We start from the raw sequence: 89246 nt of genomic DNA, 5'->3' as shown, positions 1-89246 counted from the left end.
GGGTGGGTGCGGGCGCGGGTGCGGGAGTGGATGCAGGCGCAGGTGTGGAGGCAGGCTCAGGCGATGGCCTGGCAGTAGACATGGGAACGGGGTCCGGGGCGGTAGTCGCGTTCGACGCGGGACCGGGGTCAGGCGCGGTAGTCGCGTTCGACGCGGGATCGGAGTCAGGCGCGGGCGTCGCGTCCGACGCGGAGGCGGTGTGGTGGTCGGCTTGGGCTTGGGTTTGGGCGAGGAGTTCGTTGGTGAAGGCGGTGTCGGGCAGGATGCCGACCGCTTCGGCGCGGCGGAGCTGGACGGGGCGTTTGTCGCCGAGGGCCAGCAGGGCGTCGGCGATCTCGTCGATCTTTGCCTTGTGCCGCCGGACCGCCCCCGAGGACGCCTTGATCACGCAGGTCTTGGTGCCGTGCTCGTCGGAGCGGCCGACCCAGACACCGCGCTCGTCGGTCTTCTCGGCCGCCTCGGCCTTGGCCAGATCAGGGTCGGCGTGCATCTTGGCGGCTTTGATGATCTTGGCCAGCCGGGTCGGCGAGATGCTGTCGAGCAGGTGCGCTACGCGCTTGTCGACGTACAGCGCGGCTTCCAGGGACAGCTTCTCGCAGTCGCGGGCGAGGTTGCGTGCCTTCCAGGCCGTGACCTTCTCCGCCAGCACCCGGGCCCAGACGAACGGGAACCGGTGCCGCAACGCCAGCGCGTTCGCGAGATAGTCCCGCGCTACTCCGGGCGACATTCCGACCACCGCGCCGTACTCGGAGACACAGAACTCCAGGACGGGTGGGCAGCCGTCCCCGCCCAGCACCACCGCACGCTCGCGGCCATCGCTCACGCGACGCCCTGGGCGCTCCGGCGCCACGTCAGGATGGAAACGGTCGGCGTACACGACAGCATGAACGAGGGAGCGTGTGGCCGACCGGGATTCGGTCGCGCGTTCTTCGGCGGCCGACTCCAGTAAGTCGGCCGTCGACAGCGTCAACAACTCTTCCTCGAACATGTGTTCGACTATAGTCACGGAACGATAACGAGGCAAATCGGCCTTACAGGCAAGAGAAATCGGGCATGCTGGTGGTTGTGCCGTTCGCTGATGAGGTTCGACCTGTGGCTGTCGCCGACTACCGATCGACCTGGACGGCGGAGTTCGCCGAGCTCTCCGATCGCCTTCAATCCGCGCTCGGTCAGCGCGCGGTTGTCATCGACCATGTCGGTTCCACCTCGGTGCCAGGCCTCGCGGCCAAGGACTGCATCGATGCGCAGGTGCGAGTCGCCGCGCTCGACGAGGCCGAGCTGATCAGCCTGCTGAGCGACGTGGGCTTCCGGTGCCGGCCCGAGGAGTGGAACCGGACTGAGGTCTCAGCCGGTGTGAGGTGCCCGAAGCTCGTCTTTGCGCCGCCGCCTGGGGAGCGCGCGACGAACGTGCATCTACGGCTGCTGGGTGGGCCGAATGCGCGGTATGCCTTGCTGTTCCGCGACTACCTGCGGGCGCGCGACGACGTACGCGATGCGTGGGGCGCGTTCAAGCAACGGCTGGCTGCGAGGGTCACCGATCTTGCGGACTACGGGCAGATCAAGGCGCCGGCGACCGACGTACTGATGGCCGGTGCTGAGCGTTGGGCGGCGGAGAGCGGCTGGGTAGTGTCGGGTGGTGGCTTTGACTTTGGTGGAACCGAGCATTGATCTGTACGTCGCTTGGCGCGAGGCACATGCGGAGTGGGGGCCGGGGCTGCACGAGGACGGCTTCGGTCTTGAGGCGACGGACGATGTGGAGTCGGTCCAGGGCTTCCAGGCCTGGGTCGCACGGGTGCGGGCCGGCGGTGGGACGAGTCGGTGGATTGTCGAGGACGGGCGAGTGCTGGGTGGGATCGGGCTGCGGCATGAGCTGAACGAGCGGACGGGGCATATCGGGTACGGCGTTCGGCCGTCTGCGCGCGGCCGGGGTGTGGCCAGCTGGGCGCTTGGAGCGATTCTGGGGGAAGCTCGCGCGCGGGGGATGGGGCGCGTGCTCGTGGTTTGTCTGGCTGACAATCCTTCCTCGGCGCGGACGATTGAGCGCAACGGCGGGGTGCTCGAGGAGGTCCGCGCTGAGGTGTGCCGGTACTGGATCGAGCTGGGGTCACCAGCGGCGGGGGAGTCTGGGGTGCTGGCAGAGGAAGGCGCCGACGGCTAGTTCTAGGGCGGGGTAGGAGCCCCAGAGGTCGGGGCGGCGGATGGGGATGATGTGCCAGCCGATGCGTTCGAGACTGGTACGGCGGGTGGCGTCGCGGATCTGCTGGCGGTTCGTCGAGTGCCAGGCGTCGCTGTCGTACTCGAGCCCTAGCCGCCGCCCGTCGACCGGATTGTTGGGGTAGCCGAGGTCGAGCCGATAGCGGTCGACCGGCACCTGCAGTTCGGGGCGGGGGAAGCTGGCGTCGAAGAGCCGCAGTCGGAGCCAGGACTCGCCGGGGGAGGCCGCACGGCCGTCGGCAAGGCGCAGGAGCAGCGCGGCCTGGGAGGCGCCGTCGGGGGCGAAGTAGGAAGGGGCGGCTGCCTGCAACTCCGAGCGGGTGACGGCCTGGGTGTGCAGGAGGGCGTCGAGTGATGAGAGCGCGAAGGGCCGCGGCAGGCGCTGCGCCAACTCGATCGCGGTTGCGGCCGGTGAGGTGACCAGGAGCCCGCGGACCTCCACGGTGGGCCGATCCTCGTACGTCCAGCGTGGCTGGATCGTGGGCTCCGGGCCGAGCGCGGTGGTGTCGATGCCGTGCAACCAGGCAGCAGCATCGCCGTGGATGACAGCACCAGCAGGTACGACGAGGCTCAGCGCTTCAGCTCGGCGGTCCAGCGAGTCGGGGACGCGACTGTCGACGTACACACCAGGGATCAGTTGGCGGATGTCGCCGCGCCCCAGCAGCCAGCGCAGTTTGCGGCCCACCTGGTGTGCACGGAAGGGCAGACCGCAGAAGAAGTACGGAAAATCGGCTGGGAGCATCGCAGCATGATGACCGAAGATGGCCGCGGCGTGCGTTCGGTTATCCACAGGGGGAAGCGATGCGGAGTCTGCCGCAACAGAGGCAGCACTGCGCGGCTTCGCCCGTACGGCGTTGACGCGGCCTACGCTGACCGGGCGGACGCGCTGGCGGCGCAATCCGTCCCGGTCGTCCGGACGAACCTGCTGGACCGCTCCGACCGGTTGCGCCGGATGCTGCGGTCCCGCGGGGTCAGCTGAACTCGGTCAGCGCGTTCTGGGCCTGGGTCAGCCACTCGCGGCGGGCCTCGATGGCTTCGCGGGCCTCGTTGGCCTTGCGGGTGTTGCCCTGGGCCTCGTGCTTGGCGGCCTGCTTCTCGAGGTCGGCGATCAGTGACTGCAGCTGCTTGACGGTGGCTTCGGCGCGGGCGCGGGCCTCCGGGTTGCTCTTGTTCCAGACCTCGTCCTCGGCCGACTTCACGGCCTGCTCGACAGCGCGCAGGCGACCGTCGATGGCGCGCATGGAGTCGCGCGGGACCTTGCCGATCGCGTCCCAGCGGTCGAGCAGGTCGCGGAGCTGGTCGCGCGCGGTCTTCGCGTCGGTGACCGGGAGGATCGCCTCGATCTCGACCAGCAAGGCCTCCTTGGCCTGCTGGTTCTGGATCTGCTCGGCGTTCTCCTCGGCCTGGATCGCGTCGCGGGCGCCGAAGAAGGTGTCCTGGGCGGCGCGGAAGCGGGCCCAGAGCTTGTCGTCGACCTCGCGCGGCGCGGGGCCGGCGGCCTTCCACTGGCGCATCAGCTCGCGGAAGCGGCCCGAGGTGGGGCCCCAGTCGGTGTTCGCGGACAGCGTCTCGGCCTCGGCGGCCAGGCGCTCCTTGACGGTCGCGGCCTCCTCGCGCTTCGACGAGAGCTCGGCGAAGTGCTGCTTGCGATGCCGCGTGTACGTCGTCCGCGCGGACGAGAACCGGTGCCACAGCTCGTCGTCGCTGGCCTTGTCCAGCCGGGGCAGGGCCTTCCACTCGTCGAGCAGCTCGCGCAGCCGGGTGACGCCGTGCCGCCAGTCGGTCCCGGCGGCGATCGTCTCGGCCTCGGTGGCGATCTTGGTCTTGGCGGAGCGCGCCTCCTCGACCTTCGCGGCGCGTTCGGCCTTGCGCTTCTCACGCTGTACGGCGAGCAGCGGGGTGAGCGCCTCGAGCCGGGCCTTGAGTCCGTCCAGGTCACCGACCGCCTGGGCTTCCTCGAGCGAGCTGTTGACCTTCTTCACCGCCGCCCGGGCGTCGTCCGGGGACACGGTGCCCGCCTGGACGCGCTGCTCCAGCAGCTCCACCTCGAACGCCAAGGCGTCGTACCGGCGGGTGTAGAAGGCGAGGGCCTCCTCCGGCTTCGCGTCCGGCCACTGGCCGACCGCCCGTTCCCCGTCCTTGGTCCGTACGAAGACGGTTCCGTCCTCGGCTACCCGGCCCCAGCTCTCTCCGGCCACAACTCGCCCCTTCCGGCGGTATGTACTGCGCTCGTGCCCATTCTGGCCGGGCCCTGGTCCAACGACTGCGTTCAGGGCCCGTCCGGGCGCGTCGGGGCCTATCCCGACGCTTATCCCTGAACAATCACAAACTCCCAGCTCGTGCGCAACGGTGTTGCCTAACAATCCGGTTCGAACTCGGCATCGGGGCACCGGTAGCCTTGGGTGGTCCAGCTCTTGTCACCAGGAAGGTCAGTCGTGCTCATCGCCGGGTTCCCCGCGGGATCGTGGGGTACGAACTGCTACGTCGTCGCCACCGGCCAGGGCGCGGAATGCATCGTCATCGACCCGGGGCAGGACGCGACCGCCGGGGTCGAGCAGGTGGTCCGGGAGAACAAGCTGAAGCCGGTCGCCGTACTGCTCACGCACGGTCACATCGACCACATGTTCTCGGTGCTGCCGGTCTGCGGCACGTACAACACGACCGCCTGGATCCACCCGGACGACCGGCACCTGCTGGCCGACCCGATGGCCGGGATCAGCCCGGAGACGGCGGCGATGCTGCTCGGCGGCAAGCACGAGTTCGCCGAGCCGGACGACGTCGCCGAGCTTAAGGACGGACTCAGTCTCGAGCTGGCCGGCCTTCAGATGGTCGTCGACCACACCCCGGGGCACACGCGGGGGTCGGTCACCTTCACCACGCCGTACCTGGGTCCTGAAGAGGTCCCCGCGGTGCTGTTCTCCGGTGACGTGTTGTTCGCCGGGTCGATCGGCCGGACGGATCTGCCAGGTGGCGACCATCCGGCGATGCTGCATACGTTGGCCACCAAGATCCTGCCGATGAGCGACGAGATCGTCGTCCTGCCGGGTCATGGTGGCCAGACCACGATCGGCCGGGAAAAGGCGACCAACCCCTACTTGCAGGACCTGGAGATACCGAAATCATGAGTGGCAAGGTGACCCCTCTCAGTGGGTTCCCCGAATTCCTTCCGTCCGACCGGATCGTCGAGCTGGAGTTCCTCGACACCATCCGGGAGACGTTCGAGCTGCACGGCTTCGCGTCGGTCGAGACCCGCGCGGTGGAGCCGGTCGAGCGCCTGTCCAACCAGGGCGAGGACGCCGACAAGGAGATCTACGGTGTACGGCGGCTCGCGGCCGAAGGTGAGGACGCGTCGCTCGGTCTGCACTTCGACCTGACCGTCCCGTTCGCCCGCTACGTCCTGGAGCACGGCGGCAAGCTCGCCTTCCCGTTCCGCCGCTACCAGATCCAGAAGGTCTGGCGTGGTGAGCGTCCGCAGGAGGGCCGGTACCGCGAGTTCACCCAGGCCGATATCGACATCGTCGACAGTGGTGAGCTGCCGAACCACTACGAGGTCGAGCTGCCGCTGGTGATCGCGGACGCGCTGCGCAAGCTGCCGGTGCCCGAGTTCGTGATCAAGGTGAACAACCGCAAGATCCCCGAGGGCTTCTACCGCGGCCTCGGCCTGGACGACGTCACCACCGTGCTCCGGATCGTCGACAAGATCGACAAGATCGGTCCGGAGAAGGTGGTCGAGCGCCTGGTCGAGTCCGGCGCGACGGACAAGCAGGCCCGGCTGGCGGTTCAGCTGGCTGACATCTCCAGCACCGACACGTCGTTCGTGGAGCAGGTGCGTGCACTCGGTGTCGAGCACCCGACGCTGGACGAGGGGCTCGAGCAGCTCAGCCAGGTGATGGCCGCCGCGACCGAGCACGCGCCCGGTCTGCTGCTGGCCGATCTGCGGATCGCGCGCGGTCTGGACTACTACACCGGCGCGGTCTACGAGATCTACCTCGTCGGCCAGGAGGCATTCGGATCCGTCGGCGGCGGCGGCCGGTACGACGCACTCGCGTCGGACGGCAAGACGACGTACCCGGGTGTGGGGATCTCGATCGGCGTCTCGCGGCTGGTGCACCGGCTGATCAGCCAAGGTTTGCTGAAGGGCAGCCGCAGTACGCCGACCGCCGTACTGGTCGCGTTGAACGCGGAGGAGGACCGGGCCGAGGCGATGCGGACCGCGGCGCAGTTGCGGGGCCGGGGGATCCCGGTCGAGGTTGCGCCCGCGGCGGCGAAGTTCGGGAAGCAGATCAAGTTCGCGGACCGGCGGGGGATTCCGTTCGTGCTGTTCAGCACTGAGAACGGGCCCGAGATCAAGGACATTCGCAGCGGTGAGCAGGTGGCGGTCGACCCCGCCACGTGGGCGCCGCCGGCAGTCGACGTACGACCGAAAATCAACACTCAGGAGAACTCGTGATCCGTACCCATTCCGCAGGCTCGTTGCGTGCCGAGCACGCCGGGCAGACCGTCACGCTGGCCGGCTGGGTGGCGCGGCGGCGTGATCACGGCGGCGTGGCGTTCATCGACCTGCGCGACTCCAGTGGCACGGTCCAGGTCGTCATCCGCGACGAGGAGGTCGCCGGACCGCTGCGTTCGGAGTTCTGCCTCAAGATCGTCGGCGAGGTGAACGCGCGGCCGGAGGGCAACGCCAACCCGAACCTGCCGACCGGCGCGATCGAGGTCATCGCGGCTGAGGTCGAGGTGCTGAACTCCGCTGACCCGTTGCCGTTCCCGGTCGAGGAGCACCACGCGACCCCGGTGAACGAAGAGGTCCGGCTCAAGTACCGCTACCTCGACCTGCGTCGCCAGGGCCCGGGTGCGGCGCTCCGGCTGCGCAGCCAGGTGAACAAGGCGGCGCGCGACGTACTGGCTCAGCATGACTTCGTCGAGATCGAGACGCCGACGCTGACCAAGTCGACGCCCGAAGGCGCCCGCGACTTCCTGGTCCCGGCTCGCCTGCAGCCGGGCTCCTGGTACGCGTTGCCGCAGTCGCCGCAGCTGTTCAAGCAGCTGCTGATGGTGGCCGGTATGGAGCGGTACTACCAGATCGCGCGCTGCTACCGCGACGAGGACTTCCGTGCCGACCGGCAGCCGGAGTTCACCCAGCTCGACATCGAGATGAGCTTCGTCGACCAGGACGACGTGATCGCGCTGGCCGAAGAGGTGCTGGCCGCGCTCTGGAAGTTGATCGGGTACGACGTCCAGACGCCGATCCCGCGGATGACGTATGCCGAGGCGATGGCGCGGTTCGGTTCCGACAAGCCCGACCTGCGGATGGGTCTCGAGCTGGTCGAGTGCACCGAGTACTTCAAGGACACCCCGTTCCGCGTGTTCCAGGCGCCGTACGTCGGTGCTGTCGTGATGCCGGGTGGTGCGGACCAGCCGCGCAAGCAGTTGGACGCGTGGCAGGAGTGGGCCAAGCAGCGTGGCGCTCGCGGACTGGCCTACGTGCTGGTCGGCCAGGACGGCGAGCTCGGCGGTCCGGTTGCGAAGAACCTTTCTGAGGAAGAGCGTGCGGGGCTGGCCGACCACGTCGGTGCGAAGCCGGGTGACTGCATCTTCTTCGCTGCTGGTCCGATCAAGACTTCGCGGGCGTTGCTGGGTGCGGCTCGGTTGGAGATCGGTCGCCGCGGTGGCCTGATCGACGAGTCGGCCTGGTCGTTCCTGTGGGTCGTCGACGCGCCGCTGTTCGAGCCGGCCGACGACGCGACCGCCGCTGGTGACGTCGCGGTGGGTTCGGGTGCGTGGACGGCTGTGCACCACGCCTTCACCTCGCCGAAGCCGGACTCGCTGGAGACCTTCGACACCGACCCGGGCAACGCGCTCGCCTACGCCTACGACATCGTCTGCAACGGCAACGAGATCGGCGGTGGGTCGATCCGTATCCACCGCGAGGACATCCAGAAGCGCGTCTTCAAGGTGATGGGCCTGACCGACGAGGAGGCGACCGAGAAGTTCGGCTTCCTGCTCGACGCGTTCAAGTTCGGCGCGCCGCCGCACGGCGGGATCGCGTTCGGCTGGGACCGGATCACCGCGCTGCTCGCCGGGACCGAGTCGATCCGCGACGTGATCGCGTTCCCGAAGTCCGGCGGTGGGTTCGACCCGCTGACCGCGGCTCCGGCGCCGATCACTCCGGCGCAGCGCAAGGAGGCCGGTGTGGACGCCAAGCCTTCCTCGTCGGAGGACAAGAAGAGCTGACGTTGCGTACTTGAGCAACGCTCCTGGGGCGGTGCGAAGGTGAGTGCATTCTTCTCCTTCCGCCCTAGGAGTGCTCATGCTCAAACGCGTTCTCGCGTCCGTGGTCGCGATCGCCGCAGGCAGTTTCGCCATCACCGTTCCGGCGTACGCCGCTCCCTTCCGGACCACCGCGACCAACCTGAACATCCGGGCCGACGCCTATCTGTCGGCTGCCGTGGTCAAGGTGCTGGCCGGGCCGACGTCGGTCGAGGTCGACTGCCAGAAGTCCGGTGACTCGGTCACGGTCGGCACCCGTACGACGACCTGGTGGGCTCATCTGCCGGCGCACGGCGGCTACGCCACAGTCGCGTACCTCGACACCACGGGCACGAAGCTTCCCGGCGTACCGGATTGCCCGCAGGATCCGCCGCAGACCGGTGACGTGACGCTGGCCGACGTACAGGCGATGTTCGGTTCGCGGATTGCGAATCCGTCGCTCGTCCAGACCGGGCTGCCGTCGCTGAACAAGGCGATGCGGGACGCGAGTATCAACACGGTGTATCGCAAGGCGGCGTTCCTTGCGACGTTGGTGCATGAGTCGCGGTTGGAGTACAACATTCGCGAGATCGGTGATACTCGGTTGTACGGCGGTCGTGGGTACATTCAGTTGACCGGCGATTTCAACTATCGGCCGGCTGGTCAGTGGCTCGGTGTTGACCTGATCAACAATCCTGAGCTGGCTCGGGATATTCGCTATAGCGCTCAGATTGCTCGCTGGTACTGGACTGTTGCTCGCAATATCAACCCGTATGCGGATCAGCTGAAGATGGGCCGTGTCAACGCAGCCATCGGCTACCCGCTCGGCGATGGCGCCGAGGATGCCCGTCGTTGCGCGACCTTCCGCACTGCGATCGCCTACCTGAGTGGGCAGCCGGCTCCCGCGGTGAACTGCAGCCGGACGGCGACGATGTCCGGTGATACCACCATGCTCACCCGCGCCCAGTTCGACGCGCTGGCCAAGGTGCCTGGAGCGCCCGGCACCGTGGGCTGATCAGCAGGGTCGAAAGGGTTGAGAACGAGCGGGATCTGGTGAAAAGTCACCGTGACGTGTGGTTCACAGGAAACATTTCACTAGATTCCGCCCTCCTCTCCGCCTCAGGAGTTCCGCATGGTTCTGCGCCGTCTCACTACCCTCCTCGCCGGTCTCGGCCTCGTGGCGGCCGGTCTGGTCACCGCGACCCCGGCATACGCAGCCGTTTTCTCCACCTACGGCAGCGGCGTGAACGTCCGCGCCGACGCCTACCTGTCCGCGGCCATCGTCCGGACGTTGCCAGGGCCGACCTCGATCGATGTCGACTGCCAGAAGCGGGGTGACCGCGTCACGACGTCCGAAGGCACCAGTGAGTGGTGGGCCCATGTCCCCGCACTCGGCGGGTACCTGTCAGTCGTGTTCGTCGCGATCCCCGAGGACAAGCTGCCCGGCGTCGGCGAATGTGGCGTCGACCCGGAACCGCCGTACCGCGAGATCACGCTGGCCGACGTACAGGCCATGTTCGGCTCGCGGATCGCGAACCCGACGCTCGTGGAGGAGGGCCTGCCGTCGCTGAACGAGGCGATGCGCGGCGCTGAGATCAACACCGTGTACCGCCAGGCCGCGTTCCTTGCCACGCTGGTGCACGAGTCGCGGCTGGAGTACAACATCCGCGAGATCGGCGACACCCGCCCGTACGGCGGCCGCGGCTACATCCAGTTGACCACCGAAGGCAACTACCAGCGGGCCGGTGACCACCTCGGCGTCAACCTCGTCAGTGATCCGGAGAAGGCCAGGTCGCTGGAGTGGAGCGCCCCGATCGCCCGCTGGTACTGGACGGTCGAGCGCAGGATCAACCCGTACGCCGACGCATTGCAGATGGGCAAGGTCAACGCCGCCATCGGTTACCCGGCCGGCGACGAGGACGGCCGCCGCTGCGCAACCTTCCGCACCGCCATCGCCTACCTGTCCGGCCAGCCGGCCCCCGCGGTCAACTGCAGCCGGACGGCCAAGACCATGGGCGACACCTCCAAGCTCACCCGCACCCAGTTCGAAGCAGCAGTGAACGAAGGCAGCAGCGGCCTCGGCTGATCCCTCCACACCCGAAGCCACCCCGCGAACCGGCCGGCCCCCCCGAGGGCCCGGCCGGTTTGTTGTTGTCAGCCGAACGTCTTGGACCAGACCTGCTTCCCAGCCTTGTCGAACGCACGCAGGTCAACCTCGAGCCGTCCGGCGTCGGCTTGTGCGCCGGGCAGCACACCGGCGATGTATCCGAGATTGCCGCTGACGCGTGTCGAGTACCAAGGAGACGCTGCCTCGGTCCCCCGAATTCGAAGCTGAACCCGTTCGACGTCGTCAGTGGCGCGGAAGATGTAGTCCGAGTTTGCAACGGTCACCGGTCCTTGATCCTCCGAGCCCCACGACCACGCGCCTGCGACGGGTTCCTGAGCGGACACCCCGTCGTCGAGCTCACTCGTGATGCCATGCCAGAGGACGACGCCGTCCAGGCACTGGAACACCACGTCCTCGTCGACGATGCTGAAGGACTGCAGCAGCTGTCTGCGTTCGTCGGGATGTACCACGTTCTTCACCCAGCGCGCGGAGCGGATCTTGGCAGTCTTTGCATCCGCAGGGCTGTTCCAATGCGACTTGGTGCCGTACGCATCGGTGCTCGGCACGAGACACTTTTCCGCAGCTGCACGGGCCCAGGCCTCGTCTGCGGGGCCGAGGTCGGTTTCCTCCACCTTCGAAGCCTCAGGCGGCACCTGGACGATGCCGGGCGGTCCGGCCGGATCCGTGGAGCCGCCACCGCCGCTGCGGCTCAGGGTGACGACTGTGGTGGTGCTGATCGCGATCGCTGCGGTGGCTGCGACGATCGGCACCCAGGCGAGGAACGGAGTCCACCGCGCCCGCTTGGGTTTGCGAGCCTTCCGGACCAGGTCGTGCTTGACATCCGCGGCGTACCCGGGGTCGAGGTGCTCGACCGGCGGGGGAGTGGTCAGGTTCATCGGTGCTCCTCCAGCAGGGCGGGCAGGCGGCGGCGGGCTCGGAAGAGCCGGGCCTTCACGGTGCCTTCGGCGACCCCCAGGACCGCCGCGGCTTCGGCGAGCGTCAGCTCTGCCCAATAGACGAGCTCGACGGTCTCGCGCTCGTGGGCCGGAAGGGCAGACAGGGCTGCCCGAACGGCCTGGATGTGTTGCTCGGAGTCAACGCGCGCAGCGACCGCCTCGGAGTGGTCCGGGTGGTCCAGGGGCGCCGGTTGGCGGAGCAGGAACTGCGCCAGTCGCCGTCTGGACCGGACGCTGTTCCGGAGCTCGTTGCGGGCGATCGCCAGCAACCAGGGCTTCGCCGTACCGTGCTGCAGCGGTCCGACGTCGGTGCGGCTGAACTGCTTCCAGGCGGTCACAAACGTCGCCTGTACGGCGTCATCGGCGTACGCGTAGGAGCCCGTATGCCGGACCGCATACGCGTGCACGGCTGCGGCGTACCGGGTGAACAGTTCGCCCAGCGCCTCTGGTTCCTGGCGGCGCAGGGCGTCCCAGAGATCGTCGTCCCCGGTGTCAGGCGGAGGGCGATCGACCTGCCGCGAAATCGTCGTCATACCCATCAGGGTCCACACCCTGGGGTCCGGTTGCCACCGGATTGGCACGCACCCAGCTGGTGTCCGGCGTGAGGTACTCCGCCAGCCGCAACCCGGCCTCGGTGAGCTGACCAGCCAGCTGCTCCTCGGTGAGGTTCTGAGTCAGCAACCGCTGCGACCACGTCCGGCCGTCGCGGGTGTGCGTCACCGTGGCAGCAACCTTGTTGCCAGGCAGGTGCTCGACGTCGGAGATCTCCATCCGGCCGCGCTCACTCTCCAGTACGACGGGCTTGGCGAGCTGTGTAGGCAGCTGCTGCTGAATCAGCACCGAGCCGCCCGGACGAACGTGCTGCGCGCACGTCCGGAGCAACCGCAGCCGCTCGGCGTCGTCGGCAACGTTGATCAGGTAGGACATCATCAGTACGACGTCGAACCGCCGGCCGAGCCGCAGTTCGCCGATGGTCGCCTGAATCGTCTCCGTCTCGGGGATGTGGGCGAGCATGCCGGCTGACTCATCGACCGCCACGACCTCGTGACCGCGGGCCAGCAACGGCCGGGTGATGCGCCCGGTCCCGCAGCCCAGCTCGAGAATGCTGCTCCTCGGATCGATCGCCTGGTCGATGAGTTCGTCCTCGCCGTGCGCCTCCGCCTGCTCGTACATCTCGATCGCACTGCCGTCCGGGGTTCGTGGGCCCGGCCCGCTGCCACCTTGTCCGACTCTCATACTTCAAGTCTTTCAACCCCTGGCAAACCGGCCACTCTTTCGGTGGGCGCCGAAAGTACTACGCTCGGCAGATGATCCACGGCGTCCCGATCGAGCTGCTCGCGCACCTGCGCCGCGCCCGAGACGTTGCCGACCGCAACTATGCCGAGCCGCTCGACCTGGCCGCACTGGCCGCGGCCGCCGGCGTCTCGAAGTACCACTTCCTGCGCTGTTTCGCCGCCGAGTACGGCGAAACGCCCATGCAGTACGTCACCCGCCGCCGCATCGAACGCGCGGCAGACCTGTTACGCGCCACCAACCTGACCGTCACCGAGGTCTGCGAACTGGTCGGCTACACCAGCCTCGGCACGTTCTCCCGCCGCTTCCGCGAACTCGTCGGCGTACCACCGACGACGTACCAGCGCACTCAGGCAGGTTCCCGGATCCCGGGGTGCTACGTGTTCATGCTCGGCCTGAACTCCGCAATTCCGGAGAAGCAGCCCGGGCTGTCCGGGGCCTACCGTCGTGAGGACACCAACCATGAGGAGACACCGTGATCACCAACGTGCACCTGGTCACCATCTATGTCCACGACATCGACGAGGCCAAGGCGTTCTACACCGAAAAACTCGGCTTCACCCTCAAGAACGACATCACTCTCAGCGAAGACTTCCGCTGGGTCACCGTCCACCAGCCCGACCACCCCGAACTCGAACTCGCCCTGATGATCCCCGGCCCGCCCATGGACCCCGAGTCCGCCGACGCCATCCGCCGCATCATGGCCAAAGGCATGATGCACGGCGTCGGCCTGGCCACCGACGACTGCCACAAAACCTTCGCCGACCTCAAAGCCAAAGGCGTGGACCACATCCAGGAACCCTCCGACCGCCCGTACGGCGTCGAAGCCGTCCTCCGCGACAACTCCGGCAACTGGCTCGTCCTGGTCGAGCAAAAACCCTACTCCCCGAGCGACTTCGAGTAGATCGCCCTCGCGCGCTCCCGCAGCCACTCCTGCGTCGCGCCCGCTCCGCGCGCTCCCACCCACCCCCGGCTACCGCCGTCCTTCCTCCGCGGGCTACCGCCCGCCCCTCCGGCTACCGCCGGCACCTGCGGCCGGCTGCACGTGCGTTGATGGTGCTCACGCTGCTGGTGGTGCAAGGTCCGGACCGCCAGGCCATCACAATTGGTCATCGCGGACGTGCCTACGCGCAACAAGCAGCCGCGCGTTCATTTGTGATGGCAGGCAGGTCCCCTGACAGTCGATGCAGGGCTGTCCGTGGTGGCGCGTCGAGCGAAGTCACCGTGTTGAAGGGGTGGCCCGGGGGAGGGGCGGACCGCTGGCACTGACCAACTCTGGGTGGGCTGCTGGGTTCAGGCTCAGCGCGACACGTCCGGACCGGCCAGGAGCGGGTTGGTGAGTGGGGCAGCTCCGCCCGCTCATGGAAGTCGGAGGAGGTCGTCTTCAGTACGCCGCAGGGCGACGTCGATCGGCTCCTGGTCACCGGGCAGGGGGCGGGGCTTGTCGACTTCGCCGTCATTCCGCACCTGGAGAACGACCGCCACCCGGACGCGTCGCTGGCCAACGCGGAGAAATGGGCGGCCCGGATCCCCGCCCCGACGTACGCGATCGATGACCAGACCGCCGTACGGGTGGCAGCCGACGGCACCGTCGATGTCGTCTCCGAAGGCCAGTGGCAACTGTTCACCCCTCAGCCTGCAGATCCGGCTTGACCGACTGATTCGGCCGACCGCTCAACGGTCCGGGACGGCTTGAGGGCAAAGGCAAGGAGTCCACCGGCGACGGTGAGTACGGCGGCCACCCAGCCGGCGGTGTGCAGACCACGGAGTGCATCGTGCGTACCGGTGACGATCGCGACGAAGACGGCCAGGCCCATCGCGCCGCCGATCTCCTTGGCGGTGCTGGCGACGCCTGCCGCGACGCCTTGCTCGTCCGGCGCCACCCCGGTCCCGGCGGATGCGAACAGCGTCACGAACGCCACCCCACCGCTGACGCCCCAGATGATGCTCCCGGGTAGTAGCGGCCAGAAACCTCCGTCGGTAGAGATCCCCGCAACGAGGGCTGCGATACCGATGCCGGCACCGATCATCGACAGCGCGAGCGTGGTGCGAATGCCCCAGCGATCGAGCAGAGGTGGCGCGAGCTTGACGGCCGCCACCATGCAGACGACTGTCAGTGGCAGGAAGCTCAGCCCCGCCTCCAGAGCGCTGTAGCCGAGGACGGGCTGCAGATACGACGTGAGGATGTAGTACCCGCCGCCGAGCGTGCTTTGGAAGATCGCGATCACTCCCATGGTGATCGCGAGGCTGCGGCCCCGGACCAGCCGCAGTGGGATCAACGGATCGCGGGCGCGCTTCTCGACGATCAGTAGCAGCGCGAGCACCGCGACTCCGGCCAGAAGTGTGCCGGTGCTCTGCACCGACCACCATCCAGCCGATGATCCTGCGGCCAGACCGAGAACCAGCAACGCTGAACCCGCGGTGGCCAAAACCGCCCCGGCGATGTCGAAGCTCCCCTGTGTCCGCCTCGGGTCCGCGGGGAGGAGACGAAGCGCTGCGACAACGCAGACCGCAGCGAGCGGCACGTTGACGAAGAACACCCAGGTCCAGCCGAGGTAGTTGGTCAGGACGCCACCCAGGAGAGAGCCGGCGGCCAGACCCGCACTGCCGGCGAGTCCCCACGCGCCCAGCGCCCGGTTGCGTGCAGGCCCCTCGGCGAAGCTGCGGTAGATCAGAGCGAGTGTTGCCGGAGTCAACAGGGCGCCACCCACACCCTGTACTGCGCGCGCCGCGATCAGGACTCCCGGATCCGAGGCCAGACCACCGGCCAGCGACGCGATCGCATACAACGCCAGCCCGGCCATGAAGAGTTTGCGTGGTCCGAGCCGGTCGACGGCCCGTCCACCGAACAGCAACAGTCCGCCGAGCCCGACGGCGTAGGCGCTGACGACCCACTGCACGGACTGTGGGGTGAATCCCAGCGCAGTCCCGATCTCGGGCAGCGCCACGTACACGATGTTGTAGTCGAGAGCCACGATGAGCTGGGTCAGGGCCAGCAGCCCGAGGCGAAGTCTTTCTCTACTCACGAGACCTGCCTTGTGTATGCCGTGCATTTAGTACACGGCGTTCAATGTTTGCACGGAGAACACTAGCCCAACGCTGTAAACTGTCAAGCGTGAGCCAGACTCCGAGCCGTCGCGACCGGCTCCGCACCGAGACCAGCGCCGAGATCAAGGCCATCGCGATGCGGCTGCTCGCCGACGGCGGACCGAGCGCCATCTCGTTGCGGGCGATCGCCCGTGAGATGGGTATGACCGCGGGGGCGATCTACAGCTACTTCGCGACCAGGGACGACCTGGTCACGGTTCTCGTCGGCGAGATCTACACCTCGGTGGTGGATGCCGCCGAGGCGGCCCGCGATGCCGTACCCGAGGCCGACCCCGGTGGCCGGATCATCGCCTGGGGAAAGGCGATCCGCGATTGGGCCGTGGCCGACCCCGAAGGCTTCCGGCTGATCTACGGCGATCCCGTTCCCGGCTACCAGTTACCGGCGGAAAGCCCTGGCAAGCAGGCGGAACTCCGCGCCTGTACGGCGTTGGTCGGGCTGACCGCAGCGGCCTGGCCCACGTTCGCCGCGGGTCGCGCCGGCCACGGTCGCCGCTATCACTGGACGGACTTCGATCCTGCCCTGGATGCTCACGTCCGTGAAGAATTCCCCGACCTCCCGCCGGCAGGTATCGCCCTGACGCTGCGGATCTGGGGCCGGATGCACGGCCTGATCTCACTCGAGATCTACGGCCACCTGACCCCCCTGACCTCCGACGCCGCCGCCATCTACGAAGACGAGCTGCGCGACCTCGTCGCCTCGCTCGGCCTGACCTAGTCAGGCTTGACTCGATCTGTTTGTATCAATACATTTGGTACAAGCGAGTGGAGGGAGCGGGGGAGATGCTGGCTGTTCTGGGGCTTGCGGTGGTGATTCTGGTGGTGGTGTGGTCGCAGCGGAAGAAGACGGCTCGGTCCGAGGTGAACCGGCTGATTCGGCAGGGTGGGCTGCCGGCTGATCCCGATCTTGCCGAGGCGGCGATCGGGTGGTTCCAGCGGCGGGTCGGGGTGCTCAGCATCGGGTATCTGCTGGGGATTCTGGTGGGTGGTGTGGTGCTGCTGTTCAGTGGGCAGGCGTTCCAGTTCGGTCCGGACTCCGAGGGCGGTTCAGGGCTCGGTCCGATTGTGTGGGCGTTTGCGGCTGCGTCGTTTATCGGTGGTGGTGCGACGCTGTTGGACGCCTATCGGGCGGTGCGGCGCTCGAAGGTCGACGGGCCCCGGACGGCGACGCTGCGGCCACGCCGCCTGGGTGACTATCTGACTCCGGTCGAGACGGCGATCCACTACGGGGTCGTCGCGATACCGTTGGTGTGCATTGGATTGGGCGTCGGCGTGCTCAGCTCGGACAATCGTCCGGCGCGAGGTTGGCTGCTGGTCGCGAGTGGTTCGGTCGCGGTGCTGCTGTGGGGCGCGGGCATAGCGCTTGAGCGGATGGCGCTTCGAGTCAGTCAGTCGTCCGGGCGGCCGGCGCAACTGCTCTGGCAAGAGGCGTATCGGGCGGCGACGCTGCGCGACCTCGGTACGGCGATCATCACCGTCAGCTGGCTTCTTGGGGCATCGGTGCCGTCGTCGTTCGACTGGCGGGGGCACCCGATGTACTTCTGGGATGTCGCGTTCGGGGTGTTCCTGGTGTCGATGGTGCTCATGCTCGTGAACTCCTGGATCCCCATGACCCCCTGGGCTCTGCGGCGGGTGCGGCGGGTGGTCGGATGATCATCTCGGTGGATCCGGCGGCGGCGAAACCGCCGTACGAGCAGGTGAAGGAGCAGATCGACGGGCTGATTCGGCGGGGGGAGTTGGCTCAGGGGACGCGGTTGCCGACGGTTCGGCAGTTGGCGGGGGATCTGGGGCTGGCGGTCAATACGGTGGCTCGGGCTTACAAGGAGCTCGAGGCTGATCGGATGATCGAGACGCGGGGGCGGAACGGGACGTTCGTGCTGGCGTCGCGGAGTCAGGTCGACGACGAGGAGACGCGGGCGGCGGCGACGGTGCTGGCGCGGGCGGCCCGGCGGGCGGGGATCAGCCTGGCCGAGGCGACCGAGATCCTGCACCGGGCCTGGTAGAGATCCGATCTCCCGGAAACGATTCCAACCACATCCGGTCAACGATGTAACGAGGTCTGTACACGCTCTCATCGGATTGCTACTGTCCGGCCAGATTTGACATCGATGTCAGCGACAGGGAGTGGTCACGATGGTCTCGAGACGAACGTTCCTGGCGGGCAGCGGTGCAGTGACGGCAGGTGGGATCGGACTGGTCCCGGGCCTGACAACCACTGCGAATGCTGCACCATCGACGTCCGGCAGCCCCGCCCGGCTGCTGCCGGCCTTCAACCGCCCGAAGCACCTGCACTACGGCGATGCGAGCAAACTCAGCGGTCAGGACCAGACGCTGCTGACAACGTTGCAAGGCATCGTCAACCGCGCGCAGCCCGAGCTGTACTTCCTCTACGACACCGGCACCCAGAGCACGCCGGACACCAAGTGGCTGACCGACATGCGGTTGCCGACGACGCTCTACCGGAACCCGCTCGACCTGGTGGCGAAGTACCGGCACCGGGTCCGCGGTGCGATCGTCTACGACCCCGCCGTACCGGACTCGCTGAACGTCGCGACCACCCTGGCCGGCCTCGAGGACTGCGTGGTCGCGAACGCCGATCAGGCCAAGGCGCACGGCCTGAAGATCGTGCAGGACCTGCGCGGGAAGTTCGACGACGACCGGGTGAAGACGTACCGGTGGCAGCTCGACAACCTGTTCCCGCGGGTCACCCACAAGCTGCTGGCAGGCCTGCCGCCGACCCGGGTGGTCGCGGTCGAGAACGTGCAGTGGCAGGAGATCGCCCGGGAAACCCGCCAGATCCGGGACTCCTCGAACCGCGGCAACTACGACCTCGACGTGTCGGCCAAGCTCGGCAAGGGCAAGGTGTACGTCCGGTGGCAGGACTCGTTCGGGGACGACGGCTGGGGTCCGTCGGTGTCCGAGGTGTGGGTGAAGGCGAACGGCGTCGAGATCGCGCACTTCAAGCCGGGGACGCCGGAGGAGGAGCAGTACCTCTTCGACGGCGCGAACTCGAGTATCGGTGGTGAGGCCAACCGCTTCAGCGACGGTGGTGGCTACTACATCTACGCCTTCGAGCCACCAGCCGGTACGACGTCCCTCGTGGTGACCGTGACGATGTGGAACCAGTACCTGGTCTCGATCACCGACACCGCGCCCACGCGGATCGAACCGTTCGCGTACTTCCGCGACTACGTGGTGGCCACCAAAGCCCTGGTGAGCTGGCTACCGCCGAGTGGTGCGACCGGTGAGCTTCTGATCGAGCACCTCACCAAGTGGCCGACACTCGCGCCGTACATGGGGTGGTTCGCGAACGACGTCGCCGGTGAGTGGGACGGTGTCGACCTCGCTTCGAAGGGTGGTTCGCCGGTGATCGCGGCGGACTTCTACATGAACGGGACGGTGCATGCCGGGTTCACCGCACCGATCTCGGACAAGGTCCGGCCGATCCGGCGGATCAGCAAGCCGAAGAACAAGGTCTATCTGACGTTGACGTTCGGTGAGGGCGACAACATCCAGTACTGCCAGCGCCACATGCGCGATCTGTGGGACGACCCGAAGCGTGGCGAGGCTCCGGCGAACTGGACGATCAGTCCGATGTTGCTGGAGACCGGTCCGGGACTGTTCAGTCATTTCCAGCGGACTGCCACGGCCAACGACCTCCTGGTCTGTGGACCGTCCGGTGCGGGCTACACCTACCCCGGCTCGTGGGTACCGAGCGAGTTCACCCAGTTCCTGAAGCTGACGGGCTCACAACTGCGCCGTACCGGCATGGATCAGGTGTACTCGTACAGCCACCGGGAGAACGACAAGTGGGTCGTGCTCTCGGAGGAGATCGCGGCCGGGTTCGCGAAGTACACGCCACTGAAGGGCATCATGCAGACCTGGGACGGCGACCTGCTCGCTGTCCGCCAGGGCGGTCTGCCGATCGCGGGTCAGTGGGGTGCACCGGGTAAGGCCGGGGAGTACAAGACCGCACTGGATGCTCAGGTCGCGAAGTGGGACGGCACCAAGCCGCTGTTTATCTCTGGCGGTATCAACGCCTGGAACTGGACGCCGTCCGATATCGCCGAGCTGGCTGGTCTGCTGGACGACCGGTACGAGCTGGTGCTGGCCAACGCGTTCTTCGACCTGATGAACCGAGTCCTGCCGTAACAAACGCGTTCCGGCGGGCGCCGCGTGCGCCCGCCGGAGCTGCGGTCAACGGAAGAGCTTGTAGGCGTTCTGGATCGTGTGGGCGGCGACCGCACGGCCCAGAGTCGCACCGACGGTGTCCGCGGTGCGGGTGTGGATCCCGGACCAGACGCGGGCGTCGACGTTCTCGGCGGTGAGCTGTCGCCAGTCCGTGTAGGTGCGGGTCACGCCGGGAGCTGTCGGGCTGCCGATCGTGTAGGGCTTGGCTGTGCGTGGGCCCACCAGAGCGGTCAGCACCTGTTCTGCCGAGCCGGAGTACGTCGTGTGACCGCTCGGGTAGTCCGGGTGGGCCGGTGTGTTGTGCAGGGGCGTCCACTGCGCATCCACGGTCGCGCGCAACGCGGTCACCGGGCGCCAGCGCTGGTACGCGTACTTGGTGTCGGAGGTGGCGATCTGGGTGTCCACGGAGGCGACGTGGAACAGTGCGACCAGCTTGACGCGCTCGGCCAACGGACGCCGTACCGCTTCAGCCACTGCGACGCGTAGCGGCTCGGTGTAGAGCACGTACGACGAGCCGTACCAGAACTGCGCCGTGTCGGTCTGGGCCTGGGTGCGGGTGGTGCTGGCGAGGGCTCCGTCCGCACGGACCTCGGCCAGGTCGCGGTTGTACCGCGGACTACCCAGCGCCGGCGGCGGCCCGGGGCGGAACTGGTCAGCTGCCTTGAGCAGGAAGGGCTTGGCCACGCGATTCCCGTACTGCGTTCCCGGGCTGTACGTCGGCGGCGTCGGCTGCCAAACGCCAGGGCTGGTGGACGGTGGGCTGAACGGTGCATTCACCGCCGCCGGATCCAGCCCGTCGTTGGCGCGGGAGGCCAGTAAAGCCTTGGCCTGCTGGCGCCCGGCCGCCGCGCCGGCAGTCTCGTCGGCGCCGTCAGGGATCCGGCCGAGTGTGGTGGCGAGCGCCTCGTCGAGCTGCGTCTTGCGAGCAGGCGCGAGCGTCACCAAGGTCTCGTGGACCGCCGCGGCCAGTGCGGCCTCTTTGTACGGCGTTGCTGCAGCAGCTGACCGGGTGAGCGCGCGACCGGCCGCGAGCCAGCCGATCGCCCAGGTGCGGTTGTTCGTCACCTGGGTCGGCGCACCGGCCGCAGCGATCGTGTTCGCCGTGACGTCGTACCACTCCAGGGCGACGTCGACCGGCTGAGTGGGAGTGCCTGCCGCCGGGCCGGCAAGCACTGTGGACAAGATCAGGGCGGGAACGGCCGCCAGAACAAGGGCTTTGCGTTGGGTCGTCACCTGAGAAGCGTGACAGGTTGTGACCGTCACCAAACACCTGTATCACTACTTGGGAACTAGACTTTCAGCTTGACGAATCACCAGCGGTGCGCGACGTCGATCACCAGCCGGTCGGACAGCGTGATGACCCGGAACGGCAGCCGGGCGCGGACGCCGAGCCCGAGAGTCGTCTGCCCTTCGAAGCTTCCGGCGTACGCGACCTGCCGGAAGGTGTCGTAGCCGCGGACATCCGGGGCCTTGAGCGCTTTGTACGACGGCGCCTGGACGATGATCTGCAGCTTCGCGCCACCACGCAGCGGGACGACGAAACCGGAGCCGTCCTGGGTGACGTTGCTGACGTAGCGAACGTCGTACCCAGGAGCTCGGCCTTGCAGGTCGACGACGAGCCGGTCGAAGCAGGCGTGCCTTCCGGTGCGGACGGCGACTGCCGGGGACTCGACCATCCGGGCGTTCGCTTCGGGCAGCGATCCCCAGCCGGATGGGCAGGACACGGTGGCGGTGGAGACTGTCTGAGGGGCGGGGGACGAGCCGGGTGCAGCCAGTGCAGCCACAGGAATTGCGGCTACAACCAGCGCGGCGAGGATCGTCTTCGTGGGGATGTGGTTGATGTTCATGATGGTCCCCCTCTCAGGACTTACTCGTTGGACGCCGACGGGGCCGGATTGGTTGACTGCGACGATGACGCCAGACGAACTGCTCGACGTGTTCCATCGCCGCATCCGGTTGCCGGACGCGGACACGATCCCCGGCTGGAAGGTCGAGCACGACGGCCTGGTGCACCGCTCGTACGTCGAGGGCCCGGAAGGCGCGGGTTTCGTCGAGACACCGCGCGGGCTGGGCGACGACCCGGACGCGGTCATCGCCCGCGAACTCGCCTTCTTCGGCGAGCGTGGATTGTCGTTCGAGTGGAAGACCTACGCGTACGACGAACCGGCCGACCTCGGTGAGCGGCTGGTCCGGGCGGGGTTCACGCGGGAGGACCCGGAGACGCTGATCCTGGGTGAGGTCGACCGGATCCTCGAGCGGCCGTCGGCGCTGCCGTCGAAGGCGGTTCTGCGGGAGGCCGAGGGGCCGGACGATTTCCACCGGATCGCCGTACTGATGAACGACCTGTGGGGCAACGGCCTGACCGGGGTCGAGGAGCGGCTGGCGGCCGAGGCGCGGATGTTCCCGGAGCGGTTGTCGGTGTTCCTGATCGAGGACGCGCTGCGCGGTGCGGACGGTCCGGTCGCGTCGGCGGCCTGGATCCGGTTCCACCCGGGCACGGGGTTCGCCAGCCTGTGGGGTGGCGGCACGCTGCCCGAGTGGCGCCGGCAGGGCCTCTACAGCTCGCTGCTGGTGCACCGGGCCCAACTGGCCAAGGAACGCGGGTACGAATTCCTCCGCGTCGACGCCTCCGAGGACTCCCGCCCGATCCTGCAGAAACTGGGCCTGCACGGGGTCACCACGACCACGCCGTACGAGTGGAGCCCTGAGACACGCTGACCTGGTCGGCGGAACGACACGCCGAGGCTGTACGTTGCCGTCATTATGGCTCTGAAAATCACCTCGCGCTTTCGCCGGCTGCTGCAGCGTCCCGGATCGATCAACCTCGGCCCCTACGAGCGGCTCTCGCAGCTGGTGCTCGAGGCGGAGGAGACTGTCGAGCCGCTGACCGACGAGGAGCTCACCGAGTCCGTCAGTGAGCTCCGGACCACCGGTGGGCTGCACGAGGACGAGCAGATCGAGTTCCTGGCGCTGGCCCGGGACGCGGCTCGGCGCACGCTGGGTGAGTCGGCGTTCGACGGCCAGATCGTGGGCGCGCTGGCGATGATGCAGGGCCGAGTGGTCGAGATGGCGACCGGTGAGGGCAAGACGCTCGCCGGTGCGTTCGCCGCGGCCGGGTACGCGGTCGGTGGCCGCAGGGTGCACGTGCTGGCGGTCAACGACTACCTGGCCCGCCGCGACGCGGAGTGGATGGCGCCGGTCTACGAGCTGCTCGGGGTGACGGTGTCGCACGTCGGCCAGGCCTCCACGCCGGAGGAGCGACGGACGGCGTACCAGGCTGAGGTTTGCTACGTGCCGGTCAGCGAGGTCGGCTTCGACGTACTGCGCGACCGGCTCGTCAACGACGTGTCGGAGCGGGTCACGACCGAGCCGGACGTGGCGCTGGTCGACGAGGCGGACTCCGTGCTGATCGACGAGGCCCGCGTGCCGCTGGTGCTCGCCGGGGCGACCCGGACCGAGGAGCTGGACGACGACGTCGTACAGATCGTCCGCACGCTGCGCGCCGGCGTCGACTACGAGATCGACGGCGACGGCCGGACCGTCGCACTGACGGACCGCGGCACCGACAAGGTCGAGAAGGCCTTCGGTGAGCGCGCCGCCGTCGTCGCCGAGGCCGCGAAGGCCGAAGCTGTGCAGGCCGATGTTGAAGAGGCCGACTCCGAGGACGAGGTTGCGGAAGACGCCGAGGACAAGGCGGAAGACGAAGTCGCGGCGCCGAGCGTCAACTTGTACGACGACGAGAACCTCGACCGGCTGACCCAGATCAACGTCGCGCTGCACGCCGAGGTGCTGCTGCGCAAGGACGTCGACTACCTGGTCCGCGACGGCAAGGTCAGCCTGATCAACAACAACCGCGGCCGGATCGCCAAGCTGCAGCGCTGGCCCGACGGTCTGCAGGCCGCCGTGGAGGCGAAGGAAGCCGTCCCGGTCAGTGACTCCGGTGAGGTGCTCGACAGCATCACCGTGCAGGCGCTGATCAAGGGCTACAAGTCGCTCTGCGGCATGACCGGTACGGCGGTGGTCGTCGGCGAGTCGCTCCAGGAGTTCTACGACGTCGAGGTGGCCGTCGTACCGCCGAACAAGCCGAACATCCGCAAGGATGCCGAGGACCGGCTGTACCTGACCGTCGAGCAGAAGAACGTCGCCCTCGTCGAGCACATCGCCGAGGTGCACGAGACCGGCCGCCCGATCCTGATCGGCACCCACAGTGTCGAGGAGTCCGAGCAGCTGAGCGACCGGCTCGAGGCCGCCGAGATCCCGCACGTCGTGCTGAACGCGAAGAACGACGCCGAGGAGGCGGGCATCATCGCCGAGGCCGGTGTGCCGGGGACGGTCACCGTTTCGACGCAGATGGCCGGTCGCGGTACCGACATCCGCCTCGGTGGCAAGGACGAGTCGCACGACAAGGACAAGGCCATCGAGCTCGGCGGCCTGTACGTGATCGGCACCGGCCTGCACGCATCCCGCCGGCTCGACGACCAGCTGCGCGGCCGCGCCGGCCGCCAGGGCGACCCGGGCGGTTCGCTGTTCTTCGCCAGCCTCGGCGACGAACTCGTCGTCCGGTACTCCGTTTCGTCCGGCCTGCGCCCGCACCCGGACGAGACCGGCCGCCTCAACGACCGTAAGTCCGTCGGCATGCTCGACCACGCCCAGCGGGTCGCGGATGGCGCCAACGCCGAGCTGCACCGTACGACGTGGCAGTACCACCGGCTCACCGGTCAGCAGCGTTCGATCCTGCTCGACACCCGCGAGAAGGTGCTGACCGAGGACCTGGCCGCGACCGAGCTGTCCGAGCGGGTCAAGGAGAAGTACGACGAACTGGTCGAGGAGCACGGCGAGGACAAGGTGAAGGACGCCGCCCGGCGGATCGCCCTGCACCACCTCGACCGCCGCTGGACCGACCACCTCGCCTTCCTGGCGGACCTGCGCGAGGGCATCCACCTGCGCTCCCTGGCCGGCGGCATCGTGCACATGAAGCCGATCGACGAGTTCAACAAGTCCGCGATCGCGTCGTTCGACACGCTCATCGCCGACGCCTGGAAGGACGCCGCCGAAACCTTCGCCGAGGCCACCATCACGGATTCTGGCCTGGACGAAGCGGCCTCCGGCGTCCCGCGCCCGACCGCCACCTGGACCTACCTCGTCAACGACAACCCCTTCGGCACCGAAGCCGACCGGATCCTCGGCCGGCTCCGCAACGCCATCCGCCCGCAGTCGGGGGCCGAGGCCGAGGAGATCCTCCCGGAGGACTTCGACGAGGACGACCTCCCCGAAGAACTCCGCGACGCCGACTCCGACGACGACCTCCCCGAGGAACTCCGCGAAGCCGACTCCGACGACCTCCCCGAAGAACTCCGCGAAGCCGACTCCGACGACGACCCGAAGGACGCCAAGAAGTAGCCGGCCACGCCGCTTTTGTGGAGTCTGGCTGCCGCTCCGTGGCAGTACGACTCCACAAACCCCCGCAACTCCGATCGGAGGCGGCCGGCGACGTCTGCGGTAGCTGGTCCGCGCCACCACTGGTGGCCTGAGACACCTTGTGACGGCTGGAGACCTGTGGCACGGAGTCTCCGGCCCCAGCTTCTGGTCTCCGGCCACAACTGGTGGCGTGGGCGGCGGCTCAAACGGGGAATCCGGGCAATCCGCCGTACTGCGGTCACCAACTGGGGACTGCGGACAGCCGGTCAGATGTCCCACGTCCCCACTTCATGCACGCGGTCCCCAGCGACCGCCCACCCCGGCCACCCAGCAACGCGGAATGTCGGTGGCAGTGGTTAGGCTCTTGGGGTGAGTGAGGGCTTGTTCGATCTGCCGGGAGCTCCTGCGCCTGCGAGGGGTGGCGGGAGCCTGGCGGACGTGGACCATACGGCGGCGCCACTGGCTGTCCGGATGCGGCCGCGGAGTCTGGATGAGCTCGTGGGGCAGCAGCATCTGCTGGCCCCGGGTTCGCCGTTGCGGCGGCTGGTCGAGGGGGACCAGCCGATGTCGCTGCTGTTGTGGGGGCCGCCGGGGACTGGGAAGACCACGATCGCGGCGGTCGTGTCGCACCAGACGAACCGGAAGTTCGTGGAGCTGTCCGCGGTCACGGCCGGGGTGAAGGACGTTCGGCAGGTGATCGACGGGGCGCGGCGTGACCTGGCCCGCCCGGGCGGTGCTGTCGAGACGGTGTTGTTCATCGACGAGGTCCACCGCTTCACGAAGGCCCAGCAGGACGCCCTCCTGCCCGGCGTCGAGAACCGCTGGGTCACCCTGGTCGCCGCCACCACGGAGAACCCGTTCTTCTCGGTCATCTCCCCGCTGCTGTCCCGCAGCCTGCTCCTCACCCTGGAATCGCTCACCGACGACGACATCTCGGTGCTCCTGGATCGCGCGCTCGTCGACGAGCGAGGGCTGGCCGGAGAGTTCACGCTGGCACCCGACGCCCGCGACCACCTGCTCCGGATGGCCGGGGGAGACGCGCGCCGAGCTCTGACCTACCTGGAAGCAGCAGCCGGCGGAGCCCGCGCCAAACACCCTGCCAAGCCCACCCCCGCCACATCCACGGGTGACGACTCAGCATCCGCCGCCTCGGTGGACGACGACTCCGCGAGCGCCGACTCCGCGAGCGCCGATTCCGCGAGCGCCGATTCCGCGAGTGCCGATTCCGCGAGTGCCGGCCCCGCGAGTGCCGGCCCCGCGACGACTCCGCCCGCGACGATCGACCTGGAGACGCTGGAGACGGCGGTCGACCAGGCCGCCGTACGGTATGACCGGGCGGGGGATCAGCACTATGACGTGGCTTCGGCGTTGATCAAGTCGATTCGTGGCTCGGACGTGGATGCGGCGATGCACTACCTGGCGCGGATGATCGTGGCCGGTGAGGATCCGCGGTTCATCGCGCGCCGGCTGGTGATCTCGGCCAGTGAGGACATCGGCATGGGTGACCCGACGGCCCTGGGCGTGGCGGTTGCCGCGGCCGACGCCGTACAGCTGATCGGTATGCCGGAGGCGCGGATCAACCTCGCCCAGGCAGTCGTCGCGCTTGCGCTGGCGCCGAAGTCGAACGCCGTCATCACCGCCGTCGACGCCGCGATCGCCGACGTGAAGGCCGGCAAGATCGGTCCGGTCCCGTCCCATCTGCGCGACGCCCATTACGCCGGTGCGAAGAAGATCGGCCACGGCTCGTCGTACCAGTACTCCCACAACGATCCCCGCGGCGTCGTCGGCCAGCAGTACGCCCCCGATGTCATCGACGGCACCGACTACTACAACCCCACCCGCCGCGGCGGCGAAGCGGCGTACGCAGACCGCGTAGACGCCATCCGCAAAATCCTCCGGAACCGCAAATGACCCAACTCGACGACCACGTCACCGCGTTCAACCATGCCGTAACCACCGGCGACTGGGACACCTTCGCCACCCGCTTCGCGGACGACGCCCAGATGACGTTCGTCGGCGTACCAGCTGGCCCTTTCACCGGCCGCGCGACCATCGCCGCCGCCTACGCAGCCAACCCACCCGCCGAAACCATGACCCTGCTCGACCCAGACACCGGCCGCTTCCAATGGGCCGGCGGCGGCACCGGCACGATGCACCTGACCTGGGCCCCCGACGGCACCGTCCAAGAGCTCACAGTCGTCTTCGACTAGTCCTCCGGATAGGGCATCGCAGCCCGGCGCTCGAACGGCTATGGCAGTAGCTCAGGCGCCCAGAACGACTCGCTGACCACCAACTGAGTGCCCCGCCGCAGCAGGAAGATCCGCTCGAAGTCCTGCTGCAGTACGGCGTCGCCCGCCTCCGCGGTCAGTACGGCGATCACGTGCCGCGCGATCTCGTCGTACTGCGGCCCCGGCTCCTCGAACTTGTCGAGCCGGAAGCCGACGCTGATCTCGGGCTCATCTAGCACCAGGTTCGGCCGGCTGTCGGGGTGCACGGTGATCCGCAGGCCGGTCGGGGTCTTGTGGGTCGTGAGGTACCAGACCTCCGGCACCAGCAGCCGGCTGATCACCTCAGCAGGCGTCGCCGTACAAAGCTGAAACGTGTACTCGATCGCCACCCCGCTCACTCTAGGGCCGGTTTGGTGGGGGACTGTTATGTGGGGGATGGTGTCCTGGACGGTTGTGCGGTATGGGCGCGCGATAGGGTCGTGCGGTCCACGTGGTCGCAACGGAAGGTGGATCGTTTTCCATGAGCGTCGGTGAAGTCGCAGGGCTGATAGCGGCCTGCGCGCTGCTCATTCTGGTGGGCCTGCTGGCCTATCCGATCCTGAAGCTCGGCAAGGTGCTGGACGAGACGCGGATCATGGTGAAGGGCGTCTCGGATTCCAGTGTGCCGTTGCTGGGTGAGGTCACCACGACGGTGGCCACCACGAACGCACAGCTGGCCAAGGTGGACACGATCACCGACAACGCGACCACGGTGACCACGAACGCGGCGGCGCTGGTGTCGCTGTTCTCGGCGACCGCGGGTGGGCCGCTGGTGAAGGCGGCGGCGTTCACGTACGGCGTGCGCCGGGCGCTCGGTGAGCAGCAGCGCAAGGACGTGAGCCGCCGGGTGAAGGACGAGATGAAGGCCGAGCGGAAGGCGCGGAAGCGGTGAAGCGAATCTTCTGGCTGATCGTCGGGATCGCCGTGGGTGTCTATGCGGTGACCCGGTTGAAGAAGCGGGCGCAGGTGCTCGCCCCGGAGTCCGTGCAGGAGTCGGCGGCCAAACTGGCCGCGGCGGTCCGGCACTTCGGAGACCAGGTCCGTGAGGGCATGGCGGAGCGCGAAGCAGAATTGAAGGACGCGTTGGGTATCGACGCGGCGGCGAACGAACGTGAGGACTACCGGTAACACCATGGAAACCAGTGAGATCAGGCGGCGGTTCCTGAGCTACTTCGAGGACCGCGGCCACACGGTGGTGCCGAGTGCGCCGTTGCCGTCGCCGGACCCGAACCTGCTGTTCAACGTGGCCGGGATGGCCCAGTTCGTGCCGTACTTCGTCGGCCAGCAGACGCCGCCGTACGCGCGCGCGACCAGTGTCCAGAAGTGTGTCCGGACGCTCGACATCGAAGAGGTCGGGAAGACCACCCGGCACGGCACGTTCTTCCAGATGAACGGCAACTTCTCCTTCGGCGACTACTTCAAGGAGCAGGCGGTCCAGTACGCCTGGGAGCTGGTCACGAAGTCGCAGGCCGACGGTGGCTACGGGTTCGACGAGTCCAAGCTCTACGCCTCGGTGTACTACGAGGACGACGAGGCGATCGACATCTGGAAGCGGGTCGCCGGCCTGCCCGACGACCGGATCGTCCGGCTCGGGATGAAGGACAACTTCTGGTCGATGGGCATCCCCGGCCCGTGCGGCCCGTGCTCGGAGATCCTGATCGACCGCGGGCCGGAGTTCGGCGCGGACCGGGACTGGGAGGCGGGCGACCGCTACCTGGAGTTCTGGAACCTGGTCTTCATGCAGAACATCCGCGGCGAGGGTGGCGGCAAGGACGGCTACCCGATCCTCGGTGAGCTGCCGAAGAAGAACATCGACACCGGTCTCGGCCTCGAGCGCGTCGCGTACCTGCTGCAGGGCGTCGACAACATGTACGAGATCGACGAGATCTTCCCGGTGATCGAGCAGGCCTCGGAGCTGACCGGCCGCAAGTACGGCGTGGACCAGGTGGACGACGTCCGGTTCCGGGTCATCGCCGACCACGTCCGTAGTGCGCTGATGCTGATCGGCGACGGCGTCACCCCGGGCAACGAGCAGGGCGGGTACGTCCTGCGCCGGCTGCTGCGCCGTGCGATCCGCTCGGTCCGCCTGCTGGGCTACGAGGACCCGAGCCTGGTCGAGCTGCTGCCGGTCAGCCTGCAGCAGATGAAGAAGTCGTACCCGGAGCTGGAGGCCGACTTCGGCCGGATCAGTCAGGTCGCGTATGCCGAGGAGGAGGCGTTCCGCCGGACTCTGACGGCCGGTACGACGATCTTCGACCTGGCCGTGAAGGAGACCAAGGCCGGTGGCGCGCACCAGCTCGAGGGCGCGAAGGCGTTCCAGCTGCACGACACCTACGGGTTCCCGATCGACCTGACCGTCGAGATGGCGTCCGAGCAGGGGCTGAACGTCGACACCGAGGGTTTCCGGTCGCTGATGAAGGAACAGCGCGACCGGGCCAAGGCGGACGCGCGGGCCAAGAAGGCCGGTCACGCGGACACCACGGGCTACCGCGAGCTGCGGGAGTCGGGCGTCACCGAGTTCACCGGCTACCAGGAGCTGACCACCGATTCGCGGGTCCGCGGTCTGCTCCGCGACGGTGTGGTCGCCAACGCGGCCGAGCAGGGCGAGACCGTCGAGGTCGTGCTGGAGAAGACCCCGTTCTACGCCGAGTCCGGTGGCCAGATCGCCGACGAGGGCCTGATCGTGGCCGACGGCGTGAAGCTGAAGGTGCTCGACGTTCAGCGTCCGGTCAAGGGCCTGATCGTGCACAAGGTCGAGGTTGTCGAGGGCGTCCTGCGCCCGGGCCTCGACGTACACGCCGAGGTCGATCACGAGTGGCGGGTCTCGGCCTGCCAGGCGCACTCCGGCACGCATGTCGTGCACGCCGCGCTGCGTCAGGTGCTCGGCCCGAACGCGCTGCAGAGCGGTTCGTACAACAAGCCCGGCTACCTGCGGCTCGACTTCGCGTGGGGCTCGGCGCTGGACCAGGCCACTCGCTCCGAGATCGAAGAGGTCGCGAACCTCGCCGTACGGCAGGACCTGCCGGTCGCGGCGCAGTACATGACGCTCCCGGAGGCTCGGGAGTGGGGCGCGCTGGCGCTGTTCGGTGAGACGTACGACGAGCAGGTCCGGGTCGTCGAGATCGGCGGCCCTTGGTCGCGTGAGCTCTGCGGTGGCACGCACGTGAAGCACTCGTCGCAGGTCGGCGCATTGACCGTCACCAGCGAGTCCTCGGTCGGCGCCGGTGTGCGCCGCGTCGAGGCCCTCGTCGGCATGGAGGCACTGCGCTACCTCGGCAAGGAGCGCGCACTCGTCCGGCTGCTCAGCGAGAACCTGAAGGCCCGTCCGGAGGAGCTGGTGGCCAAGGTCGCCGACCTGTCCGACCGGCTGCGCGCGGCGGAGAAGGAGCTCGAGAAGGTCCGCGCCGGTCAGGTGCTGGCGATGGGTGCCGAGCTGGCCGCAGCGCCGCGCGACGTCTTCGGCGTCCAGTACGTCGGCCACCGGGCTCCCGACGGTGTGAACGGTGGGGACCTGCGCAAGCTGGCCCTCGACGTCCGCGGCCGGATGGCGGCCGACAAGCCGGCCGTGGTGGCGGTCCTGAGCGTGAACGACGGCAAGCCCGGCATCGTGATCGCACTGAATGACACTGCCCGTGAGTGGCGGCTGTCGGCCGGTGACCTGGTGCGCGTCGCGGCCGAGAAGCTCGGTGGCAAGGGCGGCGGCAAGGCCGATGTCGCGCAGGGTGGCGGCACGGACGCGTCCGGTGCCGACGCTGCGCTGGCCGCTGTCGAGTACACCGTCGGCCAGCTCGTCACTGGCTGACCATGAGACGGGGCGTGCGGATCGCACTGGATATCGGAGACGCCCGGATCGGCGTCGCCAGCAGCGATCCGCACGGAATCCTGGCCACCCCGGTGGAGACGATCCGCCGGGGGCCCGGTGATCTGGGTAGGATCGCCGCACTCGCCGCCGAACTGGAGGCGTTCGAGATCGTGATCGGTCTGCCACGCTCCCTGTCCGGGGGTGAGGGACCGGCCGCGGTGAAGATCCGGGAGACGGCGAAGCAGGTGCAGGACTTGGTGCAGGCGGGGAACGCGGCTCTGGCGGTGCGGCTGGTGGACGAGCGGTTCACCACGGTCACCGCCGAGCGGATGCTGCGCGAGCGTGGGAAAAAGGGTGCCAAGCGGCGGGCCGTGGTCGACCAGGCCGCGGCGGTCGTGATTCTGCAACATGCGCTCGACCTCGAGCGGGAGACCGGGAACCCACCGGGGAGGGCCTTGTGACGAGACCGACGGTGGACGACGACGACCTGGACCTCGGGCTGCGTCCGGAGAGCCGCCTCGAGCGGCGCCAGAACCGCCGCAAGCAGCGCGCCCGTCGCGGCTTCGGCTGTTTCGCGGTGCTCATCTCGCTGCTCGTCGTGGGCTCCCTGGTGGGCGGCGCGGTGGTCGGCTTCGGCAAGGGTAAGGAAGCGCTGGAGAAGGTCTTCGCGGCCCCGGACTACGAGGGCGAAGGCACTGGCGTGGTGACCGTCGAGATCACCAAGGGCCAGAGCAACTCGTCGATCGCGGACACCCTGGAGAAGAAGGAAGTCGTCAAGAGCGCCAAGGCGTTCGAGCGGGTGGCCCGCAACGACAGTCGCTCACTGCAGATCCAGGCCGCGACCTACACGCTGCGCAAGCACATGTCCGCGAAGGCCGCACTCGAGCTGATGCTGAACACGGACGAGTCGATCAAGGTCCTGCGGTACAGCGTCGCGGCCGGTAAGACCAAGGCCGAGGTGATCAAGATCCTCGAGGCCCCGAAGCTGAAGCTGCCGGCCGGTGCAGTGGCCGCCGCCATGGGCAAACCGGCCACGCTCGGACTGCCGGCGTACGCGAACGGCAACCCGGAAGGCTTCCTCTTCCCCGGCACGTACGACGTGCCGAAGGGTGCGACCGCGACCTCGATGATCAAGCAGATGACCGCGGAGTACGCGAAGAACGCGGCCGCGGTGGACTTCGTCAAGGCCGCCCAGCGTGGCGACGTGGACCCGTACCGCGCGCTGATCGTGGCGAGCATCATCCAGGGCGAGACCAACCGCAAGCAGGACTACGCCAAGGTCGCCCGGGTGATCTACAACCGGCTGCAGGCCGACATGAAGCTGCAGATGGACTCGACCGTGCACTATGCGGTCGGTCGTGGTGGCGGTGTCTTCACCACCAACGAACAGCGGAACTCGGACTCGCCGTACAACACCTACAAGTTCAAGGGCCTGCCGCCGACGCCGATCAGCTCGCCGACCAAGGACACGCTGCGGGCGGCCGTGAACCCGGCGAAGGGCCCGTGGATGTACTTCACGCTGGTCAACCTGGACACCGGCGAGACGGCCTTCGCGACGACGGGCGCCGAGCACCAGGCGAACGTGGCCAAGCTGCAAGCGTGGTGTGCCGCCAACAAGGGCCGGTGCTGACCGATGACCCGCTGTGCTGTGCTCGGGTCGCCGATCGCGCACTCGTTGTCGCCGGCGATGCACCGGGCCGCGTACGCCGCGCTCGGGCTGGACTGGCAGTACGACGCCTTCGAGGTGGCCGAGGACGAGTTGCGCGGGTTCGTCGCGTCGCTGGGTGATGACGTCCGGGGGTTGTCGCTGACGATGCCGTTGAAGCGGGTCGCCCTCGAGCTCGTGGACACGGTCGACCCGGTGGCCGAGCTGATCGGGGCGGCGAACACGATGCTGTTCGAGGCCGACGGATCGCGGTCCGCGCACAACACCGACGTACCGGGGCTGGTGAACGCGTTCGCCGAGCGCGGCATCACGGTGGCCGACTCCGCCCTCGTGGTGGGCGGAGGAGCGACGGCAGCGTCGACGCTCGCAGCCCTGCGGAGTATGAAAGTCAGCGAGGTGACCGTCGTCGTCCGCGATCCGTCGCGGGCCGACCGGCTGCTCGACCTCGCCGCCGAACTGGGACTCCGGACTTCGGTTGCGGATTTTTCCCAGATCGAGCGAACCGGAGGGTTCGATCTGTGCGTCTCAACAGTGCCTGGTGGAGCAATCGATCCATGGGCGGACCACTTCGCGAACGTCGCCCCCGTGGTGTTCGACGTGGCCTACCACCCATGGCCGACCCAGCTCGCCATCGCGGCGCACCGGATCGGTACAGAGCTGTTGAACGGGCTTGATCTCCTTGTGCACCAGGCGACTCTCCAAGTGGAGATGATGACCAAGAGGTCGCCCGCACCGCTGGCGGCCATGAGGGCCGCTGCGCGTGAGGAGCTCAACGATCGTGAGCCAGCTTGACCGTCGTACCGTTCTGAAGGCAGGCGGCGCTGTTGCCGCCATCGCCCTGACCGCCGCTCCGGAAGCGCTGGCACAGACCACCGCCGCACCGAACTGGAACCGGCTGTCGAGATCGCTCCAGGGTGGCAAGCTGTTCATGCCGTCGACGCCTGGGTACGCCGCTGCCCACCAACTCTTCAACCCACGCTGGGATTCGGTGCAGCCGGCCGCGGTCGTCCGTGCCGCGAAGACCGCTGACGTGATCAGCACGATCAACTTCGCCCGAGACAACAAACTCGTGCTGGTGCCGAAGGGCGGCGGTCACTCGTACGTCGGTGCATCCGTGATCAGCAAGGGCATCCAGCTCGACGTCGGTCCGCTGCGCGGCATGACGTACGCGAAGAACGGCGTACTGACCGTCGGCGCCGGAGCACGCCTGTACGACGTTCATGCGTTCCTCGACAAATACGGCCGCTCGCTGCCGACCGGGACCTGCCCGACCGTCGGTGTCGCCGGGCTCACCCTCGGCGGCGGGATGGGGATCCACACCCGTGCCTGGGGCCTGACCTGTGACCGGCTGGTCGGGATGAGCGTGGTCACCGCCGACGGCAAGGCGCGCGTCATCAACACCAAGTCCGACCCGGATCTGTTCTGGGCGCTGCGTGGTGGTGGCGGTGGCAACCTGGCCGTCGTCACGTCGTTCCAGTTCGCGACGATCCCGGGCCCGAAACTCGGGTTCTTCCGGCTGACCTGGCCGGAGGCTCGCGCGGCCGCTGTCGTCGCGGGCTGGCAGAAGTTCATCCAGAAGGCTCCGAGTACGGCGTGGGGCAACCTGCATCTCAATGCCAAGAGCAACGGAACCGTGTCGGTCCACGTGCTCGGCATCTCCACCACCGGCAACGCGGCCGCGGCAGCTGCTCAACTGGAGTCGTTCGTCGGCTCGAAGGCGAGCACACGCTCGATCACCGTGAAGACGCACATGGAGGCGGTGAAGTACCTCGGCGGTGGAACGACCAGCCCGCGTACCGGGTTCCTAGCCGGTTCCGACGTACTGCGCGCGCCGATGAACGCGTCGTCCATCAACGCGCTGATCGGTGCGGTCAAGTCCGCAGCGCGCGCCAAGACTCCGGCCGCGGCGATCATCGACCCGCTCGGCGGTCAGGCCGCCAAACAGCCGGCCGGAGGTGCGGCCTGGCCGTGGCGGTCCGCGCTCGGCGTCATCCAGTGGTACGTCGGGACGGCAGCGCACCCGTCATCCGCACAGCTCAAGGCCGCGCAGACCTTCATCGACCACGGTCACGGTGCGGTCCGCTCGTTCTCGGCCGGCGGTTACGCCAACTACGTCGAGGCCCGCCGCGGCGTCGCGACCTACTACGGCAGCAGCCTGCCCCGGTTGCGCGCAGTCAAAAAGAAGTACGACCCGCAAGGCTTTTTCCGCACTTCGTACACCTTCGGGTAGCTAGTCTCCCGCCATGAAGTTGTGGCGGGTCATTGCGGGAGTGCTGGCGCTCGGGTTTGTCGTGGCCGGGGTGACGCCGGCCTGGGCGTGTGCCTGCGGCGGATACATGACCGACGTGGAGTCGCGCGCGCGGGCGGCCGGTGAGAAGGCGCTCGTGCGGTACGACGGCCGCGGGACCGAGGAGATCACGCTGTCGATGGCGATCGATGGGTCGTCGAAGAAGGCGGCCTGGATCATGCCGGTCCCGAATCCGGCCAAAGTCGAACTGGGTGACGCCGAACTGTTCAGGCGGCTGGAGCAGCTGACCGCGCCGAAGGTGGTGAAGCGCACGACCTATTGGCCGTTCCGCGGTCTCGCACCGTTCGACCGGGACGGGTACGGCTCGGGCGAGGCGCCGACGGCTGCCGGCGGCGTCAGTGTTCGCGAGCAGATGACGCTCGGCCCGTTCGAGATCGCCCGCCTGGGTGGCAACAGCGCGACCGCGGTGACGGACTGGCTGCGGACGAACCAGTACGTCGTACCGGACACGCTCGGTGCCAACCTGACGCCGTACGTGCGTGAGGGCTGGGAGATCGTCGCGGTGAAGCTGACCCCGAAGTCGGCCGGCGAGAGCCTGACCGGCGCGACGCCGCCGCTGCGGCTGACGTTTGCCTCGGACAAGATCGTGTACCCGATGCGGCTGAGCAAAGGCGCGACCACAGCTCAGTCGGTGGCCGTGCACGTCGCGGCTCCGTATCGCGTCGACGCCACTGCGCTTCCGGTCGCAGGCCAGCAGCCCGAGCTCATCTATGCCGGTCGCGCCAACGACCCGGCGCTGCTGGCTCCGGCCGACTACCTGACCACGTTCAGGGTGACCTACTACGAGCCCGGCCGGATCACCTCGGACTTCACCTTCGCCAAAGCTGCGACCGACGAGCCGTTCCAGCAGGTCAGGTACGTCACCCGCAACGAGGCCAGGCCGAGCACGCTCGCCATCCTGCTCGGCGTGCCCCTGCTGATCGGTGGCGGTTTTGCCCTGTTCCGGAGGCGGTCTAGGCTCCAGGATCGTGCCGGCTGACAACGCGTTGCTCGCCGCAGGGGCCGGGGTAGTCCTCTGCGGGCCGGCGGCGTTCGTCCTCGGTCCATGGCTGATGCGACACATCCCCGAGCCGGTACTTGAAGAGGGCGACACCAAGATCCGGTACGCCGACCTCGCCGGCCCGCGCGCGGCGTACTGGTGTGGTGGTCTGGCTGCTGTCTCCGGCGGACTGCTCGGCTGGGTGCTTGGCACGGACTCCGCGCTGGCCGCCTGGCTGCTGCTCGCGGTGGCCGGTGCGGTGCTCGGGTACATCGACGCGCGGACGCGGTATCTGCCGTCGGCGATCATCTGGCCGTCGTACGGCGTGGTCGGGGTCGCGCTGGTCGCAGCGGCGCTGGTGTCGGGGGAGTGGGGCTCATTGCGGCGGGCTGCGATCGCGGGACTGATCGGGTTCGGGGTGTTCTACCTGCTGTGGTTCGTGTTTCCGCGCGGGGTCGGTTTCGGCGACGTGCGATTGTCCGGGCTGCTGGGGATCGCGCTCGGGTGGCTCGGTTGGGGTGAGTTCGCGAGTGGCCTGTACGGCGGGTTCTTCCTCGGCGCGGTGGTCGGGATCGTGCTGATCGTGGCCAGGGTGATGACGCGGAAGCAGATGGTGCCGTTCGGCCCGTTCATGCTGATCGGCGCACTCGGCGGGGTGTTCGTGGGTGAGCCGTTGGCGAGGTTGTACACCGGATAGGTGATGTCGTTGCTCCACCAGATGGCTGATGTGGGCGGACCTTGAATCTTCGTAGGTTCGTACCAGCCGAACGAAGTGGGGAGAACGTCATGCCAATCAGCCGCCGTGGCTTGCTGGCCGGTACCGCCGCGACCGGAGCCGGACTCGCGGTCCCGATCACCAGCACCGCTACCGCCTCTGCTGTCACCGCTGGAGTTCTGGGCGAAAAGATCCGGCCGGGGGACGCACGGTACGCCGACCTCGTGCAGCGCGGTCAGAACAAGCGGTTCACCGCCAAGCCCGAGTACGCCCGGGTGATCCAGTCGACCGAGGACGCCGTACGGGCTGTCCAGGACGCCGTACGGGCCAACAAGCGGATCGCGATCCGCAGTGGCGGGCATTGTTTCGAGGACTTTGTCGACTCCAGCGAGGTCCAGGTGCTGCTCGACATGTCGACGTACGACGACGTCAGCTTCGACGAGCGCTACCGGGCCTTCTCGATCGGGGTCGGTGCGACGCTGGAGAAGGTCTACAAGGATCTGTTCTACGGCTGGGGTGTGACGCTTCCGGCCGGCGGTTGTCTGGGCGTGGGGGTCGGCGGTCACTTTGCTGGGGGTGGGTACGGGCCGTTGTCGCGGAAGTACGGCTCGGTGGTCGATCACCTGTACGGCGTCGAGGTGGTCGTCGTCGACAAGCAGGGCCGAGCTCGCTCGGTGGTCGCGACCCGCGACAACGCCTACCAGGACCTGTGGTGGGCGCACACCGGCGGCGGTGGTGGGAACTTCGGCCTGGTCACCCGCTACCTGATGCGGTCCGCCGGTGCGACCGGGCGGGACCCGTCGGAGTCGTTGCCCAAGGCCCCTTCTGAGCTGCTGTCGAACATCATCGTCTACGACTGGAAGACGCTCGGGAAGGCCGGGTTCGTCCGCGCGGTCCGGAACTTCTTCGACTTCCTGGAGAAGCACAACACCGCCGATTCGCCGTACGCGACCTTGTACAGCCCGTTCATCCCGACCCCGTCGTCGGTCGGCAACTTCCTGATGTCGAACCAGCTGGACGCCTCGGTCCCCGATGCGGCCGGGCTGCTGAAGAAGTTCACCGACGCGATGATCGCCGGCCTGGACCCGGCGCCGCAGGTGTACGGCGGCGACGCGGGACCGTTCATGCTCACGACGATCCAGCGTTCGATCGCGGCCGGGCCTGGCACGACGCGGAGCAAGTTCAAGGCCGGCTACCTGCGCAAGGGCTACACCGACGCGCAGATCGAGACCATTCACGCGCAGCTCAACGACGCGAACAACACCGCGGCCGAGACCTCGATCCTGCTGGTCCCGTACGGCGGCAAGGTGAACACGGTCGCACCGGACGCCACCGCCACCGCCCAGCGCGACGTGATGGCCAAGATGGTGATGACCGTGAGCTGGACCGAAGCGGCGGAGGACGCCAAGCACCTGGCCTGGATCAGATCGGCGTACGCCGCCATCTATCGGGAGACCGGGGGAGTGCCGGTGCCGAACGCGATCAACGCCGGGTCGTACATCAACTATCCCGATGCCGATCTGGCCGATCCGGCGTACAACAAGTCGGGGGTGCCGTGGCACGACCTGTACTACCTGGGCAACTACCCGCGGCTGCAGCAGATCAAGTCCACCTGGGATCCGCGGAACGTCTTCCGGCACAAGCTGGCCATCCAGCCTGCGTGAAATGGTCGTGAGAGACCGGTGAGATGTCTCCCCCGGAGAGTGGAAGGACGCGAACACCACCCTCGGGGGAGACCACTCTCATGACGTTGCGACGTATCCATCTGGCCGCCGGCGCGGTGCTGGCCGGTCTGGCCCTGACGCTGAGCGGCTGCTCGGATTCCGGCTCGACCGATGCCGGTAAGCAGCCCACCCAGCAGTCCGCGCCTTCTGTCCCGACCACGTCCGGGGCCCCGGAGGTGGACACTGCCGGCGACGGCTCCGCCGAGGGCTTCTGCGCGGCGGTCGAGAGCGGCGGTGGGGTTGATCTCGGCAAGTGGAATCAGCCCCAGAACGACCCGGAGTTGCGGGCCAAGCTGATCAAGCGGTTCGAGGCGCTGGCGGACGCGGCCCCGGCCGATCTGAAGCCGGCCATGCAGGACGTCGCCAAGGGCTACGGGCTGGTCTCGTCGGGCAAGGTGTCGGAGGGCGACCAGGCGACGATCACCAAGTTCGCCACCGCGATCCAGACGCTGAACAAGTGGCTCCAGACCAACTGCCCGAACCTCAAGCTGCCGACGGCGGGCTGAGCGATGCGGATCAAAGCACTGCTGGTCGCCGGGTTCGAGCTCGGCCTGCTGGTCCCGGTCCTGGTCGCTTGCTCGGGTACGACTGCCCCGCCAGGGCAGCCGGCCCGCTCGACCGGCCGGCCCGCTCCGACCAGCGGTTCGGCGACTGTTCCCATGACCTCCGGTACGCCGGTGCCTGGGACCACCGGCGTACCGGACACCAGCGGCCCTTCACAGGGGAGTGGGCCGTTGCCGGCGACGTGCGTGGCGCAGCCGGTAACGGCGCTGTGTGTGACCTTCAACCTGACAGGGGCGACCACGGTGACAGGGTCGAACTGGGTGAACGCCGAAATCCCGGAGGGGAATCTGCCCGATTCGACCTGCCCGGAGTACGGCGCCAGCACGCTGGAGTCGGACGAGCCCGGGCTGCCGAAGGTCACCAAGGTGATCGGCAGCCAGTCGGTGGAGGCGGCGTTCGGCGCAGACAAGGCCGGCGACGGCGCCGGCGTCACAGGCGCCGCGGCCAGCGGCTCGATCGTGGTCGACGACGTCACCTACGAGGCCGAGGACGGTACGGCGAAGATCGACCTCAACCGGGACGGCTCCGGAAAGCTCGTCCTGCCGCGGCTGGTCGGCGGTTCCGGCAGCCTGTCCGGCAGCATCAGCTGGCGCTGCATCGACCCGAAGGAATAGTCCCAAGGCCAGTGTGAGTTAAGGCCTCCCGGCGCTATCCCGGTCCCGCTCCCAATGTCCGAAGGACCTGCAGCCGTGGTCTCGTGCTCTCCGAATCGTCGGACGTCAACCTCGCCCCCGGCCAACGTCCGAAAGATCGGAGGGCCGGTCTCCGGACGTTCGGACGTTAGGGGAAGTCGCGGGAACGCCCCTGCCGGATCCCCTTCCCCAAACCGGTTTGGGGTGGATTCGCGACGGATTTGGGGGGTGGATCCTCCCCACATGCCCTGGCCGCCGGTGCGGGTGCTTCCTAAACCGGTTTGGGGAGGACGATGAGCGCTCCGGGGGGAGTCGAGATCGTCGGGCCGGGAGTCACTTTGAGCACCCATCAACCATCTGGTACCCCGCTGAAACGGTTGAACCGTGCTCAAGGCCGCTTCGACCAACCCACCTTGGGCACGCCTCAACCACCGTACGGTCGCGAGCATGGTTGACCCGTGCTCAACGTCGTACCAGCTCGTGTGGAGAGCGCTGATATCGCCTTGGGGGTAGCCCGCTAGGAGCTTGGGTAGCGAGCCGCGAACCCTGGGTGCGGCTGCGTGCGGGTGAACTCCTCCACGAAGTCGTCAGCCAGCTGGAGAACCACCGCCCGGCCCTCGACGGTGGCGGCGAGCTCCGCAGGCAGCGCCGCCTCACCGTGCAGGGCACCCAGGATGTTCCCGCAGATGGCTCCGGTGGAGTCGCTGTCCCCGCTGTGCGTGACCGCGAGCGCCAGCGCATCCAGGAACTGCTCCGGCTCTTGATGGATGAGCGAGACATAGACAGCGATCGCCAATGCCTCCTCCGCCACCCAGCCCCCGCCGAGCTGATCGACGGAGGCCGGCCGGTGTGCCGGAGGCAACGCCGCCAGCTCCCTCGCATCAGTCAGCGCCTCACTGGTCTCCTCATGCCCTTCGTAGCGAGTCAGCAGCTCGGCCGCGGTATCGAGGGCCGTGTCCAGCGTCGCGCCGCCGCAGATCTCGTGGATGATCGCCGCCAGCGCACCGGAAGCGAGCTTCCCGCTCGGGTGACCATGCGTGTATCCGGCCGTTTCGCTGGCCGCGTCGAACACCCACTCCGTGGTGAAGGTGTCCGGCAGCAGCCCGAACGGCGCGACGCGCATCACCCCGCCGCAGCCTTTGGAATCGTTCACCACCTGGACGCCGTACTGCGTGATCCGTGGCCCGCCATGACGCGCTCCTCGCAGTGCGGCAAGGCAGGTGTTGCCCGGGGCGCGGCGGGCGTACAGCCACTGCTCCGCTTGCAGCCAGCCGTCGCGCTCACCACTCGGCGCGGATCGCTGCTGGGTGTCCAGCCAGCGGTCGTAGGCGTGGTGGACGGGAGCCAGCGTCAGCCCCAGGCCGCGATCCGACCGGACGCCGGCCCGGATCAGCCCTTCGATCGTGAACAGCGTCATCTGGGTGTCGTCGGTGACAGTCCCCGGCGGCCAACCGGCGCCTCCGGTCACGAACGTCCGCAACAGCTGTGGATGCTTCTTGAGGATCTTCCGCCCGCTCTCGAACTCCACCGGAGCCCCCAGTGCGTCCCCGATCGCCCCACCCAGAAGAGATCCGCGCACCCGGCCCCGCCATGTCTCCAGCGCCTCACGATTCATGCCAGGACCCTATCGATGGTGGTGCCAGCGCTACCCCCAAGACGGGTTTCAGCGCCAGTTCGCAACCACGCACGCGCTCCTAGGGTCGTTAGTACCAACAGACGACCGGCAAGGAGCGCACGATGACCACCAGATTCCGTCGGAACGCCGCCCGCGTGGCCGCCGCGGCACTGGCCACCACCGCGCTCACCGGCGCCGCCCTCGCCGGCGCCTCCGCCGCCACTGCCTCCACCTGCGCCGCATCCCCGATCGTGAAGACCTTCGACACCGTGCTGAAGGTCCGCAACGGCTTCGCCTCGGACTCCAGCACCGACTCCACTGCCTGCCGCTGACTTGCGGTCTTCTGTCCAGTCTGTCTAGACTGATGTCTCGAGGTGATGGGTGATGGGGTTCGGGATCGGGAGACTGCGCCAGAGTCATTGGCAACTGCAGGAAGCGAAACAACAGTTCAGTGAGTTGATCCGGGCCGTCCGAGCCGATGGCCCGCAGTTCGTGACAAAACACGGCGAGGAGGTTGCTGTCGTGCTGGACATCGCCGAATACCGGCGGTTACTCGGGGAGGACCAGATGAGTTTCAAGGATTTTCTGCTGACAGGACCTGACCTGAGCATGCTCGAGATCGAGCGCTCCGACGTTCCGGCGCGGCAGGTCGACTTCGAATGAGTTGCTTCCTGCTCGACACGAATGTGGTGTCCGAGCTCCGCCGTCCGCGGCCGGACACCGGGGTGGTCGGCTGGATCGACGCGGTCCGGTCGAGCGACCTGCGCCTCAGTGTGCTGACCGTCGGTGAGATCACCCAGGGGATCGAGCGCCTTGCGCTGCGGGACGTGCGCCAGGCAAAGGCGATCGCCGAGTGGCGCGACCGCCTGGTGAACGGGTACGGCGATCGCATCGCCCCGGTGTCCCGCGAGGTCGCGGAGGCTTGGGGCCGGCTGAATGCCTACCGTCCGTTGCCGGTGATCGATGGTCTGCTGGCGGCGACGGCCGTCGTCCACGACTGGACTCTCGTCACCCGCGACTCCGATGCCGTGACCGGGATCGGCGTCAAGCTGCTGAATCCGTTCTCCGCGTCTGGCTGAGACCGGCGTCCGGGGGTGCGAGCGGGCGTGGGAGGATGGCGGCATGCTGCGCTGGCTTACCGCCGGCGAGTCGCACGGACAAGCGCTCGTCGCCGTACTCGAAGGTCTTCCCGCTGGGGTTCAGGTCACCACGGATGATGTGGCCGATGCTCTGGCCCGTCGTCGGCTGGGGTATGGCCGTGGTGCCCGGATGAAGTTCGAGCGGGACGAGGTGACGTTCCTCGGCGGGTTCCGGCACGGGCTGACCATGGGCAGCCCCTGCGCGATCCAGGTCGGGAACACCGAGTGGCCGAAGTGGGAGCAGGTGATGAGCGCGAATCCGGTGGATCCGGAGACGCTCGCCAACCTTGCTCGGAACGCGCCGCTGACGCGACCGCGGCCCGGTCACGCCGACCTGGCGGGCATGCAGAAGTACGGATTCGACGAGGCCCGGCCGGTGCTCGAGCGGGCCAGCGCCCGGGAGACCGCGGCACGCGTCGCACTCGGTGAGGTCGCGGCCCGCTTCCTGCGCCAGGCGTACGGCGTGACGATCGTCAGCCACGTCGTCGAGCTTGGCACGGTCAAGGCGCCGTACGGCGTGATCCCGTCGTACGCCGATGTCGCCAAGCTGGACGAGGATCCGGTGCGCTGCCTCGACCCCGACGCGAGTAAGCAGATGGTCGCCGAGATCGACGCCGCCCAGAAGGCCGGTGACACGCTCGGTGGTGTCGTCGAGGTCGTCGTGGACGGTCTGCCGCCGGGTCTCGGCAGCTACGTGCACTGGGACCGGCGGCTGGATTCCAAGCTGGCCGGTGCGCTGATGGGCATCCAGGCCATCAAGGGCGTCGAGCTCGGTGACGGGTTCGAGTTGGCCCGCACGCCGGGATCGAAGGCGCACGACGAGATCGTCGCCGAGGACGGGACAGTCCGCCGGACCAGCGGCCGCTCCGGCGGGACCGAGGGCGGGATGAGTACCGGTGAGACGCTGCGCGTCCGCGCCGCGATGAAGCCGATCGCGACCGTGCCGCGGGCGCTGCGCACGATCGACACCAGCACCGGCGAGGCCGCGGCTGCGCATCACCAGCGCTCCGACGTGTGCGCCGTACCGGCGGCCGGGATCGTCGCCGAGGCGATGGTGGCGCTGGTGCTGGCCGAGGTGTCGCTGGAGAAGTTCGGCGGGGACTCGGTGACCGAGACCGCGCGCAACCACCAGTCGTATCTGGCAGGCCTGCCGACCACGATCACGCCGCGGGAGTGGACCGAGCAGTGAGCCCTGTCGTTGTTCTTGTTGGTCCGCCCGGTTCGGGCAAGTCGACCATCGCCGCGCTGCTGGCCGAGCGGCTGCAGGTCGCGCACCGCGACACCGACGCCGATGTCGAGACCGGTGCGGGCAAGCCGATCTCGGACATCTTCGTCGACTCCGGTGAGGCGCACTTCCGCGGATTGGAGCGCGCGGCGATCGTCGCCGCGCTGACCGGCGACGGCGAGGTGCTGTCGCTGGGCGGCGGCGCGATCCTGGACCCGGCAACCCGCGCGGACCTGGCCGGGCACACCGTGGTCTTCCTCGACGTAAGCCTCGGTGAAGCAGCCAAGCGGGTCGGGCTGAGTGTCGCCCGGCCGTTGCTGCTCGGCAACGTCCGCACACAGCTCCGCACGCTGATGGAAGCTCGCCGCCCCCTGTACGCCGAGGTCGCCAAGCTGACGGTGCAAACCGACGGCAAGACCCCGGAGCAGATCGCGGCCGAGATCCTGGAGCACCTCGGATGACGGAACAGACCCGGATCCGCGTGGCCGCCGCGGCGCCGTACGACGTTGTCATCGGCAACAATCTGCTCGGCGAGCTGCCGGGGCTGCTGGGCGAGGGTGTCCAGCGGGTCGCGGTGATTCACCCGCGCGCGCTGCGGACTAGCGGTGACGCGATCCGCGACGACCTGGTCGGTTCCGGGTTCACCGCGCACGCGATCGAGATCCCGGACGCCGAGGAGGCGAAGTCCGCCGAGGTGCTGGCGTACTGCTGGACGGTGCTCGGGCAGGCCGGGTTCACCCGGTCGGACGCGATCGTGTCGATCGGCGGCGGGACGACCACCGACCTCGCCGGGTTCGTCGCCGCAACCTGGTTGCGCGGCGTGAAGGTCGTGCACATCCCGACCACCCTGCTCGGCATGGTCGACGCGGCCGTCGGCGGCAAGACCGGCATCAACACCGCCGAGGGCAAGAACCTGGTCGGTGCTTTCTGGGAGCCGGCCGGTGTCCTCTGCGACCTCGCCGCCCTGGAAACCCTGCCCCGCCACGACTACGTGAGCGGTCTGGCCGAGGTCGTGAAATGCGGCTTCATCGCCGACCCGGTCATCCTCGACCTCGTCGAGAAGGACCCCGCCGGTGCCTCCACCCCGGCGTACGACGCAACTGCTGAGCTGATCGCCCGCTCGATCCAGGTCAAGGCCGATTCGGTCGGCGCGGACCTCCGCGAGCGCACCACGACAGCGGGCGGCGCGATCGGCCGCGAGGCCCTCAACTACGGTCACACCCTCGGCCACGCCATCGAGCGCGCCGAGCGCTACAAGTGGCGCCACGGTGCCGCGATCAGCATCGGCATGGTCTTCGTCGCCGAGCTGGCCCGAGCCGCCGGCCGCCTCGACGACCCCACCGCCGACCGCCACCGCGCCGTACTGGAGTCTCTCGGCCTGCCCACCAGCTACCGAGCCGACGCCTGGCCGCACCTCCAGGACGCGATGAAGCTCGACAAGAAGACCCGCGCCGACCGCCTCCGCTTCGTCATCCTCGACGCCCTCGCCAAACCGGCCATCCTCGAGGCGCCCGATCCCAGTCTCCTGATCGCGGCGTACGGCGAAATCAGCTGATCGATTGCCTCCGCGCCGGGTGGGTACGGGCGGAGGATGCGATACGACACGATCATCGTCGGCGCCGGCTCGGCCGGCGGGGTACTCGCTGCTCGCTTGACCGAAGACCCGGCTGTGTCGGTGCTGCTCATCGAGGCGGGCCCGGATTTCGGCGGCACCATCGACGGCCAGCCTGCGGAAGTCCTCGACGCGGCGGATGCCGGTCCGACCAGCTACGACTGGGGTCACGAGGCCCGGCTCGGTGCGCTCGAAACGTCCTCGCCTGTCTTTGCCGGCCGACTGGTCGGCGGTAGCAGTGCGACGAACAACGTGATGGCGCTGCGCGGTCAGCCCGACGACTACGACAGCTGGGGTTTGCCGGCCTGGCAGTACGCGGGCCTTGAGCCCGCGTTCGAACGCGCCGAGCAGATGGTCAACGTCAGGCGCTACTCCAGCGACGAGATTTCACCAGTCCAGCAAGCGTTCCTAGAAGCCTGTACGGCGATGGGCCGGCCCGAGGTCGACGACCACAACCTGCCCGGTGCGACCGGTGCCGGGGTGATGCCCGTGAACGAGGTCGACGGGATCCGGCAATCCACGGCACTCACCTATCTGGCGCAAGCCCGGCAGCGGCCGAACCTCACTGTTAAGGCGGACACGGTTGCCGAGGTCGTGCTGCTGGCGAACGGACGTGTCGCAGGTATCCGGACCGCCGCCGAGGAGATCGAAAGCGATCGGGTGATCCTGTGTGCGGGCACTTACGGCAGCCCCGCCATCCTCCTGCGCTCCGGCATCAACAATGCAGGCGTCGGAGCGAACCTGCACGATCATCCGCTCCTGCGGCTGCGGTTCGAAGCCGACGGCGAGGCGGCAACCCAGCCACGGCAGACGCTGCTCACCACAGATGATCTCCAGATCTTTCCGAGCGGCATCGAGAACGGCGAACTGACCGTGCTGGTTGCTCTGCTCACGCCGCGATCACGGGGCAGCGTTGCTTTGTCGAACGGCGAACTGGAGATCGACAACGGCCTGCTGTGCGAGCCGGATGACCGAAGCAGCCTCCTCGCGGGCGTGGACCTGGCGCGTGAACTCGTGGCGACCAAGCCCTTGGCGAGCCACGTCGGCGCGGAACTGACGGCCGATGCCGATCTGGTTGCCGAGTGCCTCAATGTCTATCAGCACCCGGTCGGCACCTGCGCGCTCGGCAGCGTCGTTGACGAGGCTGGCAACGTCTTCGGCGTCGACGGCCTGTCCGTGGTGGACGCGTCGATCATGCCGACCATCCCGCGAGCCAACACCAACCTGCCTACCTTGATGCTCGCCGAACACCTCGCCGAACACCTCGCCGTCAGTCGGCGTTGAGTGCTTGGTCCAGTGCGGTGAGCTGGGCTTTGGTGAAGGCCTGGGAGATGGCCGCTTTCGGTTCGGTACCAGCGAAGTTGTGGTACCCGCCGGGCGCTAGGTGCAGGGTGCAGGGGACGCCGGCCTGCTGAAGTCGCTCGGCGTAGCTGACGGTTTCGTCGTAGAACAGGTCGTTGGTGCCGATGCCGATCCACGCGGGCGGCAGGCCGGACAGGTCGTCGTACCGGGCTGGTGCCGCCAGTGGTGACACGGTGGTGGCCGGGCCGAGGTAGGCGCCCCAGCCGAAGCGGTTGCTGGCCGGGCTCCAGAGGCGAAACTGCCGGGCGTCGATCTCGGTGCGCGTGGTGGTCCGGTCGTCCAGCATCGGGTAGGACACCAGTTGCAGGACCGGGTGAGTCTCGCCACGCTCCTTTGTCAGTAGGGCTAACGCGGCCGCGAGACCGCCGCCTGCGCTTTCGCCGCCGATGGCGATGCGGGCCGGGTCGATGTCAGGTTGGCGGGCGAGCCATTGCAGCGCGGTGTAGCAGTCCTCGAGTGGTGCCGGGAACGGGTGTTCGGGGGCAAGCCGGTACTCGACCGAGACGACGACGATGTTGAGTTCATCGGCGACCTTGCGGCAGAAGGTGCTGTCCTGAGCTGCGTCGCCGAGCACCATTCCGCCACCGTGGATCCAGAGCAGTGCCGGCGTCCTCGGCCTGGACTCGGCCGGCCGGAAGACGTGGACCGACACGTCGTTGTCTACGGCAACGATCTGCGCGTCCGGTCGCCGGGCGCGTCGGGCGAGCTTGGTGAGGACGCGGAGCGTGGGAAGCGTTCGGGCGGTGATGATGGTGCGGGGGAGGAAGCGGGCGGCCCGCAGTTGCGGGTCGAAGGGTTGCCCGGTCATGGCCCGGTCTCGGCTTCCACCAGGGCCAAGGCGTTGCGGAGGCCCTGCTCCAGGAGGTTGTCGGAGAGCTTCCGGTCTGTCAGAGCGCGGGCTAGTTGGAGCGTCCCGGCCATCAGGCCGAGGAGGCTGAGGGCTTTGATGCGAGCCGACGCCGGATTTTCGGGGGTCATGCGGGCGGCGAGGCCGTCGATGACCACCAGTACGCCGTCGGTGTAGGCCTGCCTGACTGTGTCGTTGTTGCTGCGCGCGATCTCGTCGAGCAGAGCGGCGTTGGGGCAGCCGTCGACGGGGTTGTCGCGGTGGTCGGGGGACAGGTACCAGCGCACGATCTGTTCGAGGCCGGCGGCGCCGGGGGCGGCCTGGGCGACGAGGTTCGCCTGGAGAGTGTCCAGCTCGCCGGCGATCGCGCTGGCGACGAGGCTGTCCTTCGAGTCGAAGTGGGCGTAGAAGGCGCCGTTGGTCAGGCCCGCGTCCTTCATCAGCGTCGCGACTCCGGAGCCGTCGATGCCGTCCCGCTTGAACCGTCGGCCGGCCGTCGCGATGATCCGCTGCTTCGTCTCCTGCTTGTGGTCTTTCGTGTAGCGCACCATGGGGTTCTCCTCCGTCTCGGGCGATCGGCCTCGATCAGCTTGGCATCCGGTTGAATCTGCGGATCACGCGGTCGAAGGCCCGGGGCGGGGCCAGGCGGTACACGGCGTTGATGGTCCGGGCGGTCGTGCCCGCGGTACGCCGTAGTTTCGGGTTCCGGTCGGTGGCTGCCGCGACGATCACCTTGGCGACGACGGCGGGTTCGTCACCGCTGCTGAGGTTCTTCGCCAGCAGTTCGTCGTAGTTGCGCCGTCCGGCCGCGTAGAGCGGCATCGGGGTGTCGGCCTCCACGCTGTGGCCTGCGAACGGAGTGTTGATCGGGCCGGGCTCGACGAGCAGCACGCGCACGCCGTACTCGCGGACCTCGTGGTCCAGCGACTGCGCGTACCCCTCGACCGCGTGCTTGGTCGAGACGTAGACGGACATGAATGGGCTGGGGACGAACCCGCTGAGTGACGAGACGTTGATGATGCGTCCGTGCCGTCGGGCGCGCATGTGTGGCAGAACCGCCTTGGTCATCCGGATGACGCCGTACACGTTGATGTCGAAGATGTCCTGGGTCTGGGTGATCGAGAACTCCTCGGCTGCGCCGGTCGAGCCGACACCGGCGTTGTTGACCAGTACGTCGATCTGCCCGAACCGGTCGATCACCTGCTTGACCGCTGCGGCGACCGATTCGTCACTGGTCACGTCGAGGTCGAGGAAGGTCACTCCGGCCGGTGGGGTGGCGTGCGCGGTGCTGCGGCCGGTCCCGATCACCTCGAAGCCCGCGGCGGCCAGCGCGATCGCGGCCGCCTTGCCGATGCCTGAGGTGGCGCCGGTGACCAGCGCGACCTGCTTGGTCGATGTCATCGTGGGGCTCCTTCGCTTTGAATTACGATCGTTTGTCTTACGACCATAATCCTTTAAAGGATGCAGCGCAATCCGCTCAGTCGAGCTCGCGGGGGAGTGGGCGGGTGTGGAGGACCTCGAGCCGGGAGACTGCTCGGGTGAGGATCACGTAGAGGCGGTTGAGGCCGCGGGGTTCGGCTTCGACGATCTCGGCGGGTTCGACGGCGATCACGTGGTCGTACTCGAGTCCTTTGGCCAGGCTTGCCGGTACGACGGCCACTCGGCCGTCGCCGTCGGGTGCGACGGTTTCGATGCCGGCGGCCTTGAGGGTGTCGGTGAGATCCGCGATCCGGTCGTCGGCGGCGATCACGCCGATCGAGCCTTCGTGAGGGAGCGCTCTCTGAACCGCGCTCACGAGATCGTCCGACTCGGTGATCGCGAGAACGCCGTCGCTCCGGAACGACGTGGTCTGCGGAACATCGACCGGCAGTGATCTCAGCAACCTGTTTGCGAGCTCGACGACGGAGGCGGGAACGCGGTACCCGGTGGTCAGCGCGACCTGCTCGGCGCTGGGTTTCCCCAGATGCGCGAGCTGCTCGGCCCAGGTCCGGGCCGCCCAGGGCGTCGTGCCCTGGGCGAGATCCCCGAGAACGGTGATCGACCCGTGCTCACTGCGCCGGGCGATCGCGCGGCACTGCATCGGCGAGATATCCTGCGCCTCGTCCACGATCACGTGGCCATAGGTCGGCCCGCGTTCCAGGAGAGCGCTCACTTCATCCAGCAGTACGGCGTCGGCCGCGGTCCAGGGCGCGGTCTTCGCCTTCCGTGGCCGCGGCCACGAGATCGCGTTCTGCTGATCCGCGTTCAGGAGATCCGCTGACGCTCGAGAGAGCAGTTCTCGTGATCCGAGGATCTCGGCCAGCAGATCCTCGGCCTTCACTGCGGGCCAGACCGCCTCGACGGCCGGGGTCGCCGCCCGCGCCATCTTCCGCAGCCACACCCCGTTGCAGTTCTGCCCCCGCGCCTCGGCCTGACGCTGCAGCGACGCCACCACGCGCGCGATCACGCGTTCCCGCCCGATCAGGTACGCCGTCGCCTCCGCCCGCGCGTCAGCCACCATCTCTGCGAACTCGAACTGGTTCACCCGCCACTTGTATGAACCGTCGGGCACCACGATCGCGTTCTCCGGCACCGAGATCCGCTCGTAGAGCGCTCTCTGGAGAACGCCGGCCATCCGCACGTCATGCTTGACCGCTGCCGCAGCAGGCTCGTCCGTCGCACGGATCGTGATGCGCCGCGCATCAGGCCCGGCCAGCAGGTCCTCGACCGTGGTCTGGTCGACGTCGACCTCGCCGAGGGTCGGCAGCACCGCAGAGATGTAGTGCAAGAACGCCCGGTTCGGCCCGATCACGAGAACGCCGTTCCGCTGCAACCGCCCGCGGTGCGCGTACAGGAGATACGCCGCCCGATGCAGCCCGACCGCGGTCTTCCCCGTCCCCGGTGCACCCTGCACACACACCGACACCTCGAGCTCGGTCCGAACGACCTCGTCCTGTTCCGGCTGGATCGTCGCCACGATGTCCCGCATCGGACCAACCCGCGCCCGCTCGATCTCCCGCCGTACCAGCTCACTGCCGAATGTCGGCGCCGGCTCTGCGGATCCGAGCTGCTCGTCCTCGAAGCTCGTGAGTCTGTTCCCCGACCAGCCGAAGCGGCGACGCGTCGCGAGCCCCCGGGGATCGGTCGGCGACGCCCGGTAGAACGTGGTCGAAACCGGCGCCCGCCAGTCGATCACCATCGGCGGCCGGCCGATCGCGTCCGAGATGTGCCGCCGGCCGAGGTAGTACGCCTGATCGCGGTGCTCGCCGGCATCGCCGCCGTACCGGATCAACCCGAAGTACGGCGGGTTGTCGCCTTCCTCGGCCAGGTCCCGCGCCAGCGTCTTGAGGTAGAACCCCAGTCGCTCGGCGGTGTACCGGTCGCCCCACGTCTCCTCGCCGACAACCACGTTCTCCCGGGCCCCGCTCACCATCCGCCGCAGCGCTTCCCGGCACTCCTCGGCGTACTCCTGCTCCTCCGCCAGACTCCGCATCCCGCTCCCCAAATCAACTCAGTTCAAAAGATTAACTCGGTCAATCTTTTGTCTAGGTTAACATAGCTAGGTGAGCGGACTCCGAGAGCGCAAGAAGCAGCAGACGCACGACGCCCTGTCCGAGGCGGCGATCGCGCTCTTCCTCGAACGCGGCTTCGACCAGGTCTCGGTCGCCGACATCGCCGCCGCGGCCGACGTCTCCAAACCGACCCTCTTCAAGTACTTCGCCACCAAGCAAGACCTCGTCCTGCACCGCATTGCCGACCACCGCCACGAGGCGGCCCGGCTCGCCCAGGCATCCCCGGAGCCGATCGAGGCGCTCGCCCAGCACTTCCATGAGGGGCTCGAGCAAAGGGAACCGACGACCGGGCTGAACGACCACCCGCAGGTCCTTGCCTACTACAACCTCGTGTTCACCACGGCGGCGCTGGCCACCCGGCTGCGGGAGTTCATGGACGACGACGAGCGCGCGCTGGCCGCCGTACTGGGTGGAGATCTCGAGGCCGAACTCCTCGCCGCTCAGGTCCTCTCGACCCAGCGGATCCTCGGCTACCGCAACTGGCTCGCGATCTCCGGCGGCCAGTCCGCCACGAAGCGCTACCCGGCCGCGCGAGACGAGGCAGAGACAGCATTCGCGCGGATCAGACCACTAGGCTGACGACGTGAGCGAGACAGTGCTGGTGCTGAATGGGCCGAACCTCGGGCGGCTGGGTTCGCGGGAGCCGGAGAAGTACGGGTCGGCGACGCTGGCCGATGTCGCGGCCGAGTGCGAGAAGGTCGGGGCCGAGCTCGGGTTCCGGGTCGAGGTGCGGCAGACCGACGACGAGGCGGAGCTGGTGCGCTGGCTGCACGAGGCGGCCGACGGGCGGATTCCCGTCGTACTGAATCCGGCCGCGTTCACGCACTACTCGTACTCGCTGCGGGACGCGATCGCGCAGCGCACCGCGCCGCTGATCGAGATCCACCTGACCAACCCGGCGACCCGGGAGGAATTCCGGCACACGAGCGTGGTCGCCGGCGTCGCGACCGGCACGATCGCCGGATTCGGGCTGGATTCGTACCGGCTGGCGCTGCGGGCGCTCACCAATCTCCCAGACTGATCACCTTCTGTATCCATCTGACTCCGGAGCGAGACCGGCATAACCAACCTGCCCTTTCGTGCATCGGAGAAGTGAAGGGCAATTCATTCGGCCTGATGGGGATGTTTCATCCGGTGCCGGGCCAAGAGATCGGGGTGAGACGCCGGTGAAATGCCGGTGCCTCACGCTAGGCGTTGGGTCGTGATACCGGCCGTCACCGGCTCTTAAGGCTGGCTGAAGGTGCAAGGGCACGATCGGAATCGAAACGATTTTGGGGGTTCGTGTGACTACGGATTCGATCCGTTCCGTTCATCAACGCTCTGGGGGAGTGACAAGCATGACGACGCAACAACGTATTCCGGTTTGGGTGAAGGCTCTCGACCCGCTCTCGCAGTTCGGGTTGGTGCACGCACTCAGGCAGCGGCCGGAGATCGCCCTGATCAGTGACGCCGAACTGACGGCACTGCAGGCGCAGCAGGATCAGCGAACCGCCCCGCCAGTGGTCGCGCTGATCGCAGTGGATGCGCTGGACGCGGGTGCGGTCCAGGTTCTCCGGTCCGCAACACAGCGGGGCTGCCGCCGTACCGTGCTGATCGGCAGCACGATCGACGACGACGCGCTGATGACCGCGGTCGAGCTGGGGGTGTCCGGAGTCCTGAGGCGGACCGAGGCGACGGCCGACCGCATCGTGCACCTGCTGCAGACCGCCGCCGTGGGCGACGGCAGCCTGCCGGCAGATCTGCTGGGCCGGCTGCTCGGGCAGGTGTCGCGGATGCAGCGGCACGTGCTGGCACCGCGTGGGCTCTCCCACACCGGGCTGTCCGACCGCGAGACGCAGGTACTGCGCCTGGTGGCCGACGGCAAGGACACCCAGGAGATCGCCCGGGAGCTGTCGTACTCCGAGCGGACGGTGAAGAACGTCCTCCACGACGTGACCAGCCGTCTGCAGCTGAAGAACCGCTCGCACGCTGTCGCTTACGCGCTGCGTGAGGGCCTCATCTGATCCACCAACTACAACCCGCCGGCCCTCGCACAAGCGAGGGCCGGTTCTTTCTGTGCCGGTGAACTCCAGCCCGGCCGGCGTGAACCGGCGGGGCTGGAGCGGTACGGCGATCACCAGCGGAGCACGAAGTTCGGCGGCTGGTAGCTGAGCGGCATCACCAGAACAGGCTGGCTCTTCACCGGCAACGGCCTCCCGGACGATGACACCAGCCCCGGCACGGTCGCCGTCATCACCCGCTGCCCCAGCACATCCCGCCGATACACCAGTACCGGTGCGACGAACTTCCCGGTCTTGTCAGCCACGGCAGGCTGTCCACCCAGGCCGACATCCCAACCCAGTACGGCGGTCCGCCCCGGCGGGAAGTTCGTCCCGGTCGCAATCACGATCTGCCCGGGCCGCGCCACCGGCGGCTCCACGAGCAGAGTCGGGGCCAACGTCGTACCGGACACCTTCACCGGCACCGGGAACGGCGCCACCGCACCCGTCGCCGTCGCGGCGACCTGGACGACCCCGGTCCGCGCACCCAGAAGCTGCGGCACGAACTGTACGGCGATCGCACACGTCTTACCCGGTTGCAGCAAAGCGCAGCCCACGGCCGGCTTGAAGTCGGCCACGGACGACACCCCGGTCAGCCGCAACGGCACCGTGCCCGTGTTGGTGACCACGATCGACTTCGGCGCACTCGGTACCGTCAGAATCTGCGGCCCGAACACCAGTGCCTGCGGCGCCACCGTCATCGAGGCCACTGCCGCTCCCGGCGTACCCGACCCGGTCAGTCCGACCGTGACGGCCGCCGGACTCTTCACCGCCGGATCCGCAGACGTCGGTGTGAACACGATCCCGCCGGTCCGATTCCCGGTCGCCCGCGGCGCGAACGTCACCGGTACGTCGCACGTCGCGCCCGGCATGACCGTCGTACAGGTTCCGGGCTTGATGTCGAAGTCCCCGGTCCCGTTCACCTTCGCTGCAATGTTCAGCGGCACATCGCCGGTGTTCTGCAACTTCACCGGCTGCGGCGAAGAAGCCTTCCCGACCTCAACCGCCGGGAACGTCAGCGCCGCCGGCGTCACACCGAACCGCGCCACCGGCGGCACCGGCGTCGAGGTGCCGGTCAACCCGACCGCGGCGGAAGGTCCGGCCAGATAGCCCGACTTGCTCGGCAGCGTCAGCGTCCCGGTGGCCGGTCCGGCAGCCGTCGGCGCGAAGCGTGCGTCGATCGTGCAGCTCTGCCCGCGATGCAGCGTCTGCGTGCACACGTTGCTCCCGGCAATGAACGGAGCCGACGCGACGGCCGGTCCGGCAGCGGCCGGTCCGTACCCGACGTTCTTCACCACCATCTCGCGAGCACTCGACGACTTTCCAACCTGCACGGCCCCGAAGTCCGCACTCGCCGGAGTAGCCACCAACTGCGCAACCCGCCGCCGGGTGAAGACGTCCCACAGCCCGTCGTCAACTGTTCCGGCGACCAGGTCTGAGGTCGACTCGAACGCCGTGAAGGCGCCATCACCGCTCAGCGACGGTGACCTACTGTCGCCGTCCTCGACCACGGCGCCTTCCTCGTTCAGCGACACCCGCTCGGTGAACCGCTCGCTCGCGGCCGCTCCGGCGAAGTCCGGGTCGAGATAGCGGACGTAGATGCCCTGCTGGTCGTTGCCAGGTTGCTCGACGAGGTCAGTGGCCGTCGAGGCGAACCCGACAGTCGTTCCGTCGTCCGACAGCGACGGTTCGTGACTCCACCCATCGCTGTCCTCGCCTGCCTTCCCGGCCGCGGCCGAGGCCAGCACGCTCTTCGCAGTGGACAGATCCCGGACCCAGATCCGGCTCGGGTGCGGCGGACCCTCCGCCCGGGCGGCCTTCGTCTTGCGGGCCGACCCCTCCGGGTCGCTGATCCCCTCGGTCTCGAAGGCGACCCGCTGCCCAGAGGCCGACAGCGACGGATACTGCGCGTCGTCGGTACCGATGTTGCCGTCGGCAAGCTTCGAGACGAGCTCGGTGGTGCCGGTGGTGCGGTCCCGCCGGTACACCTGGAGGGTGGCCTGCTCCGGCTGGTCGATGCCGTGGGCACCGACGTATGCGACGTAGCGGCCGTCGGCGGACAACGAAGGCTGGACCCCGACCACCACCGCGCCGTTGCTGTCCTTGCTGACGATCTCCGGCGCGCCGGCGAAGGTCCCGTCACCGGCGGTGTCGGTTCGAGTCAGTACGACGTTCTGGATGCCGGCGCCGGCGAAGCGGACCGGCTTGCTGCCGGAGGCCCGGATGTTCAGCGAGGCCGCCGCCGCGTCCACGGAGCTCGGGCGGTAGGCGACGTACGCCGTACAGCCGGTTCCCTCCGGGAGTCGCTCGCCGGCCACGCACGGGCGTGGCCGGTCGGGCGCCGGTCCGGTCGGGGTGACCAGGGCGAAGTCGCAGCCGGACGCGAAACTGAGGTCCTGGATGTTCGGCTGGGCGGGAACTGTGGCGGCGACGTACTTCACGGTGCCGACAGTCGTCTGCCCAGCGTCGGCCACGGTGTTGCCCGCGGACGTCGTCGTTGTCGAGGGGGCGGGGTAGTAGTCGGGTGCCGGGAGCGGAGTGCAGTCCGCGGCAGCTCGCACCGCCGGCTCGTTCCGGATCCTGATACAGGTGCCGTTGGCAACGAGCGCGATCGCGGCCTGACCCGACGGGATCGACCCGTTCAGCCGCAGTACGCCGTACCCCGGTCCGGCGCAGGCGTCGTACCGGATGTCCACCGTGCAGGTGGCGTCGGCGGCCAGGTCGCCGTCACAGGTGGTCTCGTCGACCCAGAAGCCGGAGCCGGTGTCGATGCTCGCCTTGCCGCCGAAGTGGATCGCTTCGCGGGGCGTGACCTGCAACTGCTTGAGTCCGCCGCCGCCCAGGTCGATCAGACCCCGGACGTCGTGCAGCGAGTCATCGGGCTCCTGCAGTTTGAGCGAGATGTCGTAGTCGGCCAGCGGATCGAGGCGGGCCGCGAACGCCACGGTCTTTCCGTCACCGGAAATGTCCGGCCTGCATTCCCGGCTCAGCGTGCCCATGTCGCACGGCCGCTGGTACCGCAGATCCGACGCCGTCCCCGTCACCTGCTGCTCACCCGCGGCGTGTGCGACGAACGTCTTCTCCGTCGAATCGTCGCGCGCCTCGTAGACAACCCGGGTCCCGTCCGCCGAGATCCGCGGCGGCCCTACCGTGTCGTGATCACCCACGGTACGGATCCCGGCACCAGCCTGGTCCCGCACGCTGATCTCCGTGAACGGCTGATCGCCGGTACTGATCCGGGACCGGTACGCAACGAACTGCCCGCTGTCGCTCACCGCCGGATCCAGATGCTCGAGCCGGTTCGTCGACACATGCTTGGTCTCACCAGGCATCCGCGCATCACTGCTGCCCCGACCGGTCAGATCGGTGATGATCCAGGGCCCCACGCCACCGCTCACGTCGAACAGATCGATGGTCCCCTTCCGGACGCCGATCGCGCGCGGAGTGAACTTGATCAGGAAGGCGCAACTCTGCCCCGGCCGGATCGTGACCTCGACACACTGGTTGCTGGCAGCACCGAACTCCGGGTTGTGGAACTTCGGCGCCCGGAACTTGATCGGCACGCTCCCCGTGTTCGTCACGGTAAACGGCACCGGCCCGGCCGACGTACCGACCTTCGCTGTGCCGAGGTCGACCGGGTCCGGCGTGCCGGTCGCGTAACTGCGACGCTGCGAGTAGAAGACATCGGACTCTTCGTCGGCATCGCCCCACTCGTCGACCGGGTCCTTGCTCGCGAACGTCGTGAGGGTCCCGTTCTGACTGACCGCGGGATACCCGTCGCTGGTGGCTGTGCCCGGTCCGCTCGAACGCGGCGAGATGAGTTCGTTCACGCCTCGCCCGCCGCTGAAGTCCTTGGTGAGATCGCGGGCGATCACCCGGTCGCCGGCCAGGGTGCCAGGGCCGAGGTCGTCGCCGTCGGACAGGTAGACCAGCGTGTGACCGTCACCGGACAACTCGGGTCGGTGGCCCCCGTCGAAGGAGGTCTGACCGTTGGTGTTGGCTGAGCCGAGGACGGTCTTCTTCGCCGGGACGTCGCGGACCCAAACCTGGTCGGAGATGTCGTCGCCCGTCGCGCCCCGGAAGGCGATCCGGGTCCCGTCGTCGGAAACCGACGGCTCGCTCGCCTCGGACATCGGGCGGCCGGTCGCCTTCAGCGATACCAGCGTGGTCTCACCCGGCCGATAGCTCCGGTCCCCGGCGGTGTCGGTGTCATGCAGATAGACCTGCTGGAACCCCGAAGGGACGTCCGCGGGACGCCCGAACGGATCCTTGGACATGAAACCGACCCAGCGGCCGTCGGCCGACACTGTCGGTCCGGTGCCGTCCATCGGCACGCCGTTGGCTCCGCCCGTCACGCTGACCACTCGCCCGGGCCCGAAGCTGCCCGAGGCACCTGCGTCACGCCAGGCTGCGATGACCTTGCGCCCCGCGTGCCCGCCGATCCGGTAGACGGTGTCACCGAGGTGAATGCTGCCGGAGAACGGCCCGACCTCGGGGAAGGCGTATTCGACGTACGCCGTGCAGCTCGCCTGTGGCGCCACCGGCTGACCCGGCTGACAGGCGTCGGGAGCAGCGTCGGGAGGCAGCACGAGCTTCATCTGGCAGCCAGGCGAGCTGAGGGTCGGGATCAGCGGCACCGACATCGCGTTGCGGATCGTGGCCGACGTGATGTTCAGCAGGCCGGCATTCACGAAGCCGAGGGGGAACCAGGGGTGTGGATGGCCGTTGTCCGCGGCATGCGGCTCCTCTCCCGCAGGGAGGAAGCCTTTGTACTCGCTGGGTCCGCTGCAGTTCGCGCCGCCCGCGGCTGCCTGCGGCGGGAAGGCGGCGAGTCGCGGACACTCACCGCCCGCGGTCAGCTTGATCGCGGTCTGTCCGGCCGCTGATGCCGCCGGGAACCGCAGGACGCCGTTCGATTCGTAGGTACAGTCGTTGCCGGTGTAGCTGACCGTCACCGAGCACGAGGTGTTCGGCCGGAGGACGCCCGCACAGGTGCTGGCGGCAACGGTGAACTGTGGGTCGCCGTCGAGTACCGGGCCCGTGTCGGGATAGATCATCGGCTGCCCGCCGACGTTCTTCAGCGTCACCGTCTTCTGGCCCGAGGTGTTGAACGCCCAGAAGTCCAGCACCGGATACAGTCCGCGGTCGGTGCTCGCGTCGCTGCCGTCGATCGTCATCTCGAGATCGCCCGATTGGACCGACTGGAGGACCGGTGCCACCAGCGTGGTGCCGTCGCGGGACAGCTTCGGTTCGCAGTCTCGGTCGTTCTCGCCGTCGCTTTCGATCCGGCAGTTGGCCAGGCGCTGGTAGGGCAGATCGTTCGGCGCACCGGTGACCTGCTTCAGAACCGTGCTCTCCGGATCCCGCCGGTTCACGACGTACAGCTGGGCGTCGTGCAGCTGATTCGACACGCCGCCGCCGAAGCGACCGCCGGCGAAGGCGATCAGGCCTGCGTCTCCGGACATCGTCGGCATCAGCGCGGTCAGGTGATCGAGGCCTGGGAGCCGTACACTCCGCTCGGGCTCGCGCAGATCGCGCAGCCAGATGCCTTCCGTCTCCTGCGCTTCTGACTCGAACGCGACCCAGCGCCCGTCGCTGCTCACACTGGACCGGTACGACGCTCCCTGGCTCGGCGGGTGCGAGACGGGGTGGATGATCGGCGGGTCACCTTCGGCGGCGGAGGCTCCGCGACCGGAAATCAGTACGGCGAGGCCCGCCGCGAGCAGGGCTGCGGCGGTGATGATGGCGGTCGGGACACGCGGGATACGGCTCACGCCGTCCAGCAAACTGCGTGCGGCGGGGGAGCGGCAGAGCGTGACGTGCGGCTTGGGGGGCAGAGCGTCCTGCCCTAGCGCGCAACGTGCCTGAAGGGGCAGCCCCAAGGGTCCTCGGTACGGCGCGGGCGCACCTGCCGGAGGCGGTGGGGCCGACCTTACCGTGGCACGGTGATCTCCGAAGCCGATGCCGCCCTCGCCGCGTTGCTGCGCCGCGAGCTGCTCGACGCGTCCCGGGTGCAGGTCGTGTTCGATGCGCCGACGAAGGAATGGGCGGCCAAGCGGAACGGTCCGGCGGTGAACCTGTTCCTGTACGACATTCGCGAGGACACCCGGCGCCGGTCGAGTGGGCTGGTGCCGCGATTCGGTGATGACGGGCGGGTGGTCGCGCGGCAGACGCCGCCGCGGATCTTCCGGCTGTTCTATCTGTTGAGCGTGTGGGGTCAGCGGGCCGAGGACGAGCATCGGCTGCTGGGGCAGTTGCTGGACACGTTGCTGGTGCACGATCTGGTGCCACCGGACTTGTTGCCGGACGCACCTTCGCCGGTGGGGTTGTCGGTCGGTCTGCCGCCGGAGGACGATCGGTCGTTCGCGGATGTGTGGTCCGCGCTCGGCGGTGAGCTCCGGCCGTCGATCGATGTCGTGCTGTCGCTGCCGATCGAGGCCGGTCGTTCTAGAGACGCTGGACCCGCGATCGACGAGCCGCTGCAGGTTGCGCTGTCGGACATGAACGCCGCCGCGCAAGAGAACGGTTCTCCCGAGAGCGGCCGGAAACGGGGCGGTCGCACGCGGACCGATCGCGGATGAGTTCGCATCTGCGGCATCTGCTCGGGCGCCTGAGCCTGGTCGAGGATCGGGTCCGCGTGCTGGTCGAACTGCGCCGCCGTACCGACCCGGCGCCGGATGACGGATTCCGCGGTCTCTACCTGAGCCCGGCGGTGATCGACGGGATCCTGGACGGCCGCCCGACCGCGCCACCGGACCTCACCGAGCGGCTGGCCGTGATCGAGGCAGAGGCCGACACCGCCGAAGTCGACGGGTCGACACCGCGATTGCGTCGCCTCGTCCACACCTTCGGTCTGACCGACCTCGACACCGAGATCCTGCTGACTGTCCTCGCGCCTGACCTCGACGCGCGATTCGAGCAGCTCTACGGCTACCTGAACGACGACGTTTCGCAGCGCCGCGCAACCGCCCGCCTGGTCTTCGACCTGCTCGGCGTACCTGCCGCAGATCCCTTGGCCCGTGGACGATTCGACGTAGCCGCGCCACTCATGGCCGGGGGACTGATCGAGATCGAGTCGCCGTCCCGCCCGTTCCTCGGCCGGGCCTTGCGCGTCCCGGACCCGGTCACGGCGTACCTGGTCGGCGGCTACGCAACCGAACCGATGCTGCTCGATGCCACCGTCCCACCGCCCTTAATCGTGTACGGCGAGCTCGAGGAACGGATCGTCCGCGGCCTCCAACCCGGCCGACCGGTCTACCTCCGAGAGCGCCCCGGAAGCGCCGGCCCCGGACTGGCCGCAGCCGCGTTCTCCAAACTCGATCTCGGCGTACTGGCTCTCGATCTGACCAAGCTGTCCAAGGACACCGACCCGATCGTCTTCGCCCGTACGGCGGCTCGCCAGGCACGACTGCGTTCCGCCGGAATCCTGGCCGGACCGGTCGAATCCGCGCCGATCGACGTACTGCGGGCGCTCGCCGTCGCACCCGTTCAAACCGTCCTGACCGGCGTCCCGACCTGGGATCCAAGCTGGGCATCGGTGGTACCGGCGACGCTCGACCCGCCGCTGCTGACGGAATCGCAGCGCGGCACGCTCTGGCACGCATTGTTGCCCACGGCAACACCCGATCTGGATGCGGCGGCCGAGACGAGCACCTTCAGGCTCGGCGTCGACCAGATCGTCCGCACCGCCGAGGCTGCGACCACGCGCGCCGAGGTCGACGGCGTACTGGTGACAGGCGACGTACTGCGCGCCGGAGCGCGCTCGCAAAACGGCGCCGGCCTGGAGCGACTCGCTCGCCGCATCCAGCCGGCCGTCTCCTGGAATGATCTGGTGCTGCCCGAAGAACAGCTAGCCAGGCTCAGAGAACTCGCGATCCGCGCCCGCCATCGCGAACAGGTGATCCGCGACTGGGGAATGCGACCGGGCGGCGGCCGTGGATCCGGCGTCTCGGCCTTGTTCACCGGCGAATCCGGTACCGGCAAGACGCTGTCGGCCGAGGTCATCGCGGCCGAACTCGGAGTCGACCTGTACGTCGTCGATCTGGCAACCGTGATCGACAAGTACATCGGTGAGACGGAGAAGAATCTCGAGCGCGTGTTCACCGAGGCGACCGGAGTGAACGGCGTACTGCTGTTCGACGAAGCCGACGCGATCTTCGGCAAGCGCTCCGAGGTCTCCGACGCCCGCGACCGCTACGCGAACGTCGAGGTCGCCTACCTGCTTCAGCGGATGGAGAGCTTCGACGGATTGGCCATCCTCACCACCAACCTCCGCGCCAACCTTGACGAGGCCTTCAGCCGCCGGCTCGACCTGATCATCCACTTCCCCCAACCCGAAGAGGCTGAACGCCTACTCCTCTGGGATCGCTGCCTAGGCCGCCACGTCCCCCGAGATCCGACCCTCGACCTCACGGCCGCAGCCCACTTCGAACTGTCCGGCGGCGACATCCGCTCCGCCGCCGTCACCGCGGCCTACTACGCCGCCGCCAACGCCCGCCCAGTAACCACCGAAGACCTCCTCACTGCCATCGAGCACGAGTTCACCAAGCTAGGCCGCCTCCCACCCGGCCTCCGCTAATAGCAAGGCGAGAGCGGACTTGGTGATGGGCGCATGGCGCGTACCTGAACAGTCCAGCCCGGCCCTGGAAGCGGGAGCTGCCCCGTCGCGGTGCAGCGGGAGACACCTTGTGGTGGCCGGAGCCCTGTGGCGTGGGGTCTCCGGCCGCTATTGGGTGTCTCGGGCCGCCAATGGTGGCGTGGGCGCGGGAGTGGTTTGAGGCAGTCGGGCTGGTTGGAGGTGCTGTGTGCGGTTGTCATGACGGCCTGACTGAGCGGTTGCCCTTAGAGGCAGGGGCCGATTCCCCTGGCAGCGACCGGACGGGCGTTCCCGTTGGGTTGGGAGACGGCGATGCTGCGGGAGTGGAGAACGACTACGCCGACGCACCTGCCGGACCGGTGTCCCGCCCGGCCGGACCGGAAGGACCGGCACCCGATCCAGGCGCCGGGAACCAGGCGTTCGTCGAGACTCGGCTGCAGGCTGAGGCGTTCCGCGGCAAGCTGATGGACGAGCGCAAGGTCCTGCAGCTCGACTACGACACCCACAACGCGGCTTTGCAGCAGCTCGAAGAACTCGAGGCGGCCGGCGAGATCACCGAGAAGGGCATCGCGGACCGTACCGCGCTGGCCGCGCGCAGGGACCAGCTCTTCAAGGACCTGAACGTCACCAACCAGGACCTGCTGATGCTCGACGACGCCTCGATGGGCCTGGGCCCGCTCAACGACATGATGGTCCGCCGCGGCACCAAAGCCTATGTGCCACAGCAGAACGAGACCACCGAGGGCAGCACCCAGCTCGGCCCGGATGGCATTGTCACCAAGAAGCCCGGCTGGGTCGAGACCGACATCACCAACGGAGTCTCGACCACCCGCAGTCATTCGACGACGAGCACGATCGACACCTCCGGTTGGTCGACCAAGACCACCGACAGTTCGTCAACGCTCACCAAGGCCGCCGACGGCACCCTGAATGCGAGCAGCAACTCGAAGACGAGCGGCCTGGCGATCGGTCCCGGCGGCATCACCGGGAGCTGGGGCGAGCAGTCCGGAAGTTCGGCGACAACCGCGGCGGGTGTCACGACATCGAGCAGTACGTCGACCTCGCAGACCCTCGGTACCGGCGGCTACACGAAGAGCACCGAGGTGAAGGACGACAAACAGACCAAGAAGGACACCTTCGGTGTCACCCGCGGCGACGGCCAGATCGGGATGAACGCGAGCAGCTCCACCACCGTGGCAGGCAAGGAGAACAAGACCACAGGCGGGGTCGGCGTCCTCGCCGGGCCGGACGGGGTCGGCGGGGCCGGGAACCTCGGCAAGGCCTTCAATCAGGAGAAGGGCGCGATCAAGACCGGTCAGACCGCCGGGCTGGACGGCAAGTTCGTCGTCAGCGTGGCCAAGGCCGAAGGCGATCCACCGCGGTACCAGATCACCATGTCGATCAACCTCGGCGGCAAGCTGGGGGCGACCGGTTCCTCGGAGCTGGAGGCGAAACGCAACGCGGACCATTCGACCGGGGTGAAGGCGTCCGGCGGGTTGTCGGGGAGTGCCGCGGCCTCGGTGACCGCGACGTTCGTGCACGTCTACAGCGAGGAGGAGACCAAGCGGTACCTCGGTGCGCTCTCCGGCGAGGGCGGCGGAGCCGAGAAGGAACTCCAGGTGATCAAGCTTGCCGCCGACAACAAACTGGACGCGGCGCAGAGCATGCTCACCGGCGTACAGGCTGCCATGTCCGCCGAGGCCGCGTCTCAGCTGGACGACGGCGGTAGCGCGTCCTTCGAACTCGCCGGGAGCGCCGAAGGCGGCGCGAACGCCGGGGTGACGGGCGGCGGCTTCGGGGCCACTGCGAACGTGTCCGGCAAGTTGAGTACGTCACTCAAGCGCAGCGTGTCCCGCAAGGGCGACAAGATCAGCATCACGGTCAGCCGGACCGACAGCAAGGGGGAGACCCTGGGTGGTGGCGCGTCGATGGGCGCGGCCTCGATGGGCGTTTCGAACACCGACACCGACAAGGCCGCCCAGTCGGTGACTTTCGAGCTGACGCGCACAGATCCGGCGTACGCACAGCTCTTCGCCGAGATCGCGGCCAGGTCCTCGATCGCCGAGCTGCGCGCCTATGCGCAGGACCATCCGAGCCTGGTCACCGCCGACAGTTCGACGACCGGGCACGACGGCAGTACGACGACCACCGCCGGCGTCGGGCCGGTCAGCGTGGGGCTCACGGACAACAGTGGCTTCGAGCAGACCGTCTCTCGCGACGCGACCGGTACCACCGAGACCAACACCGGCAAGGGTGGCGGCGGCATCACGGTCGGCGTCGCCGGACTGCCGAGCATGGGCCACTCCGAGAAGACTTCGGTCAGTACGACGTACGGGCCGAAGGGCGCCAGTGCCGACCTGAGCAAGACGACCTCGGACACCGACATCGACGCGACGGCGACCAAGTACGTCGACGACTTCAAGAAGAGCCCGATCGCCTCGACCGTCGGTCTGGTGACCGGTGCCGCGAAACCGGCCGAGGAGAAGACCGAGGTGGTCGGCATGAAACTGGCCGACTCCGACTTCGACCGGATCTTCGGAGCGGCCGCGGATCCGGTCGGCTGGGGCCGTCCGGTCGCGAGCCCGCGGGACCGGGCCGGCTGGATGGGATTGCGGTCGCGGATCGTGGCTGCCGGCAACGACCACAAGCAGATCGCCCGGCTGATCGCGCATTACGGTGACGGGAACGACAACGCCCCGGCCTACCTGGCGTCGATCGTGCGTGGGGTCGGCCGGACCGACGGCGGCGCCGTGTACGAGTGGCCGGGCGCGCTCAGTGCGGAGAAGGCGTCGTACAAGGCACTGGTCGAGGACGACGCGATGTTGCCGGTGCTCTCGCTGGAGAGCGCCGGAAAGAACAAGGACGCGCTGGATCTCGTCACGACGACCTCGGCCAAGCTGGACAAGCTCGCGACCGACATGCTGGCCAAGAAGAACGAGTTCAGTGAGGGTGCCTTCGGCGAGATGATGGTTCGGCTGTCCGAACGGCGCCGCGAACTCGCGGGACGCGCGTACCTGATCAACCAGCGGGTGAAGGCCGGCGGACCGGACGCGATGCCGAGCAGCACCGAGACGAGCGACCAGTCGGCCGCCGACGTGGCCAAGGCGACGGCGAAGGTGGCGATCGACGGGCACAAGCAGGCGCTGGCCGGGTTCGAGGCCGCGCAGGGCGCGCAGTTCTGGATCATCCAGAAGGAGCTCGCCCGGCGCGACGACTGGTTCGGCAAGCCGAGTGTGATCGACATGGAGGGTGCCTTCAGCAACCTCCGGGACAAGGTCTACCCGCCGTGGCGGGAGACGCTGACCAAGATCCGCGAGGCCGCCAGACAGGCCGGCCTCGACGAGAACGAGTCGGCCAAACCCGAGCCGAACAAGCTGTACTGCAACCACCTCCACCGGGAGGCTTTCGGCAACGACATGTTCAAGCTCTGAAGGCCGTCAGCCCACGGGCTTGGCGTAGCCGGCGATACCGGTGTCGAGAATCACGCACGCATCGTCGCCGGACGTCCACGCATCGTGGCCGGGATCGATGTCCACCACGTCGCCAGGCCCCACGTCGAGCTCCTGACCGTCGTCGAACCGGACGGTCATCCGGCCCGACAGACACATACCGGTGTGGTGGGTCTGGCACGACTCGGTACCGGCCAGTGGCTTGACGTCCTCGGACCAGCGCCAGCCGGGCTCGAAGACCCCACGGCCGAGCGTGAATCCGCCGACGGTGACCACGTCCAGATGGCCATGGTCCTTGAAGGAACGCCGCTCGTGCGGACTGTCGATGTTCTGCTTGCCGGTCATCATGTCTCCGTCTCTCGGTCCTTGCCTCCTGCATCGAAAGGTGGCCGGCGCTCCCCAGGCCGACCATCGTCCCCGCCACACTGCTTCTCCTCACAGAGCACGCCGGTTGCTCTGCGTTGTCAAGGACAGACCGCGCTCAGCCGGCCTTACCGACCGATGACGGGCCTGCCCGATGGTGCACCGCTTCCTTCCCCGGGCCTCGTCCGGGCGGACGTACCGCGCAAGCCTGCGAACCAGGACGCTTGATTGCGAGACCCAGACCAGCTCGAAGGAGTGAAAATGCCGACCTACCTGTCGCCCGGTGTCTACGTCGAGGAGGTGGAGGCCGGGCAGCGGCCGATCGAAGGCGTCGGTACCGCGGTCGCCGCGTTCGTCGGCTTCGCCGAGAAGGGCCCGCTGAACACCCCGACGCTCATCACCAACTGGACGCAGTTCACCCAGACCTTCGGTGACTTCGTCGAGGGTTCGTACCTGGCCCACGCCGTCTTCGGCTACATCCAGAACGGCGGCTCGGCGGCGTACATCATCCGGATCGGTGCCGAGTCGGCCGGTAACGGCCAGGCGCCCAAGGAGCTTCCGGCCGGTGCGCCACAGACCACCCTCGGCCACTACAAGGTGACCGCGATCGAGAGCGCCAACGGCAAGAGCCCCGATGTCACCGTCGAGGTCGCCGACAGCGGGACCGAGAACGCGCCCGAGGGTGCGATCAAGCTGACAGTGCGTGCGAACGGCCGCCCGACCGAGGAGTACGACCCGGTCGTCCCGGATCGGCGCGCGGACAAGACGAACAACGTCGCGACCGTGGTGAACGCCAAGTCCAAGCTGGTCAAGGTCGAGGAGCTGGCCCAGTCGGCCGCTCTCGAACCGGTTGCCAAGGGCAAGAAGTCGCTGGTGGCCCCGCCGGCCCCGGCCGCCACCGGCGAAGGTGTCGGCGCCGCTGACTACGTCGGTGACACCGCTGCCCGGACCGGATTCTCCAGCCTGGAAGCGATCGAGGACGTCACGATCGTCGCCGTACCGGATCTGATGAGCGCGTACCAGCGCGGTGCGATCGACCTGGAGACCGTGCACTCGGTCCAGCAGGCCGTCATCACGCACTGCGAGCTGATGGGCAACCGGATGGCGATCATCGACCCGCCGCCCGGGCTGAACGCCCAGCAGATCAAGGACTGGCGGATGAACCAGGCTGGCTACGACTCGCGGTACGCCGCTCTCTACTGGCCCTGGGCGAAGACCTTCGACCCGGCGACCGGCCGCAACATCCTGGTCCCACCGTCCGGCCACGCAGCCGGCATCTGGGCCCGCACCGACGAGTCCCGCGGTGTCCACAAGGCCCCGGCGAACGAGGTGGTCCGCGGCGCGATCGCGCTCGAAACCGTGATCACCAAGGCCGAGCACGACCTGCTGAACCCGATCGGCGTGAACGCCCTGCGCGCGTTCCCGGGCCGCGGCATCCGGATCTGGGGCGCTCGCACGCTCTCGTCGGACCCGGCCTGGCGCTACATCAACGTCCGCAGGCTCTTCAACTACATGGAGGAGTCGATCCTCAACGGCACCCAGTGGGTGGTCTTCGAGCCGAACGACGACGCGCTGTGGGCGCGCGTCCGCCGTACCATCAGCGCCTTCCTGGTGAACGAGTGGCGCAAGGGCGCGCTGTTCGGACTCACTCCGGACGAGGCGTTCTACGTGAAGTGCGACCGGGAGACCAACCCGGCCGAGGCGATCGACGCCGGTCAGGTGACTTGCCAGATCGGTATCGCGCCGGTGAAGCCGGCCGAGTTCGTGGTGTTCCAGCTGTCGCAGTTCTCCGGCGGCACCAGCCTCGTCAACGAGTAGTCACGCTTAGAAGAGGGAGAGTTTCATGCCACTCGCTGACGCCATGGACATGGCGACCGCGTATTCGTTCAGTGTCTCGATCGACGGGGTCGAGGTGCCTTATGTGATGGAGGTCTCGGGCCTGAAGGCCGAGGTCGACATGATCACGTACTCCGAACAGGCCAAGGACGGCAAGTTCGTCGCCCGCCAGGTGATGGGCCGGGCCAAGACCGGCCAGTTCAACGTCGTTCGGGGCCTGACCGACTCCAAGACCGTCACCGACTGGCTGAAGTCCGTCATGCAGGGTGACATCAAGGGCGCCCGCAAGACCGCCGAGGTCTGCATCTACACCTCCGACGGCCAGCCGCTGCGACGTCTCAACTTCCGCAACTGCTGGATCAAGGACGTCGAGCTCGGCGGCACCCTGAAAGCCGGTTCGACCGAAGCGCTGACCGAGAAGTTCACCGTGTGCTGGGACGAGATGGAGTACGCGTGATGCGTCGCGCCCACACCACGACGCTGGCGGCGGACGCGGCTCCCTCGGAGCCCGCGCCCGCCCCGGCGGCGGTCGCCCCGGCACCCACCCTGCGCACCGAGTTCGACTTCGAGCTCCCGCGCGGTTACGTCGACGCGGACGGCGTCGTCCACAAGTCCGGAACGATGCGGCTGGCAACGGCCCGCGACGAACTCCTGCCCTTGTACGACGCCCGCGTGCAGGAGAACCCGGCCTTCACCACGGTCGTCCTGCTGGCCCGCGTGATCACCCGCCTCGGCGACGTGGCCCGGATCGACGCCCAGCTGGTGGAGAACATGTTCGCCTCCGACGTCGCCTTCCTGCAGGACCTCTACCGCCGGATCAACTCCGAAGGCCACACCCGGGCCGCCGTCACCTGCCCGTCGTGCGAGCAGTCCTTCGCCGTCGACATCGCCGGTGGCCGCCTGGGGGAATCCTGACGTACGCGACCGGCCGTCTGCAGGAGGAGATCGCGTACGTCGCCTATCACTTCCACTGGCGCCTGGACGACATCCTCGATCTCGAACACCCGCAGCGGCAGGCGTTCGTCACTGAGATCTCCAAGATCAACCGCCGGATCACCGAGGGGAACTGATGATCGGCCAGCTAGCCCAAGGCGCCCCGTCCACCCTGCGCCCGCCGAGCGGTGACTGGATCCCGTCCTGGCGCTCACCGGCCTTCACCGGAGAAATGGCCCACCAGCTGGACCCAGCCGGTCCCGGCGGCCTTCTCACCGACATCGTCAGCCCCGGCCGGCCCAGCCTGTACGGCGGAAACTCAGCTCTCGACGTCCGCCCGTACAGCTCGTTCCCCGGCGCCCTCCTTGGCGAGGACTCCGAGGCCGACGAGCCTCCCGCGGCAGCAGGCCCGATCGGCCGAGTCATCCAAGCAGTCCGCAACGCCTTAACCGGCAACCGCTCCGCTGGCACCTCGGCCGCCTCCGGCGCAACCGCAGCGCTCCTAGGCGCATCCGCATCAACGCCCCCAGGCTCCACCCTCGGCCCAGGCTCCGCGGCTAGCGTCGACTCAGTCCCGGTGTCCGCCCTGGGCTCGGGCTCGCTGCCGGGCGCCAGCGCTGGCTCAGACGCTTCCATGGCCGTCGCCGGGGCCGGCTCCGCTGTGTCTGACGGCCAGCTGCCTCTGGCCCTTGCCGCACTCGTGAATGAGCCCACCTTCGGCGAAGTCTTGGCTGGTGGCGGAGCTGCAACAGCCAGTTCCGCCCGATCCCTTGGTGCAGCTCCCGCGCTTGCCTCATCTCTCGCCTCCGCGATCGGCTCGGGCTCGGATGCCGCCGCACTTCTGGGCACCTCGGGTTCGGCCGGCTCACTGCCTCTGGCAGGGTCCTCGTCTGCAGGCTCCGGACCCGGTACGGCGGCCGCCGCCTCGGCGCTGCTGGGTAGCCCGGCGCCATCCGCTGCGACCGGCATGTTGCCGCCAGCAACCAGTTCATCTGCCGGGCCAGGGCTGACTGGGTCGGCGCTCGCTGGGCCCACCGGCTCGGTCGCAGGCGCTGGTACGGCGGCCGCTGTCTCGGCGCTCCTCGGCGCTGCAGGTCCAGCCGTCTCAATGCCGGTCGCACGGGCCGCCGCCCCGGGACTGAGCCAGGTCACCGCAGCCCTCCCCGCCGACGCCCGGAGAGCGCTCTCTGTCCCGACACTCCAGAACTTGCTCCCGAGCCTCGCGTCCGCGGCCGGGATCGGACCCAGCCCGGCCGAGGCGTCTCAGACCGGCGAGGTGAGCACTCCCGGCACAACCGCTGCCGGACTCCCGGTGGCCTCTCAATCGGCCGGCCCGGTGGCTCCGGCAGGGGCGCCTGCCGGTCTCTCCCGCCGCCGGGCCGGCCTCGGGGCCCCGCTCGCCGGACCGCTCCCGACTCTTCCGGTCGCCTCCCCGCCCGCTGGTACCGGCTCATCCGCCGTTTCCTCAGCCGCGGACCTCGCCGCCGCCGGTTCCACCGAGGTGGCGATTCCCCCTTCGAGCGCATCCAACACCGCCCCCGCGTCCGCCGTACCGGCTGCAGCACCGGCCATGGCGCTGGCTCGATCTGTTGCTGGTGGCAACCAGATGCTCGCCGTACCGCCGGTCGTCACCGGTGCCTTCCAGGACGCCACCAGCACCCCGGGCGCGACCGTGCCGCTGCTCGGAGATCGCGCTCTCAGCTCCGACGTCAGCGAACTGCTGTCACCCCCGGCCGGCAGCGACAGCGCAGCACCGGCCCAGCCGATCACCTACCTCCCGCCGCACTCGGTCGACGGCGCAGGACCCTCCGGCGATCCCGGCGGTCGCCAGTCCAGTGCCGCGAACGCCTCGGCTCTCGGACGTCGCGGGAACGGTTCTACCGCTGGCCTCGACAGCCTGCCAACAGTGTCCGCCGTACCGCCTGCAGGCCTTGGTATGTCCGCGGCCGGCAGCATGGCGGCCGCACCTGCTGCGAGTCCCGGATCTGCCTGGCCTGCCAGTTCGGCAGCCCAGGGGAGCATGACCACCGTCGGCAGCTCGGCCGGTGACGCCGGGCGTCCGCTGGCGGTGGCCAGGCCGCCCGCTGCGGGGTCTGCCGCGGCGGGTGGTCTGGTCGAAGGCAGCATGGTCGAGAGCGTCAGCTCCAACGACGGGGCGACCTCGGTCGCGATCCCGTCCGCCGCACCCGCAGCCCCACCAGCAGCCGCGCCCGCAACAGCCGGTACGGCGGCCGCCGTACCGGCATCGGGAACTGGGGGAGCGCTCTCTGCCGCGGACGTCGACGGTCTGGCCCGGCGGCTGTACGAACCGATCGCCCGCCGCCTCCGCGCAGAACTGGTCGTCGACCGCGACCGTACAGGCACCCTGATGGATCGGATGTGGTGACGCGATGAGTGGGACCGACGTAATGCCGGCGGTCGGTGTCCGGTTCATGGTGCAGGTGGACGAGGTCGATCTCGGCCTGTTCACGAGCTGTGAAGGACTCGGCGTCGAGGTCGTGATCGAGCAGCGCAACGAAGGCGGCAACAACGCCTACATGCTGCAGATCCCGTCCCGCCTGAAGTTCCCGAACATCAAACTCACCCGCCCGCTCACCAAGGAGACCGAGCGCGTGGCCAAATGGATCTCCGGTCTGGCCGCCGGAGTCCAGCGCCGTACCGGCCAGATCACCGCCATGACAGCAGACGGCACAGTCGTAGCCCGCTGGGGCCTCATCGACGTCATCCCCGTCCGCTGGACCGGCCCCACCTTCTCCAAAGGCCCCGCCGACGTCCTCACCGAAACCATAGAAATAGCCCACCACGGCTTCATAGACACCGGCTCCTAGCCCCTCGCCCCCGCCACGAGTGGTGGCTGGAGACAAGAAGTTGGGGCCGGAGACCTATGGCAACAGGTCTCCACCCGTGACAAGGTGTCTCGCGCCACCACGCCAACGGGGGAGTGAGATGACCTACCAGCGCTATGTCGCACTGGGCGACAGCCAGACCGAGGGCCTCGGCGATCAGGACGAACGCGGCGGCTATCGCGGTTGGGCCGACCGGCTGGCCGATCAGCTGGCTCAGGCGAACCCAGGCCTGCAATACGCCAATCTCGCTGTCCGTGGCCTCGGAGTGGCCCAGATTCGCGCGCGGCAACTGGAGGCGGCCGTGGCCCTGCGACCCGACGTCGCAACCGTGGTGGCCGGGATGAACGACCTGATCCGGCCGGGCTTCCGGGCTGCCGAGGTCGTCGCTGACCTCGAGGAGATCTTCGCGGCTCTCACCGCCGCCGGCGCGGTGGTCGCCACGCTCACGCTGCCTGATATCGGGAAGATCGCGCCGCTTGTCGCGCGGCTGCGACCTCGCGTGATCGAGTTCAACGCTCTGGTCACAGCCGCAGCGGACAGGCACGGCGTACTGGTGGTCGACACCTATCCGCACGCGTTCGCGACCGACCCGAGGATGTGGAGCGCAGATCGTCTGCACGCCAGCCCCCTCGGTCATGCCCGTATCGCCGCTGCGGTGAGCCATGCGTTGGGCCTGCCTGGCAGTGACGGCACCTGGAACCTCCCCTTGGAGCCCCAGGCGCGCCCGACAAGCTGGCAAGCCATCCACACCGAGGTCACCTGGCTAGCCTCCTTCGTCGCACCCTGGGTCTACCGTCGCCTTCGGGGTCGCTCCAGCGCCGACGGCCGGACCGCCAAACGCCCCCACCTGACCCCGGTCGCATCCGTCGACACCGGCTCCTGAGCTCGGTCCGAGGTTAGGAACCTAGCGATTTCCAGAAGGAGCACTGGTGTTCCTGGGCGAGATCGGCTGGGCCGATCTTGGTGGGGGCGAGTGACTGGACGTGGTCCCGGCTCTGGAAGGGCAGCCACCGTGGCTGTCCGTCGCCGTTCGGGTTTCCGGTCGCTGCGAACTGCGCCCAGTACTGGATCATCGTTGCGGACAGTTGTTTCTGCGCGGGCGTGCCCGGACCGGGGAGCTGCTCGTCGTTGAAGAGATACTGCAGTTCAGCACCATGGAACGCGCCGGTGGGGAAGTTGGGCTTCGGGAGAGTGGTGAACCAGGGAGCGGTCTCGTCGGCGAACTCGTAGGCGTACACCGGGGTGTGTCTGGCGAGTACGCGGTTCTGATCGAGAACCGTGCAGCCCCACGCCCAGTCGGTCACGACGGCCGACAATGCCTCGCCCGCGGAATGGAAGCGGCTGACGGGATACCGGGCCAGGATGCGTTCGACATCGGCCGCGCTGAACACCGCGTCCAGTTGTGCACGATAGGTCGCGGGGGTCGTCACCTCGCTAGTCGCTGTTTCGATGGCTGCGGTGAAGAGGTTGTGCTCGTCGCGTGTGATCCCTTGAACGATGGGGACACGATGGAAGCGGCCGGTGGCAAAGGCGCGCTCCGGGCTGAGCGGAAGCAGGCCGCCGCCGTACGTAGGACCTGAGCCGACCCCGACATCGGACAACTTTGCGAGGTCGTCCACACGCTTGCCGCGTAGACACTTCGCTGCGGTGCCGGGGGCGGAACAGCCGATCGTGGCAGCGATCTCGACACCGTTCTTCTCCCGTTCAGAACGCGGCAGCGGGAACCATGTCGGCGGCCCTGGCGACCACTTCCGGCCAGTGCACTGGGCGCTCTGCACGATCGCCTTCTGGAACAGACCTGCGGATCCCGGCGCGGCCAACTGAGCACAGACGCTGGTCCCGCCGGCAGACTCGCCGAAGATCGTGACGTTACCCGGGTCCCCGCCGAAGGCCGCGGCGTTGCGCTTGACCCACTGCAGCGCGGCCTGCTGATCTTCGAGGCCGAAGTTGCCCGACAGGTTCCGCGCCTGACCGTGGTTGAGTGCGGGGTGAGCGAGGAACCCGAAGATTCCCAACCGGTAGTTGAAGCTGACGACGATCACGTTGCCACTGCTCGCCAGCTGCTGCGCGCCGTACAGGCTGCCGGCGCCGCTGATGAAGCCGTTGCCGTGGATCCACACCATCACCGGCAGTTTGCGCTCGTTGCCGCGGCGCGGCGTCGTCACGTTGAGAAAGAGACAGTCCTCGGTCGTGCTGGCCGGATCGATCAGCCCTTCGGCCTGGGCGCAGCGATTCCCGGGTTTGGTCGCGTCCCGAATGCCAGGCCACGGAGCGGCCCGTTGTGGCGACGCCCAGCGGAACTCACCGATCGGCGGCGCGGCGTACGGGATCCCCTGGAAGACCCTGGCGTCCGCCTCGAGCTTTCCTCGTACGGCGCCGAGGTCGGTCGCGACCACGGTGGCAGCGGCGTCGTTGCCCGAGAGAGCGGTTGCTGCGCCGCCGCCGGCCGCCGAGGCGACGAGGAACGCCGCGGTCAGGAGCACTCCCAGTCGGCGAGAAGTGCTGAATCGACGGCCGGTTCGCTGGTTCTGTCGTGGCTGTTCCATCTCGTTCCCCTGCCCTGGTTTCATTTGTGTGTGGGTCCCACGAAATATAAGTGTAAGGTGCACACGAAGTCAATCGGCGCGTTGCCGACGAGAGGAACCGACCTGATGCCGATCACCGACGATGCGGAGTTGCCGCCGGGACTCGCCTTGGCCTGGAGCCTTCCGGTCAAGGCGGGCAAGCTCGGCCGGAAGCCGTCGCAGAGCGTCGAGCAGGTCGTCGCGGCCGCTGTCGAACTGGCTGACGCCGACGGGTTCGCCGCCATGTCGATGCCCAAGATCGCCCAGAAGATCGGCCTGACCGCCAACGCGATCTACCGCTATGTCAGGTCCCGGGACGAACTGCTGGTGCTCGTCGCCGAAGCAGCCTGGGGCCCGGCGCCGGAACTGCTGCCCGATGCGCGGGATTGGCGGGCCGCTGCGACCATCTGGACCAGGGCAATGCTCGACCGCTGCGAAGTCCACCCTTGGCTCTGCGACCTGCCGGTCCGTGGGGCTCCAGTGACGCCGAATCTGCTGGGCTGGGCAGAGGCGATCCTGAAGGTGCTGACCGGCGCCGGCCTGACTCCCGGTGAAGCCATCGCCTGCGCGTTCCTCCTGGATGGCTACGCGCGGCAGCTCGCCACCACGCGACGCGACGTGCGCGAGAGCACTGCCACGTCCGTCCAGTCGGCGGCGGTGACCAAGTTCCTCGAGCCCCGCTTGCAGGAACTCGGCTATTCGGTCCTGGCCGCCATGATGGCCGGAAACGAGTACACCGACGAAGTGGTGGACGACGATGTGGCCTTCGGCCTCGAGCGGATCCTGGACGGGATCGACGTGCTGATCGCCACGAAGCGCTGAACTCCGCGGGTACTACGTTGGTGGGCGTGGATGAACGTGTGCGGCAGGCGGGCGAGCAGTACGAGCTGGCGATCTTCCAGGGGGACATGACTGGGCTCGCGGGTGTGGATCGCGAGCTGGATGCGGCTGAGGCTGAGCTGGCGCTGGCCCGCGGGAAGTTGCTGCACGCGCACTTCGTCGACGGCCGTGAAGGCAAGGAATCGCGTGAGCTGGAACTGTTCCAGCGCTCTCTCGAGCTGTACGAAGCGCTGGGAGACGCGCGGGGCCGGGCGGAAGCGTTGTTCTGGATTGGCTGTTTCCATCAGGTCGTTCGCGATGACGCCGAGCCGGCACTGGCTGCGCTCGTGTCGTCGGCTGAGCTGACTCGCGAGAGCGGTGACGAACTGATCTTGTCCTACGCCCTCCGCCACCTCGGTATCGCCGCTCACCGGGACGGGCGAGCCGAGGACGCAGGCCGGTTGCTGGGGGAGTCCACCGAGCTGCGCCGGAAGCTCGGCTTCACCGAGGGCGTGGCGGCGAACCTCGTCGGCCTCATCCACCTCGCCATCGACCAGGGCAGGTCCGCCGACGCCGAGGCTCTCCTGGCCGAGGCGACCGCGCTCGCTCAGGCGGCCGGCGCCGCAACCATCGTGGATCAGCTCGCCGTGGCCCGCGGGCGCCTCTGACCTCGGTGCTCCGAATGACGCGAAGCCAGCACAATTTGTCTTGCACAAGAAGTCTTGTCTAATCGCTGGGGCGCCGCGGGTGACAGAGTCAAAGAGCGAGGAGCTCAGCGGCGAGAGGCTCGGGGGTTTGGTGGCGGGCGAGGGTGGCTAGGCGGTCGGTTTCGGGGCCGAGGGCGGCGCGGCACTGGGCCCAGGCGGTGGTTTCGGCCTGGCGGCGGTCGGTGAGGAGGACCGGGGCGCCGATCTCGGCGCGCTGGTGGTCGCTGACCGCGAGCAGCCGGACCGCCAGCTCGTATGAACCCTCGGCGGCCGCGAGGATCGCGAGCAGCCCGAAACAATCCAGTACGCCGGTCGAGTACCCGATCCCGCGCGCGATCCGCAGCGCTTCAAGCGCCCGGGCGCGGGCCTGAGCGAGATCGCCGGCCTGGAAGTCCAGCAGACTGAGGCTCCCGATGGCCAGCACCTTGCCCTGTTCGTCGTTCATCTCGGCCCAGACGTCGTACGCCTCGCCGATGAAAGCCCGGGCCTCAACCGGATAGCCGAGTTGCCTCAGCGCCATCCCGTTGCAGTTCAGCGCAGCACCCAGTACGACGCCCATCCCCAGCTCACGCGTGAGCAGTTCGGCCTCGCGCCCGAACTGCAAAGCGGCGTACACGTCATCCAGCGCGAGACTCGTCAACGTCAACCCCTGCGAAGCAATCGCCAGCCCACGCTTGTCATCGAGCGAGCGATAGATGGCCGCGCTCTCCAGCCCGGCCTCCAGTGCCTCGGCGAACCCACCCGCGAACCGGGTCTGCGCAGCCAGCCCAGCCAACGCCGCCGCACGCTCGACCGTCGGCTCGGTCAGCCCGGCCAACGACGCCCGCAGCCACGCGCGAGCCTGGCCCATCAGGCCGCGGAACACCCAATGCCACGACAACGGCGCGACGATCTCGCCGACCCGCGCCGGATCGTTGCCCTCGGCAAGACACCAGTCGATCGCCGCCACCAGATTCGGCTCCTCGAGCCGCAGTACCCGCCCGGTCACCTGCTGCCGCAACGCCAGCCGCTGATGCAGCGCTGCCGCATGCCGGCTGAACTGTGCTAGCTCCACACACCACCGAACATGCCGATTCCGTACGGCGTTCTCCTCGCCGGCCGCCCGCAAATGGTCGAGGCCGTACTCGCGCACGGTCTCCAGCAAACTGAACCGCTCGTCCGCATCCATCGTGACCAGACTGCGGTCGACCAGGACCGCGAGCAGTTCGGCCACCTCGTCGGCCACGATGCCGTCACCGGCGAGCACCTGTTCGGCCGCATCCAAGGTGCAGCCCCCGGCAAAGACTGCCATCCGCCGCAGAACCGTTCGGACCGGTGGCTCCAGCAGTTCGTGGCTCCAGTCCAGAGCTGCCCGCAGACTCGAATGCCGAGTCCTGGCATCACGAAACCCGCGGATCAGCAGCCGCAGCCGGCCGTCGATCCGTGCCGCGAGCTGCTCGACGGACAACGTCCGCGTCAGACCCGCGGCGAGTTCGATGCCGAGTGGGAGCCGGTCGACCGCGGCGCAGATCTGTTCCACTGCAGGGCTTTGCTCGGCGCCACTGCGGTCGCAGAACAGTTGAGCCGCATCCGCAGCAGCCAGCGGCCCAACCCGTCGTACCTGCTCAGCTGACAAACCCAACGCGCGCTGCGAGGTGACCAGAATCGACAGGTCGGCCGCCTTGAACCGCAACGCCTCGATCATCGGTACGACGGCGTCCGCGAGGTGCTCGGCGTTGTCGACGACGAGCAGCGCGCCGGCCAGTAGCTCGGCGGAGTGGCCCAGTGACTCGCCACCGCCATCGGCTCCGACGGCACCAGCGAGTGCGGCGATCAGGTTGTCGCCTTGGCGTAGCGGTGCGAGGTCCAACCAAGCCACTGAGCGACCGTTCTCGGCCGCCTGCGCGGCGACCTCTCGGGCCAGTCTGGTCTTGCCCGCGCCCGGTCCACCCAGCAGCGTGATCAGCGTCGGCTGCCGCAGTTCGCGTAACAGCGCGGTCAGCTCGCGGTCGCGGCCGACGAAGTTCTTCGCTGCCGTCGGCAACGGAATCCGCGGTGCCGGTGGGCGATGACCCCGTAGATCGTCCTCGAGGGCGACCGTCTCCGGTGTCGGATCGATGCCGAGCTCATCGGCGAGCCGGGATCGCAGCCCACGCAGCCGATCGAGGGCATCCGCCTGCCGGCCGGCTCGGGCCAGCGCGAGTGCGGACAGCCCGACCAGCCGTTCGTGCAATGGATGGACGGCGATCATTCTTTCGAGCTCCGGTCCGACCGCTCGGCCGAGCGCGAGCCCGGCCTCGGCCCACGCGAGCTGCAGATCCACCTGGAGCATCTGCATCCGCCGCCGTTCCGCGTCGACGAACGGAATGTCCTCCAGACCGGCCAGCGGATCCCCGCGCCACAGACCGATCGCGGCCGCGGCCGTGGTGAACACCCGGGCCTGATCTCCTGAACGCCGTACTGCGTCGACCGTAGAAAGCGCTCTCTCAGCGGCGTTCAGATCGGTGGGCTCGGCCAGCAGACTGAATCCGGCCGGGCTGCGGCGGAGCGCGGTCGAGTGCTCCCCGAGCGCGCCACGCAGCCGTGAGGCCAGCACCCGCAGCCGGGCGGCCGGTCTGGCGGCCTCCTCGTCCGCCCAGAGATCGCGGATCAAGATGTCGTCGGCAACCGCTTCACCGCGGGCGAGAGCGAGCCGCACCGCCAGCGCCTGAGCGAGCGGCTGCCGCACCAGCAACGTTTCTCGCGATGCAGACAAGATCTCGGGCGGCCCGAGAACGTGCATCTCAAGAACATGCCTCTCGAGAACGTGCGTCTCGAGACGCATCAGCCGGCCAGGATCTCGGCGGTGAGCGTCTCCGGCGACTGGCGTCGCGACAACTCCGCCAGCCGGTCGGCCTCGGCGCCGAGGGCCTCACGGCAGGTTGCCCAGGCAGCGGCGAGAGCGCTGGCCTCGTCGGCCACCTGGATGGGGCTGCTCAGCTCCTCGCGCTGGTACTCGACGACGGCGATCAGCCGGACTGCGTCTTCGTAGTTGCCCTCGGCGGCCTCGACTGTGGCGAGCAGGGCAAGACCGTCCAGGATCCCCAGCAGGCCGCCGATACCGCGTGCCATCCGCAGACAGAACAGGGCCCGGCGCCGCCCCTCAATGGTGTCGCCGGCCTGGACTGCCAGTACGCCGAGATGGTTCGAAGCCAGCACGAGACCTTCGTCGTCGCGGACCGCGGCCCAGATGTCGTACGCCTCCTCGAACATCTCCTTGGCCGCGGCCGGGTAGCCGAGCATGCGCAGGCCCAGGCCGCTGCAGTTGAGTGATGCACCGAGCACGATCGGCAGATCCAGCGCCCGGGCCATCGTCCCGGCCTGGTGTGCGTAGTCGAGAGCGGCGTACACGTCGTCGAGTCCGAGACTGGTCAGGGTCAGCACGTGGTACGTACGCGCGAGACCACGATCGTCACCCAAGGCACGTTGGATCTCCAGACACTCCAGTCCGGCCTGGAGCGCTTCGTCGTACCGGCCGACGCTGCGGGCCTGGAATGCGAATCCCCGGAGAGCGTTTCCGCGCTCTGCTGTTCCCGCGGCCAGGGCGGGCAGCGACGCCCACAACCACTCGCTGGCCTGCGCCATCATTCCGCGGGACATCCAGTGCCAGCCGAGTGGTGCGACGAACTCGCTGACCCGGCCGGGGTCGTTGCCGTCGCCCATGCACCAGTCGATGGCGGCGAGCATGTTGGGCTCTTCCAGCCGGACCAGGCGAGCGAGCTCGGGTTCTCCGAGGAGCAGGCGTTGATCTTGTGGACCGTACGCTCCGCCGAACTTCGCGAGCTCCACGCACCAGGCAGCGTGCCTGTGCCGCAGAGCACTCTCTTCCCCCGACGAACGCAGTTGGTCGAGCGCATACTCGCGGACCGTTTCGAGCAGCCCGATACGCTCGTCGCCGCTGGTGATCAGACTCCGGTCCGCGAATTCGGCCAGCAACCTATCGACCTGCTCAGCAGCAATCCCGCCACCACCCAGCCCGTCGCTCGGTGAGTCGGTGAGGACGAAGGCGGCGGCCTGGGGGGTGCAGCCGGCGGCGAAGACGGCCAGGCGGCGGAGGGCTACTTGTTCCTGGGGGCCTAGTAGTTCGTGGCTCCAGTCGAGGGCTGAGCGGAGGCTGACGTGCCGGGGGCCGGCGTCTCGGAGGCCGCGGACGAGTAGGCGTAGGCGGTGTTCGATTCGCTGGGCGATCTGGTCGACAGAGAGGGTTCGAGTGAGGCCGGCGGCCAACTCGATGCCGAGGGGGAGGCGGTCGACCGCCGTACAGATTCGGTCTACTGCCGCGCTTGGCTCGGCACCGCTGCGATCGCAGAACAGCTGGGTCGCCTCCGCGGCGGTCAAGGCAGCGACTCGATGGAGTTGTTCGTCGGTCAGGCGGAGTGGGCGCTGGGAGGTGACCAGGATCGATAGGCCGGTGGCCTTGAACCTCAGTACGTCGATCACCGTGGCGACCTGCTCGACCAGGTGCTCGGCGTTGTCGACGACGAGCAGGGCGTCCGCCAGCAGTTCGGCGGAGTGGCCGATCGAGTGGTCTCCGCTGGTGGCCCCGGCAGCGCCGGCGAGAGCGCTCTCCAGGTCGTCTCCCGGCTGAGCGGGGGCCAGGTCCAGCCAGGCGACCGCACGGCCGCTCTCGGTCGTCCGGGCAGCGAGCTCCCGGGCCAGCCGGGTCTTCCCTACGCCGGGGCCGCCGAGCAAGGTGATCAGGCCGGGCTGCTGAATCTGCCGCAGCAGCTCGGCCTGCTCCTGCTCGCGGCCGACGAAGGTTCGTGCTGCAGTCGGCAACGAGGTCCGTGGCTTGGGCGCGGCCGTGAGACGGGTGCGCAGGTCGTCCTCGAGAGAGACTGTCTCGGGCGCCGGATCGATGCCGAGTTCGTCGGCCAGCCGGACCCGCAGCGCGTGGAGCCGGTCGAGCGCGTCGGCCTGGCGGCCGGCTCGGAAGAGCGCTTGCGCGGAGAGCCCGACCAGCCGTTCGTGCAAGGGATGGACGCAGACCAGTCGCTCGAGCTCCGGCTCGACGAACTTGCCGAGCGCGAGGCCGGACTCGGCCCAGGCCAGCTGTAGCTCAAGACGCAGGGATCCCAAGCGCTGCCGTTCGGCAGCAACGAACGGGATCCCGTCCAGATCGGAGAGCGGATCACCGCGCCAGCGCGAGAGCGCAGCCGTGGTGGTCTCGAACACCCTGGCCTGGTCGCCGCTGCGGCGGATGGCGTCAAGACCAGAGAGCGCTCTCTCAGCGGCGTCCAGGTCGGCCGGTTCGGCCTGCAGGCTGAAGCCGGCCGAGGTCCGCTGCAGCGCCCCGGCATGGTCGCCGAGCGCGCCGCGCAGGCGGGACGCCAGCACCCGCAGCCGGGCGAGTGGCCGGGCTGCGTCGTCGTCGCCCCAGAGATCGCGGATCAGGATGCTGTCGGCAACGGGTTTGCCCCGGGCCAGGCTCAGCCGGACCGCGAGCGCACGACCGAGCGGTTGCCGCAGTGGCAGCGGTTCGCGGGCAGGCGTCAACAGCTCGGCCGGCCCGAGAACGTCGATCTGCAGAGACGGAGGCCCCGTCGCTCTCACCCCCAGCGGAGAACGTTGTCAGGCGATCCTAATTCGCGCTGCCCTTTCGGGAAGAGGGGAGGTCCCTCGGTGCGGCGCTGGTGCACCTGCCTGAGTGGCGGCCGCGTCCCTAGCCTCGACAGCAAGGTCCGGTTGGAGAGCCGGCCGGTGACGAGGGGTGGTGCGGGCGGTGGCGCGTGGGAATCTGGCGAAGGCCTACCTGGAGATCCACGAGGCGATGCCGAACAAGGGGGCCGGCGCCACACTGGGCGCGACCAAGGGCACCATCGCGTTCCAGTTCAACCCGAACGAACTCACCGTCAAGAAGGCCGCCAAGTGGAACAGCGAGCCGGCCCGCGGATCGAAGAAGGCCGCGCCGCCGGAGTTCCAGGGCCCGGAGCCCGGCAAGCTGACGGTGGAGATGTTCTTCGACGCCACCGACACCATGAACGACTCCGTCGTGAAGGCGGTGAAATCACTCTTCGAGTGCTGCGCCCCGACCGACAACAGCCTGGGCAAGAACAAGCCGGTCCCGCCGCTGGTGGTCTTCCACTGGGGAGCGCTCGACTTCTTCCCGAGCTTCATCACCTCGGTGACCGCGAAGTACACGCTCTTCACCCCCGAGGGAACGCCGGTCCGGGCGACCTGCACGGTCGATCTCCAGGAGATGCCGGCGATCACGCCCAAGCAGAACCCGACCTCGGGCAGCCTGACCGCCCGCCGTACCCATGTGTTGCTGGAGGGCGAGACACTGGCCGCGGTCGCGTACGCCGAGTACGGCGATCCGGCGATGTGGCGGCCGCTCGCGGCGGCGAACGACATCGACGACCCGCACCGGGTCGCGCCAGGCAGCACGCTGCTGCTGCCGTCCCCGGACGAACTGCTGGCAGGCTGAGATGGCCAACGCCAATATCACCAGCACCCTCGGGATCAGCGTTGCTGGGGGAGCGCTCTCTGAGGATCTCCTGGCGCTCGTGGCCGGGGTCTGGGTGGACGACAACCTGCATCTTCCGGACATGTTCACGCTGCGCTTCCGGGATCCGGATCGCCTGGTGCTGGCGAAAGCGCAGATCACGATCGGTGCCGAGATCAAGCTCTCCGTGCACGCGCTCCAAGAGAGCGCTCCCCGAGATCTCCTGATCGCGGAGGTGACCGCGCTCGAGATCGAGGTGGACAGCACCGGCACGTTCACGGTGGTGCGTGGGTACGACGCGGCGCACCGGATGCTGCGCGGCACCCGGAGCATGACGTACCAGCAGTCGACGATCAGCGACATCGTGAAGAAAGTTGCCCAGCGCAATAACATCCGGACCGCGAAGATCGACTCGACCAGTACTGTGCACGACCTGGTCAGCCAGGCGAACCAGACCGACTGGGATTTCCTGCGCGCGCTCGCCGACAGCGTCGGCTACCACCTGGCGGTCGAGAACAAGACGCTCGCCTTCACCAAACCGGTCGACGCCTCGACCGCACCGAGTGGTTCGGACGGCACTCAGGCCCAAGCCCTTGAGCTCGGATCCGACCTCCTGAGGTTGCGTACGGCGGTGACCGCGGCCGGCCAGGTGCCCTCGGTCGAGGTCCGTGGCTGGGACGACGCCAGTCAGAGAGCGGTTTCTGCCACGGCGCCGGTCCAGACGAAGACCGCCGAGATCGGCGCGAAACCGGCAGACCTGGCCAAGTCGTTCGGCGCGCAGCCGTGGGTGGTCACGCACGTTCCGCACCGCACGCAGGCGACCGCGGAGGCTGCCGCCAAGGCGCTCGCCGAGCGCGTGGCCGGGACCTTCGCGGAGCTGGAAGGCGTCTGCCGGGGTAACCCGAACCTGCATGCCGGATCAGCCGTTGCCCTCAGCAACCTTGGCGCGCCGTTCGACGGCAAGTACACGCTCTCCCGGGTCCGGCACGTCTTCGACAACGACAGCGGCTACACCACCCTGATCTCGGTCACCGGTCAGCAGGATCGCTCGATGCTCGGGCTGAGTGGCGGCTCCGGCTCCGAGCGGCACGGCATCGTCACCGGGGTCGTCACCGACATCAAGGACCCCGACAAGCTCGGCCGCGTCAAGGTCCGGCTGCCCTGGATGCACGACGACTTCGCCACCACCTGGTCGCGGGTCATCCAGGCCGGTGCCGGTAGCAACCGTGGCGCGATGATCATCCCGGAGGTCAACGACGAGGTGCTGGTCGCGTTCGACCACGGTGCCATCGACGCGCCGTACGTGCTCGGTGGTCTCTACAGCGCCAAGAACCTCCCGTACGCCGCTCAGTCGGAGAGCGTGGACGCGGGCGCGGGTCAGGTGAGCCGGCGGGCGATGGTCAGCCGCACCGGACACTCGCTCGAACTGCTCGAGGCGGCGGCGCAGAACGGGATCTGGCTGCAGACCGGCGACGGCAAGCTGAAGGTGTCCATGGATGCCGGGAACGGACCCGTGATCACTGTTCACAGCGACGGCAAGGTCGTGGTGGAGGCCAAGGAGAGCGTCGACATCACGGCGCAGAACGGCAGCGTGAAGATCACCGGCGGCGACAAGATCGCGCTCTCTGCGCGGTCCGGGATCACGCTCGACGGCGGGACCGGCGACGTGAACGTCAAGGGCGTCAAGGTCGCCTTGCAGGGGACCGCGGAGGCGACGTTGTCGGCCGCGAAGGTTGGAGTCAAGGGGCAGGCCGCGACCGAGATCACCGGCGGCGCGGCGCTCACCCTGCAGGCCGCACTCGTGAAGATCAACTGAGGAGCTGGGTATGCCAGGACCAGCAGCCCGGGTAGGCGACCCGACCGGACACGGCGGCGCGCTCGGCCCACCGGGAGTGCCGACGGTACTGATCGGTGGGATGCCGGCCGCGACGGTCGGCACCCCGCACATCTGTGCGATCCCGCTGCATCCGCCGTCGGCCGTCGTACCGCCGGGATCGATGACCGTGCTGATCGGCGGCCTGCCGGCCGCGCGGCTGGGGGACATGACCGCCTGCGGCGCACCGATCGCGATGGGCGCGCCCACTGTGATGATCGGAGGATGAGGTGAGCTCGGAGTTCGTCGGCGCCGGCTGGGCCTTCCCGTTGCGTACGGACGCGACCGGGCGGGTCGCGCTGGTCCGGGCCGACCGGGAGATCGAGGAGAGCATCCGGCTCATCCTCGGGACCGCACCCGGTGAGCGGCCGATGCGGCCGGAGTTCGGCTGCGGGATCCAGGACCACATCTTCGCGCCCGCGAACGCGACCACGGCCGGCAAGATCGTCGCCGACGTCCGGATCGCGCTGGACCGCTGGGAGCCGCGGATCGATCTGCTCGACGTCCAGGTGCACTTCGACCAGGTCGACTCCGGCGCGCTCTACATCGACCTGCACTACACGATCCGCGGCAGCAACAACCCCCGGAATCTCGTCTTCCCGTTCTACCTGATCCCAGAGCACATCGAGATCGACGCTGGAGCTACATCATGACGTTGACCGCGCCCAACCTCGATGACCGCCGGTTCCAGCAGTTGGTGGACGACGCCAAGCGGATGATCCAGCAGCGCTGCCCGGAGTGGACCGACCACAACGTTTCGGATCCTGGTGTCACCCTGGTGGAGGCGTTCGCCACCATGGTCGATCAGTTGATGTACCGGCTGAACCGCGTGCCGGAGCGCAACTATCTGCGCTTCCTCGATCTGATCGGGGTGAAGTTGTTCGCGCCGGCAGCGGCCCGGGCCGACGTCACCTTCTGGCTGTCCGCGGCCCAGCCCGAGACGATCACCGTCCGGGCCGGTACCGAGGTTGCGACGCTGCGCACCGAACACGATGAGGCGACCGGGTTCAGTACCGTCGACGACCTGCCGATCGTGGCCACCGCCCTGCAGACCGTTGCTACCGGCAACGTTGGTGGCGGAGCGGTGGACCGGACCGTCGAGCTGCAGGACGGGGTGGGGTTCGACTGTTTCCCCGAGCCGCCGACGCCAGGGAGCGCTCTCTACCTGGGGCTCACCGAGGCAGCGCCGTCCTGCGCGATCCTGCTCCGGATGGACTGCGAGGTCGAAGGTATCGGCGTCGATCCGCTGGATCCGCCGCTGCGGTGGGAGGCCTGGAACGGCGAGGACTGGGTCCTCTGCGAGGTCGACCGCGACGGTACCGGCGGTCTCAACCGGGCCGGCGACATCGTGCTGCACATTCCGCGTGACCATGTCCCGTCGGTGGTCGCGCAGCAGCGGGCCGGCTGGCTGCGCTGCGTCCTGACCGAGCCTGATGTCGATCAGCCGTTCTACAGCGAGTCCCCGAAGCTGCGCTCGGTCGAGGCCTCCACGATCGGCGGTACGGCGACCGCCGAGCACGCCGAGGCCGTCCTGTTCGAGGAGATCGGGCGCAGCGACGGCAGCGCCGGTCAGCGGTTCGTTCTCGAGCGTCGCCCGATCGCGCTCTCGGCAGATCCCGAGGTCTTGCGAGTCGGAACCGACGACGGCTGGCAGGAATGGACACTGGTCGACAGCTTCGCCGCGTCCACGGCCGATGACCACCACTTCGCACTCGACCGGCAGACCGGCCAACTGCTGTTCGGTCCGGCGGTCCGCCAGCCCGACGGCGCATTGACGTCGTACGGCGCGGTGCCGCCGAAGGGCGCCGTACTGCGACTCGACCGGTACCGGATCGGTGGGGGCAGCGCCGGCAACGTCGCAGCACACGCACTCCGGGTGCTCAAGAGCTCGCTCCCGTTCGTGTCTGAGGTCGATAACCGGCGCCCTGCGATCGGTGGCGTCGACGGCGAGCAGGTGGCCGATGCGATGCAGCGTGGACCGCTCTCGCTGCGTACGGCGTCCCGTGCCGTCACAGCCGAGGACTACGAGCTGCTGGCGCGTGAGGCGACTCCCGAGCTCGGCCGCGTGCACTGCGTCCCGGGAGACGAGAGTGAGCCGAATGTCGTTCGCCTGCTGGTGATTCCGCGACTGTCCGGCGACCCGGAAGCCCAGACCGACTTCGGTGCGCTGCGGCCCTCCGACGAGGTACTGCAGCGACTGGCCGAGCACCTGGAGCCGCGCCGGATGCTCGGCGCCCGCCTGCTGATCGAACCGCCGTACTACCGGGCGGTGACGGTCGTAGCTCGGTTGACAGCGGCCGCGGACGCGTCCTCGGAGCGAGTACGCCCAGCAGCGCTCTCCGCGGTCTACCGCCTGCTGCACCCGCAGGTCGGCGGTCCGCGCGAAGACGGCTGGCCACTCGGCCGCGCCGTACAGACCGGTGACATCCACGCCGCACTGCAGCGGGTGCGCGGTGTCGAGTCGGTGGAGGACGTGCGGCTGTACCTGGCGGATCCGGTCCTCGGAACGCGCAGTGAGACGCCGGTCGAGCGGATCGACCTGGCCCGGACGGAGCTGGTGTTCTCGTTCGAGCACCAGATCCAGGTGCGGAGGTAGTACCGATGCGCGGCCTGGTCGACGGTCTACACAACCCCCACCCCTTGCTGGCGATCCTGCCCGGTCTGTACGCCGAGGACGATCTCGCGACGCGGCTGACCGGTGTCTTCGACGACGCCCTGGCGCCGGTGGTGTCCACGCTGGACAACTTCCCGGCGTACCTGGATCCCGCCCTGGCACCAGAGGACTTCGTCGAGGTGCTCGGCTCCTGGGTGGCGGCGTTCACCGATCCACGCATCCCGGCGGACCGGCAGCGGTTGCTGGTTGCGGCCGCGGTCGAGCTGCACGGCTCCCGCGGCGCAGCGTCCGCCTTGCGCGAGACCCTGCGGCTGGCCTGCGGGATCGAGGCCGAGGTAACGGAGTCAGGCGGTACGGCGTGGTCCGCACAAGCGCAGTCCGCCCCACCGGGCTCCGCTCTGCCGCGACTCGTCGTACGGGTGCCCGCAGAAGCAGACGGGGCGGTCGTGCACCGCGTTGTCGAAGCGCTACGGCCGGCGAATCTGCCGGCCCGGATCGAGGTCATGGAGGTCGGCAATGATCCTGTGCAGTGATTGTGGAGAGCAGAACGAGGACGGCACTGTCTTCTGTGGGCGCTGCGGCGTCTTCCTGGAGTGGGAGGGCGAGAAGGTCGAGCAGCCGGGCGCTGTGCCGACGCCTGTCGTCGTACAGCCGCAAGAGGCAGTCACACAGGTACCGGTAGTCGCACAACCCGCAGCGGCAGCAGTGGCGACGGTGCCGGCTCAGGAGATCACTGGGTCCCAGAAGCCGGTCCCGCTGCCCGCACCGGAGCAAGTGGCCAGGCAACCCGAAGGGCAGCAGCCGGGCTCGCGGCAGCCGCAGACGGTCAAGCGGAAGATGCCGCGGCGGTCCAAATCGCCGGTGATCATTCCGACCGGTTCGCGGATCTGTGGCGGCTGTGGGATGCCGAACGAGGGCACCCGGCGGTTCTGCGCCAAGTGCGGGTTCAGCCTGGTCGACGCGAAGGTGATCCGGAAGGCCGCCTGGTGGCGACGCTTTCTCGGCCGCGAGCGCGTCTATGCCGCGGGCACCCGGTTCCGGCCGAGCAACGCGCGCCGCCGGTTCCGCGGTGCGACCCGGATTGGCGTCGTACTGGCTCTGCTGGCCGGTGGCGGCATCCTCGCGTTTCCCCAGCGCCCGCTGGTGATGCGGGCCGTGCATGCCGTGCAGGACATGGTGACCGACCCGCAGCCGGTGCATCTGACCAAGATCAAGGGCAGTGGAGCGGTCGGCAAACAGGCTCCGGCCCTTGCGTTCGACGGTGCGAAGAACACCTACTGGGGAGCGCCGAAGGTCGGCAAGAACGCGGTGGTCGGCCCGTACGTGGCGGGGACGTTCCAGCAGCCGGTCCGGCTCACGCACTTCGGGATCTACGCGGGCGTTTCGGACCAGACACCGAAGTTCGTCGCGGGGCCGCGGCCGGCCGAGCTGGAGATCACGGTGTTCACCGAGGACAAGCCGGTGATCAAGCGGTTCCGGCTCGCGGACAGCTCGAAGTACCAGAAGTTCAAGCTGAAGGTCGACGACGCCCGCGGTGTTCAGATCGCCGTCGTCCGCAGCACCAACCCGAGCCGCGCGACCCTGACCGCGATCGCGGAGATCGAGCTCTTCGGGAAGCCGTGAAAACCCCAGTCGGCTAGCGTCGGGGCGTGCTGCTGCCTGAATCGTCGGTACCTGGAGCGGATCTGCCTGTCCGGGCGGTGCTGCCGGCCACCGTCGATGCGGTGCGCTCGCACGGTACGGCGGTGCTGGTGGCGCCGCCCGGGTCCGGGAAGACGTCGCTGTTGCCGCTGGCGCTGGGTGATGCGCTCGGGGGCACGATCATCGTTGCCGAGCCGCGGCGGATGGCGACCCGCGCGGCCGCGGCTCGGCTGGCGATGCTGGTCGGCGAACCGCTCGGGCAGCGGATCGGCTACGCGATGCGCGGTGAACGGAGCGGCGGCAGCGGGCTGCGGGTCGAGGTCGTGACGACAGGCCTGCTGGTACGGCGTTTGCAGGCGAACCCGGAGTTGCCGGGTGTGGCCGCGATCGTGATCGACGAGTGTCACGAGCGGCACCTCGATGCCGATCTGCTCCTCGCGTTCTGCGTCGATATCCGGGCGAATCTTCGGGAAGACCTCGCGATCGTTGCGACCTCGGCCACGGCGGACACGGTCAGGTTGAGCCGCGCCTTGGGGGAGGCGCCGGTGATCACCGCGAATGCGGCGCTGTTCGACGTGGCGGTCGAGTGGGCCCCACCACCGGTTCCCGTGCCGCTGCTGCCCGGTGGGCGGGTCGATCCGCGGCTGCTCGATCACGTCGCGGACGTCGTACGGCGTGCGTTGCTTGAGAACGAGGGCGACATTCTCGTGTTCGTTCCGGGGGAGGCCGAGATCAACGGTGTCACGCAGCGGTTGGCGGGTGAGAATGTTTTGCCGTTGTTCGGTCGGCAGTCGCGGGCTGAGCAGGACCGGGCGCTGGCGTCGGCCGCCACGCGTCGGATCGTGGTCACGACGTCGGTCGCGGAGAGTTCGCTGACGGTGCCTGGGGTGAGGGTGGTGGTCGACTCGGGCTTGGCGCGGGAGCCGCGGACAGATCAGTCCCGCGGGCTTGGTGCGTTGGTGACC

80 protein-coding genes and 1 pseudogene are annotated in these 89246 nt (G+C 68.4%); 60 read left to right on the top strand and 21 right to left on the bottom strand.

Translation table 11 applies throughout. The features are described from left to right. Positions 1-988 (bottom strand): annotated as a pseudogene (locus tag E1261_RS04215) (hypothetical protein); the annotation flags it as partial. A gap of 104 nt (positions 989-1092) precedes the next feature. Here E1261_RS04215 and E1261_RS04210 point away from each other — a divergent pair. Continuing rightward, positions 1093-1668 (top strand): GrpB family protein, encoded by a 576-nt coding sequence (locus E1261_RS04210; RefSeq protein ID WP_202874287.1) that lies wholly within the window; start codon positions 1093-1095, stop codon positions 1666-1668. Further along, positions 1637-2158 carry a GNAT family N-acetyltransferase gene (locus E1261_RS04205; protein ID WP_238175996.1) on the top strand — a complete coding sequence of 174 codons (522 nt, stop codon included), beginning with the start codon at positions 1637-1639 and terminating at the stop codon, positions 2156-2158. The genes E1261_RS04210 and E1261_RS04205 overlap by 32 nt, the downstream gene beginning before the upstream one ends. On the opposite strand, the gene E1261_RS04200 is transcribed toward E1261_RS04205, so the two are convergent. Continuing rightward, entirely contained in the window at positions 2105-2956 is an 852-nt protein-coding gene (locus E1261_RS04200; RefSeq protein WP_132402100.1) for a hypothetical protein, read from the bottom strand. The two genes, E1261_RS04205 and E1261_RS04200, sit on opposite strands and share 54 nt — an antisense overlap. A gap of 6 nt (positions 2957-2962) precedes the next feature. Between E1261_RS04200 and E1261_RS04195 the strand changes: the two genes are divergently transcribed. Beyond that, the gene (locus tag E1261_RS04195; RefSeq protein WP_132402097.1) at positions 2963-3193 is read left to right on the top strand and encodes a hypothetical protein; all 231 of its coding nucleotides are present in this window, start codon (positions 2963-2965) and stop codon (positions 3191-3193) included. Here E1261_RS04195 and E1261_RS04190 read toward each other — a convergent pair. Continuing rightward, on the bottom strand, positions 3186-4412 hold the full coding sequence (locus E1261_RS04190) for a DUF349 domain-containing protein (RefSeq protein ID WP_132402094.1): 1227 nt from the start codon (positions 4410-4412) through the stop codon (positions 3186-3188). The genes E1261_RS04195 and E1261_RS04190 overlap by 8 nt on opposite strands. Before the next feature lie 237 nt (positions 4413-4649). On the opposite strand from E1261_RS04190, the gene E1261_RS04185 reads away from it, so the two are divergent. From E1261_RS04185 to E1261_RS04165, 5 genes are all read left to right on the top strand, one after another. Continuing rightward, entirely contained in the window at positions 4650-5339 is a 690-nt protein-coding gene (locus E1261_RS04185; protein WP_132402091.1) for an MBL fold metallo-hydrolase, read from the top strand. After that, the gene (gene hisS, locus E1261_RS04180) at positions 5336-6664 is read left to right on the top strand and encodes a histidine--tRNA ligase (protein WP_132402088.1); all 1329 of its coding nucleotides are present in this window, start codon (positions 5336-5338) and stop codon (positions 6662-6664) included. Before E1261_RS04185 ends, hisS begins: the two co-directional genes overlap by 4 nt. Continuing rightward, the gene (aspS, locus tag E1261_RS04175; RefSeq protein WP_132402085.1) at positions 6661-8445 is read left to right on the top strand and encodes an aspartate--tRNA ligase; all 1785 of its coding nucleotides are present in this window, start codon (positions 6661-6663) and stop codon (positions 8443-8445) included. Before hisS ends, aspS begins: the two co-directional genes overlap by 4 nt. A 76-nt stretch (positions 8446-8521) precedes the next feature. Beyond that, entirely contained in the window at positions 8522-9475 is a 954-nt protein-coding gene (locus E1261_RS04170) for a glycoside hydrolase family 19 protein (protein ID WP_132402082.1), read from the top strand. 117 nt (positions 9476-9592) lie between these two features. Further along, positions 9593-10546: a glycoside hydrolase family 19 protein gene (locus tag E1261_RS04165; protein ID WP_132402079.1), complete on the top strand. Its 954-nt coding sequence runs from the start codon at positions 9593-9595 to the stop codon at positions 10544-10546. Positions 10547-10614: 68 nt separating this feature from the next. Here E1261_RS04165 and E1261_RS04160 read toward each other — a convergent pair whose 3' ends face one another. Genes E1261_RS04160 through E1261_RS04150 form a run of 3 tightly spaced genes read right to left on the bottom strand, consistent with a single transcriptional unit; the run spans position 10615 to position 12759 of the window. Beyond that, complete coding sequence (locus tag E1261_RS04160; protein WP_132402076.1) at positions 10615-11463, bottom strand: hypothetical protein; 849 nt, start codon at positions 11461-11463, stop codon at positions 10615-10617. After that, positions 11460-12056 carry an RNA polymerase sigma factor gene (locus E1261_RS04155; protein WP_132402073.1) on the bottom strand — a complete coding sequence of 199 codons (597 nt, stop codon included), beginning with the start codon at positions 12054-12056 and terminating at the stop codon, positions 11460-11462. The genes E1261_RS04160 and E1261_RS04155 overlap by 4 nt, the downstream gene beginning before the upstream one ends. Continuing rightward, positions 12016-12759, bottom strand: a complete 744-nt coding sequence (locus tag E1261_RS04150; RefSeq protein WP_132402070.1) for a class I SAM-dependent methyltransferase — start codon at positions 12757-12759, stop codon at positions 12016-12018. Before E1261_RS04150 ends, E1261_RS04155 begins: the two co-directional genes overlap by 41 nt. A 71-nt stretch (positions 12760-12830) precedes the next feature. Here E1261_RS04150 and E1261_RS04145 point away from each other — a divergent pair, with 71 nt between their 5' ends. Both E1261_RS04145 and E1261_RS04140 read left to right on the top strand, forming a co-directional pair. Next, positions 12831-13295: a helix-turn-helix transcriptional regulator gene (locus E1261_RS04145; protein ID WP_132402067.1), complete on the top strand. Its 465-nt coding sequence runs from the start codon at positions 12831-12833 to the stop codon at positions 13293-13295. Then, entirely contained in the window at positions 13292-13720 is a 429-nt protein-coding gene (locus tag E1261_RS04140; RefSeq protein ID WP_132402064.1) for a VOC family protein, read from the top strand. Before E1261_RS04145 ends, E1261_RS04140 begins: the two co-directional genes overlap by 4 nt. 455 nt (positions 13721-14175) lie before the next feature. On the opposite strand, the gene E1261_RS45100 is transcribed toward E1261_RS04140, so the two are convergent. Beyond that, positions 14176-14436 carry a hypothetical protein gene (locus E1261_RS45100; protein WP_165952352.1) on the bottom strand — a complete coding sequence of 87 codons (261 nt, stop codon included), beginning with the start codon at positions 14434-14436 and terminating at the stop codon, positions 14176-14178. A gap of 11 nt (positions 14437-14447) precedes the next feature. Beyond that, positions 14448-15842 carry an MFS transporter gene (locus tag E1261_RS04130; protein WP_202874285.1) on the bottom strand — a complete coding sequence of 465 codons (1395 nt, stop codon included), beginning with the start codon at positions 15840-15842 and terminating at the stop codon, positions 14448-14450. Positions 15843-15931: 89 nt separating this feature from the next. Here E1261_RS04130 and E1261_RS04125 point away from each other — a divergent pair, with 89 nt between their 5' ends. The 4 genes from E1261_RS04125 to E1261_RS04110 all read left to right on the top strand — a co-directional run bounded on the left by E1261_RS04125 (position 15932) and on the right by E1261_RS04110 (position 20073). After that, positions 15932-16639, top strand: a complete 708-nt coding sequence (locus E1261_RS04125; protein WP_238175995.1) for a TetR/AcrR family transcriptional regulator — start codon at positions 15932-15934, stop codon at positions 16637-16639. 65 nt (positions 16640-16704) lie between these two features. After that, complete coding sequence (locus E1261_RS04120) at positions 16705-17574, top strand: hypothetical protein (protein WP_132402055.1); 870 nt, start codon at positions 16705-16707, stop codon at positions 17572-17574. Beyond that, positions 17571-17924: a GntR family transcriptional regulator gene (locus E1261_RS04115; RefSeq protein ID WP_132402052.1), complete on the top strand. Its 354-nt coding sequence runs from the start codon at positions 17571-17573 to the stop codon at positions 17922-17924. Before E1261_RS04120 ends, E1261_RS04115 begins: the two co-directional genes overlap by 4 nt. A gap of 130 nt (positions 17925-18054) precedes the next feature. Then, on the top strand, positions 18055-20073 hold the full coding sequence (locus tag E1261_RS04110; RefSeq protein WP_132402049.1) for a GxGYxYP domain-containing protein: 2019 nt from the start codon (positions 18055-18057) through the stop codon (positions 20071-20073). 45 nt (positions 20074-20118) lie between these two features. On the opposite strand, the gene E1261_RS04105 is transcribed toward E1261_RS04110, so the two are convergent. Together E1261_RS04105 and E1261_RS04100 are read right to left on the bottom strand one after the other, a co-directional pair. Then, a complete protein-coding gene (locus E1261_RS04105) occupies positions 20119-21345 on the bottom strand; it encodes a vanadium-dependent haloperoxidase (protein WP_132402046.1) in 1227 nt (408 codons plus the stop codon). Positions 21346-21422: 77 nt separating this feature from the next. Beyond that, positions 21423-21959 (bottom strand): AMIN-like domain-containing (lipo)protein, encoded by a 537-nt coding sequence (locus E1261_RS04100; protein WP_132402043.1) that lies wholly within the window; start codon positions 21957-21959, stop codon positions 21423-21425. A gap of 64 nt (positions 21960-22023) precedes the next feature. On the opposite strand from E1261_RS04100, the gene E1261_RS04095 reads away from it, so the two are divergent. The 4 genes from E1261_RS04095 to E1261_RS04080 all read left to right on the top strand — a co-directional run bounded on the left by E1261_RS04095 (position 22024) and on the right by E1261_RS04080 (position 27740). Continuing rightward, positions 22024-22830: a GNAT family N-acetyltransferase gene (locus tag E1261_RS04095; protein WP_132402040.1), complete on the top strand. Its 807-nt coding sequence runs from the start codon at positions 22024-22026 to the stop codon at positions 22828-22830. 45 nt (positions 22831-22875) lie between these two features. Then, positions 22876-25512 carry a preprotein translocase subunit SecA gene (locus tag E1261_RS04090; RefSeq protein ID WP_132402037.1) on the top strand — a complete coding sequence of 879 codons (2637 nt, stop codon included), beginning with the start codon at positions 22876-22878 and terminating at the stop codon, positions 25510-25512. A 387-nt stretch (positions 25513-25899) separates the two neighbouring features. Next, positions 25900-27441: a replication-associated recombination protein A gene (locus E1261_RS04085; protein WP_132402034.1), complete on the top strand. Its 1542-nt coding sequence runs from the start codon at positions 25900-25902 to the stop codon at positions 27439-27441. Continuing rightward, a complete protein-coding gene (locus E1261_RS04080; protein ID WP_132402031.1) occupies positions 27438-27740 on the top strand; it encodes a nuclear transport factor 2 family protein in 303 nt (100 codons plus the stop codon). The genes E1261_RS04085 and E1261_RS04080 overlap by 4 nt, the downstream gene beginning before the upstream one ends. Positions 27741-27778: 38 nt before the next feature. Here the strand turns inward: E1261_RS04080 and E1261_RS04075 are convergent, their stop codons facing one another. Next, the gene (locus E1261_RS04075) at positions 27779-28147 is read right to left on the bottom strand and encodes a SitI3 family protein (RefSeq protein ID WP_132402028.1); all 369 of its coding nucleotides are present in this window, start codon (positions 28145-28147) and stop codon (positions 27779-27781) included. A 131-nt stretch (positions 28148-28278) separates the two neighbouring features. Here E1261_RS04075 and E1261_RS04070 point away from each other — a divergent pair, with 131 nt between their 5' ends. The 12 genes from E1261_RS04070 (at position 28279) to E1261_RS04015 (ending at position 40169) form a co-directional block, all read left to right on the top strand. Beyond that, the gene (locus E1261_RS04070; RefSeq protein WP_132402025.1) at positions 28279-28689 is read left to right on the top strand and encodes a DUF948 domain-containing protein; all 411 of its coding nucleotides are present in this window, start codon (positions 28279-28281) and stop codon (positions 28687-28689) included. Further along, positions 28686-28925, top strand: a complete 240-nt coding sequence (locus E1261_RS04065; RefSeq protein WP_132402022.1) for a DUF6167 family protein — start codon at positions 28686-28688, stop codon at positions 28923-28925. Before E1261_RS04070 ends, E1261_RS04065 begins: the two co-directional genes overlap by 4 nt. A gap of 4 nt (positions 28926-28929) precedes the next feature. Next, complete coding sequence (gene alaS / locus E1261_RS04060; RefSeq protein ID WP_132402019.1) at positions 28930-31599, top strand: alanine--tRNA ligase; 2670 nt, start codon at positions 28930-28932, stop codon at positions 31597-31599. 14 nt (positions 31600-31613) lie between these two features. Beyond that, positions 31614-32060 carry a Holliday junction resolvase RuvX gene (gene ruvX, locus E1261_RS04055; protein ID WP_338033907.1) on the top strand — a complete coding sequence of 149 codons (447 nt, stop codon included), beginning with the start codon at positions 31614-31616 and terminating at the stop codon, positions 32058-32060. Then, complete coding sequence (mltG, locus tag E1261_RS04050; RefSeq protein WP_132402013.1) at positions 32057-33229, top strand: endolytic transglycosylase MltG; 1173 nt, start codon at positions 32057-32059, stop codon at positions 33227-33229. Before ruvX ends, mltG begins: the two co-directional genes overlap by 4 nt. Positions 33230-33232: 3 nt before the next feature. Then, positions 33233-34057 (top strand): shikimate dehydrogenase, encoded by an 825-nt coding sequence (locus E1261_RS04045; protein ID WP_132402010.1) that lies wholly within the window; start codon positions 33233-33235, stop codon positions 34055-34057. After that, complete coding sequence (locus E1261_RS04040; RefSeq protein ID WP_132402007.1) at positions 34044-35495, top strand: FAD-binding oxidoreductase; 1452 nt, start codon at positions 34044-34046, stop codon at positions 35493-35495. Before E1261_RS04045 ends, E1261_RS04040 begins: the two co-directional genes overlap by 14 nt. Positions 35496-35508: 13 nt before the next feature. Next, positions 35509-36552 (top strand): DUF2330 domain-containing protein, encoded by a 1044-nt coding sequence (locus E1261_RS04035; protein ID WP_132402004.1) that lies wholly within the window; start codon positions 35509-35511, stop codon positions 36550-36552. Continuing rightward, positions 36542-37249, top strand: coding sequence for a prepilin peptidase (locus tag E1261_RS04030; protein WP_238175994.1), 708 nt, complete (start codon positions 36542-36544; stop codon positions 37247-37249). The genes E1261_RS04035 and E1261_RS04030 overlap by 11 nt, the downstream gene beginning before the upstream one ends. An 89-nt stretch (positions 37250-37338) precedes the next feature. Next, on the top strand, positions 37339-38931 hold the full coding sequence (locus tag E1261_RS04025) for an FAD-binding oxidoreductase (protein ID WP_132401999.1): 1593 nt from the start codon (positions 37339-37341) through the stop codon (positions 38929-38931). 80 nt (positions 38932-39011) lie between these two features. Next, positions 39012-39497 (top strand): hypothetical protein, encoded by a 486-nt coding sequence (locus E1261_RS04020; RefSeq protein ID WP_132401996.1) that lies wholly within the window; start codon positions 39012-39014, stop codon positions 39495-39497. 3 nt (positions 39498-39500) lie between these two features. Continuing rightward, positions 39501-40169, top strand: a complete 669-nt coding sequence (locus E1261_RS04015) for a hypothetical protein (RefSeq protein ID WP_132401993.1) — start codon at positions 39501-39503, stop codon at positions 40167-40169. A 535-nt stretch (positions 40170-40704) separates the two neighbouring features. Here the strand turns inward: E1261_RS04015 and E1261_RS04010 are convergent. Next, positions 40705-41802 (bottom strand): ADP-ribosylglycohydrolase family protein, encoded by a 1098-nt coding sequence (locus E1261_RS04010; protein WP_132401990.1) that lies wholly within the window; start codon positions 41800-41802, stop codon positions 40705-40707. A gap of 122 nt (positions 41803-41924) precedes the next feature. On the opposite strand from E1261_RS04010, the gene E1261_RS04005 reads away from it, so the two are divergent. From E1261_RS04005 to E1261_RS03975, 7 genes are read left to right on the top strand one after another with little or no spacing between them, the layout of a single operon-like run. Then, positions 41925-42134 (top strand): hypothetical protein, encoded by a 210-nt coding sequence (locus E1261_RS04005; RefSeq protein WP_132401987.1) that lies wholly within the window; start codon positions 41925-41927, stop codon positions 42132-42134. A gap of 52 nt (positions 42135-42186) precedes the next feature. Next, on the top strand, positions 42187-42465 hold the full coding sequence (locus tag E1261_RS04000) for a type II toxin-antitoxin system Phd/YefM family antitoxin (protein WP_165952351.1): 279 nt from the start codon (positions 42187-42189) through the stop codon (positions 42463-42465). After that, on the top strand, positions 42462-42881 hold the full coding sequence (locus E1261_RS03995) for a type II toxin-antitoxin system VapC family toxin (protein WP_132401984.1): 420 nt from the start codon (positions 42462-42464) through the stop codon (positions 42879-42881). Before E1261_RS04000 ends, E1261_RS03995 begins: the two co-directional genes overlap by 4 nt. A 43-nt stretch (positions 42882-42924) precedes the next feature. After that, positions 42925-44130: a chorismate synthase gene (gene aroC, locus E1261_RS03990; protein WP_132401981.1), complete on the top strand. Its 1206-nt coding sequence runs from the start codon at positions 42925-42927 to the stop codon at positions 44128-44130. Beyond that, positions 44127-44627: a shikimate kinase gene (locus tag E1261_RS03985; RefSeq protein ID WP_132401978.1), complete on the top strand. Its 501-nt coding sequence runs from the start codon at positions 44127-44129 to the stop codon at positions 44625-44627. Before aroC ends, E1261_RS03985 begins: the two co-directional genes overlap by 4 nt. Continuing rightward, positions 44624-45721: a 3-dehydroquinate synthase gene (aroB, locus tag E1261_RS03980; RefSeq protein ID WP_132401975.1), complete on the top strand. Its 1098-nt coding sequence runs from the start codon at positions 44624-44626 to the stop codon at positions 45719-45721. The genes E1261_RS03985 and aroB overlap by 4 nt, the downstream gene beginning before the upstream one ends. 36 nt (positions 45722-45757) lie before the next feature. Continuing rightward, complete coding sequence (locus E1261_RS03975) at positions 45758-47062, top strand: GMC family oxidoreductase (RefSeq protein ID WP_132401972.1); 1305 nt, start codon at positions 45758-45760, stop codon at positions 47060-47062. Here the strand turns inward: E1261_RS03975 and E1261_RS03970 are convergent. The 4 genes from E1261_RS03970 to E1261_RS03955 all read right to left on the bottom strand — a co-directional run bounded on the left by E1261_RS03970 (position 47049) and on the right by E1261_RS03955 (position 51459). Continuing rightward, the gene (locus E1261_RS03970) at positions 47049-47948 is read right to left on the bottom strand and encodes an alpha/beta hydrolase (RefSeq protein ID WP_132401969.1); all 900 of its coding nucleotides are present in this window, start codon (positions 47946-47948) and stop codon (positions 47049-47051) included. The two genes, E1261_RS03975 and E1261_RS03970, sit on opposite strands and share 14 nt — an antisense overlap. Continuing rightward, the gene (locus E1261_RS03965) at positions 47945-48538 is read right to left on the bottom strand and encodes a TetR/AcrR family transcriptional regulator (protein WP_132401966.1); all 594 of its coding nucleotides are present in this window, start codon (positions 48536-48538) and stop codon (positions 47945-47947) included. The genes E1261_RS03970 and E1261_RS03965 overlap by 4 nt, the downstream gene beginning before the upstream one ends. Before the next feature lie 34 nt (positions 48539-48572). Beyond that, complete coding sequence (locus tag E1261_RS03960; RefSeq protein ID WP_132401963.1) at positions 48573-49388, bottom strand: oxidoreductase; 816 nt, start codon at positions 49386-49388, stop codon at positions 48573-48575. Positions 49389-49464: 76 nt separating this feature from the next. Further along, a complete protein-coding gene (locus E1261_RS03955; protein ID WP_132401960.1) occupies positions 49465-51459 on the bottom strand; it encodes a HelD family protein in 1995 nt (664 codons plus the stop codon). Positions 51460-51529: 70 nt separating this feature from the next. On the opposite strand from E1261_RS03955, the gene E1261_RS03950 reads away from it, so the two are divergent. The 3 genes from E1261_RS03950 to E1261_RS03940 all read left to right on the top strand — a co-directional run bounded on the left by E1261_RS03950 (position 51530) and on the right by E1261_RS03940 (position 53541). Continuing rightward, positions 51530-52117: a TetR/AcrR family transcriptional regulator gene (locus tag E1261_RS03950; RefSeq protein ID WP_132401957.1), complete on the top strand. Its 588-nt coding sequence runs from the start codon at positions 51530-51532 to the stop codon at positions 52115-52117. Positions 52118-52121: 4 nt separating this feature from the next. Continuing rightward, the gene (gene aroQ / locus E1261_RS03945) at positions 52122-52559 is read left to right on the top strand and encodes a type II 3-dehydroquinate dehydratase (RefSeq protein ID WP_132401954.1); all 438 of its coding nucleotides are present in this window, start codon (positions 52122-52124) and stop codon (positions 52557-52559) included. A 316-nt stretch (positions 52560-52875) separates the two neighbouring features. Beyond that, on the top strand, positions 52876-53541 hold the full coding sequence (locus tag E1261_RS03940) for a helix-turn-helix transcriptional regulator (RefSeq protein ID WP_132401951.1): 666 nt from the start codon (positions 52876-52878) through the stop codon (positions 53539-53541). Between the two features lie 110 nt (positions 53542-53651). Here the strand turns inward: E1261_RS03940 and E1261_RS03935 are convergent, their stop codons facing one another. Continuing rightward, a complete protein-coding gene (locus E1261_RS03935) occupies positions 53652-59351 on the bottom strand; it encodes a choice-of-anchor D domain-containing protein (protein WP_132401948.1) in 5700 nt (1899 codons plus the stop codon). Positions 59352-59522: 171 nt separating this feature from the next. On the opposite strand from E1261_RS03935, the gene E1261_RS03930 reads away from it, so the two are divergent. The 3 genes from E1261_RS03930 to E1261_RS03920 all read left to right on the top strand — a co-directional run bounded on the left by E1261_RS03930 (position 59523) and on the right by E1261_RS03920 (position 65604). Then, positions 59523-60158: a Pvc16 family protein gene (locus E1261_RS03930; protein WP_132401945.1), complete on the top strand. Its 636-nt coding sequence runs from the start codon at positions 59523-59525 to the stop codon at positions 60156-60158. Then, positions 60155-62155, top strand: a complete 2001-nt coding sequence (locus E1261_RS03925) for an ATP-binding protein (protein WP_132401942.1) — start codon at positions 60155-60157, stop codon at positions 62153-62155. Before E1261_RS03930 ends, E1261_RS03925 begins: the two co-directional genes overlap by 4 nt. A gap of 341 nt (positions 62156-62496) precedes the next feature. After that, positions 62497-65604 (top strand): autotransporter outer membrane beta-barrel domain-containing protein, encoded by a 3108-nt coding sequence (locus E1261_RS03920; RefSeq protein ID WP_132401939.1) that lies wholly within the window; start codon positions 62497-62499, stop codon positions 65602-65604. 6 nt (positions 65605-65610) lie between these two features. Here E1261_RS03920 and E1261_RS03915 read toward each other — a convergent pair whose 3' ends face one another. Further along, the gene (locus tag E1261_RS03915) at positions 65611-65967 is read right to left on the bottom strand and encodes a cupin domain-containing protein (protein WP_132401936.1); all 357 of its coding nucleotides are present in this window, start codon (positions 65965-65967) and stop codon (positions 65611-65613) included. Between the two features lie 279 nt (positions 65968-66246). Between E1261_RS03915 and E1261_RS03910 the strand changes: the two genes are divergently transcribed. The 7 genes from E1261_RS03910 (at position 66247) to E1261_RS03880 (ending at position 72483) form a co-directional block, all read left to right on the top strand. After that, entirely contained in the window at positions 66247-67803 is a 1557-nt protein-coding gene (locus tag E1261_RS03910) for a phage tail sheath family protein (protein ID WP_132401933.1), read from the top strand. A gap of 25 nt (positions 67804-67828) precedes the next feature. After that, positions 67829-68278, top strand: coding sequence for a phage tail protein (locus tag E1261_RS03905; RefSeq protein ID WP_132401930.1), 450 nt, complete (start codon positions 67829-67831; stop codon positions 68276-68278). Further along, positions 68278-68736, top strand: coding sequence for a hypothetical protein (locus tag E1261_RS03900; RefSeq protein ID WP_132402112.1), 459 nt, complete (start codon positions 68278-68280; stop codon positions 68734-68736). Before E1261_RS03905 ends, E1261_RS03900 begins: the two co-directional genes overlap by 1 nt. Then, positions 68682-68891, top strand: a complete 210-nt coding sequence (locus tag E1261_RS03895; RefSeq protein ID WP_132401927.1) for a DUF6760 family protein — start codon at positions 68682-68684, stop codon at positions 68889-68891. The genes E1261_RS03900 and E1261_RS03895 overlap by 55 nt, the downstream gene beginning before the upstream one ends. Then, complete coding sequence (locus E1261_RS03890; protein WP_132401924.1) at positions 68891-71140, top strand: hypothetical protein; 2250 nt, start codon at positions 68891-68893, stop codon at positions 71138-71140. The genes E1261_RS03895 and E1261_RS03890 overlap by 1 nt, the downstream gene beginning before the upstream one ends. 4 nt (positions 71141-71144) lie before the next feature. Then, positions 71145-71582 (top strand): phage tail protein, encoded by a 438-nt coding sequence (locus tag E1261_RS03885; RefSeq protein WP_132401921.1) that lies wholly within the window; start codon positions 71145-71147, stop codon positions 71580-71582. Positions 71583-71700: 118 nt separating this feature from the next. Further along, on the top strand, positions 71701-72483 hold the full coding sequence (locus tag E1261_RS03880; RefSeq protein WP_132401918.1) for an SGNH/GDSL hydrolase family protein: 783 nt from the start codon (positions 71701-71703) through the stop codon (positions 72481-72483). A 13-nt stretch (positions 72484-72496) separates the two neighbouring features. Here E1261_RS03880 and E1261_RS03875 read toward each other — a convergent pair whose 3' ends face one another. Further along, positions 72497-74146, bottom strand: coding sequence for a carboxylesterase/lipase family protein (locus tag E1261_RS03875; RefSeq protein WP_132401915.1), 1650 nt, complete (start codon positions 74144-74146; stop codon positions 72497-72499). A 57-nt stretch (positions 74147-74203) separates the two neighbouring features. On the opposite strand from E1261_RS03875, the gene E1261_RS03870 reads away from it, so the two are divergent. Continuing rightward, positions 74204-74986, top strand: a complete 783-nt coding sequence (locus E1261_RS03870) for a TetR/AcrR family transcriptional regulator (protein ID WP_238175993.1) — start codon at positions 74204-74206, stop codon at positions 74984-74986. Between the two features lie 26 nt (positions 74987-75012). Beyond that, positions 75013-75651: a tetratricopeptide repeat protein gene (locus E1261_RS03865; RefSeq protein ID WP_132401912.1), complete on the top strand. Its 639-nt coding sequence runs from the start codon at positions 75013-75015 to the stop codon at positions 75649-75651. A gap of 88 nt (positions 75652-75739) precedes the next feature. On the opposite strand, the gene E1261_RS03860 is transcribed toward E1261_RS03865, so the two are convergent. After that, the gene (locus E1261_RS03860) at positions 75740-78451 is read right to left on the bottom strand and encodes an ATP-binding protein (protein ID WP_165952350.1); all 2712 of its coding nucleotides are present in this window, start codon (positions 78449-78451) and stop codon (positions 75740-75742) included. A gap of 41 nt (positions 78452-78492) precedes the next feature. Continuing rightward, on the bottom strand, positions 78493-81261 hold the full coding sequence (locus E1261_RS03855; protein WP_165952349.1) for an ATP-binding protein: 2769 nt from the start codon (positions 81259-81261) through the stop codon (positions 78493-78495). A gap of 169 nt (positions 81262-81430) precedes the next feature. On the opposite strand from E1261_RS03855, the gene E1261_RS03850 reads away from it, so the two are divergent. The 8 genes from E1261_RS03850 to E1261_RS03815 all read left to right on the top strand — a co-directional run. Then, positions 81431-82135, top strand: a complete 705-nt coding sequence (locus E1261_RS03850) for a CIS tube protein (protein WP_132401903.1) — start codon at positions 81431-81433, stop codon at positions 82133-82135. 1 nt (position 82136) lies between these two features. Further along, positions 82137-83969, top strand: coding sequence for a VgrG-related protein (locus E1261_RS03845; protein WP_132401900.1), 1833 nt, complete (start codon positions 82137-82139; stop codon positions 83967-83969). A gap of 10 nt (positions 83970-83979) precedes the next feature. Next, complete coding sequence (locus E1261_RS03840) at positions 83980-84255, top strand: PAAR domain-containing protein (protein ID WP_132401897.1); 276 nt, start codon at positions 83980-83982, stop codon at positions 84253-84255. 1 nt (position 84256) lies between these two features. Further along, on the top strand, positions 84257-84679 hold the full coding sequence (locus E1261_RS03835; RefSeq protein ID WP_132401894.1) for a GPW/gp25 family protein: 423 nt from the start codon (positions 84257-84259) through the stop codon (positions 84677-84679). After that, complete coding sequence (locus tag E1261_RS03830) at positions 84676-86622, top strand: putative baseplate assembly protein (RefSeq protein ID WP_132401891.1); 1947 nt, start codon at positions 84676-84678, stop codon at positions 86620-86622. Before E1261_RS03835 ends, E1261_RS03830 begins: the two co-directional genes overlap by 4 nt. Before the next feature lie 5 nt (positions 86623-86627). After that, entirely contained in the window at positions 86628-87173 is a 546-nt protein-coding gene (locus tag E1261_RS03825; protein ID WP_132401888.1) for a phage tail protein, read from the top strand. Then, positions 87157-88263, top strand: a complete 1107-nt coding sequence (locus E1261_RS03820) for a zinc ribbon domain-containing protein (RefSeq protein WP_132401885.1) — start codon at positions 87157-87159, stop codon at positions 88261-88263. The genes E1261_RS03825 and E1261_RS03820 overlap by 17 nt, the downstream gene beginning before the upstream one ends. Positions 88264-88289: 26 nt before the next feature. After that, a partial coding sequence (locus E1261_RS03815; protein WP_272948548.1) for a helicase-related protein occupies positions 88290-89246 on the top strand: 957 nt, incomplete at its 3' end.

Origin of the sequence: Kribbella albertanoniae, assembly GCF_004348455.1 — a bacterium.
In the GTDB taxonomy this organism is placed as follows: Bacteria; Actinomycetota; Actinomycetes; order Propionibacteriales; family Kribbellaceae; genus Kribbella; species Kribbella albertanoniae.
This window is presented reverse-complemented; position numbering and strand designations above follow the sequence as displayed.

Excerpts from the sequence above, each read along its gene's own strand:
- E1261_RS04200 (WP_132402100.1), bottom strand. The coding sequence starts at position 2,956 with ATGCTCCCAGCCGATTTTCCGTACTTCTTCTGCGGTCTGCCCTTCCGT.
- E1261_RS04195 (WP_132402097.1), top strand. The coding sequence starts at position 2,963 with ATGATGACCGAAGATGGCCGCGGCGTGCGTTCGGTTATCCACAGGGGG.
- hisS (WP_132402088.1), top strand. The coding sequence starts at position 5,336 with ATGAGTGGCAAGGTGACCCCTCTCAGTGGGTTCCCCGAATTCCTTCCG.
- E1261_RS04170 (WP_132402082.1), top strand. The coding sequence starts at position 8,522 with ATGCTCAAACGCGTTCTCGCGTCCGTGGTCGCGATCGCCGCAGGCAGT.
- E1261_RS04165 (WP_132402079.1), top strand. The coding sequence starts at position 9,593 with ATGGTTCTGCGCCGTCTCACTACCCTCCTCGCCGGTCTCGGCCTCGTG.
- E1261_RS04160 (WP_132402076.1), bottom strand. The coding sequence starts at position 11,463 with ATGAACCTGACCACTCCCCCGCCGGTCGAGCACCTCGACCCCGGGTAC.
- E1261_RS04155 (WP_132402073.1), bottom strand. The coding sequence starts at position 12,056 with ATGACGACGATTTCGCGGCAGGTCGATCGCCCTCCGCCTGACACCGGG.
- E1261_RS04150 (WP_132402070.1), bottom strand. The coding sequence starts at position 12,759 with ATGAGAGTCGGACAAGGTGGCAGCGGGCCGGGCCCACGAACCCCGGAC.
- E1261_RS04145 (WP_132402067.1), top strand. The coding sequence starts at position 12,831 with ATGATCCACGGCGTCCCGATCGAGCTGCTCGCGCACCTGCGCCGCGCC.
- E1261_RS04120 (WP_132402055.1), top strand. The coding sequence starts at position 16,705 with ATGCTGGCTGTTCTGGGGCTTGCGGTGGTGATTCTGGTGGTGGTGTGG.
- E1261_RS04115 (WP_132402052.1), top strand. The coding sequence starts at position 17,571 with ATGATCATCTCGGTGGATCCGGCGGCGGCGAAACCGCCGTACGAGCAG.
- E1261_RS04110 (WP_132402049.1), top strand. The coding sequence starts at position 18,055 with ATGGTCTCGAGACGAACGTTCCTGGCGGGCAGCGGTGCAGTGACGGCA.
- E1261_RS04100 (WP_132402043.1), bottom strand. The coding sequence starts at position 21,959 with ATGAACATCAACCACATCCCCACGAAGACGATCCTCGCCGCGCTGGTT.
- E1261_RS04095 (WP_132402040.1), top strand. The coding sequence starts at position 22,024 with ATGACGCCAGACGAACTGCTCGACGTGTTCCATCGCCGCATCCGGTTG.
- E1261_RS04090 (WP_132402037.1), top strand. The coding sequence starts at position 22,876 with ATGGCTCTGAAAATCACCTCGCGCTTTCGCCGGCTGCTGCAGCGTCCC.
- E1261_RS04080 (WP_132402031.1), top strand. The coding sequence starts at position 27,438 with ATGACCCAACTCGACGACCACGTCACCGCGTTCAACCATGCCGTAACC.
- E1261_RS04070 (WP_132402025.1), top strand. The coding sequence starts at position 28,279 with ATGAGCGTCGGTGAAGTCGCAGGGCTGATAGCGGCCTGCGCGCTGCTC.
- alaS (WP_132402019.1), top strand. The coding sequence starts at position 28,930 with ATGGAAACCAGTGAGATCAGGCGGCGGTTCCTGAGCTACTTCGAGGAC.
- E1261_RS04045 (WP_132402010.1), top strand. The coding sequence starts at position 33,233 with ATGACCCGCTGTGCTGTGCTCGGGTCGCCGATCGCGCACTCGTTGTCG.
- E1261_RS04035 (WP_132402004.1), top strand. The coding sequence starts at position 35,509 with ATGAAGTTGTGGCGGGTCATTGCGGGAGTGCTGGCGCTCGGGTTTGTC.
- E1261_RS04025 (WP_132401999.1), top strand. The coding sequence starts at position 37,339 with ATGCCAATCAGCCGCCGTGGCTTGCTGGCCGGTACCGCCGCGACCGGA.
- E1261_RS04020 (WP_132401996.1), top strand. The coding sequence starts at position 39,012 with ATGACGTTGCGACGTATCCATCTGGCCGCCGGCGCGGTGCTGGCCGGT.
- E1261_RS04015 (WP_132401993.1), top strand. The coding sequence starts at position 39,501 with ATGCGGATCAAAGCACTGCTGGTCGCCGGGTTCGAGCTCGGCCTGCTG.
- E1261_RS04010 (WP_132401990.1), bottom strand. The coding sequence starts at position 41,802 with ATGAATCGTGAGGCGCTGGAGACATGGCGGGGCCGGGTGCGCGGATCT.
- E1261_RS04005 (WP_132401987.1), top strand. The coding sequence starts at position 41,925 with ATGACCACCAGATTCCGTCGGAACGCCGCCCGCGTGGCCGCCGCGGCA.
- E1261_RS04000 (WP_165952351.1), top strand. The coding sequence starts at position 42,187 with ATGGGGTTCGGGATCGGGAGACTGCGCCAGAGTCATTGGCAACTGCAG.
- E1261_RS03995 (WP_132401984.1), top strand. The coding sequence starts at position 42,462 with ATGAGTTGCTTCCTGCTCGACACGAATGTGGTGTCCGAGCTCCGCCGT.
- aroC (WP_132401981.1), top strand. The coding sequence starts at position 42,925 with ATGCTGCGCTGGCTTACCGCCGGCGAGTCGCACGGACAAGCGCTCGTC.
- aroB (WP_132401975.1), top strand. The coding sequence starts at position 44,624 with ATGACGGAACAGACCCGGATCCGCGTGGCCGCCGCGGCGCCGTACGAC.
- E1261_RS03975 (WP_132401972.1), top strand. The coding sequence starts at position 45,758 with ATGCGATACGACACGATCATCGTCGGCGCCGGCTCGGCCGGCGGGGTA.
- E1261_RS03970 (WP_132401969.1), bottom strand. The coding sequence starts at position 47,948 with ATGACCGGGCAACCCTTCGACCCGCAACTGCGGGCCGCCCGCTTCCTC.
- E1261_RS03965 (WP_132401966.1), bottom strand. The coding sequence starts at position 48,538 with ATGGTGCGCTACACGAAAGACCACAAGCAGGAGACGAAGCAGCGGATC.
- E1261_RS03960 (WP_132401963.1), bottom strand. The coding sequence starts at position 49,388 with ATGACATCGACCAAGCAGGTCGCGCTGGTCACCGGCGCCACCTCAGGC.
- E1261_RS03955 (WP_132401960.1), bottom strand. The coding sequence starts at position 51,459 with ATGCGGAGTCTGGCGGAGGAGCAGGAGTACGCCGAGGAGTGCCGGGAA.
- E1261_RS03940 (WP_132401951.1), top strand. The coding sequence starts at position 52,876 with ATGACGACGCAACAACGTATTCCGGTTTGGGTGAAGGCTCTCGACCCG.
- E1261_RS03925 (WP_132401942.1), top strand. The coding sequence starts at position 60,155 with ATGAGTTCGCATCTGCGGCATCTGCTCGGGCGCCTGAGCCTGGTCGAG.
- E1261_RS03915 (WP_132401936.1), bottom strand. The coding sequence starts at position 65,967 with ATGACCGGCAAGCAGAACATCGACAGTCCGCACGAGCGGCGTTCCTTC.
- E1261_RS03910 (WP_132401933.1), top strand. The coding sequence starts at position 66,247 with ATGCCGACCTACCTGTCGCCCGGTGTCTACGTCGAGGAGGTGGAGGCC.
- E1261_RS03905 (WP_132401930.1), top strand. The coding sequence starts at position 67,829 with ATGCCACTCGCTGACGCCATGGACATGGCGACCGCGTATTCGTTCAGT.
- E1261_RS03900 (WP_132402112.1), top strand. The coding sequence starts at position 68,278 with ATGCGTCGCGCCCACACCACGACGCTGGCGGCGGACGCGGCTCCCTCG.
- E1261_RS03890 (WP_132401924.1), top strand. The coding sequence starts at position 68,891 with ATGATCGGCCAGCTAGCCCAAGGCGCCCCGTCCACCCTGCGCCCGCCG.
- E1261_RS03885 (WP_132401921.1), top strand. The coding sequence starts at position 71,145 with ATGAGTGGGACCGACGTAATGCCGGCGGTCGGTGTCCGGTTCATGGTG.
- E1261_RS03880 (WP_132401918.1), top strand. The coding sequence starts at position 71,701 with ATGACCTACCAGCGCTATGTCGCACTGGGCGACAGCCAGACCGAGGGC.
- E1261_RS03875 (WP_132401915.1), bottom strand. The coding sequence starts at position 74,146 with ATGGAACAGCCACGACAGAACCAGCGAACCGGCCGTCGATTCAGCACT.
- E1261_RS03860 (WP_165952350.1), bottom strand. The coding sequence starts at position 78,451 with ATGCACGTTCTCGGGCCGCCCGAGATCTTGTCTGCATCGCGAGAAACG.
- E1261_RS03845 (WP_132401900.1), top strand. The coding sequence starts at position 82,137 with ATGGCCAACGCCAATATCACCAGCACCCTCGGGATCAGCGTTGCTGGG.
- E1261_RS03840 (WP_132401897.1), top strand. The coding sequence starts at position 83,980 with ATGCCAGGACCAGCAGCCCGGGTAGGCGACCCGACCGGACACGGCGGC.
- E1261_RS03830 (WP_132401891.1), top strand. The coding sequence starts at position 84,676 with ATGACGTTGACCGCGCCCAACCTCGATGACCGCCGGTTCCAGCAGTTG.
- E1261_RS03825 (WP_132401888.1), top strand. The coding sequence starts at position 86,628 with ATGCGCGGCCTGGTCGACGGTCTACACAACCCCCACCCCTTGCTGGCG.
- E1261_RS03820 (WP_132401885.1), top strand. The coding sequence starts at position 87,157 with ATGATCCTGTGCAGTGATTGTGGAGAGCAGAACGAGGACGGCACTGTC.